At 37.4% G+C, this 115,343-nt stretch carries 96 protein-coding genes (1 of these 96 running past the window's edge); 54 read left to right on the plus strand and 42 right to left on the minus strand.

Annotation, left to right across the window (positions count from 1 at the left end; genetic code table 11):
* The first annotated feature begins 859 nt into the window (after positions 1-859).
* The 10 genes from ASF92_RS14455 to ASF92_RS14500 all read left to right on the plus strand — a co-directional run bounded on the left by ASF92_RS14455 (position 860) and on the right by ASF92_RS14500 (position 12,324).
* The gene (locus ASF92_RS14455) at positions 860-1,795 is read left to right on the plus strand and encodes an outer membrane protein assembly factor BamD (protein WP_056094543.1); all 936 of its coding nucleotides are present in this window, start codon (positions 860-862) and stop codon (positions 1,793-1,795) included.
* 3 nt (positions 1,796-1,798) lie between these two features.
* Complete coding sequence (locus ASF92_RS14460) at positions 1,799-2,125, plus strand: DNA-directed RNA polymerase subunit omega (RefSeq protein WP_056094546.1); 327 nt, start codon at positions 1,799-1,801, stop codon at positions 2,123-2,125.
* Positions 2,126-2,206: 81 nt separating this feature from the next.
* Positions 2,207-3,403 carry a bifunctional phosphopantothenoylcysteine decarboxylase/phosphopantothenate--cysteine ligase CoaBC gene (gene coaBC / locus ASF92_RS14465; RefSeq protein WP_056094550.1) on the plus strand — a complete coding sequence of 399 codons (1,197 nt, stop codon included), beginning with the start codon at positions 2,207-2,209 and terminating at the stop codon, positions 3,401-3,403.
* Positions 3,400-4,293, plus strand: a complete 894-nt coding sequence (locus tag ASF92_RS14470) for a DUF4835 family protein (protein ID WP_056094554.1) — start codon at positions 3,400-3,402, stop codon at positions 4,291-4,293. Before coaBC ends, ASF92_RS14470 begins: the two co-directional genes overlap by 4 nt.
* Positions 4,294-4,486: 193 nt before the next feature.
* Entirely contained in the window at positions 4,487-4,867 is a 381-nt protein-coding gene (locus tag ASF92_RS14475) for a BlaI/MecI/CopY family transcriptional regulator (RefSeq protein ID WP_056094556.1), read from the plus strand.
* A gap of 1 nt (position 4,868) precedes the next feature.
* Positions 4,869-6,836: a M56 family metallopeptidase gene (locus ASF92_RS14480; protein ID WP_056094559.1), complete on the plus strand. Its 1,968-nt coding sequence runs from the start codon at positions 4,869-4,871 to the stop codon at positions 6,834-6,836.
* A gap of 99 nt (positions 6,837-6,935) precedes the next feature.
* Positions 6,936-8,588, plus strand: coding sequence for a DNA repair protein RecN (gene recN, locus ASF92_RS14485; RefSeq protein WP_056094562.1), 1,653 nt, complete (start codon positions 6,936-6,938; stop codon positions 8,586-8,588).
* Between the two features lie 43 nt (positions 8,589-8,631).
* Positions 8,632-9,870 (plus strand): carboxypeptidase-like regulatory domain-containing protein, encoded by a 1,239-nt coding sequence (locus ASF92_RS14490; RefSeq protein ID WP_056094565.1) that lies wholly within the window; start codon positions 8,632-8,634, stop codon positions 9,868-9,870.
* Between the two features lie 83 nt (positions 9,871-9,953).
* Positions 9,954-11,195: a carboxypeptidase-like regulatory domain-containing protein gene (locus tag ASF92_RS14495; RefSeq protein ID WP_056094569.1), complete on the plus strand. Its 1,242-nt coding sequence runs from the start codon at positions 9,954-9,956 to the stop codon at positions 11,193-11,195.
* Between the two features lie 61 nt (positions 11,196-11,256).
* Complete coding sequence (locus ASF92_RS14500; protein ID WP_056094572.1) at positions 11,257-12,324, plus strand: PA0069 family radical SAM protein; 1,068 nt, start codon at positions 11,257-11,259, stop codon at positions 12,322-12,324.
* Here the strand turns inward: ASF92_RS14500 and ASF92_RS14505 are convergent, their stop codons facing one another.
* The 4 genes from ASF92_RS14505 to ASF92_RS14520 all read right to left on the minus strand — a co-directional run bounded on the left by ASF92_RS14505 (position 12,325) and on the right by ASF92_RS14520 (position 17,681).
* The gene (locus ASF92_RS14505; protein ID WP_056094575.1) at positions 12,325-12,828 is read right to left on the minus strand and encodes a CAP domain-containing protein; all 504 of its coding nucleotides are present in this window, start codon (positions 12,826-12,828) and stop codon (positions 12,325-12,327) included.
* Between the two features lie 319 nt (positions 12,829-13,147).
* A complete protein-coding gene (locus ASF92_RS14510) occupies positions 13,148-15,694 on the minus strand; it encodes an ATP-dependent Clp protease ATP-binding subunit (protein WP_056094578.1) in 2,547 nt (848 codons plus the stop codon).
* A 527-nt stretch (positions 15,695-16,221) separates the two neighbouring features.
* The gene (locus ASF92_RS14515) at positions 16,222-17,088 is read right to left on the minus strand and encodes a DMT family transporter (protein ID WP_056094579.1); all 867 of its coding nucleotides are present in this window, start codon (positions 17,086-17,088) and stop codon (positions 16,222-16,224) included.
* Between the two features lie 233 nt (positions 17,089-17,321).
* Complete coding sequence (locus tag ASF92_RS14520; protein ID WP_056094583.1) at positions 17,322-17,681, minus strand: response regulator; 360 nt, start codon at positions 17,679-17,681, stop codon at positions 17,322-17,324.
* Between the two features lie 163 nt (positions 17,682-17,844).
* Between ASF92_RS14520 and ettA the strand changes: the two genes are divergently transcribed.
* Positions 17,845-19,524 carry an energy-dependent translational throttle protein EttA gene (gene ettA, locus ASF92_RS14525; protein ID WP_056094586.1) on the plus strand — a complete coding sequence of 560 codons (1,680 nt, stop codon included), beginning with the start codon at positions 17,845-17,847 and terminating at the stop codon, positions 19,522-19,524.
* Positions 19,525-19,570: 46 nt separating this feature from the next.
* On the opposite strand, the gene ASF92_RS14530 is transcribed toward ettA, so the two are convergent.
* The 6 genes from ASF92_RS14530 to ASF92_RS14555 all read right to left on the minus strand — a co-directional run bounded on the left by ASF92_RS14530 (position 19,571) and on the right by ASF92_RS14555 (position 23,254).
* Entirely contained in the window at positions 19,571-19,954 is a 384-nt protein-coding gene (locus tag ASF92_RS14530) for a hypothetical protein (RefSeq protein ID WP_056094588.1), read from the minus strand.
* Positions 19,955-19,964: 10 nt separating this feature from the next.
* Entirely contained in the window at positions 19,965-20,318 is a 354-nt protein-coding gene (locus tag ASF92_RS14535; protein ID WP_056094591.1) for a hypothetical protein, read from the minus strand.
* Positions 20,319-20,535: 217 nt separating this feature from the next.
* Positions 20,536-21,261 (minus strand): GDSL-type esterase/lipase family protein, encoded by a 726-nt coding sequence (locus ASF92_RS14540; RefSeq protein ID WP_056094594.1) that lies wholly within the window; start codon positions 21,259-21,261, stop codon positions 20,536-20,538.
* A 35-nt stretch (positions 21,262-21,296) separates the two neighbouring features.
* Positions 21,297-21,527 carry a DUF1456 family protein gene (locus ASF92_RS14545; RefSeq protein ID WP_047798500.1) on the minus strand — a complete coding sequence of 77 codons (231 nt, stop codon included), beginning with the start codon at positions 21,525-21,527 and terminating at the stop codon, positions 21,297-21,299.
* Between the two features lie 153 nt (positions 21,528-21,680).
* On the minus strand, positions 21,681-23,003 hold the full coding sequence (locus ASF92_RS14550; protein WP_231729829.1) for a DEAD/DEAH box helicase: 1,323 nt from the start codon (positions 23,001-23,003) through the stop codon (positions 21,681-21,683).
* A 32-nt stretch (positions 23,004-23,035) separates the two neighbouring features.
* Positions 23,036-23,254, minus strand: a complete 219-nt coding sequence (locus ASF92_RS14555; RefSeq protein ID WP_056094598.1) for a hypothetical protein — start codon at positions 23,252-23,254, stop codon at positions 23,036-23,038.
* A 217-nt stretch (positions 23,255-23,471) separates the two neighbouring features.
* Between ASF92_RS14555 and ASF92_RS14560 the strand changes: the two genes are divergently transcribed.
* Genes ASF92_RS14560 through ASF92_RS14570 form a run of 3 tightly spaced genes read left to right on the plus strand, consistent with a single transcriptional unit; the run spans position 23,472 to position 25,020 of the window.
* Positions 23,472-23,945, plus strand: a complete 474-nt coding sequence (locus tag ASF92_RS14560; protein ID WP_056094601.1) for a ribonuclease H-like YkuK family protein — start codon at positions 23,472-23,474, stop codon at positions 23,943-23,945.
* A gap of 45 nt (positions 23,946-23,990) precedes the next feature.
* A complete protein-coding gene (locus ASF92_RS14565) occupies positions 23,991-24,521 on the plus strand; it encodes a TlpA disulfide reductase family protein (RefSeq protein WP_231729830.1) in 531 nt (176 codons plus the stop codon).
* 31 nt (positions 24,522-24,552) lie between these two features.
* On the plus strand, positions 24,553-25,020 hold the full coding sequence (locus ASF92_RS14570) for an SRPBCC family protein (protein WP_056094608.1): 468 nt from the start codon (positions 24,553-24,555) through the stop codon (positions 25,018-25,020).
* A 7-nt stretch (positions 25,021-25,027) separates the two neighbouring features.
* Here the strand turns inward: ASF92_RS14570 and ASF92_RS14575 are convergent, their stop codons facing one another.
* The 5 genes from ASF92_RS14575 to ASF92_RS14595 form a co-directional block, all read right to left on the minus strand.
* Positions 25,028-25,600 (minus strand): DUF4468 domain-containing protein, encoded by a 573-nt coding sequence (locus tag ASF92_RS14575; protein ID WP_197413304.1) that lies wholly within the window; start codon positions 25,598-25,600, stop codon positions 25,028-25,030.
* A gap of 86 nt (positions 25,601-25,686) precedes the next feature.
* The gene (locus tag ASF92_RS14580) at positions 25,687-26,703 is read right to left on the minus strand and encodes a porin (RefSeq protein ID WP_056094614.1); all 1,017 of its coding nucleotides are present in this window, start codon (positions 26,701-26,703) and stop codon (positions 25,687-25,689) included.
* A 37-nt stretch (positions 26,704-26,740) separates the two neighbouring features.
* On the minus strand, positions 26,741-28,147 hold the full coding sequence (locus ASF92_RS14585; RefSeq protein ID WP_056094617.1) for an ammonium transporter: 1,407 nt from the start codon (positions 28,145-28,147) through the stop codon (positions 26,741-26,743).
* A 346-nt stretch (positions 28,148-28,493) separates the two neighbouring features.
* Positions 28,494-29,438 carry a TIGR01212 family radical SAM protein gene (locus tag ASF92_RS14590; RefSeq protein WP_056094620.1) on the minus strand — a complete coding sequence of 315 codons (945 nt, stop codon included), beginning with the start codon at positions 29,436-29,438 and terminating at the stop codon, positions 28,494-28,496.
* A gap of 376 nt (positions 29,439-29,814) precedes the next feature.
* Positions 29,815-31,251, minus strand: coding sequence for an APC family permease (locus ASF92_RS14595; protein ID WP_056094624.1), 1,437 nt, complete (start codon positions 31,249-31,251; stop codon positions 29,815-29,817).
* Between the two features lie 271 nt (positions 31,252-31,522).
* Between ASF92_RS14595 and ASF92_RS14600 the strand changes: the two genes are divergently transcribed.
* The 4 genes from ASF92_RS14600 to ASF92_RS14615 all read left to right on the plus strand — a co-directional run bounded on the left by ASF92_RS14600 (position 31,523) and on the right by ASF92_RS14615 (position 37,474).
* On the plus strand, positions 31,523-33,769 hold the full coding sequence (locus tag ASF92_RS14600; RefSeq protein WP_056094627.1) for a sodium-translocating pyrophosphatase: 2,247 nt from the start codon (positions 31,523-31,525) through the stop codon (positions 33,767-33,769).
* Positions 33,770-33,883: 114 nt separating this feature from the next.
* A complete protein-coding gene (locus tag ASF92_RS14605) occupies positions 33,884-35,404 on the plus strand; it encodes an amino acid permease (protein ID WP_056094630.1) in 1,521 nt (506 codons plus the stop codon).
* Between the two features lie 97 nt (positions 35,405-35,501).
* Complete coding sequence (locus ASF92_RS14610; RefSeq protein ID WP_056094633.1) at positions 35,502-36,833, plus strand: hypothetical protein; 1,332 nt, start codon at positions 35,502-35,504, stop codon at positions 36,831-36,833.
* Between the two features lie 74 nt (positions 36,834-36,907).
* Positions 36,908-37,474, plus strand: a complete 567-nt coding sequence (locus tag ASF92_RS14615; protein WP_056095442.1) for a MarC family protein — start codon at positions 36,908-36,910, stop codon at positions 37,472-37,474.
* A 206-nt stretch (positions 37,475-37,680) separates the two neighbouring features.
* Here the strand turns inward: ASF92_RS14615 and ASF92_RS14620 are convergent, their stop codons facing one another.
* From ASF92_RS14620 to ASF92_RS14640, 5 genes are all read right to left on the minus strand, one after another.
* Positions 37,681-38,844 carry an RNA methyltransferase gene (locus tag ASF92_RS14620; protein ID WP_056094636.1) on the minus strand — a complete coding sequence of 388 codons (1,164 nt, stop codon included), beginning with the start codon at positions 38,842-38,844 and terminating at the stop codon, positions 37,681-37,683.
* 19 nt (positions 38,845-38,863) lie between these two features.
* On the minus strand, positions 38,864-40,084 hold the full coding sequence (locus ASF92_RS14625) for an ABC transporter substrate-binding protein (protein WP_056094638.1): 1,221 nt from the start codon (positions 40,082-40,084) through the stop codon (positions 38,864-38,866).
* Positions 40,085-40,179: 95 nt separating this feature from the next.
* On the minus strand, positions 40,180-41,712 hold the full coding sequence (guaA, locus tag ASF92_RS14630; protein ID WP_056094641.1) for a glutamine-hydrolyzing GMP synthase: 1,533 nt from the start codon (positions 41,710-41,712) through the stop codon (positions 40,180-40,182).
* A gap of 109 nt (positions 41,713-41,821) precedes the next feature.
* Positions 41,822-42,280 (minus strand): dCMP deaminase family protein, encoded by a 459-nt coding sequence (locus ASF92_RS14635; RefSeq protein WP_056094644.1) that lies wholly within the window; start codon positions 42,278-42,280, stop codon positions 41,822-41,824.
* 65 nt (positions 42,281-42,345) lie between these two features.
* On the minus strand, positions 42,346-43,779 hold the full coding sequence (locus tag ASF92_RS14640; protein WP_056094647.1) for an MFS transporter: 1,434 nt from the start codon (positions 43,777-43,779) through the stop codon (positions 42,346-42,348).
* Positions 43,780-43,917: 138 nt separating this feature from the next.
* On the opposite strand from ASF92_RS14640, the gene ASF92_RS14645 reads away from it, so the two are divergent.
* Positions 43,918-44,544 carry a LysE family translocator gene (locus ASF92_RS14645; protein ID WP_056094649.1) on the plus strand — a complete coding sequence of 209 codons (627 nt, stop codon included), beginning with the start codon at positions 43,918-43,920 and terminating at the stop codon, positions 44,542-44,544.
* 346 nt (positions 44,545-44,890) lie between these two features.
* Here the strand turns inward: ASF92_RS14645 and ASF92_RS14650 are convergent, their stop codons facing one another.
* The gene (locus tag ASF92_RS14650; RefSeq protein WP_056094652.1) at positions 44,891-46,792 is read right to left on the minus strand and encodes a class II glutamine amidotransferase; all 1,902 of its coding nucleotides are present in this window, start codon (positions 46,790-46,792) and stop codon (positions 44,891-44,893) included.
* Between the two features lie 225 nt (positions 46,793-47,017).
* Here ASF92_RS14650 and ASF92_RS14655 point away from each other — a divergent pair, with 225 nt between their 5' ends.
* The 4 genes from ASF92_RS14655 to ASF92_RS14670 are packed head-to-tail and all read left to right on the plus strand — an operon-like array spanning position 47,018 to position 53,883.
* Positions 47,018-49,798, plus strand: a complete 2,781-nt coding sequence (locus ASF92_RS14655; RefSeq protein ID WP_056094655.1) for a TonB-dependent receptor domain-containing protein — start codon at positions 47,018-47,020, stop codon at positions 49,796-49,798.
* Positions 49,799-49,803: 5 nt separating this feature from the next.
* Positions 49,804-51,129, plus strand: a complete 1,326-nt coding sequence (locus ASF92_RS14660) for a DUF4876 domain-containing protein (protein ID WP_056094658.1) — start codon at positions 49,804-49,806, stop codon at positions 51,127-51,129.
* Between the two features lie 39 nt (positions 51,130-51,168).
* Entirely contained in the window at positions 51,169-52,740 is a 1,572-nt protein-coding gene (locus ASF92_RS14665) for a DUF6850 family outer membrane beta-barrel protein (protein ID WP_056094661.1), read from the plus strand.
* 3 nt (positions 52,741-52,743) lie between these two features.
* Positions 52,744-53,883, plus strand: coding sequence for a cytochrome-c peroxidase (locus tag ASF92_RS14670; RefSeq protein ID WP_056094664.1), 1,140 nt, complete (start codon positions 52,744-52,746; stop codon positions 53,881-53,883).
* A gap of 1 nt (position 53,884) precedes the next feature.
* Here ASF92_RS14670 and murI read toward each other — a convergent pair whose 3' ends face one another.
* The 13 genes from murI to ubiE form a co-directional block, all read right to left on the minus strand.
* On the minus strand, positions 53,885-54,706 hold the full coding sequence (murI, locus tag ASF92_RS14675; protein WP_056094665.1) for a glutamate racemase: 822 nt from the start codon (positions 54,704-54,706) through the stop codon (positions 53,885-53,887).
* A 161-nt stretch (positions 54,707-54,867) separates the two neighbouring features.
* A complete protein-coding gene (locus tag ASF92_RS14680; RefSeq protein WP_056094669.1) occupies positions 54,868-55,443 on the minus strand; it encodes an OmpH family outer membrane protein in 576 nt (191 codons plus the stop codon).
* Between the two features lie 60 nt (positions 55,444-55,503).
* Positions 55,504-56,034 (minus strand): OmpH family outer membrane protein, encoded by a 531-nt coding sequence (locus ASF92_RS14685; protein WP_056094673.1) that lies wholly within the window; start codon positions 56,032-56,034, stop codon positions 55,504-55,506.
* A gap of 94 nt (positions 56,035-56,128) precedes the next feature.
* Entirely contained in the window at positions 56,129-58,675 is a 2,547-nt protein-coding gene (gene bamA / locus ASF92_RS14690) for an outer membrane protein assembly factor BamA (protein ID WP_056095446.1), read from the minus strand.
* 151 nt (positions 58,676-58,826) lie between these two features.
* On the minus strand, positions 58,827-59,567 hold the full coding sequence (locus ASF92_RS14695; RefSeq protein WP_056094676.1) for an isoprenyl transferase: 741 nt from the start codon (positions 59,565-59,567) through the stop codon (positions 58,827-58,829).
* 19 nt (positions 59,568-59,586) lie between these two features.
* A complete protein-coding gene (locus ASF92_RS14700; protein ID WP_056094679.1) occupies positions 59,587-60,384 on the minus strand; it encodes a DUF6089 family protein in 798 nt (265 codons plus the stop codon).
* Between the two features lie 3 nt (positions 60,385-60,387).
* On the minus strand, positions 60,388-61,269 hold the full coding sequence (locus ASF92_RS14705; RefSeq protein ID WP_056094682.1) for an NAD kinase: 882 nt from the start codon (positions 61,267-61,269) through the stop codon (positions 60,388-60,390).
* A gap of 8 nt (positions 61,270-61,277) precedes the next feature.
* A complete protein-coding gene (locus tag ASF92_RS14710; RefSeq protein ID WP_056094684.1) occupies positions 61,278-61,940 on the minus strand; it encodes a CBS domain-containing protein in 663 nt (220 codons plus the stop codon).
* The gene (locus ASF92_RS14715) at positions 61,940-62,704 is read right to left on the minus strand and encodes an alpha/beta fold hydrolase (RefSeq protein WP_056094687.1); all 765 of its coding nucleotides are present in this window, start codon (positions 62,702-62,704) and stop codon (positions 61,940-61,942) included. The genes ASF92_RS14710 and ASF92_RS14715 overlap by 1 nt, the downstream gene beginning before the upstream one ends.
* A gap of 202 nt (positions 62,705-62,906) precedes the next feature.
* Positions 62,907-63,353 (minus strand): GatB/YqeY domain-containing protein, encoded by a 447-nt coding sequence (locus ASF92_RS14720; protein ID WP_056094690.1) that lies wholly within the window; start codon positions 63,351-63,353, stop codon positions 62,907-62,909.
* A gap of 91 nt (positions 63,354-63,444) precedes the next feature.
* Positions 63,445-64,206, minus strand: coding sequence for an SDR family NAD(P)-dependent oxidoreductase (locus ASF92_RS14725; RefSeq protein ID WP_056094692.1), 762 nt, complete (start codon positions 64,204-64,206; stop codon positions 63,445-63,447).
* 78 nt (positions 64,207-64,284) lie between these two features.
* Complete coding sequence (locus ASF92_RS14730; protein ID WP_056094695.1) at positions 64,285-65,091, minus strand: outer membrane beta-barrel protein; 807 nt, start codon at positions 65,089-65,091, stop codon at positions 64,285-64,287.
* Positions 65,088-65,819, minus strand: a complete 732-nt coding sequence (ubiE, locus tag ASF92_RS14735; RefSeq protein ID WP_157263916.1) for a bifunctional demethylmenaquinone methyltransferase/2-methoxy-6-polyprenyl-1,4-benzoquinol methylase UbiE — start codon at positions 65,817-65,819, stop codon at positions 65,088-65,090. The genes ASF92_RS14730 and ubiE overlap by 4 nt, the downstream gene beginning before the upstream one ends.
* Positions 65,820-65,955: 136 nt before the next feature.
* Here ubiE and yihA point away from each other — a divergent pair, with 136 nt between their 5' ends.
* The 3 genes from yihA to ASF92_RS14750 all read left to right on the plus strand — a co-directional run bounded on the left by yihA (position 65,956) and on the right by ASF92_RS14750 (position 69,480).
* Complete coding sequence (yihA, locus tag ASF92_RS14740; RefSeq protein ID WP_056094698.1) at positions 65,956-66,579, plus strand: ribosome biogenesis GTP-binding protein YihA/YsxC; 624 nt, start codon at positions 65,956-65,958, stop codon at positions 66,577-66,579.
* A 231-nt stretch (positions 66,580-66,810) separates the two neighbouring features.
* The gene (locus ASF92_RS14745; protein WP_056094701.1) at positions 66,811-67,668 is read left to right on the plus strand and encodes a UbiA-like polyprenyltransferase; all 858 of its coding nucleotides are present in this window, start codon (positions 66,811-66,813) and stop codon (positions 67,666-67,668) included.
* A gap of 105 nt (positions 67,669-67,773) precedes the next feature.
* The gene (locus ASF92_RS14750) at positions 67,774-69,480 is read left to right on the plus strand and encodes a M3 family oligoendopeptidase (protein ID WP_056094704.1); all 1,707 of its coding nucleotides are present in this window, start codon (positions 67,774-67,776) and stop codon (positions 69,478-69,480) included.
* A 304-nt stretch (positions 69,481-69,784) separates the two neighbouring features.
* Here ASF92_RS14750 and ASF92_RS14755 read toward each other — a convergent pair whose 3' ends face one another.
* Positions 69,785-71,008, minus strand: a complete 1,224-nt coding sequence (locus tag ASF92_RS14755; protein WP_056094707.1) for an MFS transporter — start codon at positions 71,006-71,008, stop codon at positions 69,785-69,787.
* Positions 71,009-71,274: 266 nt separating this feature from the next.
* On the opposite strand from ASF92_RS14755, the gene ASF92_RS14760 reads away from it, so the two are divergent.
* Complete coding sequence (locus tag ASF92_RS14760) at positions 71,275-73,227, plus strand: amino acid permease (protein WP_056094710.1); 1,953 nt, start codon at positions 71,275-71,277, stop codon at positions 73,225-73,227.
* Between the two features lie 435 nt (positions 73,228-73,662).
* Here ASF92_RS14760 and ASF92_RS14765 read toward each other — a convergent pair whose 3' ends face one another.
* Positions 73,663-75,621, minus strand: a complete 1,959-nt coding sequence (locus ASF92_RS14765) for a KUP/HAK/KT family potassium transporter (protein WP_056094713.1) — start codon at positions 75,619-75,621, stop codon at positions 73,663-73,665.
* A 179-nt stretch (positions 75,622-75,800) separates the two neighbouring features.
* Here ASF92_RS14765 and ASF92_RS14770 point away from each other — a divergent pair, with 179 nt between their 5' ends.
* The 13 genes from ASF92_RS14770 (at position 75,801) to ASF92_RS14830 (ending at position 87,621) form a co-directional block, all read left to right on the plus strand.
* The gene (locus tag ASF92_RS14770; RefSeq protein WP_082489579.1) at positions 75,801-76,331 is read left to right on the plus strand and encodes a T9SS type A sorting domain-containing protein; all 531 of its coding nucleotides are present in this window, start codon (positions 75,801-75,803) and stop codon (positions 76,329-76,331) included.
* Between the two features lie 73 nt (positions 76,332-76,404).
* The gene (locus ASF92_RS14775; RefSeq protein ID WP_056094720.1) at positions 76,405-77,016 is read left to right on the plus strand and encodes a fumarylacetoacetate hydrolase family protein; all 612 of its coding nucleotides are present in this window, start codon (positions 76,405-76,407) and stop codon (positions 77,014-77,016) included.
* A gap of 5 nt (positions 77,017-77,021) precedes the next feature.
* The gene (locus ASF92_RS14780) at positions 77,022-78,755 is read left to right on the plus strand and encodes a M23 family metallopeptidase (RefSeq protein WP_056094722.1); all 1,734 of its coding nucleotides are present in this window, start codon (positions 77,022-77,024) and stop codon (positions 78,753-78,755) included.
* Between the two features lie 152 nt (positions 78,756-78,907).
* Positions 78,908-79,372, plus strand: a complete 465-nt coding sequence (gene bcp, locus ASF92_RS14785) for a thioredoxin-dependent thiol peroxidase (protein WP_056094725.1) — start codon at positions 78,908-78,910, stop codon at positions 79,370-79,372.
* A gap of 56 nt (positions 79,373-79,428) precedes the next feature.
* Positions 79,429-80,274: a transketolase gene (locus tag ASF92_RS14790; RefSeq protein ID WP_056094728.1), complete on the plus strand. Its 846-nt coding sequence runs from the start codon at positions 79,429-79,431 to the stop codon at positions 80,272-80,274.
* A 102-nt stretch (positions 80,275-80,376) separates the two neighbouring features.
* Positions 80,377-81,333, plus strand: coding sequence for a transketolase family protein (locus tag ASF92_RS14795; RefSeq protein WP_056094733.1), 957 nt, complete (start codon positions 80,377-80,379; stop codon positions 81,331-81,333).
* 98 nt (positions 81,334-81,431) lie between these two features.
* Positions 81,432-81,992 carry an RNA polymerase sigma factor gene (locus ASF92_RS14800; protein ID WP_056094737.1) on the plus strand — a complete coding sequence of 187 codons (561 nt, stop codon included), beginning with the start codon at positions 81,432-81,434 and terminating at the stop codon, positions 81,990-81,992.
* Between the two features lie 33 nt (positions 81,993-82,025).
* Positions 82,026-82,682, plus strand: coding sequence for a hypothetical protein (locus ASF92_RS14805; RefSeq protein ID WP_056094741.1), 657 nt, complete (start codon positions 82,026-82,028; stop codon positions 82,680-82,682).
* Between the two features lie 13 nt (positions 82,683-82,695).
* Complete coding sequence (locus tag ASF92_RS14810; protein WP_056094744.1) at positions 82,696-83,130, plus strand: hypothetical protein; 435 nt, start codon at positions 82,696-82,698, stop codon at positions 83,128-83,130.
* 68 nt (positions 83,131-83,198) lie between these two features.
* Positions 83,199-84,395, plus strand: coding sequence for an aspartate aminotransferase family protein (locus ASF92_RS14815; RefSeq protein WP_056094747.1), 1,197 nt, complete (start codon positions 83,199-83,201; stop codon positions 84,393-84,395).
* Positions 84,396-84,552: 157 nt separating this feature from the next.
* Positions 84,553-85,230 carry a response regulator transcription factor gene (locus tag ASF92_RS14820; protein WP_056094750.1) on the plus strand — a complete coding sequence of 226 codons (678 nt, stop codon included), beginning with the start codon at positions 84,553-84,555 and terminating at the stop codon, positions 85,228-85,230.
* Positions 85,231-85,342: 112 nt separating this feature from the next.
* Positions 85,343-86,659, plus strand: a complete 1,317-nt coding sequence (locus ASF92_RS14825; RefSeq protein WP_056094753.1) for a HAMP domain-containing sensor histidine kinase — start codon at positions 85,343-85,345, stop codon at positions 86,657-86,659.
* 485 nt (positions 86,660-87,144) lie between these two features.
* Complete coding sequence (locus ASF92_RS14830) at positions 87,145-87,621, plus strand: hypothetical protein (protein ID WP_056094756.1); 477 nt, start codon at positions 87,145-87,147, stop codon at positions 87,619-87,621.
* A 9-nt stretch (positions 87,622-87,630) separates the two neighbouring features.
* Here the strand turns inward: ASF92_RS14830 and ASF92_RS14835 are convergent, their stop codons facing one another.
* Entirely contained in the window at positions 87,631-88,317 is a 687-nt protein-coding gene (locus tag ASF92_RS14835; protein WP_056094760.1) for an RluA family pseudouridine synthase, read from the minus strand.
* Positions 88,318-88,385: 68 nt separating this feature from the next.
* The gene (gene panB / locus ASF92_RS14840) at positions 88,386-89,201 is read right to left on the minus strand and encodes a 3-methyl-2-oxobutanoate hydroxymethyltransferase (protein WP_056094764.1); all 816 of its coding nucleotides are present in this window, start codon (positions 89,199-89,201) and stop codon (positions 88,386-88,388) included.
* A gap of 295 nt (positions 89,202-89,496) precedes the next feature.
* On the opposite strand from panB, the gene carA reads away from it, so the two are divergent.
* From carA to ASF92_RS14860, 4 genes are all read left to right on the plus strand, one after another.
* On the plus strand, positions 89,497-90,609 hold the full coding sequence (gene carA, locus ASF92_RS14845; protein ID WP_056094766.1) for a glutamine-hydrolyzing carbamoyl-phosphate synthase small subunit: 1,113 nt from the start codon (positions 89,497-89,499) through the stop codon (positions 90,607-90,609).
* Between the two features lie 195 nt (positions 90,610-90,804).
* On the plus strand, positions 90,805-91,569 hold the full coding sequence (locus ASF92_RS14850) for an ABC transporter ATP-binding protein (RefSeq protein ID WP_056094769.1): 765 nt from the start codon (positions 90,805-90,807) through the stop codon (positions 91,567-91,569).
* Between the two features lie 82 nt (positions 91,570-91,651).
* Positions 91,652-92,773 (plus strand): ABC transporter permease, encoded by a 1,122-nt coding sequence (locus tag ASF92_RS14855; RefSeq protein WP_056094775.1) that lies wholly within the window; start codon positions 91,652-91,654, stop codon positions 92,771-92,773.
* A 136-nt stretch (positions 92,774-92,909) separates the two neighbouring features.
* Positions 92,910-93,866, plus strand: a complete 957-nt coding sequence (locus ASF92_RS14860; RefSeq protein WP_056094780.1) for a Fic family protein — start codon at positions 92,910-92,912, stop codon at positions 93,864-93,866.
* Between the two features lie 29 nt (positions 93,867-93,895).
* On the opposite strand, the gene ASF92_RS14865 is transcribed toward ASF92_RS14860, so the two are convergent.
* The 4 genes from ASF92_RS14865 to kbl form a co-directional block, all read right to left on the minus strand.
* The gene (locus ASF92_RS14865; protein WP_056094783.1) at positions 93,896-94,471 is read right to left on the minus strand and encodes a TetR/AcrR family transcriptional regulator; all 576 of its coding nucleotides are present in this window, start codon (positions 94,469-94,471) and stop codon (positions 93,896-93,898) included.
* A gap of 1 nt (position 94,472) precedes the next feature.
* Positions 94,473-94,886, minus strand: coding sequence for a hypothetical protein (locus ASF92_RS14870; RefSeq protein ID WP_056094787.1), 414 nt, complete (start codon positions 94,884-94,886; stop codon positions 94,473-94,475).
* Positions 94,887-94,888: 2 nt separating this feature from the next.
* The gene (gene pheS, locus ASF92_RS14875; protein ID WP_056094790.1) at positions 94,889-95,929 is read right to left on the minus strand and encodes a phenylalanine--tRNA ligase subunit alpha; all 1,041 of its coding nucleotides are present in this window, start codon (positions 95,927-95,929) and stop codon (positions 94,889-94,891) included.
* 148 nt (positions 95,930-96,077) lie between these two features.
* Positions 96,078-97,265 carry a glycine C-acetyltransferase gene (kbl, locus tag ASF92_RS14880; RefSeq protein WP_056094793.1) on the minus strand — a complete coding sequence of 396 codons (1,188 nt, stop codon included), beginning with the start codon at positions 97,263-97,265 and terminating at the stop codon, positions 96,078-96,080.
* A gap of 210 nt (positions 97,266-97,475) precedes the next feature.
* Here kbl and ASF92_RS14885 point away from each other — a divergent pair, with 210 nt between their 5' ends.
* From ASF92_RS14885 to bglX, 10 genes are all read left to right on the plus strand, one after another.
* Positions 97,476-99,923: a DUF5686 and carboxypeptidase regulatory-like domain-containing protein gene (locus ASF92_RS14885; RefSeq protein WP_056094797.1), complete on the plus strand. Its 2,448-nt coding sequence runs from the start codon at positions 97,476-97,478 to the stop codon at positions 99,921-99,923.
* Positions 99,924-100,040: 117 nt separating this feature from the next.
* Positions 100,041-100,976 (plus strand): rhodanese-related sulfurtransferase, encoded by a 936-nt coding sequence (locus ASF92_RS14890; RefSeq protein ID WP_056094800.1) that lies wholly within the window; start codon positions 100,041-100,043, stop codon positions 100,974-100,976.
* A gap of 132 nt (positions 100,977-101,108) precedes the next feature.
* Entirely contained in the window at positions 101,109-103,988 is a 2,880-nt protein-coding gene (locus tag ASF92_RS14895) for a triple tyrosine motif-containing protein (RefSeq protein WP_056094803.1), read from the plus strand.
* A gap of 338 nt (positions 103,989-104,326) precedes the next feature.
* Positions 104,327-107,341, plus strand: a complete 3,015-nt coding sequence (locus ASF92_RS14900) for a TonB-dependent receptor (protein ID WP_056094807.1) — start codon at positions 104,327-104,329, stop codon at positions 107,339-107,341.
* Between the two features lie 11 nt (positions 107,342-107,352).
* Positions 107,353-108,837, plus strand: coding sequence for a RagB/SusD family nutrient uptake outer membrane protein (locus tag ASF92_RS14905; RefSeq protein WP_056094811.1), 1,485 nt, complete (start codon positions 107,353-107,355; stop codon positions 108,835-108,837).
* A gap of 17 nt (positions 108,838-108,854) precedes the next feature.
* Positions 108,855-109,679, plus strand: coding sequence for a LamG domain-containing protein (locus ASF92_RS14910; RefSeq protein WP_056094814.1), 825 nt, complete (start codon positions 108,855-108,857; stop codon positions 109,677-109,679).
* Between the two features lie 70 nt (positions 109,680-109,749).
* A complete protein-coding gene (locus ASF92_RS14915) occupies positions 109,750-111,426 on the plus strand; it encodes a glucoamylase family protein (protein WP_056094817.1) in 1,677 nt (558 codons plus the stop codon).
* A 15-nt stretch (positions 111,427-111,441) separates the two neighbouring features.
* Complete coding sequence (locus ASF92_RS14920; protein ID WP_056094820.1) at positions 111,442-112,812, plus strand: glucoamylase family protein; 1,371 nt, start codon at positions 111,442-111,444, stop codon at positions 112,810-112,812.
* A gap of 1 nt (position 112,813) precedes the next feature.
* Positions 112,814-114,559 (plus strand): discoidin domain-containing protein, encoded by a 1,746-nt coding sequence (locus ASF92_RS14925; protein WP_056094824.1) that lies wholly within the window; start codon positions 112,814-112,816, stop codon positions 114,557-114,559.
* Between the two features lie 22 nt (positions 114,560-114,581).
* Positions 114,582-115,343, plus strand: the beginning of a protein-coding gene (bglX, locus tag ASF92_RS14930; RefSeq protein ID WP_056094826.1) for a beta-glucosidase BglX. The gene runs 1,536 nt beyond the window's last position; 762 of the gene's 2,298 nt are visible here — the first part of the coding sequence; it begins with the start codon at positions 114,582-114,584; its stop codon lies beyond the right edge, outside the window.

The following is a 115,343-nucleotide window of genomic DNA, read 5'->3' on the forward strand; positions in this document are numbered from 1 at the left end:
CGACATCCGCCGTTCAGGTTTTGTTTTCCCTTCGTTTCCGTTGGGAGTGCAAAGGTAAGAATCTTTTTTGAACCTCCAAATAAAATAATTTATTTTTTAGCCCCTCTCTAATTCTTAAACCCAGCTTTTCAATTCTTTCCGCTCCTTCCGAACCGGGTTGCAAAGGTAATAAAACTTTCAATCTCCGCAAGAATTATTTTAAAATAATTCTAATCCCTTTCTCTCCACTTTTCAACCTTTTCCCTTCCTCCGAAGCGGGTTGCAAAAGTAGAAAAAAATCCTCAACACACAAACCCAGACAGCAAAATGCGGTATTTTTACAATTAGCCCTTCGAACGGACGGTTTGTCCATTCATCTTTTCAACCTTTTCCCTTCCTCCGAAGCGGGTTGCAAAAGTAGAAAAAAATCCTCAACACACAAACCCAGACAGCAAAAGATTTTCATATCCAACGCAACTCACTAATTCTCAATAAGAAAAAATTAAACCGATTACAGAACTTTTCAGAACCTTAAGTGTAACGGCGAGATTCTGCTTGTTAAAAAATTGTTATGAAATTATTCCAGACGCTTAATAGTGTATATATGTATGAATTATAGATTAGGACTGAACCCAGGTTTTGAAAATCTGCCTAGGCCATCTAAACCCGACCCAAATGGAAAACCCGCAAGGCGAAGCATGAGCCGAGGATTTGGAATGGAGGGCGGGACTAAAATCTGATAGTAGCACAAGCCCTGCTTTTCTAACCTTTTATATATGTTAAAATTTGTTAACTCCTATTTAGTACCGAATTGCTTTCCATAGCTTAGCAACCAATTGTTTTATATTGATGTTATCGTATTATTAATTATCTTTGCAGAATGTTTAAAGTTAAACACTTAATTATTTTAGTATTTGTTGCCGCTATTGGTATGGCTGGCTGTAAAAGCCGTTTTGAAAAGTTAAGGGCCAGTAATGACGTGGCTAAAAAATATCAGGAAGGTATTAGGTTGTACAACAGTAGAAATTATAGTAAGGCATTAATACTTTTTGAAGATTTGTCTCAAAAATATCGTGGGCGTGAACAAGCAGAAGGTTTGAATTTCTATTATGCGAATACCTTATATAAGCTACAAGATTATACGACTGCAAGGTATCAGTTCAAAAGCTTTGCGGATACTTACCCCGCAAGTAAAGATGCTGAAGAAGCCCGTTACATGGCCGCCTATTGCTATTATTTAGAATCGCCGGTTTTTTCATTAGATCAGGAGAATACTTATAAGGCTATTGATGCACTACAGTTATTTATAAACTTATATCCAACCAGCGAACGTGCAGTAGCAGCAGCCAAGTACATTGCGGTTTTAAGAGGTAAACTTGAGGATAAAGTTTTCGAAAATGCGAAAATGTATTTAACTACTGGCCCAAGCAATGCGGATAATTATCGTGCAGCTGTTATTGCATTGAGAAATGCTCAAAGAGACTATCCTGATATTAAATATGCAGAAGAGATGGATTTCCTGATGATTAGATCTCAGTATATGTATGCTAAGAACAGCATTCCTATTCGCCAGGAAGACCGGTATAATGAAGCTTCAGATTTATTCAGTGAGTTTATGGAAAAATATCCTGATAGTAAATTTAAAGATGATGCAAAAAGGCTAAAATCTGATATTGACGCTGGGATAGCATTTAATAAACAAGAAATGGCTATTTTTGCAGCCGACCAGGCAAAGTATACGGAAATGCTTAAAAGAACAGGCAAAATAAAAGATACGACCAAAGTTAACAACACCAAAGATATTAAAAACAAGTAACACATGAATACTAACAAACCTGCTGTACCAAATACTACGGTTACCAGAAATGTACACGATTTAGATAAAACTACTGATAACTTATATGAATCGTTAGTGGTTATTGCTAAGAGAGCCAATCAGATTTCAAATAACATGAAAGAAGAATTGCATGGTAAATTAGCAGAATTTGCTTCCAGCAATGATAATTTAGAAGAGATTTTTGAAAATCGGGAGCAAATCGAAATCAGCAAGCATTATGAGCGTATGCCTAAGCCTGTTCTGGTTGCAATTGATGAATTTTTGAATGAAAAAATTTACCACAGAAATCCTGCTAAAGAGCAAAAATAACATTAGCATAGCGCATAGAGTTCGTAGCACGGCGTTTTGCACATACGCTCTACGCACTACGCTTTAAACTCTTTGCCCCCAATGCTAAAAAACAAAAATATAATCCTTGGCGTTTGCGGCAGCATCGCAGCATATAAGTCGGCTTTTTTGGTCCGGCTTCTGGTTAAAGCAGGTGCAAACGTTAAGGTTATTCTTACACCCGATGGTGCGAACTTCATCACACCACTTACACTTGCCACACTTTCTAAAAATCCGGTTTACACACAATATTTCGAAGAGGAAAGCGGTGTTTGGAGCAACCACGTTGAACTGGGACTCTGGGCTGATTTGATAATCATTGCACCTATCAGTGCAAATACACTGGCAAAATTAGCTACCGGAATTTGCGATAATCTTTTAACTGCCGTTTATCTTTCCGCTAAATGCCCGGTTTATGTTGCTCCTGCAATGGATTTGGATATGTGGAAACATGAAAGTACCCAGTTTAATATAGACAGAATTACAGCCTTCGGAAATGTTGTTATTTCACCGGGAAGTGGTGAACTTGCGAGCGGTTTGTTTGGCGAAGGCCGAATGGCAGAACCAGAGGAAATTGTATCGTTTCTAGACAACTCAATTAAAAAGTTAATGCCTTTATTTGGGAAGAAGGTTATGGTAACAGCTGGCCCTACTTATGAAGCAATCGATCCTGTTCGCTTCATTGGGAATCACTCATCGGGTAAGATGGGATTTGCAATTGCAGATGAGCTTGCTAAACTGGGCGCCGATGTAACTTTAGTTGCCGGTCCGTCAGCTCAAAAATCAACTGAAATTTTGAACAGAGTAGACGTTACAAGTGCTGAAGAAATGTTTGAGGCTTGCAACACTTTTTTTGAAAATACCTTCATAACAGTTATGTGTGCAGCAGTTGCAGATTATAAACCTAAAACCATTGCTACTCACAAAATAAAAAAACAAGAGCATAACCTGGTTTTAGAATTGGAAAAAACCATCGATATTTTAACTTCATTAGGCAAAAGAAAAAAAGATAATCAGATTTTAGTTGGCTTCGCCTTAGAGACCAATGATGAAGAAACGTACGCCAAAAGCAAACTGGAAAAGAAAAACCTTGACTTGGTTATTTTAAATTCATTAAATGACAAAGGCGCAGGTTTTAAATCAGATACAAATAAAATAACTATTTTTAACAGGGCTTTAGAAAAAACAGTTTTTGAGCTGAAATCCAAAACTGAAGTTGCAAAGGATATTTGCGAAGCAATTTTAAAAATAATCAAATGATAAAAAGGGTTATTTGTTTACTATTGGTGCTGAGTTTTAGCAGGCTAAATGCCCAGGAACTTAATGCGCGGGTACAGTTACTGGCTCCACAGATATCAAACATCAGCAAGCCAACAATAGATGCACTTCAAAAAACAATCCGCGATTTTTTAAACAACAATAAGTTCAGCAACGAAACTTACAAAACCCAGGAACGGATAGACTGCAATTTCGTTATCACGATTAATTCCTGGGACGGTGGCTCCGGCTATACTGCCGAAGCACAAATTCAAAGCAGCAGACCGGTGTACAACAGCAGTTACAACAGTACTTTATTGAATATAAGCGATAAAAACTTCGATTTCACTTTTAACGATGGCGCGGTAATTGATTTTTCTGACCAAAATTACCTTTCCAATATCAGTGCGCTCCTTAGCTATTATGCTTATACAATTATAGCACTCGATAAGGATAGCTTTAGTAAAATGGGTGGAACAACTTACTTTAAAAAGGCACAGAATATCATTAATCTGGCCCAGGCCTCTGGCAATTCGGGATGGAGAGCTGCAGACGGCCTTCGAAATCGTTTCTGGTTTAATGAGAACGCCTTAAATCCTATATTCAGCGAACTGAGAAATTTTATTTACAGTTACCATTTCAGCGGTTTGGATCAACTAACGGATAACGACAAAGGTTTGATGCCAATAGTGAATGCCTTATCAACCCTGCAACAAATGGATAAACAGAAAATCGGTTCTATCTTCCCTAATGTCTACTTTACTTCTAAAGCTGAAGAAATTACAAATGTGTTATCAAAACTGAATGCACAGGAACGTATGAAAGCTTACAACCTGCTGTCAGAGATAGACCCGGCCAATATTGGTAAGTACGAAGGCTTAAAACAAAATTGATTTGTCTATTTACTTCAAAAGACAGCCAGGTTCCCCTACGCTTTCCCTTTATTAATTTATGATGCAACATATTAATAAAAAGCTTGTCTTTTAGGCAATAACAAAAATTTAGCTTAAAATTTATTAAAATTATTTTGATAATACGAATATCTTCGTACATTTGAATACGAAATAATTCGTAGAACTATAATATATGACTAATAACAACATCAAACCGACTGAAGGTGAAATGGAAATTTTAAAAGTACTCTGGCAAAAAGGCCTTTGTACAGTACGTGAAGTTCATGAAGCATTAGATAAAAAGGATTCGGGATATACCACTACACTGAAATTAATGCAGATTATGCATGAGAAGGGCATGGTTGAAAGAGACACCAATCAAAAGACACATATCTATAAAGCAATTGTAAATCAGGATAGAACTGAAAAGCAGTTGGTAAATAAAATGATTGACAATGTTTTTAATGGTTCGGCCGCGAGATTGGTCATGCAAGCTTTAGGCAATCATACAGCAAGCGCAGATGAGATAGATGAAATTAAAAAGTATTTGGAGAAATTAGAAAAAGATAACTAATATGGAAACTTTAGTGCAACCACTTATCAAAGCCTTTGGATGGAGCATAATTAATTCTTTATGGCAAAGCGCACTTATTTATGGGGTTTTATTCCTGCTGTTAATTAGCCTGCCAAAATTAGCTGCCAGATTTAAGCACAATCTGGCTTTTAGTTCAATCTTGCTCATGTTTGGCTGCTTTGTATATAATTTCTGGAACCATGTACTAAAGAACATTTCTACTAAAAGTGATGTCATTGGCACGGAAAATTTAGACGCTTATCGTTACTTTAATACTGTTCCACAAAGCTTAAGCGACAAAGTGGAACAGTATTTTCCTTTGGTCGTAACTTTTTACATTATAGGAATTGTGCTCCAGATGTTTATAATCGGAAAGGGTTATAATCAGCTTTCTAAATTGAAAAAAAATAATCTAAGCAATATACCCGATGCCTGGAAAGCAATTTTCGAAAGTGTTACTTCAAACCTTAAAATTAATAAAGCGATTAAATTTCATTTATCAGATTTAATAAATGTTCCATTGGTGATCGGCTATTTAAAACCGGTTGTATTGTTTCCTGTTGCGCTGGTTAACCAGCTGGATAACGACCAGGTCGAAGCCATTCTCATTCACGAACTTTCACACATCCGGAGAAATGATTTCCTCTTAAACCTCATTAAAACTGCTATAGAAACCTTTCTTTTTTATAATCCATTTGTTTGGATGGCTGGGAGATTCATACATATCGAAAGAGAACATGCGTGTGATGATCTGGTACTAAAAGTTACCGGAAAGCCATTAAACTACGCACATGCTTTATTGAAATTAGAATTGCTAAAAGATAAAACCAGTCCGGCTTATGCATTGGCGGCAACGGGCAAAAGCCAAAACCTGTATCAACGTATAAAAAGAATAACCAATATGAAAACCAATTATTTAAACGCCAAACAACAGATGGCTGCGATGACATTGGGCGTAGCCTGCCTGTTCTCCATCGCCTGGATAAATCCCGCTGAAAAGAAAAAAGAAGAGGATTCAGCCAAATCAAACACCATTCAGTTAGTAACGACTTATGGTAATGGTAAAGCAGTTGTCCTGATGGATACAACTAAAAAACATAAAATTAAGATTGTAACCATCGATGCTAATGGTAAAAAAACAGAGTACAATTCTGTTAAGGAAATGCCCGATAGCCTTAGAAAAAATTTTTACCGGGATGAACTATTTGGAGGTCGTAATGCCTTTATCATTAAATCGGACTCTGCATTTAAATTTAAAGATTCTTTGTTTAAAGCTAAAATTTATCGGGAGTTTAGTTCGCCTGAAGCCCAATTAAAATGGAAAAAATTAAGTGAAAATTTAGCAAAAGAATATTCATCACCGGAAGCACAGGAAAAATGGAAAAAATTCGGAGAAGACGTTGCACGAGAATATTCATCGCCGGAAGCACAGGCTAAGTGGAAAAAATTTGGTGAGGATGTAGCAAAAGAATATTCATCACCGGAAGCGCAGGCAAAATGGAAAAAGTTTGGAGAAGAAATAGCAAAAGAATATTCATCACCTGATGCGCACGCTAAATGGAAAAAATTTGGAGAAGATATCGCCAAAGAATACGGCTCACCGGAAGCTCAGGCTAAATGGAGAAAACTGGGAGAAGAAATGGCTGCAAAGGTTAATACTCCGGAATTCAGAGCGCAAATTTCAGAATTACGAACTAAGGCGTTGAAAAATGGAGAGAAAATACGAATTTCTGCGTTAAGCCGCATAAATACAGATACGGCATTTGTTTTGCATAACGATAATTTTCGTGCTCTGAAAAGTAGAGATGGTGTTTATTTAATTGAAAATTCATCAAGTAAACTTAGACAAAGCGAAGAATACAAAAAGTTAAAGCAAAAATTCGACTCGGAAGTTAAAGAACTTAAAGAAAAAATGGAGAAACAGGAGAAGAAAGAGCAACCGGAGCGCACTGAGAAATCAGAACAATAAAAACCAAACAGATAATAATTTAAAACGGCGAAGAAATTTCTTCGCCGTTTTGCGTTTATGGCTAATCTTGAAATAACTTTTTAGTATTTTTGCTTAGCTATGCTACAAAAACTTTCTATTCGTAATTACGCATTAATCGATAGTCTCGATATCGAATTTGATAAAGGCTTAAACATAATAACTGGTGAAACTGGTGCTGGAAAATCCATTATTTTAGGTGCGCTTTCTTTAATTTTAGGTCAAAGAGCCGAAAGCAAATATTTTTTTAACCAAGATAGGAAATGTATTATAGAAGGTCATTTTCTATTAGCTGATGAGCATTTGAGAATACTTTTCGAAGAAAATGATCTCGATTTCTTTAATGAAAGTATGCTGCGTAGGGAGATTTCAATTGACGGGAAATCACGTTCCTTTATAAATGATACGCCTGTTAACCTATCACTCTTAAAACAGATCGGTGAAAAATTAATAGATATACATTCTCAACACGCCACACAGGAAATCAACAATCCGGATTTTCAATTGCTGATCGTTGATTCACTGTCTAATCATAGTGCTATTTTAGCTGATTACAGAACAGGATTTAAGAAATTAAAAACTGAAACAGCTCGTTTAAAAAAGTTAGTTACGGATGCTGATGAAGCAAGAAGTAAACAGGATTACGAACAGTTTTTATTTAACGAATTAGAGCAAGCTAACTTAAAGGAGGGCGAGCAGGAAGAATTAGAATCGGAACTGGAAAAGTTAACACATGCGGAAACCATCAAAAAGGCATTATTGAATGCATCCGGACTATTAACAGAAGGTGAGCCTTCCGCCATGCAATTCTTAAAGGAAGCCCAGATACAATTGCAGGCAATTGAAAAATTCGACCCTGAAATTAATGCTTTATTTGAAAGACTGCGTTCAACAGTTATTGAGATTAAAGATATTGCGGCTGAAACCTCTGGAATGGAGGAAAATACTACACACAGCGCCGAGCGCCTGGAATTTATAAATCAACGGCTGGATTTGTTTTATTCCTTGCAGCAGAAGCATCGAGTAGGCAACAATTCAGAATTGATAGGTATCAGATCACAGCTTGAAACAAGCCTGGACCAGTTATTATCATCTGATGAAAATATCGAAATTCTACAAAAAGAAATTGAGCAGCTCAAAAATGAACTCTTAAACCAGGCGAACCAGCTTAGCAGCAATCGCAAGAAAGCAATAAAAGCTGTTGAAGAGCAAACCGCTCAAACTTTAAAAAAAGTAGGCATGCCGAGTGCGAGGTTGATCTTATCGCAAACCACAATAAAAGAACTGAACAAAGATGGGTTAGATGAAATCAATTTACTTTTCACTGCAAATGCTGGTCAAACGCCTGCACCGGTCAATAAAGTAGCATCGGGCGGTGAATTGTCGAGGCTGATGTTAGCCATCAAAGCGCTGCTGGCAAAACATACCTCGCTTCCTACCATTATCTTTGATGAAATTGACACTGGTATTTCGGGCGAAACTGCCTTGAAAGTTGGAGAAGTAATTTCTGATTTGGGAACTGACATGCAGGTGATATCCATTACACATTTACCGCAAATTGCGGCTAAAGGCAAATCCCACTATTTTGTTTACAAAAATGAAGAAGGTGGAAAAACCACCACCGGCATCCGAAAATTAAAACAGGAAGAACGAATTGGCATAATAGCAGAGATGTTAAGCGGTAAAAACCCCGGAACTTCCGCAATAGAAAACGCAAAAGAACTTTTAGGATAATCAATTTTGTTTCTTAAACTAACTATTTAGTTTATATTTGAATATGAAACAATTATTATCTTTTTGCATTTTTTTATGTATTTATAGCTTTTCGTTTTCACAACAAAGTTTCACACTTTCAGGTGTCGTAAAAGATAAGTTGGGCGAAACTTTGCCTGGTGCCGGCATATATGTAAGTGGCTACAAAATAGCAACGGTAGCGGATAATAATGGTAAATATTTTTTAAACCTGAAGCCTGGAAATTACGATATCCTCGTTCAGTTGATTGGCTACAAAGCATTCAATAAAAATATTATAATTGGTGACAAAAGTTTAACGGTAAATTTTATACTAGAGCAGGATGCCGTTCAACTGAACGAGATTACGATAAAACCTGATCCCAATCGGGAGGGATACATCAGAATGTTTACCGATTTTTTTATCGGAACAACACCAAATGCTGCACAGTGCAAAATCATTAATCCAAATGTTTTAATTATTGATTATAGCAATGATGATTCAAAACTAACAGTAAAAACGAATCAATTTCTAATTATTGAGAATAAGGCCCTGGGTTATCGCATTAAATATCAACTTAACAATTTTGAATACGATAATAAGAGCAAGATCATTTACTATGAAGGTTATCCATATTTCGAAGATTTGAAAGGATCGAATACAAAAATGAAGCGTTGGGCGGCTAAAAGATTGGTGGCTTACAATGGTTCAACACAGCATTTTTTTGAAAGTTTATATGCCGGTAAATCAAAGCAAGCAGGTTTTACAATTCATAAATTAATTAAGCAACCCGATAAAACCCGCCCGTCAGATAGTTTGATAAATGCAAAAATAAAGCATTTTCGTAGTTTAGCACAGAATTCTTCAGGAAATTTAGTCTTTTTCATCGGCGGCAGCGATTCTCTGAATTATTGGTCTAAGCAAAAGAACAAACCAAAGGAAATTTCTATCCTTAACCGACAGGAAGTTCTGACAGATACACTAGTCAAAAAGTATAATGAAAGTATCAAAGGAATTAACTTTACAGATGTTTTGTACGTGGTTTACACAAAAGAAAAAGAAGATCCCAGTTACGCTAACCAAATCGGTTTATCAATCTCACGACCACTTGATATGCCAGATTATCAAGTCTCACTCATAAATCTTCTGGTTGCACCGGTATATTTTTACCAAAATGGCGGAACTTACAATCCGCGCTCTATGCTGTATCAAGGTTATTGGAGCTGGGAAAAGATGGCAGAAAGTGTTCCGCTTGATTATGTTCCGCCTCTACAGAAGGAATGATCCGACCGGATTTAAATGTTAAAATTTTTAAAATCTAAGGTTCAAATTAATATATATTACGCCATTTGGTTACATTCGCTCTCATGATTAAAAGTGCTATTCTGTCATTATTGTTTCTTTTATTGGGCTGCAATGTTTTTAGTCAGAATACCACCTTTTCTATAAGTGGAAAAGTTAAAGATAATAAAGGTGGATTACCTGGCGCAGGCGTTTATTTGAGTGGTTATAAAATTGCCACAGTTGCCGATAACGATGGAAAATTTCAATTGCCAAACTTAAAACCTGGCAGTTATGATTTACTTGTTCAGATGGTGGGATACCTACCCTACTCAAAAAGTGTAATTATTTCCGACAAATCAGTCCAGGTAGATTTACTTTTAAAAGAAAACACGGTCCAGCTGAATGAGGTAACCATCCGGGCCGACCCAAATCGGGCAAAATACATAAAGCAGTTTACAGAGTATTTTATTGGTACTACGCCAAATTCAAAACAATGTAAGATACTAAATCCACAAGTCTTGAATGTAGATTTCGATGTCACCAAAAGCTTGTTAACCGTAAAAACAACAGAATTCTTAATCGTAGAAAACAAAGCACTGGGATACAGATTAAAATACATGCTCGATTATTTTGAATATAACAGCCGCACACATATCATTTATTTTTCCGGTCATCCGTTTTTTGAAGAACTAAAAGCTTCCAACGCCAAAAAGAAAAAATATATAGAAGCCAGAGAAACTGCATACTATGGTTCATCACAACATTTTTTCAGATCACTTTATGAAAATCGAAGTAAGGAAGAGGGATTTTTAATTAATAAAATTATTAAAACACCTAACCCTAATCGATATCCAGAAAGTATCATCAATGAAAATTTAATCAAAATTAAAACGCTTCCCGAGAAAACCGGTATAAGAAAAGTTGCAGGAAAAATTGATCCGGGACTTTTAGAATTTTGGACTAAACAGAAAGAAATGCCCAGGTTTATTGATAAGTTTAGCCGTGCAGAAGTAAATCCGGATACGCTGGTTCACGATTACAACAATAATTTGAAATGGATAAATTATACAGATGCGCTTTGCATCCAGTATACAAAAGAAAAAGAATCCCTAGCTTATTCGCAAACAGGTTTTTGGATTTACCGGCCATTAGATGTTCCTGAAAATGAAATATCTATAGCAAATCATACCACGCAGGATCCAATTCGCTTCTATGCAAATGGGGGCATTTACGATTCGCGCTCTATGCTTTACGAAGGCTATTGGGCATATGAAAAAGTTGGTGATATGGTGCCGATGGATTATATCCCATTAATTAGAAAATAAATTCCATACACAACTTATTAACATTTGATAATTTTACTAAAAATATTAGTAATTTTATTTAATGATTAACCAAGACGAAAATCAATATTTTAAAGGTAGGGGTGCTCAGTTCAACCCCCACAATAAGTTTTCAGCAAATACTTACGTAAAGGAACATCTAGAAGGTATTGATGACTGGGAGGAAAGTGATAAAAAGACAGCCTTTCTTTTCGAGAATTCAAAAACTATTGTTAACAAAGTCGATAGCCCTGATGTCGGTATGGCATATTCCCTTAATCCCTATCAGGGTTGTGAGCATGGCTGCACTTATTGTTACGCGCGTAATGCGCATGCGTATTGGGGATATAGTGCCGGACTCGATTTTGAACGGAAAATTATTGTAAAAAAAGATGCTCCTACCCTCTTTAAAAAGTTTTTAGAAAAAAAAGGATGGGATGCTACAACAATTTCACTTTCAGGAAACACAGATTGCTATCAGCCTGCTGAAAGGAAGTTTAAACTAACAAGGCAGCTCCTTGAAATCGCATTGGCTTACCGGCAACCCATTGGAATGATTACCAAAAACTCGTTGATTTTGCGTGACCTTGATATTCTCCAGGAAATGGCAAAGCTAAATCTGATTATGGTGTATTCATCCATTAACAGTTTAAATAATGAATTGCGTTTAGCAATGGAACCCAGAACTGCTACAGCAAAACAACGTTTAAAAGTGGTAGAAGAGCTGAGCAAAGCCGGTGTACCCACAGGTGTTATGGTTGCTCCACTCGTGCCCGGTTTGAGCGATCATGAAATTCCAGCGGTGCTAAAAGCAGTTGCAAATGCCGGTGCCATCAGAGCAGGTTATACTGTAGTTCGCTTGAACGGAGCCATCAGCCAGATTTTTGAAGATTGGCTACACAAGAATTTTCCGGATAGAGCCGATAAGGTTTGGCATTTGATACAGAGTTGCCATGGTGGAAATGTGAACGATAGCAGGTTTGGGGATAGAATGCGTGGCGATGGAAATATCGCACAAATGATTAAAGATAACTTTAAGCTTCATTGCAGGTTAAATGGTTTGAATACCAAAGAGATCTTTTTAAATCATACATTATTTAAAATACCCGGCTCGCAAATCAGCTTATTCTAACTACTGACGCCCAAATTCCTGAGTCCAGTATTTGCCTGCTTTTGCTGCACCCAATTCATTAAAGCCAGCACTCATAATATTTTTGCAATGACCTTCACTGTTAATCCAGGCATCGAATACAGCTTGCTCAGTTGGTTGTCCCGCCGCAATATTTTCACCATAAGCCATCCACTTATAACCGGCAGCGGTAATTCTGTCTCCTGCGTTTCTTCCGTCTGGCGATGTGTGACTGAAATAGTTGTTTGCATCCATATCTTTACTATGAGCCAATGCAGCTGCAGCTAAAAGATTGTTCCATTTTAATGCAGCAACGGGAGGCATAGCAGTTGTACCGCAATTACATCCGGCGCTTCGCTTTTCATTAACTAATTTAAGCACTAATTCCGAGTTCAAACCAACTGAAGCTGGTGTTGGCTGCAGGTTTTCGGATTGGACTTCAGAATTTTTTTCGCAAGATGTTATAAATAAAAAGATACATAGACATGCCTGTAAAAATCTGTTCATTAATTCAAATATTAAATAATATGAGACTATGTCAAAGGTAAGATTCAGTTTTAAGGTCAGAATCTCATTTCATTTCCTCCGTCATTCTTGCTTACGCGGTAATCTTAAAGCGCCTTTCAATAGCATTAGGGTTCCAAGCAGATAGTATCAGGTTGGGAATGATGCTTTATCGAAGTATAATTTGCTTAATGACCCGCGTAAATCTTTTTGAGACAGCCTCACTTAAATTTAACGCAACTTGAAAAAAATTATTATCAAATGAGCCAAAAGCAACTAAACAAAAAACCCTTTAAGTCAAACTTAAAGGGTTAATCATTTATTAATTTGAAGAATCTTCTTCTTTCGGTTCTTCTTTTTTCTTATCGCCTTTTTTATGAACGATGGCAATCAACTCAGTTGTTTTATCATAATCAATTTCCAAAACATCACCTTCCGCTAATTCACCTTTCAGAATTTCTTCAGCAATTGGGTCCTCCAGATATTTTTGAATTGCCCTTTTTAACGGGCGTGCTCCGAAATTACTGTCAAAACCTTTATCTGCGATGTATTCTTTAGCATTTTCAGTTAATATAATTTCATAACCTAAAGTGTGAACACGTCCGAATAAAGCTTTCAGTTCGATGTCAATAATTTGGAAAATTTCATCTTTACCTAAACTGTTGAACACAACCACATCATCAACACGGTTTAAAAATTCAGGTGCGAAAGCACGTTTCAGTGCGCTTTCAATTACACCGCGACTATGAGAATCAGCCTGGTTTGTTTTCGCCGCAGTTGAGAAACCAACACCCTGACCGAAATCTTTTAGCTGACGGGCACCAATGTTTGAAGTCATAATGATGATTGTATTTCTAAAATCAACTTTGCGACCTAAACTATCAGTTAACTGACCTTCATCTAAAACCTGCAATAAAATATTGAATACATCAGGATGCGCTTTTTCAATCTCGTCCAACAAGATTACAGCATAAGGTTTTCTTCTAACCTTTTCAGTTAACTGTCCCCCTTCTTCATAACCAACATATCCCGGAGGCGCTCCCACTAAACGGGATACAGCGAATTTTTCCATGTATTCACTCATGTCAATCTGAATCAGTGAATCATCGCTATCAAACATGAAACGAGCCAATTCTTTTGCTAATTCTGTTTTACCAACACCAGTCGGTCCTAAGAAAATAAATGAACCGATTGGTTTTTTAGGATCTTTTAATCCCGCTCTGGTACGTTGAATGGCCTTAGTCAATTTCTTAATGGCATCATCCTGACCAATAATTTTCTCCGCAACCTTGTCATACATATTCAATAGCTTCTGGCTATCGGTTTGTCCAACACGTTGTACCGGAATACCAGTCATCATCGCAACAACTTCAGCTACGTTATCTTCTGATACCTCGTAACGTTTAGTTTTGGTTTCAGCTTCCCACTCCGCTTTCGCTTTATCTAACTCTTCAATTAAGTTTTTCTCCGTATCGCGAAGTTTTGCAGCTTCTTCATATTTCTGACTACGAACAACTTTATTCTTCTCTAACTTAATATCTTCGATTTTCGCCTCGATATCAATAATAGTCTGAGGAACATGAATATTAGTTAAATGAACCCTAGAACCAGCTTCATCTAAAGCATCAATTGCTTTATCCGGTAAAAAACGATCAGAGATGTAACGTGAAGTTAAGGTAACACAAGCCTGAATTGCTTCATCCGTATAAGTTACACCGTGGTGTTCTTCATACTTATCTTTAATTCTAGTTAGTATCTCGACGGTTTCATCAGGCGTAGCTGGCTCCACCATTACTTTCTGAAAACGACGATCTAATGCGCCATCTTTCTCTATGTATTGACGATATTCATCTAAAGTTGTTGCACCTATACATTGAATTTCGCCCCTTGCTAATGCCGGTTTAAACATGTTCGATGCATCAAGTGATCCTGATGCGCCACCCGCTCCAACGATTGTATGAATCTCATCAATAAATAAAATTACATCAGTAGATTTTTCAAGCTCGTTCATTACGGCTTTCATACGCTCTTCAAACTGACCACGATATTTTGTACCAGCTACAAGTGATGCTAAATCTAAAGTAACTACCCGTTTGCCAAAAAGCACGCGCGAAACTTTACGTTGGACAATGCGCAGGGCTAAACCTTCTGCAATCGCAGATTTACCAACCCCTGGCTCTCCAATTAAAATCGGGTTGTTCTTTTTTCTGCGGGATAGAATTTGTGATACACGTTCAATTTCTTTTTCGCGACCTACAATTGGGTCTAAACGACCTTCTTCAGCAGCCTTAGTTAAATCACGACCGAAGTTATCTAAAACCGGAGTTTTTGATTTTATATCCGAGACCTTCTTAGGTGTACTAAAACTTTCTTCTTCACGATAATCGTCATCGCCTCCTGTTGATGCGCTATTTGAAACATCGTCTCTGAAACCATTTTTATTCACTTCAACCTCCTGTTTAAAAACATCATAAGTAACACCGTATTGTAATAGAATTTGAGACGCAATATTATCATCATCTCTCAAAACGGATAATAACAAATGTTCGGTGCCTATTAAATCGCTTTTAAATATTTTAGCTTCTAAGTAAGTAATTTTTAAAACTTTTTCAGCCTGTTTAGTTAACGGTATATTCCCCAAGTTAACTGTAACACTCGAAGTACCGCGAACGGCATCTTCAATTGAGCGGCGCAATTTACCTGTATCAACCCCCAACGATCGTAAAATTTTTATGGCCATGCCATCGCCTTCGCGGATGAGGCCTAATAATAAATGCTCGGTTCCAATGTAATCATGCCCTAAGCGGAGTGCTTCCTCTCTACTAAAAGAAATTACATCTTTAACCTGTGGTGAAAATTTTGCTTCCATAATACCTTTCTTAACAGCTCGCCTCTAAACTATAAAATAAATTATAAAAGAGATACTACTGTTTTTTTTATTTTATCAACAATTGCGCCATACCAACGGCTAAACAGTCTTACTAAATCACTAAAAAGCCTATAATTACTTTTACCGACATATATTTTGAGGCAAACAAACGCTGCATATATTTACGTAACAACTGTAATACGAGTTTTAGAGTAACCTTATTTTTTAAATACCCTTGGCAGCCTTTCTTTTGTCTGCTTATTGTAAGGATTGAACGCCCATTTAAAACTGACAAAATGGTTAGTCAACGCTAAGCAATTTACCTATTTTGACAGAAAAACAAAAACCACATGACAGCTTATACTATTCCCGGATAACTAAGACCAATATTAAATAAATTGACTTCGTTTCAATTTAAACCCTATACGAATTTAACCTTTAAAAAGTTGTTTTGTTTTCGAAAATCTGTGGCAATGATGAAAAGATTGGCAAAAATTCAAACGTACATGATGCCTTTAAAATAAGCGTTAAAGGGCTGTTGATTCTTGCTTTTTTCTCGTCAAGGCAGCGCCCGCACTTGCCACGACAACGAGTAACACAGCCAACCATTCAAAAACCGAAAGATATTCATGCAAAAATATCATACCGGATAGTGCCCCTGCAGCTGGCTCTAAACTCATTAAGATACTAAAAGTCTTCGCTGGTATTTTACGCAAGGCTTTCATCTCAAGAGTAAAGGGAATTGCACTGGAAAGCAATGCCAAAGCTAAGCCAGCTACCAAAATTCCAGGTTTAATATTATCCAGGATTCCTCCTGCCAGTGCAAATGGAATAATAACAATTGAAGCAAATAACATCCCTATGGTAACCGCTTTTCCGCTATCCATAATTTTCGAAATGCGACCACCGATCACAATATAACTTGCCCAGAATAGGCCCGCCAACAAAGACAGAAAAATACCCAACAAATCTAAGCCTTTACTGCTCCAGGGAGCGATCAAAGCAATACCTGCAGCAGCCAGAATTACCCACAAAAAATCCAAAGCTTTCTTAGAACCCGTTAACGCCAAAACCAAGGGGCCAATGAATTCTAGCGTTACACCCAATCCAAGTGGTATTCTTTCAATCGCTAAATAAAATACTAGGTTCATAAATCCTAAAGTAATTCCGTATATGGAGACAAGTTTCCATTGTGTAGACGTTAAATTCTTTAAGTTTGGACGATTGTAGACGACCAAAATTAGTGCTGACAATACAATTCTTAAAGATGATGTGGCCGCAGCACCTAGTACCGGAAATATGCCCTTAGCGATGGCAGCTCCAGCTTGTACACTCACAATTGATAATAATACAGCAGGAACAGGCGGGATGGAAACCCCGTTTTTGTTTTTCATCGATAGGATATTTATGCAAAAATAGGCTTTGTACAAATTGAATCCTACGTCAACGCGAAATTTACCGGATAAAAGACTAGGTTATATCCATGTCGAAATCGGGTACTATTTTATTTCAAGCAACAACCCGTTCTTCTTATAGCAGACCGCTTAATTTAACCGTTTTTTAAATTAAAAACAGTCTAGAAGTATATGTTGTTTAATATTTCTGACTTTTGATTCGTGGTGTTATCTCATTGTAATAACAATTCCTCGACGATGGTAATTAATAACTTAATATCAAATGGCTTTTGAATAATGGCATCCGGTGTACAATGTGCATCATCAATGTCAATTTCTACGCCTGATACAAGAATTATTGGGATTTTAACCGTTTTTTCATGACTTTTCAGGTAGTTGCAAACCACTCTCCCATCAACTTTTCCAATCCAGATATCTAATAAAATTAAATCCGGTTTGAAGTCATCTATGAGAGTATCCAAATCTGAAACATCCGTTAAACATTTTAAATCGTAATCATTATCGTTAAAAATCATTGGAAAAACTTCCAATAATTCTTTATCATCATCTATCGCTAAAATTCGTTTTTTCACAGGTTAATGTTTTGAACATCTTTTCAAAAAGGATTATAACTTAAAATAACAACAAAATGTTTGCTAAATGAATATTTAAACTCATTTTTTTCAAAATATGTTTTCTTCAAAAGCAATTTCCATTTCGTTTGAAATTAAGCATCTTTGCATAAACAAAATTTAAATGGCAGACGAGAAAATCATTTTTTCAATGGCTGGTGTAAATAAGATTTACCCTCCACAAAAACAGGTTTTAAAAAACATATACCTTTCTTTCTTTTACGGCGCGAAAATCGGTGTTATCGGTTTAAATGGTTCCGGTAAATCATCTTTATTAAAAATCATTGCTGGCTTAGATAAATCATATCAAGGAGAAGTTGTTTTTTCTCCGGGCTATTCCGTGGGTTATTTAGCGCAGGAACCAATTCTTGATCCTGAAAAAACTGTAAGGGAAGTAGTTGAAGAAGGCGTTGCAGAAGTTACTGCGATATTGAAAGAATATGAGGAAGTTAATGAAGCTTTCGGATTAGAAGAAAATTACTCCGATCCCGATGCGATGGATAAGCTTATGGCTCGCCAGGGAGAGTTACAAGATAAAATTGATGCTTTAGGCGCCTGGGAAATCGATTCAAAATTAGAACGTGCGATGGATGCTTTGCGTTGTCCTGATCCTGAAACTAAAATAGGTGTGCTTTCCGGAGGTGAACGCCGTCGCGTAGCCATGTGCCGTTTATTATTACAACATCCTGATGTTTTATTATTAGATGAGCCTACCAACCACCTGGATGCGGAAAGTATAGATTGGTTGGAACAATTTTTACAGAATTACGAAGGAACTGTTATCGCAGTAACGCATGATAGATATTTTCTGGACAATGTAGCCGGCTGGATTTTAGAATTGGATCGCGGTGAGGGTATTCCTTGGAAAGGAAATTACAGCAGCTGGTTAGATCAAAAAGCAAAACGCCTATCACAAGAGGAAAAAACTGAAAGTAAACGTCAGAAAACCTTGGAACGTGAGTTGGAATGGGTACGTATGGCACCAAAGGCCCGCCATGCCAAATCTAAAGCCCGTTTAGCAAATTACGATAAATTAGCTTCTGAAGACGGAAAAGAAAGAGAAGATAAATTGGAACTGTTCATACCTGCTGGACCGCGTTTGGGTAACGTCGTTATCGAAGCTACAAACGTGACCAAAGCTTATGGAGATAAAGTCTTATTTGATAATTTGAATTTTTCCCTTCCACCTGCAGGCATTGTCGGTATTATTGGCCCAAATGGTGCTGGTAAAACCACATTATTCCGTTTAATTACCGGACAGGAAGAACCAGATAACGGAACTTTTCGTGTTGGCGAAACAGTGGAATTAGGTTATGTAGATCAAATGCATAATGATCTGGATGCTGATAAAACAGTTTACGAAAACATTACTGATGGCTTGGATAACATTCAATTGGGGAATAAAGCGGTTAATGGTCGTGCCTATGTTTCAAAATTTAACTTCAACGGTGGCGACCAGCAGAAAAAGGTTGGCATTTTATCGGGTGGTGAGCGTAACCGTGTTCACCTTGCAATTACTTTGAAAAAGGGTGCAAATGTTTTGCTACTGGATGAGCCTACGAATGATATTGATGTAAATACTTTGCGTGCCCTGGAAGAAGCTTTAGAAAACTTCGGTGGATGTGCCGTCGTAATCAGTCACGACAGATGGTTTTTAGATAGAATTTGTACACATATTTTAGCTTTTGAAGGTAATTCTGAAGTTTATTTCTTCGAAGGAAATTATTCTGATTACGAAGAAAATCGCAAAAAACGTTTAGGTGATGTTACACCAAAACGCATCCGATATAAAAAACTAGATTAAAAAAAAACTCCCGATGAAAATCGGGAGTTTTTTTTTATGTCGATTATTAAGAATTCGGAGCAATTGCAGGTTGCTTGTACTCATTAGCCTTTCTTTTGCCTCTAAAGAAAAGGTATAAGTTAAAAAACAACATTAGTCCGAGATAAATTGAAAAACCGCCAATTTTAAAACTTAGCGTTTCAATAAGTGTTTGGTAATTATTCTCGTAGGCAGTAATTTTCATTATCAATAATGCAAAACCTAAGTTTAACAAATAAAAGCCCGTTTCAAAAAGTTTATTCGTTGCCCCAGCTATTATTTCTTTCCCTTTAAAAATATCGATCATGTAAATTTTGCTGTTTTTAAAAAGCGTTTTTGAAACATAAAGTGTTAAAAAAAGTGCTGCAGGCAAATAAACGGCATAGCCAATTAAAATTTTAGTAGTTTCCATAACGAAAGGTTTAAACTGTTTTAATTAATTTATTGATATTGGTAGTAAGTATTAGCATGTTTAAATAATGAAGAATGGAGAGCAGGCAAATAATAATCCCAACTTTTACGGCTAAAACCTCTATTAACTGAAGTCCGTTTTTAACTTCTGCCCATCCTACCAGTGTAATTGCACAATAACCAATGTTTACCAAGTAATAAGCGACTAATAGTGATTTATTTATCTGCTTACAGATATCCAAGTGTTCAGGAATTAACTCGGCTAAGAAAATATTTCCATTCCGGTAACAAATTCTCCCTACAAAAACGATTATGAAAACATTTACTGTAATAAAAATGAAGTAACCAACGATGTTATAATTCATAACGCTAACTGTTATTATTAACTTTTCAGAAATTTTTGAAAATATGAGACAATATTTTTATTCGTTTCTGTATGTTTTAAATAGTCGCCTTTTCTTATTTTAATTGCATAGTGTAAAACTAAATAAATGTTATTGAACTTTCAAATATTATTGAAAATATATTTTACAAAAAACTCCCTATGAAAATCGGGAGTTTTTTGCTTTAAATGAATAATAATTATTTTCCTATTGTTTTCCTTATCGCCTCATCGGTTACAACTTCCATCACTTTGTAACCCGCTAAGTTTGGATGAACACCATCTGTTGTATACGCTGCTTTTTGTCCGTTTCGATCATCAACCAAGGGCGTAAAATAATCGAGAATAGTAAAATTATTTTCTTTCGCATAGGCCACGATAGCTTCATTCAACGAAATAATCTGGTCGGCCGCGCCTTTTAAAGTTTTATTCCAGGGATATTCGTAAATTGGCAGATACTTGCAAAGAATAACCTTGATGTGATTTTTCCGTGCCAATTCAGCCATCGACTTCACATTATTCAAAATCGTTTCATTATTGACGTGCCCCTTGCTGCCCGCTAAATCATTGCTTCCTGCTAAAATTATTACTGCTTTTGGTTTTAGGTTTATGACATCCTGGCGAAAACGAATAAGCAATTGAGAGGAGATTTGCCCACTTATCCCTCTATCAACATATCCATGAGTATTGAAATATTCCGGATCTTTCTGCTTCCAGAATTCGAAGATCGAACTTCCTAGGAATACAACTCGTTTCTCTCCTTTCTTAGGCAAACCTATAAGTTCATTTTCCTTTTTATATTTAGAAATATTTGCCCAATCATCCGAGAAATCTTCCTTCTTAGGCTTTGGGTCGTTGGAATTATTTTGAGCTGATAAACAACCAGCAAAAGCAAAAAATAATAAGAAAATAAGTTTTAGTTTCATTTGACCAGGAATAACTTGTTATTAAAATCTACTGATTATTTCTTTTCTTCTCTCGGACCCCTTTTATATATAACCAGGCCGTTTAAAAAGTTGCGCAGGATTTGATCGCCGCAAGGTTTAAAATTTTCATGGTCTTCATTTCTGAAAATATCGCCCAATTCAGCCTTGGTTACTTTAAAACCTACCAAATCGCAAATGGTGATAATATCTTCGGTCTTTAGAGACAGAGCTACTCTTAATTTTTTTAAAATATCGTTATTACTCATGTTTTAATGATTGAATTTTGAATGACAGAATTTTGAATGATAGAATGAAAAATCTCAATATAATAATCTAATTTGTTTGTCCAATTTCAATGAACCAATGAACCAATGAACCAATGAACCAATGAACCAATGAACCAATGAACCAATGAACTCCTAACTGGCCACTTCAAGTTTTAGTTTTTTACCTTTTATTTTTTCACCATCGAGCGCATTTAAAAGCTTATCAACTACAATTCGTTTAACCGCAACATAACTGGTTGTATCTTTAACCTCTATAAGTCCTAAATCATCCTTTTGTAATCCGCCTTTCTGTAAAAATAACCCCACGATATCAATCTTGTTAATTTTATCTTTTTTACCATTAGCGATGTATAAAGTCACCCAATCGCTGGCTTCAGGCAATACATACCCTTCACCTAGTTGTTCCTCTTCAATATCTTCCGGTAAATATTTATAATGCTCTTCTTCTGTCACAACCGCATAAGCTGTTCCTTTGGCGTGCATTCTTGCAGTTCTACCGTTTCTATGTATGTATGCGTCTTCAGTATAAGGTAATTGATAATGCACAATATTCTCCACTTCAGGAATATCCAACCCACGGGCAGCTAAATCTGTTGTAATTAAAATTTTATGACTTCCGTTTCGAAATTTGAGCAAAGCTTTTTCTCTGTCTGCCTGTTCCATTCCACCGTGAAAAACGTCGTGACCCAATCCATGCTCAAAAAGCAAATTACTAATTCGCTCTACAGTTTCACGGTGATTACAAAAAACCAATGTATTTGCCCCGCCGATTTTACTGAGCAGTTTAAATAAAACATCAAGTTTATCTGCAGCTGGCGCCAAGACTTTTTTAAGTTTTAAATCTGGCTTAGCTTGGATATCCTTTGAGAAATCAATTTCTATAGGCTTATTTAATTTCACGAAAGACGGAATTTCGTCCATCTTGGTTGCTGAAGTAAGAATGCGTTGTTTTAATGACAGCAGAGAACCGATGATGTAAGACATGTCTTGTTGAAAACCGAATTCTAATGATTTATCAAATTCATCTAATACCAGGTTTTCAACAAAAGATTCATCGAAGTTATTATGTTCCAGATGATAGGCTATTCGTCCTGGTGTTCCGATTAAAACTGCTGGCGGATGTGCTAAATTATTCTTTTCTATTCGCACCGCGTGACCACCGTAGCAACAGTTAACTTTAAATGGGGTACCCATTTGCTTAAACACCTGTTCAATTTGCAGAGCAAGTTCTCTTGACGGAACCAAAATTAGCGCTTGTACTCCCCTTACATCTGTTTTTAGACCGGATAATAATGGTAACAAAAAAGCCAAGGTTTTTCCCGAACCCGTGGGCGCTACTAATACAACATCAGCTCCTTTTTTTGCAGACTTAACCGATGCGTTTTGCATATCGTTAAGCGCTGTAATATTTAATCTTTTAAGCGCATTCTCTATCATTACGCCAAAGGTAAACATTTATTGGTGTTGCAAACTCACGAAATTGTTTATCAGAATTTCAAAAACCTTCTTTTTAGTCTTTTGATTATGGAAAAGCTCAATTTGTTTTCTAATAATAACAGCATCTTGCCTCTTTGCGACATAGAATTCGTAACTTTCTCATTAACAGCATCAACTGATGAAATAATTCTTTCAGCAAGCTCGCCTGCGAATTTGTTAGCCCTGCTTTGTTGCAATAATTGAAGTTCTTGAATTAATTCCGCTTTCATGATTGATTGATTTGGTTAAATAATACATAAATGTAACGTTTAATAATAAACAATTGTTGTAAAAAATATGAAAAACCAATAACGATTATGGGATAACCTGTTGATAACTAATATTTTGTTAGCAAATAAACAACAGCTTCTTAATACAGATTTAATTTTTAGCGCTTATTTTTATAAAAACCTGATTACCATTTGTTAACCCCAAAAAACACAATGTATGACATGGAAAAAATTTAGTGGCGAAGTAATCCAATCTTCAATTCTTGAAGAAATTGAACTGGCAATTATCAGAGAAACAGAAAACGGCTATAAACTTAAAGTCTGCATCGGCACAGATTCGCAGGTTAAGGGCATGGTTACCGATTTTGCGACTGTAATTGTATTGCTAAGAGAACATCATGGCGGCTTTATGTATATCCATCAGGAAAAATCATCGCAGCAGGTAAGCATTAAAGAGCGTATGTTAATGGAAGTTCAAAAGTCTATCGAAACCGCTTACTCAATTTGCGATTTGCTTGACATTTACGATGTTGCTCTTGAAGTACATGCAGACATTAACACAAGCCCTCAATTTAAATCGAACAAAGCATTAAATGATGCCATGGGATACATTTTAAGTATGGGCTTTATTTTCAAAGCCAAACCCGAAGCATTTGCCAGCTCTACCTGTGCCGATAAAATGGTTCATTAAGTTTGAAATTATTTATGATAGGCGTATCTTTAAATCATAAATCTAATGATGAAAAAGATATTTATATTTTTATTTACCTCATTGATTGCAATTTCGTCATTTGCACAAAATGAAGACAAGGACACTTATACAAAAATTGGCGATGAAGCACCAAAGTTTAGCTTCGAGTTAGATAAAGGAAAAATCGTGGATATCGCCGATTATAAAGGCAAGCTAATTCTTATAAATCTATTTGCAACCTGGTGCCCACCTTGTAATACGGAATTGCCATTAGTTCAAAAAGAAATATGGGATAAGCACAAAGACAATAAAAATTTCGCTTTTTTTGTCTTTGGCCGGGAAGAAGGTTGGGATAAGTTGATTCCTTATAAAGCGAAAAAAGGTTTTACGTTTCCAATATTACCTGACCTGAAAAGAGTCGTTTTCAGCAAATTTGCTAAACAATCCATCCCCAGAAATATCTTAATTGATGAAACCGGCAAAATTATTTACCAATCAATTGGTTACGAAGAAAAAGAATTTCAGTCGCTGGTCAAACTAATTGATGGAAAACTGAAACATAAAGCAACAAAATAGCTCATTCGTTGTTGTGCTATAAATCAAAAAATTGAAAACTTACCGCCTGGAATTTACCCAAGAAATACCTGTTGATTTAAATGCCGCATGGGATTTCTTTTCATCGCCACTTAACTTAGCCGATATTACGCCTGAAGACATGACTTTTGACGTAACCTCTCCTATTCAAAAGGATACAAAAATGTATCCTGGAATGATTATCACTTATAAAGTTTCGCCCTTGCTGGGAATAAAATTAAACTGGATGACGGAGATTACCCATGTAAAGGATAAAGTGTATTTTATTGATGAGCAACGTTTCGGCCCGTTTGCATTTTGGCACCACAACCACCATTTCGAGGCGACAGATGGCGGCGTATTGATGCATGATATTTTACATTATGCTATCGGTTGGGGGCCAATTGGTTTAATTGCGAATGAAATTATTGTTAACAAAAAGATAAACAGTATATTTAATTTCAGGTACAAGAAAGTAGAAGAACTTTTCGGGAAAATTTAATTTCCTTTTACCACTTTTTGGTTGAAATGGTTTCTTTCTTTTTATTTTGTTTTTCCGTCTGATTGGTCGCTAAGGCTTTTTTAAAGTTATCAGCAAATTTTGCAGTTTTGCTATAGGCGGCTTCAATAATATCTTTCCATTCTCCTGCACTTAACTTGCCGGGTGTTTTCTCTAAAGGGGTGGCAACAGTAGTGGTTGGGACATAATTGCTATACCTATCTCTACCGTATGATATATATTCAAAATCTGTGAGCCAAAACCTGTATTTTTTATCTTTGGCTTCAAAAGTAAATTTATAGTTTACTTCGCCACTCGGGTGGCTTGCTACCAGGATAGTTTTATCAATAACCATCACACCTTTTGCAAAAATAGAGGTATCAGTAGTGCTTTGCTTCTTTAGTGACTTTATATACAAATCAATAAAAGTATTAGCTCTTAGAAACAAGCTATCCTTTCCCGCAGCCTTTTCCACAACTTCATAGTAAATGAATTTACCGTTATCATCAGAAGAAAATTGTTTCTGTTGAGCAGAAAGTTTAAATGAGAGCAATACCAAAATTAAAACCAGCCTATATTGCATACCGAATACCATCAAATAAAAAATAAAGATAATAAAAAGCCGCCGGCTTAAATAAACCGGCGGCATTATTGAAGAGAAACTATTCTTTAAAAAGCATAAACTGCAGCTAAAGAAAACTGACCTGCATTTGGTGCTGCACCTCCGGTTTTGTTTGTAAATGGTTTATCACCATTATGGTCTAATCTAATCTCAGGAATAAAAGTTAAACCTCCGGATTTAATATTGGCTGTTAAAGTTAAGCCTGTGTAAGCGGTTCCCAAAACTGCACCAACATCTTTGGTTTTGAAGTATTCACCTCTTAACCCTAAAGTAACCGCATCTGCAACCGCAACCTGAGGATATAGCGCAACGCCGGCATAACCACCTGCATCATCTGCCATATCATAATTGGCTGCATTCAAACCTAATTTAAATGCTTTAGTAATTTGGTAAGATGTTGTTAAATCTTCGATGGTTCCGTAACCATATGGGTCAGCACCTGATAATACATTCAAATAAGCGGTCCATCCTTCAACAGGTGAGATCATCAACTGACCGCCAATGCTTGATACACCTCTTGTTGCGCTATAGAGATTCCAATCGTTGAATAACCCGGCCATTAAACTCACTTTATCAGAGAATTTGTAAGTTGCTTTAATACCTGCATTCTGGAACGGACCGTTGGTAAATAAGTAAGATGTAGAATAGTTAAAATTACCTACTGGTGAAATTACTTCGTAGCCAATAAAAGTCCCCATGTATCCAGCTGTCATCGAAAACTTATCTGTAAAATCGTAGTTGATGTACAAATTCTGAATGTGAAATGATGAATTATTATTCGCGGCATCAGGGATTGACTGCGTTTGACCACGAGGACCAAAAGAGATTTCACCAACAAAAGATGCCTTTCCGGTTTTCTTTTTCAATGCGAGGTCAATCATGCCCAGGGAAACTGAATTGTGATCAGAAACAAACGATGTAGGAATATTAGACTTTTTTGCAAAATCATATTTGTAATAAGTATCAACCGACCCTGAGAATTCGAGTGGCGACGTTGGCGTCTCTTGCGCCAGGGCACACGTAGTGCATGCTATACTAAATATAGCGGTTAAAAATTTCTTCATGTTTGAGCTTTGTTGGGGGTTAGATATTATGTTCTTTTTAAGAAAGTGATTCTGTTAAAGGACTGTTTTTTTCGATGTAAATTGCTTTTTCTTCAACAAGTAAAGTACCTTGTGAGTATTTTTCATCGTGTTGTGAAGCATCCAAACCAATTTCTTCTTCCTCGTCTGACACCCTGATTGGATTAATTAAATTAACCAGTTTAAAAATCACAAACGAAACAACGAAACTGAATAGAATTACGATTACTGCACCTTTTAATTGAGTAATGAAAAAAGCAGGATTGCCATAAAATAACCCATCCGCACCTGCAGCATTCACAGTTTTGGTTGCAAATATGCCGGTTAACAACATACCCACGATACCACCCACGCCATGACAAGGAAAAACATCTAATGTATCATCAAGACTTGTTTTTTGTTTCCAGCTAACCACAAGATTTGAAACCACTGCAGCTATAGCACCGATAAATATACTGGAAGGAATACTCACGAAACCAGCACCTGGCGTAATGGCAACTAAACCAACCACAGCACCGATACAAAAGCCCAAAACAGATGGCTTTTTGCCTCTTGCCACATCAAAAAACATCCAGGACAAACCTGCTGCACCTGCAGCGGTATTTGTAGTTAAGAAAGCTGAAACGGCTAAACTGTTTGCACCTAATGCAGAACCAGCATTAAATCCGAACCATCCAAACCAAAGCAAACCTGTACCAATTAAGACGTAAGGGATATTCGCAGGTGGTACTTCTTTATGCTCCAGGTGAGATTTTCTCCGTTTCAAAACCAACGCACCTGCTAATGCTGCCATACCTGCAGAAATGTGAACTACGGTACCACCGGCAAAATCTAACACGCCCATTTTAAACAAGAAACCTTGTGGATGCCAGGTCCAGTGTGCCAATGGAGAGTAAACGAATATTGCGAATAAAACAATAAACAAGATATAAGAAGTAAAACGAATGCGTTCAGCAACTGCTCCAACAACTAAACCGGGTGTTATGATGGCAAACATGAGTTGAAATACGGCAAATAATGATAGCGGAATAGTTAGATCCGCACCGCCTTGCAAATGTGGAGCACCCGAGTTTACCCCTTTGAAAAATAAAAAGGTTGATGGATTTCCAATGAAACCGCCTATGGTGTCTCCGAATGCTAAACTGAAACCAACAACAGTCCAAAGAACTGTGATTACGCCAGCGGCAACAACGCTTTTTATCATTGTTGACAGTACATTTTTACGATGCACCATACCTCCATAGAAAAATGCCAGACCTGGAGTCATTAAGAATACCAATGCCGCGGCAATTAAAATGAAAGCAATGTCTGGCCCACTGTATTTTCCTTCATCAAAATTAGGAAGTAGCGGAACGAATAGTGCTAAAATTGCAAATACCATTAATATCACAAAAGGAGCATACTGTTTAACTAAAATTTTACCCATGTTTTTAAGTTTATTTGTTTGGTTAATTAAATATTTTCAAGATTCTGATTTTATTTTCATAAAAATACAACTTATTGTAATTTTTACACCATTAAATAGAAATATTTTAATAAAAACATATAATTTTTGCAAAAACAGGCAAAAATCTGTTAAAAAAATAAAATAGACAAAAAAAACGGCTTGCAAACAGGGGTGTTTTTGACAAAACGAAAATCAGCACAAAGAGATAAATTTTTGAATTTTATAAAAAATTTATAAAAATCGACATAAAAATCTTACTAAAAACAAAAAACCTACCAATATATGGCAGGTTTTTGCTAAAAAATAAGAAGTTTTTAAATTTTTATTAAAAATATTCAGAACCCTGTACAATCCCTCTTTTTTCGATTTCCTTGTCAATATAAGTTTGAATTGATGATTTATTTAACCCCCAATTTGGAGCAATTAGTAAATCCCAATCTGAAATACCGAACAATCTCTGAATAACGATATCCGGACGCAATAATGGAATTAATTCACAAAGTAAATCGGTGTACTCCTCCAAAGAAAACAATTTAAAAGGTTCCTTTTTATACTTTACACCCATTATGGAACCTTCAACTATATGTAAATGGTGAAATTTAACAAACTTTATTTGAGGGAAACGATTAATTTCATGAATGTAACCAAGCATCATTTCTTTAGTTTCCCAGGGAAAACCAAAAATGGTATGCACACACAAATCCAGTTTACTGTTCTCTAATAATTTCACAGCTTCAACAAATTCTCCATGGCTGCAACCTCGATTAATCTGGTTTAAAGTTTCATCATAGATAGACTCCATCCCCATTTCCAAATCGACATCATATCTATCCGCGTAACTTTCTAACAAAGCCACTTTTTCGGCATCAATACAATCCGGACGGGTACCAACAGAAAAACCGACAACATCATCGGGATTTATAGATAAAGCCTCATCGTACATCATTTTCAAATAATGTACCGGCGCGTAAGTGTTGGTATTTGGCTGGAAATATACAATGAACTTATCCGCCTTATAGAAACTCTTGCCCCGTTCCATTCCTTTTTCCAATTGTTCGCGAATGGTCGGCATTTTACGCGAAATTTCCGGCGTAAAAGAATCAACATTACAATAGGTGCAACCACCATAGCCTTTACTACCATCCCGATTCGGACAAGTAAAGCCTCCATCAACAATGGTTTTGAAAACACGTTGCCCATTATATTTTTCGCGTAAATACGTTCCGTAATTTCTATACCCTTTTATGCCAAGATCTACCTGTGTTCCCATTAATTGCAAAAATACATAATAACTATTAAGATAATTGCATTACGAATCAAGATTACAAACGCTTAATAATTCATCAGAAGTAATTGCAGCACTTTGATTAAATGTATATCCTGCCGTTTGCTCATACGCATTCCAGCCTTAAGCTCAATGCTGGATGCGCAATGTCGGATTTAGGGAATTTTGTTCATTGCACAAAACCAGGTTAAATAAACCCGACCGGCAGCGGTATGTCGATTTTTCTTCGACATTTAGCATAGGGCGGGATTATCGTAACCAATAAGCATTGCTTTTGCTTTCCAAGAAATAAAAGACTTAGAATCCAGACAATTTCAGAAACCTCAATCTTGCAAATCCTTAAATCCTTTAGATCTTGATCCTAAGACTTTTTTCTATTGATAATTAAATAAACCGGAACACCTAATAAAACAATAACAAGGCCGGGCCAGGTGTATTGTTGTTTATAAATTAATAGTAAAATACAAAATGCTGCGCCAATTAACAAGTAAACGATTGGCGTAACCGGATATAACCATGTTTTATAAGGTCTTTCGAGGCTTGGTTTTTTTATTCTTAAATAGATAACGCCAAAAACAGTAATCATGTAAAACAACACGATCACAAATGATATCATATCTAAAAGGTTGCCATATTGACCACTTAAGCACAAAACAGAAGCCCATATTCCTTGCATCCAAAGTGATTTTTCCGGAACTCCGCTTTTATTGTTTTCTATAGCCGCTTTAAAAAACATACCATCTTTTGCCATCGTTTGAAAAACCCTTGAACCTGCCATCACCAATCCGTTTACACAACCAAAAGTTGAAATCATAACCAAAATAGCCATCACCACGGTGCCTATCCCATTGCCGAAAATTTGCTCTGAAGCAACAACAGCAACCCTGTCATTAGCAGCAAACGCAATACTATCCCTATTTAAGGTGTTCAGGTAAATAAAATTTACCAGTAGATAAAGAATAATTACAGATGAAGTACCTATCACCATCGCGCGAACTAAGTTTTTCTTAGGATTTTCTATTTCTCCTGATATAAAGGTAACGTTCTCCCAGGCAACGCTTGAGAATACTGAGCCGACCATTGCAGCTGCGATTCCACCCATAATGGTCATCCCAGAAATTGATTCCCATCCCGATTTCATAAAATTACCACTTGAATCCACTTTGATGTTATTAAATGCATTCCATCCAAATCCCATGTTCTCTGTCCAAAAACTGCTTTTTACCAAAAGAAACCCTAAAATAATCAAACCGATCAGCGCGATAATCTTCGAACCGGTAAAAACATTTTGCAGGACTTTACCGCTTTCCACGCCTTTTGTATTAACATAGGTTAGAATCAAAATGATAAAAATCGCTAAAATCTGTAACCAGGTTATTTTATAACCACCATTTTGGAAAATTGGTGCAGCGTCATTTAATGCAGGTATTAAATAGGCGGTAAATTTGCTAAAGGCAACAGCAACCGCTGCAATGGTGCCGGTTTGAATCACAGTAAACATGCCCCAACCGTAGAGGAATCCCATCATTTTACCGAAAATTTCCTTCAGATAAATATACTGGCCGCCCGCCTTAGGAAATATAGCCGAAAGCTCCCCGTAAGATATTGCTGCTGCAACAGTCATAACGCCGGTTATTACCCAAACCACTATCAGCCAGTACCCGGAGCCTAAGTTCCTCATAATGTCTGCACTTACTATAAAAATACCGCTTCCGATCATTGAACCCATTACGAGCATTGCAGCATCAAAAAGGCCTAATTTTCTCTTTATAGGATTTTTTTCTTCTGGTTTTTCCATTTTTGTTTGGCTTGGTTTTTAGTTTAGTTGGGCTAATTTATTTAAAAAAAACAATTCGGGGCGCTTTGTGGTATTTTATTTTAAACTTATAACACCATTCCTACAGGTCGTATTTTTTTCTTCGTGATGACGGTAGAAAATTATTTTATTATATTGCTAAACTAATAACCAAAATTAAACAATTCAATGTTCTGAAACTGAGCACTAACCACGCTTAGTAAGATATGAGCAAATAGAGCACTGAATCTAAAATCAAAACCAAATATTCACTATGGATTTTTTACAAAACAATCTAATCTACGTTATTCCGGCACTCGGTCTGGTCGGAATTATTGTTATGCTATTTAAAAGTGCCTGGGTAAGCAGGCAGGACGCAGGCGATAAGAACATGCAGGAACTTGCCGGTTACATTGCTGACGGTGCGATGGCCTTTTTGAAAGCAGAATGGAAAGTGCTCAGCATTTTCGCTGTATTCACCGCTGCTTTATTGGCCTACTCGGGAACAATTACTGAAGTTAACGGCGTTCCGATGCACTCCAGCTGGATTATCTCTATATCATTTATAATCGGCGCCGTATTCTCTGCCTCCGCAGGTTATATTGGAATGAAAGCAGCAACTAAAGCTAACGTAAGAACCACACAGGCTGCCAGAACAAGTCTAAAACAAGCCTTAAAGGTTTCTTTTACTGGTGGCACGGTTATGGGTCTGGGCGTTGCGGGATTAGCCGTTTTAGGTTTGGGTGGTTTATTTATTGCGTTTCTTCAGATATTTCATGTAACCAACGCAAATAGTGTGGAGATGAGAACAGCGATTGAAGTGCTTACCGGATTTTCGCTTGGTGCTGAATCAATAGCCTTATTTGCCAGAGTTGGTGGGGGTATTTACACAAAAGCGGCAGATGTAGGCGCTGACTTAGTTGGCAAAGTAGAAGCTGGAATACCAGAGGACGATGTTCGGAATCCTGCTACCATTGCAGATAACGTGGGCGATAATGTGGGTGATGTTGCCGGAATGGGTGCGGATTTATTCGGTTCTTATGTAGCTACTATCCTTGCCACAATGGTTTTAGGTCAGGAAATTACTGTAGTCGACAAATTCGGAGGAATGTCTCCTATCCTTTTGCCGATGGTCATTTGTGGATTGGGCATTATATTCTCCATTATCGGAACCTGGTTCGTGACCATTAAAGATGAAAAATCGAATGTTCAGAACGCTTTGAACCTGGGAAATTGGTCTTCCATAATAATAACTGCAGTAGCCTCCTATTTTATTGTTAAGTGGATGTTGCCGGAAACGCTAAATCTTCGCGGATACGAGTTTTCAAGCATAAATGTATTCTATGCGATAATCGTCGGACTGGTTGTGGGAACAATTATGAGCGTGGTTACAGAATACTTTACTGCGATGGGTAAAGGTCCTGTGAATTCGATCATTCAGCAGTCGTCAACGGGCCATGCCACTAATATTATTGCAGGTTTATCTGTTGGCATGAAATCGACTGTAATTCCGATTTTGGTTTTAGCCGGGGGAATTATGGCATCTTACCATTTTGCAGGGCTTTACGGTGTAGCAATTGCGGCAGCGGGAATGATGGCGACCACTGCGATGCAATTGGCGATAGATGCGTTCGGACCGATTGCCGATAATGCTGGAGGTATTGCAGAGATGAGCCAACTGCCTCCTGAAGTTCGTGAGCGAACCGACAATTTAGATGCGGTTGGAAATACAACTGCTGCAACAGGAAAAGGCTTTGCCATTGCTTCCGCGGCTTTAACATCTTTGGCTTTATTTGCTGCTTTTGTTGGTATAGCCGGCATTACAGCCATTGATATTTATAAAGCACCCGTATTAGCAGGTTTGTTCGTCGGTGGAATGATTCCATTTATTTTTTCTGCTTTGTGTATTCAGGCAGTAGGTAAGGCCGCTATGGACATGGTTCAGGAGGTTCGTCGACAGTTCAGGGAAATCCCGGGGATAATGGAGTATAAAGCTAAACCCGAATATGAAAAATGCGTGGCTATTTCCACGAAAGCATCTATCCGTGAAATGATGATGCCAGGTGCAATTGCACTGATCACGCCTATAATAATCGGCTTCACATTTGGCCCGGAAGTTTTAGGCGGATTGCTGGCTGGTGTTACTGTAACCGGCGTCTTGATGGGTATTTTCCAAAGTAATGCCGGTGGTGCATGGGATAATGCCAAGAAATCGTTCGAGCAAGGCGTGATGATTAACGGCGAAATGTTCTATAAAAAATCTGAACCACATAAAGCTTCTGTTACAGGAGATACCGTTGGCGATCCTTTTAAGGACACTTCAGGTCCTTCGATGAACATTTTAATCAAATTAATGTCTATCGTCTCACTGGTTATTGCTCCTTACATTGCTGTAAAGGCTGTAGCTGGCGAACATCGTGAAGAAGTTCGCAAAGAAATCAAAATTCGCCAAAATACGGATAGTTCAGGCCGGATAATTACTGATACTTTGATAAATACCACCGACACACTTACACATTAGTTGTAAAAACTAAGATATAATAACATTAAAAGGGATTTTTAACCAAAATCCCTTTTATTTTTCCGTAATTTTTAATTACGTTTGGAACTGAATTAATCTAAACAAAACTATAATATGGGTTTATTTTCTAAAAAGCCGATGCATCTATTGCTTGAAGAAGCGGGAGATTCTGGCAAAGGCTTAAAGCGTACACTTAGCGCAGGTGCATTGGTCGCATTAGGTGTAGGAGCTATTATTGGTGCCGGTTTATTCGTTCGTACTGCAGCCGCAGCTGCTCAAAATGCCGGTCCTTCAGTTACAATAGGTTTCATCATTGCTGCTATCGGCTGTGCTTTAGCAGGATTATGTTACGCTGAATTATCATCATCTATTCCAATTTCCGGTAGTGCATATACCTATACTTATGCAACTATGGGCGAGTTGATGGCATGGGTAATTGGTTGGGATTTAGTACTGGAATACGCTGTAGGTGCTGCTACTGTTGGTATTGCCTGGAGTGAATATTTAAACAAACTATTAGTTGAAGTGCTGCATATGGCGCCTATACCTTATGAATGGTGCCACTCTCCATTTCAATCGCACCCCGACGGAACTGTTAACGGAATCATGAACCTGCCTGCATTGTTTATTGTTGGTATATTAAGTTTATTACTTATAAAAGGAACTTCTGAATCTGCTTTTGTAAACGGACTTATCGTTATTACTAAAGTGGCCATCGTAATTTTAATCATTGTTTTAGGCTGGGGCTTTATTAATGAAGCTAACCACCATCCATACATTCCACCAGCAACAACATATGTCGATCACGCCGGCATTAGCCATAGTTTTGGTGGATTCTGGGGTGTAGTTGGCGCCGCTGGAACGGTATTCTTCGCTTTCATTGGTTTCGATGCCGTTAGTACCGCTGCTCAGGAAACTAAAAATCCAAAAACAGCAATGCCTATTGGTATTTTAGGCTCATTAGCGGTTTGTACAGTTCTTTACATTCTTTTTGCGCATGTGTTAACAGGTATTGCACCCGTTGAGTTCTTTAGAACTAAAGGCGGCGAAGCTTCTGTTGTTGCTGCGATAAGTGAATACATGACCGGTTACGGCTGGTTAGCAAAGTTGGTTACAGTTGCTATTTTAGCTGGTTTCTCTTCTGTAATCCTGGTGATGTTATTGGGTCAAAGCCGTGTATTTTATTCTATGAGTAAAGATGGGTTATTACCAAAAATGTTTAGCGATTTACACCCTAAATTTAAAACACCATATAAAGCAAACCTGGTAATCTTAGTGATTGTAGGGCTGTTTGCAGCATTTATTCCTGGTGATGTTGTAGGCGATATGACCAGTATTGGTACATTATTCGCATTTATGTTGGTATGCGTTGCTGTAATTATTTTAAGAAAAACGGATCCTGATCTTCCACGTCAATTCAGAACACCTTGGGTACCATTAATTCCAATTCTGGGTGTACTTGCCTGCGGATTAATGATTCTTGGTTTAGGCTGGACAAATTGGCTGAGACTATTTGGCTGGTTAGCTTTAGGCTTTATTATCTATTTTGGATATAGCGCTAAACATTCCGTTTTAGGTAAAACAGGAAAAGCAGTTCACCCAACAGATCCTCCAAAACCAGAAATATTAGATTAGTATTTTAAATTTCAATATTTTTAAGCCCCGCTGAAAATGCGGGGCTTTTTTTGTGTTAAATAATTGTTAATAAATTACCTTTGCAGAAAAATTACTGATGAATTTCCCCGAAAAGTCTATCAGAAGTAAGTGCATTGCTTCTGTGTTATTTTTAATCCTGGTTATAGGCGAAGCTTCTGCGCAGCGTACAATTAACGATGTTATGGATTCAACTACAGTCAATCACTTATTAATTATCTCTAAAAAATACGGGTCTTTATCATTCAGTGGCTATTTACAACCTCAATTCCAGGTTGCACAAACAAACGGAACGCAGGCGGAATATCAGGGTGGGAATTTTGGAGAATTTACCAGTAATCGCTTTCGACTGAGGCGTGGGCGTTTGAGGGCAGATTATATGTTGTTAACAGATGATGGCGCGCCTTCTACTTATTTTGTGCTTCAATTCGATGGCACGGAGCAAGGTGTTGCCATAAGAGATTTTTGGGGCAGGTATTACGAAAATAAATGGAAAATCCTGGCGGTCACTTTAGGACTATCCGGCCGGCCGTTTGGGAATGAACTGCAATTATCATCATCGGTCAGGGAAGCTCCTGAGCGCGGAAGGATGTCACAAATTTTAATGAAAACAGAACGGGATTTAGGCGCTACTTTTACCTTAAACCCCAGGTGGAAAGACGCGAAGTTAAAAAACATTTCATTGGATTTGGGTGTGTATAACGGCCAGGGTTTAGCCGGCGCAGGCGAATTCGATAATAGCAAAGATTTCATCGCCAGACTAAGTCATAAACCCTACAAATTTAAATCCTTTACATTAGCGGGCGGAATAAGCACCCTGCAAGGCGGCTTGAATCATCGTTTGCCAGTAAGTTACAAAATGGAGCAAGTAAACGGAAGTTGGTTCATGGCTAAAGATTCATCTGCTTCCACGATAAATAAAGTTGCACCGAGAAGATATTATGGTGCCGATATTCAACTGTCAACCAATACACAAAGCTGGAAGTCGGAGCTGAGGGCCGAAGTTGTATCGGGATTACAAACAGGGACTTCAACAACATCCACTACACCTGGCTCCTATCCGGTCGACAATAAATCCATTCCCCTACCCTACTACACACGAACTTTTACCGGTGCTTATTTCACATTCGTACAAACATTAAACAGCACAGACAATCAACTGATTTTAAAGTATGACTGGTACGATCCAAACAGTAAGGTAAAAGGCATGAATATTTCATCTCTTTCTGGATTATCTGCAGCTGACGTTCGATTTGACACATTTGGCTTTGGTCTTTTACATCATTTCAATACCCACTTCAAAGCTGTGCTATATTACGATGTTATCAGAAATGAATCGACGCAAATTTCCGGTTATACCTCTGATAGGAAGGACAATGTATTAACACTAAGAACACAATTCTATTTTTAATAACTTGATGCGTGAGGATTTAATCCAAATTCATCTACCTTTGTTAAAAATATTGCCCTATGAAACTCGATTTTATGAATTTTAGCCTGAGTGAGATTTTATCTACCACGATGGTCCTTTTTGCCATTATCGACATTTTGGGCTCAATTCCTGTCGTTATCGAGCTTCGTAGAAAAGCCGGGCACATCGAATCGGAAAAGGCTTCGCTGGTTGCCGCTGGTTTGATGATTCTCTTTCTTTTTTTGGGCGAATCGCTATTAAAGGTTATCGGCCTAGATGTCGAGTCCTTCGCTATTGCAGGTTCATTTGTCATATTCTTTATTGCCATGGAAATGGTTTTAGGTTTAACCATTTTTAAAGAAGAAGCACCTGAAACAGTTTCAATCGTACCTTTAGCATTTCCGCTTATAGCCGGCGCGGGGACAATGACAACATTACTTTCTCTGAAAACTGAATACCATACTCAAAATATTCTGATAGGAATTGTCTTAAACATCATTTTCGTTTACTTCGTTTTAAAGAATACAAACAGGCTTGAAAAACTTTTTGGCAAGTCGGGATTAAACATTCTTCGAAAAGCTTTCGGTGTAATTTTGCTGGCAATTGCGATAAAGTTGTTCAGGAATAATACAGGGCTATAGAAAGCAACTGTAACAAATATTTAGTATGTTTATCTAAACAATAAAGCTAACATGAACAGCTTTGAGACATATACTGTAATAATCGGCGTACTAGCCGTTTTAATTGAAGCCTTTAAGCACCTCAGGAAGAATTTTAAATCGTGGCTTGAGCACATGTAAAGTAGGACTGATTTACGCCTGTTTGACTAATTCACCCCTTTTTTTCCTTAGTTTTTCTTAATCAATCTTGCGACAAACATCGTATCTGCATTTTTTCCATAGCCCTTAATTAACTCCATCGACTCTAATTCCAAAGGCAGATTTTCGGTGATGTGTTTAACTACATCTTCATTTTCTTGGGCAAAGGCCGAGCAGGTAATGTAAATAAGTGGTTTACCGGGTTTCAGATATCCAACAACATTATTTACAATTGCTTTTTGAATTGTCGAGAACTGGCTGATTTTACGTTCTTCAAAAAACGTAAGCATTTCAGGTGTTCTTCCCCAGGTTCCCGACCCAGTGCAAGGCGCATCGAGAATTATGCCATCAAAAGCATAATGATGTAGAATCTGGTCGTTATTTTTTAGGAGGTCTAATTCTTTTTTTTGGTATTTTCTTATGCCAGCCAACCTGAAACGTTCGTCTAAATTTAATAAAACGCTTTCTCTTAGATCAGTTACTAATAAATCTAATATGGGTTCTATACTATGCAATAGTAATGTTTTCCCACCAGAAGCAGCACAACAATCCCACCATTTATCCCACTTATTAGGCTTAAAATATATTCCCGTATGCTGCGAAGATAAATCCTGAACCTGGTATGAACCTTCAGCCAGGATATTTTCGAGTTTGGTTCCGTTTGGTAAAGAAAGCGAAGTTTCAGAAATCTGCTTTACATCAATATTTTCGGCCTGAAGTTTAGATACAACTGACGAAACGCTACTTGCAGCAACCCTTATAAAAAGATTGGGTTGAAGAAAAAAAGACTTGTAAAAATCGGCTTTGTCAATATCGCCAGATAGATGGTTATTAAATGGGTAAACTTCTTTTAAGTTAAATTCAGGATATTTTGAAGAGATCAAGTCGATTTTTTCATCTTGTGAAGCCGTAATTTTCTCAGCCAAATCAGGTAGGTTCTTCTCTACAATAAGGCTTAAGCTATCATGACATAGAAAGTCCGCCACACTTAATCTTTCCTCATGACCAAGGCTTGATAGTGCCTTACCTAAGCGGAAAAAGCTGTAAAGATGTCTTGTTGCCCATCTTCTATCTGATGAGCCCATTTGTTTATTTTGCTTGAAATATGCTGGCAAAAAACGATGCAAAGGCAAACTTCCATCATAATTTAGCAGCACTTGTTCGAAGGCTTTCAGCTGGTGTTCTACTCTCATCCTATTAAATTATAAAATTTTACTCAATTATATTTAAAGCAAAATTCCTGTATCTCAAAAGCATCACATTTGTGTTTATGTAACCAAATTGTTCATCGCGAACAAAGGTGAACGTATTATGCAGTCCTTTATATTTTTCTTTCGAAAGATATTCCAGATAATCCTCTCCATAAGTAGCCATTAACTTACCGAAATAGAACGCTTCATCAAAGCCTTTAAATGCATATTCACCAGGCTCAAAGCCAAATTTCTTCCTATAATTTTTGATGAAGTTAATAACATTAGAATTCATATAATCAATTTTATACGAAGAAGATATAACCGCATTTAAACCCTGCAATTTATCAGCAGGATAATTTTGCTTTGACCAAAGCGGATGACCAAACAGGTTTAACGCATAGCCACCTGTTGGCAAATTTCTAAGCTTATAAAGCTTTTCTATTGTGGGTAAAACAAAGGCCCTATCACTTGAGGTAACTACAATAGCATACTGCTTTCCTTTAATCATTTTAGTTTCGAAAGCAAAGGCTGAAGCATACTCCTGGACTATAAATTTACTTGAAGTTTGGTTTAAAAAAAATTTCCTAAAGGGCACAGCAAACTGTTCATCATCTGTTTTTTTAGGATTGATGATTACAATTATGGTGTTAGATGCATTATAAGTTTTCGAAATATAAGTTGCTATCTTCTTCGCATGCAAATCAATATTAGCTACAATCGATATTAAATTTGGATTGTTAAATTCGGCAGGGCTTGAAGCCGCTAAAGGTGAAACGACAGGTACGTTGTTTAGCTTAGAATAATTGGTAAAATATTTAATTCCTTCAGGGAAAACCGGGCCAATAACTAGATTGCTTTTTCTGAAATTATCTTGTTTGTACAACAATCCAATGTGTGCATTATCGTCTTGGGTATCATAAACATTAAGTTTAAAATTTAAGCCCGAAGCAGCTACCGAATCTAAACCCAATTTAAATCCCTGGTAAAAATCAATCGGCATTGCATACTTCTCCACATCTGCTTTACTCATTGATCTTAAGTTGACATCATCCAATTTAAAAGGAATAAGCAATGAAATACTTGCCTGAGAAAACTTCTTAACTGATTTTTTCTCCGCCGGCTTTTCTTTCTCTACTGGCTTTTTGACCGGTTCTGTTTTCACTGTAGCGATTTTAGGAGAACAAGCTCCCAAAATCAAAGCAGGCAGAATTAAAAGCCAATATTTTCTTTTTAACGTCATTGTATTGTTTTTAACAAAATATGCTGACAAAAGTTATACCTTATGCCAGCATATATAATATTAGTGATAAAAATTTGAATCAGTGTAACTGATATTTATTCCCACTCGATAGTTGCAGGTGGTTTAGAGCTGATGTCATAAACAACCCTATTGATACCTTTAACTTTATTTATAATTTCATTGGAGATTTTTGCCAAAACAGGGTAAGGTAAGTGACACCAATCAGCTGTCATACCATCAACTGATTCCACAGCTCGCAAGCAAATTACGTTTTCGTAAGTACGCTCATCGCCCATTACACCTACTGATTGTACGGGTAAAAAGATTGCACCTGCCTGCCAAACTTTATCATATAAACCTGCTGTCTTTAATTCATTAATATAAATTGAATCCGCGTGTTGAAGAATTTCAACTTTTTCTGCAGTTACGTCGCCCAGTATTCTTATTGCCAAACCTGGCCCAGGAAAAGGGTGGCGCCCTAAAATAACATCATCAATACCCAAAGCTTTACCGACTCTCCTAACTTCATCTTTAAATAGAGTTTTAAGTGGCTCAACGACTTTTAATTTCATAAAATCGGGTAGGCCTCCAACATTATGGTGGGATTTTATCGTTGCTGATGGGCCGTTAACGGAAATGGATTCGATAACGTCTGGATAAATTGTACCCTGGCCTAACCAGTTTACACCAGTAACTTCATGAGCCGCATCATCAAAAACTTCAATAAAAACCCTGCCGATTGCTTTTCTTTTTAACTCAGGATCTTTTAAACCTGCAAGCTGGCTAAGGAACCTGTCTTTAGCATCGATACCTTTAATATTCAGGCCCATGTGCTTGTATTGTTCCAGCACTTGTTCATATTCATCTTTACGTAAAAGACCATTATCAACAAAAATACAGTGTAGGTTTGTTCCGATTGCTTTGTGTAGCAGAACTGCAGCTACGCTGCTATCAACACCACCTGAAAGGCCTAAAACAACTTTATCATCACCAAGTTTTTCCTGCAAATCGGCAATTGTAGTTTCAATGAATGCAGCAGAAGTCCAATCCTGACTACAGCCACAAATATCAACTAAAAAGTTTTCCAAAAGAACTTTACCATCAATGCTGTGAGTTACTTCGGGGTGGAACTGAATGGCATAGGTGTCAGAATCTTTAATATGATAAGCAGCAACTTTTACACTTTCGGTGCTGGCAATTAGCTCGGCACCTTCAGGCATTTGGGTAATGGTATCGCCATGACTCATCCAAACCTGCGAATCAATGTTGATGCCTTTAAATAATTTATTTTCCTGGTTTACAAAACTAAGGTTTGCACGACCATATTCACGAGTCGACGAAGCACGAACGTCACCACCTGATTGTTGTGCAATGTATTGTGCACCGTAACAAACAGCTAGTACAGGAAATTTTAAGTGATAATTATTTAAATCAATCTGAGGTGCATCATCCTGACGAACAGAATAAGGACTTCCAGAGAAGATAACGCCTTTAACATCAGGGGTATTTATGTCAGGAAGATTGTTGAATGGGTATATTTCACAGTAAATATTCAGTTCGCGAACTCTACGGGCAATGAGTTGTGTAAATTGCGAACCAAAATCGACGATAATGATTTTTTCTTGCATCCGCAAAGATAGGGAAAGAAAGGGAATTGTTAAATTGTTTTATTGTTATTTATAGCCAATCTATCAATTCAACAATAAAGCAATTTATAGCTAATCAATATACACTATATTAAGACTCCATCAACTTAACCTCCACTCCGAACTTCCTTAGAAAATCTACCCCCTCATCACTTGGCAAGCCTTTATATGCTGCATATGATTTAGAATAATAAACTAATTTAATCCCCGAAGACAGAATCAATCTTGCACAGGCGATACATGGTGATAATGTGGTGTACAAGGTACAGCCTTCAATTTTAGCTCCATTTTTTGAAGCATAAAGTATGGCATTTTCTTCAGCGTGAAGTGCGAGAGAACAACTTCCTTTGCTATCGCGTGCGCAACCTGTATCAGGCCATTCTTCATCGCAATTATGCGTTCCAGCCGGCGGACCATTGTAACCGATAGAAATTATGCGTGTATCTTTGGTTAATACTGCGCCAACATGGGCGCGAACGCAATGAGAGCGGGTAGCCAGCTCAGTTGCGAGGTTCATAAATATGCTATCGAAGCTTGGTTTATTAATCATGTAAAAAATTAAAAAGCCACAGAAAAATCAAGTTCTCTGTGGCTGTAAAATTAGTTTATTATATTCTAATGTCCGCCGGCGATTTTCCGATCGAAATCTATACCTTGGGATTTTAATATTCCACTTACACGAATCGCATAGAAAGCCAGGTAAGCGAAGCAAAGCACGCCAACGATGTAACTGTATTGAATTCCTGTAAATTCAGATACATATCCTTGTAACCAGCTAACAATACCACCACCCATAATCATCATAATTAAGAAACTACTACCCTGACTGGTGTTTTTACCTAAGCCGCTAACAGCCAGTGTAAAGATACATGGCCACAATGTACTGCAGAATAAGCCAACGCTGGTAATAGCATATACACTAACCATCCCTGTAGTGAACATTCCAATTAACAAAGCACAAATACCGATTACCGAGAAAATTAACAACATCCTAGCTGGATTTCCTTTGCTGGCCATATCAGCCAGGATTAACACTAAAATAATTAGGCCGTAAACGTAAAACGGAGCCAAATCATGTTTTGCGATCGCATTTACTGCCAAAAAAATTCCAAATGCCAAATAAGGGGCAATAAACCTTAAAACCTTTTGTGTTGTAATGTTATCTGTGAAAGCTTCAACAGCACCTGTCCAACGACCAATCATCATACTTGCCCAATAAAGAGAGATATATGGTGCAATGTCCTGAATCGCAAATCCTAAATCTTTTTCCATGTATGCAGGTAAATTACTTGCTGTAGATACCTCAACACCCACATATACGAAGATAGCAATCATCCCTAAAACGAGTTGAGGGTATTTCAAAGCAGACCCTTTTGTTCCAAGCTCTTTATCATCGGCTTCAACTAAAGCAGGTCTGTCTGGCAATGATGATAGTTTTAAGAATATAGCAACAGCAATAAATGCCACGCCCAAAATTAGATAAGGCACCTTAACACTTTCGATGCTAATATTTGAATTTGCATTTGCCGCAGAACCGAAAATTGCAAAACTTACTACTAAAGGACCAATGGTTGTACCAAAATTATTTATGCCACCGGCTAAAGTCAAACGTTGTGAACCCGTTCTAATAGGACCTAAAGCAATTGCGAGCGGATTTGCAACAGTTTGTTGCAGCGAGAATCCCAAAGCAACGATAAACAGACCGGAAAGCATAAGGGGAAAAGAACCCAAATTTGCGGCAGGGTAAAATAACAATGTTCCTACAGCGGATATAACAAGCCCCAATGCAAGCGAATTTTTATAACCCAGCTTATTTACAATATCCTGTTTAATTAAAACAGAAATGGCGTTATAAATTAGTGCACCTACTGTATATGCAATATAAAAAGCCAATGAAACCCACTGACTTTGACTTTGGGTTAGATCGAAAGCTTTTTTAAATACCGGAATTAAGATATCATTACTGGCTGCTACGAAACCCCAAAAAAAGAAAACTGTAACTAATGGAATAAATTGCGCCCACTTGGTTTGTGCTTGTTCCTGACTCATTTTTTTTTTAAATTTTAGTGGGTTAAACTTAAATAAAAAAAATTAAAAATGGCTATTTATGATGCCTTTGCGACAAAAATAAAGTTGATATGTTTAGCTTTAAATTGCATATTCGCATATTCATAAATAACACAATGCATGTTTGAAGCCATATTGTTAGGTATAGGGGCAGGGATTATTTCGTCGTTTTTAACAGGTCCGGTATTTTTTGCAATGATAAAAACCAGTATCGAAAAGGGCTTCAAAGCTGGTTTTTCTTTAGCGATTGGTGTAATTATAAGTGACATTTTTCTAATTGGCCTGGTTCTTTTCGGCAGTCAGTTTTTTGAATATAAAGCCGATTTCGACAAGTATGTTGGATTAGTTGGAGGTTTATTTCTTTTAGCAGTAGGTATTTACTACCTGATTTCGAAAATTACCGTTCAATACGATAGTACTACATTACAAAAAATAAGCAAAAGGGGCTATGTACTGAAGGGATTCTTAATGTGCATACTTACGCCTTCTACACTAATGTTCTGGATTATTGTGAGCGGCATTATCTCGGTTAAGCTAAATAATATGCTTAACGAAAAACTGGTTTGCTTTTTCATCGCTATGGCAACACAATTGGCAATAGATGGTGCAAAAAGCTTATATTCAAGTAAGCTCCGGTATAAAATCAAAGAAGATTCCTTAAAAAAGTTAAATAAGATTGCGGGTGTTATCATTATTTTCTTCGCATTTTGGCTGGTTTTAAAAACTTATTTAAAGTTCTATGCTTAATTTTTTTCTCATTCTTTACCACGGCGTAAACAGCGAATCCACACAGAGGCACAAACGATTTTAGTATTAACAAACGGGTTCCAATGTATGCCGTTATGCATCTCACATTCATCCATTTTCACCACCTTAGAAACCTAAGAAGCACCTAAGCACATCAAATTGAAAAGAGTTTTCATGTCACCTATACCTATCGATCCGTCTTTCCCGCACAGGCGGGAATCTTAACGCTCATGTAGAAAACACACCCACCGCTTTAGGATTCCCTGTCAAGCAGGGAATGACGAAACGTTTAAAAAAAATAGCCCACATTTAATGTGGGCTATCTACTATTCAAAATATTTTAAAGCTAGTAAGCTCGTTGGTTATTTCCCTCTTTCCAGTTCACGAAAGCCTTGTTTACAACTTTATTACCACCCGGAGTTGGGTAATTACCTGAGAAATACCAGTCACCTTTATTCTTAGGGCATGCCTCATGAAGGTTTTCTAAGCTTTGATAGATAACTTCAACCTCTGCAATTGTGCCTTTTGGAGTAATAATCTGTGCAATTTTTGCTGAAATTTCTTCAGGCGTAAACGGCTTATAGATTTCCTTAACGTGATTAACGATTTCCTCTTTTGGTAACAATAACGAAGCTTTACATTTTGCATAAACATCTTCGATTACTTGCCATTGTCCACGTTCTGTTAGCAACTGTATCGCCGCATCGAATGCAACAAACTGTCCCATCCTGCTCATATCGATACCGTAGCAGTCAGGATAACGAATTTGCGGTGCTGAAGAAACAATAATAATTTTCTTCGGATGCAACCTATCTACAATTTTAATAATACTTTGTTTCAATGTCGTTCCACGTACGATAGAATCATCCAAAGCAACCAATGTATCTTTATGGTTATTTATAATTCCGTAAGTTGTATCATAAACGTGGGCAACCATTTCACTTCTATCCGCATCTTGCGTGATGAAAGTTCTAAGCTTAACGTCCTTAACGGCAAGCTTTTCCACTCTTGGTGCCATTGACAAGAGCTCGTCGAGTTGCTCATCATTTAGTTGCTCCTTATTATGAAGTAATGTATTTTTCTGATGGTTGCGAACATAACGCTGAACGCCGTCTACCAAACCAAAGAAAGCTACTTCTGCCGTATTTGGAATGAATGAGAAAACGGTATTCTTTAAATCATGGTTAACGGCTTGTAAAACTTTGTCGCTTAACAAACGGCCTAATTGTTTTCGTTCACGATAAATCTCAACATCACTTCCCTTAGAGAAATAAATGCGCTCAAATGAACAAGATAACCGCTCGGTTGGCTCACGGAATTGCTCCATGCTTACTTCGCCATTTTTCTTGATAATTAAGGCATGGCCCGGGTCGATTTCCTTAACATCTTTAAACTGAATATTAAAGGTTGTTTGCAATGCAGGGCGTTCAGATGCAGCCACAACAATTTCATCATCGTAGTAATAATAGGCAGGACGGATACCAGCGGGGTCTCTCATAATGAAAGAATCGCCGTTACCAACCATACCACAAATGGAATAACCACCATCCCAGGTTTTAGCTGAACGCCGAAGGATGTTAGCAATATCCAAATTATCAGAAATTTTATGGGTAATGGCTACGTTATCATGACCTTCTTTTTTATACTGGTCGAAAAGATCCTGATTTTCATCATCTAAAAAGTGTCCGATTTTTTCAAGAACGGTAACCGTATCTGCTTTTTCCTTAGGGTGCTGACCTAATTCATATAACTGCTCCAATAACTCATCAACGTTGGTCATGTTGAAGTTACCAGCGATAACCAGGTTACGAGTCATCCAGTTATTTTGCCTTAAAAAAGGATGGCAGTTTTCGATGCTGTTTTTACCGTGCGTACCATAACGCAAATGGCCCATTAACACCTCGCCAATAAAGCTAACATTGTTTTTGAGCCATTCAGTATCCTGCATCAGTTCAGGTGTGTTTTCCTGGATGTCAACAAATTTGTTCTGAACATATTCGAAGATATCTGCCACCGCATTGGAAGCCATACTCCTGTACCGGCTAATGTACCTGCTACCAGGTTTCATATCCAGTTTAATGGTCGCGATACCTGCGCCATCCTGGCCCCGGTTATGCTGTTTTTCCATTAAAAGGTATAATTTGTTAAGGCCGTAAAGCGCTGTACCGTACTTTTGCTGGTAGTAAGAAAGTGGTTTTAACAGGCGAATAAAAGCGATTCCGCATTCGTGTTTTATCTGATCACTCATTGTGTGGGTTTGAAGCCGCAAAGTTATCCTTTTAAATATTCACAACCTAAACAAAAGTGTTTTCTTTTGTCACAAGCAGGTTAATTTGACTTTAGTGACTATCAAGAAGTTATACTTTTGAAACGTTAAATTATTTGGAATTATTCTAAATAGCTTGCGTACTTCGTGTAAAAATTACACCTTTGTCCAATATTTAGATTTAGTCTAATTAACAACAAAGAACCATTGAAAAAATTTATACCATTTATTTTACTTCTCATAAGTCTTTCGTCCACGGCTCAAACACCTAATTATCTGAGCGGAAAAGTGGTTGATGATGGCGGTCATCCTGTCGAAAGCGTCAATATTAAAATTGTAGAAACAAATCAGTTTACCGTAACAGACAAAAATGGCGTATTTAAAATCCAGCTTACCAATTTATCTAATACCACTTTAACTATTGAATTCAGTTTTATAGGATATCAGAAATTATCTAAAAAAATAGATCTATTAAGTGGTGACTTTGACTTAGGCACTCTTGCGTTAAAAGATCTCAATTTAAGCTTAGAAACAATAGACATCAATGCAAAAAGAAATTATGAAGGGCAGTCAAATTCATCTTTAATCATTAGCAGAGATATTATTGAGCAAACCCCGGCCTTAAGTTTAAATGATTTACTTAATCAGATACCAAACAGAAAAGTTGTTGCTCCTTCATTGCAAAGTGTTCAAAACTTAACGCTTCGTTCAACAGTTGCTCCATCCACAGATGGACGTGGCTCTTTTGAACTAAGCAATGCATTTGGTGTGGCAATTATAATTGATGGTAATGCCATTAGCAATAACATGAATATGCAAAGCTATAACCCAGGTACGCTTGGTGCGGGCAATTCATTAATGTCAACTGGTGCAACTTACGGACTAAGCAGTTCAAAATCAACCAAAGATGGATATTCTGGGGATTACACTTTCGGGGGAACAGATTTGCGACAAATTCCAGTAGATAACATTGAAAGTGTTGAAGTTATAGCCGGCGTTGCGCCTGCTAAATATGGCGATTTAACTGATGGCGCAGTGATAGTAGAAAGGCAGGCAGGAAAAGCACCGGGTTATTTGCGCATGCAATTGAGAGATAATGCTAATTCTTACGGTTATTCTCAAGGTTTCAAACTATCTCCAAAAGCAGGAGCAATTAATATTGGTGTAAATTATGTCAGTTCATTTGCCGACAACAGAGATAAACTGAAAGCATACAAGCGGATTAATGCAAACACGATGTATACGAATACCTTTTTTAAAGACAACAGGTTAAAAAATACATTGAGCTTAGATTATGGAAGAAATTTAGATGGCTTAAGAAGTGATGATGATGATATAACAGAAAAGCTTATCAGATTTGATAGCTGGACTGCAAGCATCAGCAACCGAAGTTCTTATAGATTAAATACAAGCTTCCTTAAAACTATATCCTTAAACTTAAGATATTCTGAAGGTCACCAGGTAAGTTATCAGGAACAACTTAGAAATGAGCCATTTGTCTTGGTTTCCGATGCAACAAGTACTGGTATTCACCAAGGCCGTTATGAATCGGGGATATATACTGCGGCAAGTTTAATTGATGGGAGACCAGTTAATGCTTCGGCTAAACTAGACTTTAATGCCAATGTAAAAACGGGGGCAATTACTCATTTCCTTGGCTTTGGATTAAGTTATGATTATGGCGCAAATAAAGGCCAAGGGCAAGTTTTAGATCCGAACAGACCAAGATTTGGTACTGCAATTACCACTACATCATTATCACCAAACCGTTCCGAAAGATATTATGATTTCAACATTGCTGTACCCCAGCAAAACGTTGGTTTATATGCGGAAGATGTATTTAAACTCAAATTATTTAATCGCGATTTAAACTTAAGGGCAGGATTAAGATATGATATTCAAAATGCTTTACCTTCTTACTCGCCAAGGTTAAATATGAATTATACATTGAGTAAAAGCGTAAAAATAGGCTTTGCTTATGGACTGGCCTATAAATCGCCCTCTTTGGCTCAGCGATACCCCGGACCAACATACTATGAAATTCCGCTATTAAATGCGTTTAACGGAAATGCTGCAGAAAGTATTTACTTGGTTTATGTTAACAGATATGATCACGATGCTGGTCATATTAAATCAGCCAAGAGCCAGACTTTTGAGTTTACCTCTCAAATCAAATTAAAAGATTTTAATCTTTCCATATCCTTATTTAGCAAAGACTCAAGAGATGGGATAAGCACTGTATCCAACAGAAATTACATTACCTTACCGACCTATTCTGCAACATTACAAGCTGGTCAGAAACCAATAGTAATCCAAACAGGAACAAAAAACTTTGTTTTTACTACTCAATCTTTTGCTAACGATTTACGTTCGGACAACCAGGGAATAGAGCTCATTTTGAATTCTCCTCAAATCAAACAAATTGCCACCAGTTTTAATTTAAGTGGTGGTCTGTTCAGGACAAATTACCAAACGAATACTTTGTCAGTTGCTAGTGAACTTGAAGATGCGGCTCCTACAAGGCCAGATTATGCTTTGATGGCATATTATGAACCGACAAAAAGAATTTCCTACCTAAGCAATGCGAGAATAAGTTCGTCGACGCATGTTCCTAGAATCAGTTTAATTGTAAGTTTCTCAGCAGATTTTAGCCTTTTACAAAAAACGGTACAGTCACCAACCGCCGGAATTCCACTAGCCTATCTGACCAGAGATGGAAGATATATCGCCATAACCAATTTCGATAAAAACAACCCGGATTATGGTCATTTTTATAAACCTACATCAGAAATCAATGACGATAATGTACCGGCGATCATTCCTAATTTTCACTTAAGTCTGGCAAAGGAAATAAAGAAACGTTTCAGGTTTTCTTTTAACGTTTACAATGTTTTCAATAATCAGCCTTACTACATTTCCAGTAGTGGCAAATATAAATACCCCAATGCTGCGCCGTCTTTCGGAGCAGAAATATCTCTAAAACTTTAATAAAAATGAAAAAGTACTTCTATTTAATCCTGGCCAGTTTGGCATTTGCTTCATGCAAAAAAAACAACACAACAGATATACAACCTGTTGACCTGAACGTAACCGTAGCTTACAACTTGCAAACAAGTGGCTACCAACTTCCATTAACAGGGGTAAAAGTAAAGGTTACTAATCTGGATACAAAGGTTGCACAGGAATTCACCACTTCTGATAAAGGAATTTTGAGGGCAACTCAATTAACACCTGGCCTTTACGACATTGACGCCTCAATTACCATTTCTGCTAACGACTACTCCACCATTACGGGAAATACTGTAACGAAAGATGTTATTTACAATGCGTCGTTGAAAAACAAGCAGATAGGTGTAGGATTTTCTGAAACTATCGATTTAAAATTAGTTTCAGGGACTATTGGGGATTGGGTGATTAAACAAGTGTCTTATTCAGGCTCTGACCGTGTTAACGGAGCAACTTTTCGTGACCAGTTTATCGAATTTTACAACAATAGTGACAAGACCTTATACGCAGATAGTTTATGCTTTGCAGAAACTGTTGGCCTGATAACAAAAACTTCAGGCTCAACATATAATTTACTTGCTACCGGACAACTAGACTGGAATAAATCAGCAGGCATGCCAGCTAACATTGATGCGAACAACGATTACATTTATGCAAGGGCATTTTTTATGATTCCGGGTACTGGCAAACAGTATCCAATTAAACCAGGAGAAAGTATCGTTGTTGCACAAACTGCAATTAATCACAAAACGCCTTTCACTGGTGTAGATGGCAAAACTATTTCCGTTCTAAATCCATCATTAACTATTGATTTAAGCACTGCAAATTTTGAAGCTTATTATGCGCCGTTTTTAACTAAACCATTAGCATCTGACATCGACAATCCTACGGTTCCTAACTTAAAAGTATATGCATATTTCGGAAGTGATATGATATTCGATACCGGCGGTAGATATTCTTATGCACTTATTAAAGCAGGTGCAAATCAAAATCCTGAGACATGGCCTCAGTATAACTATCCTACAAAAGCCGCACCGTCATCCGGTGCGAACAAATTCTTCCAAATCCCTACAAAATATGTATTAGATGCAGTCGAAGTTCAACCGAATGAAGTGGTAGACAGAGTACCTAAAAAATATGGTGCAGGATTAGACGCGGGTTTTGCATCTTCTCCACTTGGACAATATACATCTCAATCAATAATCAGAAAAACAGAAAAGACGGTTAATGGTCGTGTGATTTTAAAAGACACGAATAACAGTACTGAAGATTTTGATAACCTTATGTTTGCTGCACCCAGGGCATTTAAATAATATTTATGCCGGCCGAAATTTCGGCCGGTTATTAAAAACATGATGAACAAAAAAGTAAAAACTTTAGTTGCTACATTATTTTCTCCTTTAATGCTCTTTGCACAAAGCAAACAGGATTTTACCAGCTTAAATCAAGCTGAAAAATCCTTTAACCATTATACAGATTCTATATCTGTATTGTCTTATAATTTCGCCAAAGAAAGCAGCTACTATCTAAACTCGTTAATGCCCGATAAGGTTAGCCGAATATCTTTACTTTACGATTTCCAGAAAGGCCATTATATTCCTTCACAAGGCGCAACCAAAATAAATGCAGGAACACTACTAACAGAAGGTACTACGAAGGTAGGTACAATTAAATTGTTTGGCTCTTTTACTTATAAGAAAACCATAGAGGATAGTACCAGATTTTCGCACCAAACCCGAAACAATTCTTCAACGCCTTATTATTTTGGCTCTCCCGCATATGTTCATTACGAACGAAGTATTTATACCTTCAAAGCAATGGCAGGCAGGAACTTCTTTAATAATAAACTTAATATTGCTATTGGCACAGACTATAAAGTTGGAAATCATTTTTCGACAAATGATCCACGTGGAGATATTGGAGAATATCAATTTGACTTAATCGGATCTTTAGGCTACAGTATATCAAAAAAAATCAAAATCGGGTTAGCGTTCAGAAATGGCTATGGGCAGGAAAAAATTAATGTTGGTTATAAAAATCCCAGGTATTATGAGAGTTCTGTTTATCCTATGTACTACAACCACTTAATAAACGGATATGGAGAAGGTAAGCCTGTGTTAGAAGCAAACAACAGAGTATATACAGATAACCAAACCAGAGATGGTTTTGATGCTTATTTAGATATCAGTTCATCTTCGGCAGGTAATTTCTATTTGTCTGGAAATTATATAACAGAACATCAACGGTATTTTCATTCTACAGTGGATGGGTTTACAGAATTTTCGGAATACGATCTTAATAAAATAAATGTCAATCTACTTTGGTTGAAAAATCTGAATTCAGTTCGTATTGGAGCGTTATTAAACTATAATGACTTAGTCGGAAAAGATTTTAATATGGTATTTAAAGCAAACAATTATATTTATTCAGGCAATAACATTTCGGCAAAAATATTTTTAAACAGGTCATCTAAAAAAACCGCTTATATTCATTTTTTACAAATAAATAAAAATACAGAAGCACGTGTAGATGGTGTTAAAGCAAATGATGTAAGCTTTGATAACTTATTATTTGTAGCAGGTACCGGAATGAGAAAGGGCAATATCAATAGTTTCTTTGGACTAAACATTGAGGCCCAGTACAAAATGCCATTAAATGACACTTTCAAGGTTTTGCAAACCAATGAAGCCTATTTTACCCGTTATGTCATCTATCATGATTATCTATATAATACCTCATCTTATATAGGTGGAAGTATTACCGGAGCATATGGTTTACCAATATTTAAAACAATGCAGGCCACATTTAAAATAAATGCAGGTTATATGCAAAGATTAGAACAAAAAGCACTAAACAGAACCATCATTTCCGAACCCGGAGAAGACCGGTTTTCATCCAATCTCAGCCTGAATCTATATTTTTAGCTCATGAATAAAGTTTTTGTTTCGCTTCTTTTAATTCTAACAGGGTTAATTTTACTATCTTTTCAATCTTCTGAATTTAATGACGACGAAGAATTAAGCATAGATAGCCTTCGTAAAGTTTACTCTAAACCTACAAGCGAATGGCCAAAGCCCAATTTAGACAAAGATGCCGTTTTTCAAGAGTTGGGAGAATTGCCTCCTTCACCGGTTGACTTAAATAATGATTCGGTTAAAAAAATTGTTCAATTGGGTAAGATTCTGTTTTTCGATCCACGATTATCGGGTTCGAATCAAATCTCTTGCTCAAGCTGCCATGCACCAGATTTACACTGGACTGATGGCCGGCAGGTTTCCATCGGGCACGATCATTTAGCTAATATCCGCAATGCACCTTCCTTAGAAAACGTATGGTTCTACAAGAAATTATTTTGGGATGGAAGAGCGAATAGTTTAGAAGAACAGGGTGAAAGCCCGATTGCAGCACATAATGAAATGCATCAGGATATGAAAGCATTAGCTAAAAAGTTAAGTAAAATTAACGGCTATAAACCCCTCTTTACTGATGCATTTGGTTCTGCTCAAATTACCAATAAAAAAATTTTCGAAAGTTTAGCAACTTTTCAACGTAGTATTGTAAGTAGAAGAACAGCCTTTGATAGATTTTTAGCGAAGGATAAAAAAGCGTTGACAGACCAGCAAATTGTGGGTTTGCATCTGTTCAGAACAAAAGCCCGTTGTATCAATTGTCATAACGGACCGTTATTTACCGATAATGAATTTCATAATGATGGCTTAACTTATTACGGAAGGAAATATGAAGACCTTGGACTTTATAATGTAACTAAAAGGCCAGAAGATGTTGGCAAATTTAAAACACCGGGTTTAAGAAATGTAATGAAAACTGCACCTTGGTTTCATAATGGATTATTCCCTGATATGGATGGTGTGATGAATATGTATAATGTTGGGATGCCAAATCAGCGTGTTAAGCCAGAGCAGTTAAACGACCCGCTCTTACCTAAAAACGACAAACTATTACGCGGATTAAAGCTAAGCAACACGGAAAAAGATGCTGTAATTTCATTTTTAGATGCACTAAGTTCCGCAGCGGTTTTAATAAGGGTGCAGGAACTACCTAAATAAATTATTTCATTTTGCCTGATTGTAATGCTTCTCCAAAAAATATCGCTGCATGCTCATCAAAGGTTTTGGAATCGCCACTGGTAAAAAACGATTTATTTGCTGTTCTGGATATTGTGGACTCAATCTCAGGATGTCTTTTCAAATAATCGACCAAACTATCGGCAACAATTTCCCCTTGTGCTAAAATCTCAATGCCGGCTGGCAAAATTGCCGTTAGTTTAGGCATTATTAATGGATAATGCGTGCAAGCCAGCAAAACACAATCAATATCTGAAGATTGGTTAATTAACGCATTACAATATTCCGTAACGAAAAAGTCCGCACCAGGCTGCATGTGTTCATTGTTTTCAATCAACGGCACCCACATTGGGCAAGCCTGCTGGTAAACCTTTATTTTAGGAAAAAACTTATTGATTTCGAGCAGATACGATTCAGAATTAACGGTACCTCTGGTACCCATTACACCAACTTTTTTAGTTTTTGTAAAACTATCAATTACCTCTGCGGTTGGCCTGATAACACCGAGCACTTTTTTACCTGGATATTTCGAAGGTAAATCTTTCTGTTGAATGGTTCTAAGCGCCTTTGCCGAAGCTGTGTTGCATGCCAGGATAACTAAGTTACATCCTTTGCTAAACAGCCATTCAACACATTCTAAAGTATATTGATAAATGGTTTCGAAAGCATGATCACCGTAGGGCGAACGTGCATTATCGCCCAAATAAATATAGTCGTAATCCGGGAGCTTTTCTGCAATAGAACGAAATACGGTTAAACCTCCATAACCTGAATCAAAAATACCTATTGGTGAAGATTCTTTCATTATTTATTATTCTAATTGTTGCATTGTTAAATTGCTATAGAATATTCAATCTGCAATTGAGCAATCTAACAATTGGCAATTTACCTCAAGATAATTCTTTTACACAAAAAAGCGGAATCAAGTTGGCCTTAATTCCGCTTTTTATAATATTAATTACTTAATTATTTTTTTGGTGCTGGTGCTTTAGCAGTTGCAGAAATACCTAATTTAGTTTTAACAGCAGCGGTAATGTCATCACCACCTTCCCAAAACACTAAATTGTTTCCGCCCTGTCCGTTTGCAATATCAAAAACATAAGCCAAACCTTTTTCTTTTGCGATAGCTGAAATTGCTGTTGCTACTTTACCTTGAATTGGCTGAAATAACTCACCTTGTTTAGTACCTAAATCCTGTTGAGCTTTAGTTTGTGCATCGCCTATGCGTTTTTGCAAATCCTGCAATTCAGTTGCTGCTGTTTGTAATTCTTTATCAACAGTTTCTTTATTAGCTTCGCTACGCGTTTTTTCTTTAGCTTGCGCCGCGCTTAACTTAGATTGATATTCTTTAATCATAACATCAATTTCAGCTTGTTTTGTTTTGCTTAAATTTTCTAAAGTAGTTTGAGCCGATTTAGATTCAGGTAAGTTAGCAAATACCTCTTCTGAATTTACGTGACCAATCTTTTGCTGTGCATTTGCCATATTTGCTGTAAACAATAAACCTGTCGCAACAACAAATACGTTAATTAACTTTCTCATGTTTTATTTTACTTTTTTATTTTTTTTTATTTGTTTTCCTTAATTCAAGGGGCGAATATACTAATTATTTACTGTCCCCGGTTTGTAACCTAATTTTACAATTACGTCATTACTAACATCGTAACTGCTACTTGCATAAATCATCATTGTAGCTTCACTACTCTTATCGAAGATGAAATCGAGGTATTTGGCTTTAGCGATTTGCTTGATTACATTAGCAACTTTATCCTGAATGGGTTTAATTAATTTTGTTCGGCTTTGAAATAAGTCGCCATCAGGACCGAATTTCTGACGTTGAAATTCTTTAGCTGCTTTTTCTTTTTCGATAATCTCGTTTTCACGACGTTTGCGCATATCATCGGTTAACAAAACCTGATCTGCCTGGTAGGCTTTGTACATCCTGTCGATTTCGCTAAAATTCTGATCAACCTGTGCCTGCCATTGTTTCGAAGCGACATCTAGCTGGCTTAATGCCGATTTATATTCCGGCATATGCTTTAAAATGTACTCTGTATCTACATAAGCAAACTTCTGGGCAAAAGCGCCAAAAGTTGTGCAAAGTAAAAATGCGATAAAAAGATATGTTTTCATTTGTGTGTGTGATTAGTTATTATAAGTTAGCTTTTTATAAACTCAACTTATATTGTTTTATTGCATAATTAATTATTTTTTTAGTTATAAACAATTAAAATCCACCTAATTGTTGTGCTATACTAAAGTGGAACTGACCTTTGTTAGCATCTGGCAAACCAGGGATGGCATCGAAGCCATATCCATAATCAATTCCTAACAAACCAAATATCGGCAGGAAGATCCGGGCACCTATTCCCACCGATCTTCTTATGTTAAACGGATTAAAATCACCGAATCTGTTCCAGGTATTTCCACCTTCCGCAAAAGCCAATACAAATGCAGTAGCCTGCTGAGATTTAATAACAGGGTAACGAGCCTCCAAAACATACTTGGTGTAAATAGGGCTACCGGATTGTTGTGCGATGGTTGGGTTAGCACCTACAGGAACAACGGTATTGTTCGCATAACCACGCATTGCAATTAATTCAGAACCTTGTAAGAAATCGAATCCCTGCATACCATCTCCACCAAGCTTAAATCTTTCAAATGCCGACTGACCAACGGCCTGAGTGTACTGGCCTAAGAAACCAAATTGTGCCTGTGCTTTAATTACGAATTGACCGCCAACACGTTGATACCATTGAGAATCAAATTTCCACTTGTGGTATTCTGTAAACCGGTATTTTGTCTTATCAGATGCCGTTGCATAATTCACATTGTTGAATAATGAATAAGGAGGCGTAGCCTGAACCGTAAATCTGATAAATGAACCTGACAGTGGGAAAATCGGTGAATCCCTTGAATCACGGCTTATCTCTTGTGTTAAGTTCAAGTTGTAAGACGTTCCGGTACTAAACAAATAACCAGGATAATTCTGAAGAATATATTGCTGCAAATTCACTGAATGCGTTAACTGAAAGTAGTTATCCGGCCAGTTTAATCTTCTGCCCAAACTTACCGTAACACCATTTAAACGGATTTTGTAATAGTTAGGATTACTCGCATCACCTATACCGCTTGATTGCAAAGATGTAAATGCACTTACGCCAAAGCTTACCGGCTTTTCGCCACCGAACCATGGTTGAGAGAATGAGAAACTATATGATTGATAATATTTACCATTCGTTTGTCCACGCAAGCTTAATTTCTGCCCATCCCCTTTTGGTAAAGGTTTGTATGCTTTTAAATTAAATAAGTTTCTTAGAGAGAAGTTATTAAAGGTTAAGCCCAATGTACCGATGATTCGGCCACCACCAAAGCCACCCGACAATTCAATCTGATCAGAAGGTTTTTCCTCTACTGCATACTCAATGTCTACAGTTCCATCTGCCGGATTAGGCCGAGGTGTAGGCACTGTTTTCTGCTCATCGAAGTTACCCAAAGCGCCAATCTCACGAACCGTACGTATTAAATCACTTTTATTAAATTTTTGCCCCGGTTTGGTACGAATCTCCCGCAATACAACCTTATCGTTTGTAATGGTGTTGCCTTTTAAAGTGATGCGGTTGTTGGTGTACTGCGGACCTTCATAGATACGCATCTCGACATCAACTGTGTCGTTATAAATTCTGGTCTGTACCGGATCAATGTTAAAAGTTAAATAACCATTATCTGTATACAGACTATTAATATCGCCACCATTTTCTCCACCCCCGTTAATTTTTTTATCTAATTTATCCTCACTGAAAATATCGCCTTTCTCAATCGTTAGAACTTTATTTAACACATCAGTGCTGTAGATGGCATTTCCTGCCCAGGTTATTTTACCGAAGTAATATTTTTTCCCCTCATAAATATCCATCCTGATGTTTACCTTTTTCTTATTGAAAGGATAGATACTATCTTTTAGAAGTTCTGCATCACGATACCCTTTTTCATGCAGTTTAGAAATCATTTTAAGCTTATTCTCTTCGTATTTCTCCTTACTGAATTTACCTGAACCCCAAAAACGCCACCACGTGAATTGTTTAGGATTTTTCAGATATTTTCTAAGCTTGGCGGCTTTAAAATCCTTATTACCGGTAAAGTCGATGTGCTGAACTTTTACACGATGTCCTTTATCAATGTTGGCTTCAAGAATAACGCTATTTTCTGAATTTGGATCTTTACGGGTAGAATAACTAATGCTCGTAAAAAAATAGCCCTTATCTAAAAGATACTTCTTTACAATTGCCGATGTGGTATTATACAAATTGTCATTTACAATTTTACCGGTTTTATCATTGAGTTTTTCCTGAATTGCCGTCTTTTCCGATTTACGAAGACCTTTTAAGTCAATAGAACTTAAACGAGGTCGTTCAGCTACCTCAATTTCAAAATAAACAGTATCCTGAACAAATTTTTCTATATTTAACTTGATGTCGTCAAAAAAACCCTGCGCCCAAAGTGCTTTAATTGCATCAGAAGTCGCTTCACCAGGTAAAACAACTTTGTCGCCTTTTATTAATTTTGATAAAGTAACTAAAACTTCTTTGTCAAGGTATTCTGTTCCTATAATTTTTGTACCACCGATAATAAACTCTTTTGGACTAAAATAATCGAGATCCAAGCCACCCACTTTCAAAGATGGGGTTGCCGGAGCCTGTCCTGTCGGACGAATTTGAGCAAAGGCCGGGGCGGCTAAAACTAATAGGATTAAAACTTGAAATATTCTTTTCATTAAAATAATTTGTTCAGTAATGGCCACGAAGGTAAGAATGTTTTACAAAGCAAAATGCTTTATTTTTCTCACCTCTGAAATGGTTACATTTATCGTATAAAAGTGCTGCTAAGTTAATTTAAACCCTTGTTAAAAAGTGTTAAAAGAAAAATTAGTTTAATTGTTCACTGATTTTACCAAAACGGCGTTCGCGTTTTTGATAATCAACAATAGCTTCAAAAAGATTTTCTCTTCTGAAATCAGGCCACAAAACATCAGTAAAATAAAACTCTGTGTAAGCCATTTGCCATAGGAGATAATTACTTATTCTGTGTTCGCCACTGGTCCGAATCATCAATTCTGGGTCAGGAATATTTACGGTTGTTAATTTTGATGAAAATAAACTTTCATCAATATCATTCACATCAATTTCTTGGTTTTTTACTGCGATGGCAATTTTCTTCGCGGCGTCAACAATCTCCCATTTGGCGCTATAACTCAATGCCAGCGTGAGCGTACATTTCTCGTTATGTGCTGTTTTTTCCATAGCTTCCCTCAAGTCGTCAATACATTCTTGTGGTAATGAAGCAATGTTACCAATGGCGTTGAGCTTAACATTATTTTTGTTAAGCGTTTCGGTTTCTTTATTTATTGTTGAAATGAGGATTTGCATTAATGCGTCAACTTCCTCTTTCGGGCGACTCCAGTTCTCTGTAGAAAATGCATATAGCGTAAGGTATTTAACACCAACCTCAACACAGCCTTCTACAATATCTTTTACAGAAAGTACACCCTGTTCATGTCCGAAAACACGCATTTTACCCTGGCCTTTTGCCCAGCGACCATTTCCGTCCATGATTACGGCAATGTGCTTTGGCAGCCGGCTATCGTCTATTTGTTCTTTAAATCCCATTAATTATTTCAAAATCAGCTTAAAAGGAGTAGCATTTTGAGGATACAAAGGTAAAAGATATGCCAACACTAACAAATAGATAAGTATCTCTTTTTCTAAAATCGCCTCGTTGCACTCCCGGAGCACCAATATATGTTAATGAGGGATCAGAAATATTTAGTGATGGGTTATCACCAATAAACTTCTGGTTTACAGGATATACACCACTTACATCGTCAAGATAATCGGTTAATGCAGTACGGTAACCTAATTCGGAAAAAACACTCCATGTACCTTTATAATTATAACGCAGGCCCACGCCATAGGGAATCGTTACAACTGTATTTGTATAATTATTATCCTGTCCCTCGGTTAACAACCGGTCTAACCTGTAAGTTAGCCCCTGATATTTTATTTCAGGCTTAAAATTAACAAAACCGACACCGGCAAATAGATAAGGCGTAAACCATTTGTTCCCACCATTTATTTTATAATCAAAAAAGTTAAAATCAAAGATCGCACTTCCTTCATTTAGTTTTGTTTTAAAGCTCAAATTACGCGCTCTAAACTGTTCATTATTTGATTCCGAGTCCTTGGCCTGAATTTGGCCATAATTATAATTTATCCTTAAGCCCAGGTGTGCATTGAAATTACGTTTGGCAAAAACACCCGCATTAAAGCCGCTTATTTTCAACAGGTTATTCTGATTCAAATCCCCTATATATCCTGATCCGCCACCAGAAATACCGATCTCCCAAGTAGCGAAAGACTGCGCTTTGCCAAGTTGTGAAAACGTTAAAAACAGGAAAATGAATAAAACGGGTCTTCTAAAAGCCATTGTTTAGTAGTTACGGGTATCGATGCCCCATAATAATTTATTCCTTAACGTGTTTAAATAGGTTTCATTGTTAAGGCGGATAAGATTTACACAAAAATCGGCTTTTTTTATCGCAATTTTTACTGAACGTTCTACGGTAACTGTCCTGCTGTCGCAAGACACCAAAAACTTCGATTCTCTTGCTTCTACTTCAAAAGAAAGATGATTGTCATCCGGAATAATTACCGGACGGACGTTCAGGTTATGGGGAGCAATTGGTGTAATCACAAAACTTTGAGAGTCGGGATAAATAATCGGGCCGCCACAACTCAAAGAGTAGGCTGTTGAACCGGTTGGTGTTGCAATGATTAAGCCGTCTGCCCAATAAGAGTTAATGAATTCGCCATTCATAGAAGCATGAATAATCATCATGGCAGAGTTATCCCGGCGATGTATCGTTATATCATTTAAAGCAAAATTTTCTTCACCAAACAAACCATTATCCGATTCCAGGGTTAAAAGGGAACGTACATCCAAAGTATAATCCCCATGAATAAGTGCTTTCAAAGCAGATTCAATTTCCCCTTTGTTAATACTGGCTAAAAAGCCGAGACGCCCGAAGTTTATGCCAATTACCGGGATCCCAGAGTCCCTGATTAATGAAAGCGTATCCAGCAGGGTGCCATCGCCGCCTAAGCTTAATATCACATCGGCAACCGCTTTTAACTCTTCGTGATTATGAAAAATTACGGTGTGAGCAGGTAATTTGATTTTGCCATGTAGTGAATTTTTGAACTTATGATGAAGAACCGGCTGTATACCGTGACTTTTTAAATGATCGAAAACTTCCTGAACATAAGGCAGTACTGTATCATTAAAATCTCTTCCATAAATTGCAATCCTCATAATAAAAATTAAATGTTTAGGTAGTTCATAAAAGAATCGTAACGTTCTTTAGAACCATCGTCAATTTGAGTATTGTTGTAAACTTCTTTAACCTCATAGTTATAGCGTTCAAATGATGCCACTAGAGAGGTAATCTCTGTTTTATTAACTTTCAATGTAACTTCCAGTCGGGTAGAATCTTTAAATGAATTTACGTAAGATGAAAGTATTTGTGCGTTATCCGCCTCAACAATTTGTGCTATATGTGCTAAAGAGTTATCCCGGTTACTAATCTCCAAAACGATAATTCCGCCAGGTTCATTTACCGCATACAATGTTGCAACAGAATCCAGTATGTTGTTAATGGAAATCAATCCTGCATAATTTTTCTTTTGATCCAATACAGGAACTGCAGTTAATTTTAGCGTACTAAGCAGCCTTACAACGTCATATGTATGTGCGTTATCAAAAACAAAAGCATTTAATAAGTTAAAATTTACATCTCTTATTAAGATATCGTGATTACGAACCTCAAGTAAATCATCTTCAGAAAGTATACCTAAAAATTGGTCGTCATTAACCACGGGCATGTGCTTGAGCTTAAATTCGTTCATTCGATCCAAGGCGTTCTGCACTGTGTCGTCCGTTTTTATGGGCGTTATTACATTCGATATGATTTCTTCAGCAAACATTACTTTAATAATATTCTATCTAAAAATTTTTCCAGGTAACTGTTAAATATTTCCGGATGCTCCATCATGGGTGCATGTCCGCATTTATCAACCCAGTTTAATTCTGAATTTGGCAACAACTGGTAAAACTCCTCTGCAACTTCAGGCGGGGTAACTTTGTCATTTTTACCCCATATAAGCGAAACAGGAATTGTAATTTTAGATAATTCTTTACCCATGTTATGACGAATAGCCGATTTGGCCATTGTCAAAATACGTATAACCCTGGATCTGTCGTTAACGGTTTTAAAAACCTCTTCTACTAACTCAGGTGTCGCTGTGGCGGGATCGTAAAATGTAAATTCTACTTTTTCTTTTATGTAGTCGTAACTTTCCCTGCGGGGAAAAGAGCCTCCAAAGGCATTTTCATACAAACCAGAGCTTCCGGTAAGCACCAACGCTTTAACAAACTCCTGGTGCGCCACAGTAAAAACCAGGCCGACATGACCACCTAAAGAGTTACCTATAAGCACAACCTGACCTAGATTTTTATATTTAATAAACCGATGAAGATACCTTGATAACGCTTTGACTCCTAAGGTTAGAATCGGTAAATCATAGATTGGAAGAATAGGAACAACCACACGATAACGACTTTTAAATTGTTCGATAACGGGCTCCCAATTACTTAACTCGCCCATTAATCCGTGCAGCAATACCAGTGTTTCACCATCTCCGGCTTCTATGTATTTAAATCCTTCTTCTTCTATTACCTGGTATTTCATATATGATAAATGGTATATTGCTACTAAGTTAGTAGAGTAAAATTAATTTTTGGCATTTCTATACCATTTTTCTGAAATAAAACAGAAAAGGGTATAAAAACAACATCAGCGTATAAAGATGTGGATATCTAGTATCAAGATATAAGTATCAAGTATCAAGACCTGCTGTAAATTCAATATTTCCGCTTTAAGCTTTTTTGTTCTAAGCTAGCTTTTCTTTTACAATCTCGGCTATCAGCTTACCATCGGCTTTACCTGCCAGCGCTTTATTTGCCATGCCTATAACCTTGCCCATATCCTTAACTGACATGGCGCCCGATTGTTTGATAACATCAGCGATAATTGCTTCGACCTCACCTCTATCCAATTGCTTTGGTAAAAACTGATTAATAACTTCTATTTCTTCTTCCTCTACTTTATACAGGTCTTCGCGATTTTGCTGTTTGTAAATATCAGCAGATTCCTTGCGTTGTTTAATGAGTTTTTGAAGAATTTTCAACTCTGTTTCTTCTGTAAGTTCTTCTGATGCGCCTTTTTCAGTTTTAGCTAAAAGGATTGCAGCCTTTATTGCTCTCAAGCCCCTTAATTGAGCGTCATTTTTAGCCAACATGGCTTTTTTTATTTCCTGATCTATCGTATTTGATATCATTTTTAACCCCAAACCCCTAAAGGGGCTTCCTTTCTAAAGTAAAAATTATTTAATTATATAACTGAACCAATTTAAATCCCCCTCCAGGGGGCTAGGGGGTTCTATTTACCAGCGTAGCTGTTGCCTGTGCTGTGGGCATGATAAGCATATCATTTATATTTACATGTTTTGGCCTGCTTACCGCATACCAGATTGCATCAGCAATATCATCAGCAATTAATGGCTCTAAACCTGCATAAACATTTTTGGCACGTTCGGCATCGCCTTTAAAACGCACCATAGAAAACTCTGTTTCAACCATGCCCGGGTTGATGGCGGTTACCTTGATTTCATGTTGTAACAGATCGATGCGCATTGCTTTGCTTAAAGCATCTACAGCATGTTTAGTAGCACAATATACATTTCCGTTTGGGTAAACTTCCTGACCAGCAATTGAACCGATGTTGATAATATGCCCTGATTTATTTGGGATCATCCAGTTAGACACAATCTTCGTAACATATAGCAAGCCTTTAACATTCGTATCAATCATGGTATCCCAATCATCCGTATTGCCTTTATTAATTGGATCCAGACCCTGACTTAAGCCTGCATTGTTAACCAGTACATCTACCTTCTTCCATTCATCTGTGATTGCCTCCAATGCGGTATTCAAACTTTCCTTGTCTCGTACATCGGCCAATACCTGTTTAACCTTGATTGCATATTTATCTTCAAGATGATGCGCTATTCTAGCTAAACGATCTTCCCGGCGGGCAAGCAAAATTAGATTGTAGCCATTCTGAGCGAATACGTGTGCGCAAGCTTCCCCAATTCCCGAAGTTGCGCCGGTAATTAAAGCTATTTTAGACATAATGATATGTATTAGTGTGGAAAAGACAATTTATATGCCCCATAAGACAACAAAGGTAAGTTTTTTTAAATTGCGCTGCTACTCGAAAAACAAGCTGAATGTAAAATGACGCAACTTCGTTTTATCCAATGGATTCGCAAAAGCTGTATTATCATGCTGCAGAATATCTTGCATTGAATACGATAGTTTTAATTCAGGCGACATCTTAAAATGCTCGAAATACAAATCGAACCCGATTCCGGTTTCATAAGAGAGGTAACTCCTTTTATTTTTTAAAAGCTTATTGATTTGGGTTTCACCTTCATCGAAGGTTTTCTTTTTCGATGCAATATCCATTGAATACTTCGCACCACCTAACCAATAAACTCTGAAATTATTCAACCTGTTTGATTTTATTTTTATACCAAACGGAATCTCGAACATGGTTGCCTGAACTTTTTTGTCAATGGTAGTTTGAAAAGCAGGCGGTGTTACAGAATTATTGACTGGTAATGTAACTTGAGGAGCAGGCTCATATTCATAGCGAATAATCCGGTCACTAAAAATCAGAGATGGGGTTGCACGTAAATCGAAATTCTCTGAAATGCGCTTATTTACAACAAACCCTAAACCAAAACCAACGGATGGCGGGCTTGAAATTGCGCGCATCGGCTGTGTAATCTGCCTTCCCATATTAGGGTTATAGGCAACACTATTGCCATCTTCCGTTTCATAAAAAGCATTCCGCCAGTTAGCTGACTTTAATATTTTATATTCTGCCGAAATGTATTGAAAGCTAAAGCCAAAATGTATATCTTCATCATCTACACCCCCTCCCCAATTTTGGGCAAATGATGTTGTAACGATCATAAGAAGGAAGATGATTAGGCTTAATCTTTTTGTCATTTAGTGCCTGTGTAAATCGAACTTATTCCAAACGTTAAAATTCTTTGTTTGGTACTTTTGAAACCTACTTTTCCCATTAAAGCAGTAAAATCTTTTCCATCAGGAAAAGCAGCAACAGATTCGGGTAAATAGCTGTAAGCCCGCGCGTCTTTAGAAAATAACCTTCCAAAAAAAGGCGTAATTTGTTTAAAGTAGAAATTATACAGTTGTTTCACAGGGAAAACCCTTGGCTTGGAGAATTCCAAAACGACCAGCTTACCGCCAGGTTTCAAAACCCGGAACATATCGCTAAGACCTTGCTCCAGATGCTCAAAGTTACGTACACCATAGGCAACCGTAATCGCGTCAAACGTATTATCAGAAAAATGTAAACCCTCAGAGTCCCCCAGCTGAACAGTAAAAATCTCATTTAAGTTTCGTTGGTTAATCTTTTTTCTGGCTACTTCAAGCATGCCTTCAGATATGTCTATACCTATAACTTTTTCGGGATGTAATTTTTTAATCGCCTCAAAAGCAAAATCTCCCGTTCCCGTAGCGACATCAAGCATAATTCGAGGCTGTGAAGAAACCAATTCTTTAATTGCTTTCTTACGCCATAAAACGTCGATCCCGAGCGAAAGAAAATGATTTAAAAAATCGTAAGTACCGGAAATGTTATTAAACATGGTTGCAACCTGCTCTTTTTTTGTTGCATTTTCCGCCTGGTATGGTGTAATATTCTGATTCATGATGTGTGGCAAAGATAAGTTTATTGTTTAACTGTTTAAATTGTTTTAATCGGTTAATTGTCAAATGCGATGCAGCTATAACCAGTTAAACAGTTCAAACGCTTAACCATCCTTACAAAATTACTACCTTTGCAATATGATTATCAAAACGGCAACATTTGTTTGCAGCAACACCCAGATTTCCGCCCTACCGCCACCAATAATGCCTGAATATGCTTTCATCGGTCGTTCCAACGTAGGCAAATCTTCGTTAATTAATATGCTGGTTAACCATCACGGACTTGCAAAAACGTCGCAGCGCCCGGGTAAAACGCAGTTAATTAACCACTTTTTGATTAACGAGGCCTGGTACATTGTCGATTTACCAGGTTATGGCTATGCCAAGGTTTCTAAAACGAGCAGAGAAAAATGGGAAAAATTTATTCGTGCCTACATTACCAAAAGAGAAAGCCTGCAATGCGTTTTCGTTTTGATAGACAGCCGTTTAGATCCCCAGGGAATTGATATCGAATTTTGCTATTGGTTAGGAGAAAAACAGATACCTTTTTCGTTAATTTTTACCAAAGCTGATAAACAAGGAATGACCACCACTCAGAAAAATGTAGCTGCCTTTAAGAAAAAATTAGGCGAGTTTTTCGAAGAGATTCCGGCTACCTTTATTTCTTCTGCTGAAAAAGAAACTGGAAAAGATGAAGTATTGAATTTTATTTATGAGGTTAATAAAGACTTTGTTGTACCGAAAGATTATAAGAAGTTTTAAACCGTTCAATGGTTCATTAGTCAATAGTTCATTGGTTTGATAGTTCATAGCAAATAGCCTAAAGTTGACACATAAATTAATTTTTACAGTTTTTTTAGGTCATTAAGGTATCAAACAATTAACCGTTTTAAATAATTAACAATAAATAGTTTACAATTTGCAGTTCACAATTTTCAGTTAACCATTAAGAAATCGGTGTAATCAAATAATCTGTGTAATCATCTTAAAATAATGAAAAAATACTTTTCACTCGTATTATTCGCACATTCGGTTTTCGCCTTGCCATTTGCTATGATTGGATTCTTTTTGGGCGTTACCATAACAGACAGTCCTTTCAGATGGGAAAAATTAATATTGGTTTTGCTTTGCATGGTTTTCGCAAGAAATTCTGCAATGGCTTTTAACCGTTATTTAGACAGGAACATAGACGCTAAAAATCCACGCACCAAAATGCGTGACATTCCTGCAGGAAAAGTTTCAGCCAATGAGGCTTTAATATTTGTAATCGCTAACTGTTTGCTATTTGCTATTACAACCTATTTTATTAATCCGCTATGCTTTTACCTGTCTCCTGTGGCTTTATTTGTGGTATTATTTTATAGTTATACTAAAAGGTTTACTGCACTTTGTCACCTGGTTTTAGGGCTGGGTTTATCACTAGCGCCTATTGGCGCATACATAGCTGTTACCGGTCAATTCGCATTGGTTCCGGTTTTTTACTCTTTCGCTGTTTTATTTTGGGTGAGTGGTTTTGACATTATCTACGCTTTACAAGATGAAGATTTTGACAGGGATGAGAATCTTCACTCCATTCCTTCCGCTCTTGGCATAAAAAATGCACTGAATGTATCTGTATTGCTGCATGTACTTTCGGCTGCCTGTGTGATATTACCTGTATTCTTCACCGAATTTAGCTGGGTATATTACATTGGTATTGTTTTCTTCTGCTCCATGTTGATTTACCAGCATTTACTTGTAAAGCCAAGCGACATCAGCAAAGTAAACAGGGCATTCCAAACGTTAAACGGATATGCATCGGTTGTATTTGCCATATGCTTTTTAATAGATGCCTACATAAGGACCAAATAATAATAAACGATAGAATGAATGATTTTTGAATGAGCAATTTTTGGCATTAGGCTTTAAAAAATTCAATCAATCATCAATTTGTCTAATTCAATAGTTGATTAAAATATGATAATTACAAAAAAACTGAGAACATATATTCCCCAAGATTTAACCATTACCTGGGAAAGTCTTGAACCTATTTTAACGGAATTACAAACCCGTGAAATCAAAAGTACAGCGGAATTAGAAAGATGGCTGAGAGACCGATCTGAATTGGAAGCCGCACTGGAAGAAGATTTCGCATGGCGATACATTAAAATGAGCTGCGACACTGCTAATGAGGAATTGGTTAAAAATTTCCAGTATTTCGCAACCGAAATTGAACCAAAAATTTCGCCGCTATCGAACGAATTGAACAAAAAGTTTGTCGAAAGTCCTTTTATGGATGATTTAGACAAAGAAAAATTCTTCGTTTACAGCAGGGCAATTAAGAAAGCACTTGAAATCTATTGTGAAGAAAATATCGAACTTTTTACACAATTACAGGTTAAACAACAGAAATATCAAGGCATAACCGGTGCTATGAGCGTTGAAATTAACGGTCAGGAATATACGCTGGAACAAGCATCGGTTTTCGTGAAAGATTTGAATCGCGAGGTACGTGAAAATGCATGGAAAACGATTCAACAAAGAAGGCTCGTCGATAAAGATGATTTAAATATATTGTTTGATGAGTTGATAAAGTTGAGAAATCAGGTGGCTTTAAATGCAGGCTTTGAAAACTACCGTGATTATATGTTTCAGGCTTTAGGACGTTTCGATTATACGCCACAGGACTGCTATGATTTTGCCAATGCAATTGAGAAAGAAATTGTTCCGATTTTAAGAGAACAAGCCGAAAAACGCCGCGAAGCTTTAGGTTTGGAAGTTTTGAAGCCATGGGACCTGGAAGTTAGTGTCAGCGGTAAACCCGCTTTGAAACCATTTAATAATGGAGCGGAACTAATTGATAAAAGTATCGCTTGCTTTAACGCAATCGACGTAAAGCTCGGTGAAAAATTAGCCGTAATGAAAGCAAACGATCTTTTCGATGTCGAAAGTAGAAAAGGTAAAGCTCCCGGAGGCTATAATTATCCATTGGCCGAAACCGGGGCACCATTCATCTTCATGAATTCAGCAAATTCGCTTCGCGATTTAACCACGATGGTTCACGAGGGTGGGCATGCAATACACACTTTTCTGACCGCGAATTTAGAGTTAAATGATTTTAAACATTGTCCATCAGAAGTTGCTGAACTGGCCTCAATGAGCATGGAATTAATTTCTATGGATAGCTGGGCTATTTATTTCGATAACGAAGAGGATTTAATTCGCGCAAAAAAAGAACAACTGGCTGACGTTTTAAAAACGTTGCCCTGGGTAGCAGTGATCGACCAGTTTCAACATTGGATCTATACCAACCCAAATCATACTGCAGCAGACAGAGAAGAAACTTTCAAACAAATTTACAACCGTTTTGGTGCTGGTTTCGCTGACTGGACGGATTTACAAAAGGAATTTGGAAACGGATGGCAGAAACAACTGCATTTATTCGAAGTTCCATTCTATTATATCGAATATGCAATCGCTCAATTAGGTGCAATTGCCGTCTGGAAAAATTACAAAGAAAACCCTGAAAAGGCCTTAGAACAATATTTAGCTGCACTTGCTCTAGGTTATACAAAACCAATGAATGAGATTTACGAAACCGCTGGAATCAAATTTGACTTTAGTGCGGATTATGTGAGAGAACTTGCAGATTTCGTGAAAGAAGAACTGGAAAAACTAGGATAATTTAGGGTTTAGGGTTTAGGGTTTAGGGTTTAGGGTTTAGGGTTTAGGGTTTAGGGTTTAGGGTTTAGGGTTTAGGGTAAATTCTGTAAATATAAACTTGTTTTAAATAAGAAAAGTTGCAGCAACACTGCGACTTTTATTTTGTCTTCCGCATATTAAGGGCTTAAAAATCTGAGTAATCTGCGGGACGCAAATTTTGCGGTGCAGGAAAATAAATCTCCGCATGTTTCGCGAACCATCGCAGAAAAACCTAACAATCTGTTGTCTTTCGAGGACTTATTGATTAAACAAAAATTTTTGAAGCCTAAGCAATAACGTCGTTTTTCATCCTCGTTTTAATAACCAGAAACATCACCAATACAGAAAGAATAATCATGACCAGATAGCTGAAACTTAGATTTCTTTCATCTTTTGCAGGAATTAAATTCACGATTGTATAGCTTAGGAAAGAAACGATTACATAAGTAATTCCCCCAGTTAAACCACCTGCTATTCCCGCATTTTTTGGGAATTTACTTAAGCAAAAAGTAAAATAGTTATTGAAAGTAAACCCAGCTCCGATATGTATGATAAAGGCAAAGAATATCAAGGAGTATAAATTGGATATAAAATTGAGGCTAACGATCATTGCCACAACGAAAACCACTTGCAACAACGCATTAATCATTAACCGCCTGAAAAAAGGCTTATTAATAGTTGCTTTACCGATGAAACCGCCCATCATCCAGGCGAAGCCCAAAATCAATGAACTGTACCCAGCAACTACCGGCGAATATTTCAAACCGTGTTCAATAATAAACGGGCCAGTCATGTTGTAAACCATTATCATACAATAAGCCAGGCCAAGCATTACGATACCTAAAGTAAAGCTTGTTGTTTTAATCATATCTATGTAAATGGTTGTGATTTTTTTCAGTTGGAAATCAGTAAAATGCTTTAACGTTTCGCCACTGAAAACGAACTCGAGCACAGCAAACACAAATGCAAAACCGGCAAGAAAATAGAAGTTAGACTCCCATCCAAAGGCGGTTTGTAAATATCCACCAACAAATGGTGCTATTATGGGCCCCGTTGACCAGATGATGGAGAACAAACTTAGGTAATGCTTTAATTTATCGCCAGCAAACAAATCAACAAAATAAGCACACTTGGCCACAACAATTGCACCTACCGACAGGCCGTGTATAACCCTCATTAAATAAATCAGATATATGTTGTGCGTAATGGCAATTACAATGCTGGCAACAGTAAATACCAACAAACTGTATAAACAAATTTTGTACCGGCCGAAACTATCCAATATACTTCCAACGAAGAGTTGCGCTATACCATAACTAATCAGAAAAATACTTAAAGTAAGTTGAACCTGAACACTACTTATATTCATTTCGCCGGCCATAGTTGGTAAGGAGGGAATATAAATATCGGTTGCAAAGCCAGAAAGCGGAATCAATGCAAAAGCCAAAATAGTGGCAACACCTTTATTTTTTTCTTTAATATATGATTGTTGTATAGAAGAAGATATCATTCGAATTAAGAAAATGGGTACAAAGCCGATTTATTATTAAGCGGCAAAAGTAGGATTTCGCCGTACAGAGTAGATAACATTTAGTAAATAAACACAATCATATTACAATTATTGAAGTATTTACTTTCAGTTCATATTTATCATAAAAAATCCAATCAGGCCTACTTAATTTACCTTGGAAATTAATGCTATGAAATTTATATCCTGCTTTAAACGTTTTTAACTGATATTTTTTTAAGTTTGAAGAATACAACAAACCCAAACAAATGTTCGAGAAGCTATTCAGAAAGAAATCTATTGCTAAAATACTAAAAGATGCAGCAAGCGGCTATGGCGACCATGAAAACACTTTACACAAAACACTTGGCGTCCGGGATTTAACCGCTTTCGGTATCGCAGCGATCATTGGTGCGGGTATATTTAGTACAATTGGTAAGGCCAGTGCAGATGGCGGTCCGGCGGTAATTTTCCTATTTATCTTCACAGCCGTTGCCTGTAGTTTCGCTGCTTTTGCTTATGCAGAATTTGCTTCAATGGTACCTGTTTCAGGGAGTGCGTATACCTATTCCTACGTTGCCTTCGGTGAGTTGGTCGCTTGGATTATTGGTTGGTCGCTTATTATGGAATATGCCATTGGCAACATCACCGTTGCGATTTCCTGGTCTGATTACTTTACCGGATTACTTTCCTCCATTCGAATACCTGCTTTAGGTATTGAGGGAATAAACATTCCCAATTGGGCAACAATGGACTACCTGACTGCCTTTAACGGACATAAACATGCGGAAGCATTATTAGCTGCTGGTAAAAATATCGGCGGACTTGACGCTGCAACTGCAGTTGCAAATAATGCCTGGTTAACGGCGCCACAAATTGGAAGTTTTCACCTGGTTGCAGATTTACCCGCATTAGGCATAATCATTTTCATCACAGCTTTAGTTTACCGTGGCATGAAGGAAAGCAGAAATGCCAGTAATGCGATGGTGGTTGTCAAACTGGCCGTAATCCTGTTGGTTTTATCAGTCGGTATATTTTATATTGATACGAAAAACTGGAATCCATTTGCTCCAAACGGCGTATCTGGCGTTTTAAAAGGTGTTTCAGCAGTATTTTTCGCTTACATCGGATTTGATGCAATTTCTACAACTGCCGAAGAATGTAAAAATCCGCAAAGAGATTTACCCCGTGGCATGATGTGGGCGATTATTATTTGTACCGTTCTTTATGTTGCAATTGCCCTGGTTTTAACTGGAATTGTAAAGTCAGATACATTGGCAGTTGGCGACCCATTAGCATTTGTTTTTGACCAGATCGATTTGAAATTAATGAGTGGAATCATCGCAGTTAGCGCTGTGTTTGCGATGGCAAGTGTGTTATTGGTATTCCAAATGGGACAACCGCGTATATGGATGAGCATGAGCCGCGATGGTTTATTACCGAAATCATTTTCAAAAATCCATCCGAAATACAAAACTCCGTCTTTCGCTACTATAGTTGTGGGTTTTGTGGTTGCTGTTCCGTCGCTATTTATGAATTTGACAATTGTAACCGATCTTTGTTCGATAGGTACTCTATTTGCCTTTGTATTGGTTTGTGCGGGTGTTTTGGTTTTGCAGAACAGACCCGACGTCCAACGAGGAAAGTTCAAAATTCCTTATGTAAACAGTAAATTTATAATCCCTGTCGTTTTCATTGCGGCAATCGCTTTTGCATTCACAAATTACAACAAAGAAACCAAGGCATTCATCTTTAATACGCCAAAAACCATCGAAACGATAACTTTTGTTACCTCTTTAAATGGTGAAGAATTAAAAATAGTTAAACAGGAGATTGTTAAAAATGTAGCGCCGCAAATCATTCTCACTGATAAAGTTGATGCTGAATCTTATTTAAGCAATCTACCAGCTGATAAATACGAGCAGTTCATTTCTTCTTCACAAATTCCTGTAGAAAAGAAATATGAAAGTGGTTGGGGCTTATTCAAACACAAAATACCTATGTGGATTTTCCTGATTATTTGCGTGTTTATTACTTATTTCAGTATAACAAAAAATCTTTCTCTAATTCCTGTTTTAGGATTAATCAGTTGCCTTTACATGATGTGTGAGTTAGGCATTTCCAATTGGATTGGTTTCAGTATTTGGCTGGTAATTGGCCTGGTTGTCTACTTTGCTTATGGATTTAAACATAGTAAGTTAGGGCAAGAAGCCCAGCTTTAGATTATAATTCAAAAAAAACGCTACATCTTTTAGTAATGTTTTTTTTTCAGCCTTCATCACCTTAAGCTAGTCGAGGTGCCTTAAAAACCTATAATTCCTTTTGAAGGCTACTATTAACAGATTTTATCAGAGTCGTCGTCATTCTCGCGCAGGCGGGAATCTTAATCTTGAAGCTCATTGTACTATCCTTCCCAATCGAGTTGGGAAGGAAAACTATCAAAGCCTATCAATTCTATTAAATCCAATTTTGATCCAGATTTGCATTTTCATAATAACCTAGCCTTTCTTCTTTACGAAAGCCATTATCGTTATCAAAACTAACCCCGTAACCGAGGCGATCATAAATTTATCTCCCTCCCGCCAGTGCATAACCTTCGCGGCAGGCCCAATAAGGAAAAGGCAAATCGCAAGAATTAAAAGCGCTTTCCTCATCATTTAAACAGGCAATCTGTGTAATTCGATATCATCCGGCGTTACAAAGATTAAAGGAACCTTTTCCACGTCTACGTAGCTACTATCCAAACCGAAACTTCGTTCTTCTGATAAACTTAACTTTTTAAGGATAAAATAATAGTCCATTATCTGACGTTCATAGAAACTTAGTTTGGTAAACTTCGATAAATGCTTTTCTAAAATTACAAACCTGAAATCACCGGCGATCTTGTGTTTGTTAAGTGATGTGTATTGACTTGTAATATCGATTTCACCATTTTTAACCAACTCTTCCACAACCTTACGATAAAGTAAGTTCACGCGTTGCTCAATTCGAAAACCTAGTCTGAAATCTATACGGATTAACTTACCGGGAATCAGGAATTCTACCTTGTAATCCAGCGTATAAGGTTCATCCATTACGTCAACGTGCACCAGCCAATATACATCAGCCCGCTTTGGTTCTTTCTGAATAATCGAATAAATAATTTTCGATTCTATCTCTGTTTTAAAATTGGCACTGGTTAGGTAAACCAGTTGGGAAGAGTATTTTGGCACAGATTCATCACTGCTCAACTCTGTTAAAATTTGATAGTAATCTTCAATTTCAACGTATTTAACGAAACGATTCTTAATCTTTCTGGCCACAAACCAACTCCACATGATGGTAAACAATAACGAACCAATCATTACGGTTACCCAACCACCATGTAAAAACTTAGTTAAATTACTTATAAGGAAAGTACCTTCAATAATGACATAAGTGAAAAAGAAAGTGGCAATTAAATACCTTGGAAAACGCTTACTTCGCAGGTAAAAACTAACCAGAATAGTGGTCATCAACATGGCAATGGTTATCGATAAACCATATGCAGCATCCATTTTCTCCGCTTTTTGGAAAAGTAAAACGATTCCGCAGCAGCCTATCCAAAGCATCCAGTTTATTGAAGGGACATATAGCTGGCCTTTTGAAACGGATGGATAAACGATTCGTATTTTAGGCCAGAGGTTTAAACGTACGGCTTCAGCAATAAGGGTAAACGATCCGCTTATTAATGCCTGACTGGCAATTACAGCGGCCATTGTTGCTAAAATAACCATCGGTACCTGAAAATGATCGGGAACAATCTGAAAGAAAGGATTCATTTTTGCACCGGGCACATAGCTTCCGCTGTTCTGCAAAATCCAAACGCCCTGCCCTAGATAATTTAAGATCAAGGTCAGTTTTACGAAAATCCAGCTGATGCGGATGTTATTTCTTCCACAATGACCTAAATCTGAATACAGTGCCTCCGCACCCGTAGTACATAGAAACACACCGCCAAGAATTAAAAAAGCAAGCTTATTAGTGACAAGCAGGTGAATTGCATAATATGGGTTAAAAGACTTTAAAATACTGAAGTCCTTTACGATAAAGGATAATCCCAAAACACCCAAAACCGCAAACCAAACGAACATAACTGGCCCGAAAAGTTTGCCGACTAGGTTTGTTCCGAATTGCTGAATGATGAAAAGAATAGTCAGGATGGTTAAGACGATCGGTATAACAGGAACGTCGAACTTATTTGTCAATCCTTCAATAGCAGACGTGACAGTAATACTCGGTGTAATAATACCATCAGCAAGTAGCGCACAACCACCAACGACTGCTGGTACAACCAGCCATTTTGCCTTTTTTCGAACCAGGGAGAAAAGCGAAAATATACCGCCTTCACCTTTATTGTCGGCTCTTAAGGTAATTATAACGTATTTAATTGTGGTTTGCAGGGTTAGCGTCCAAATGATGCAAGATAGTACGCCCAAAACATTTGTTGGATTTATATCCTGTTTGCCTCCCAGTATGGTTGTAAAAATCGCGTTTAGTGTATATAATGGTGAAGTACCGATATCTCCGAATACAATTCCTAAACTAATCAGAACTCCACCGGCAGTTAGCGCATTTACGTTTTTATGATTTGACACCTCTTTGGTTTTTTAGTGCGGCAAAAGTAAACTAACTATAACAATTTAACAACCAATTTATTGTGTATTTTTAACACTATGAAATTTAAAACTATTGTTAAAATGTGTTAAAATATGGCTTTTAAACAAAATGTTTAATTTCTTTGTTTTAAATTAATACATTTGTTATACAAAATTTGATGAAACTCTACCCAAAGATAACGCTTCTCTCAAAACTAATCTGCATTTTGTGCATGGTTTTGTTATGCGGGATAAAATCTTTGGCTCAACAAACAGATAGCATTCACATCAGCCTTAAAACAAGGGCTAAAAAACCCAGCAGAATTCCCGAAATTAAGGCGAATATACAGCCATATAGACCACTATATACGTTGATTAGTGGCGGCAGTATGTTTAGTGGTTATTCAGGAACAGCAAAAAACACCACCCTCACCGCGAAAGATAAACTGCTTAACGTAGTAAAAATTTATCCGAACCCGGTTGAAGATCAGATAAACATCATTTTGGCGATTGGAAAAGATGGTACTCAGACTACCATTAAAATAATCGATTTGTTGGGCAATGAAGTCGTTACTTTAGCAAACGAACGTTTAAACTCCGGCGAGCAGATAAAAAGTTTTGTCATTCCATCGCGTTTAAACGCGGGTATTTATTTTTTAAGAGTCGTGGCTGGTTCAGAAAGCCAGCAAAAACGTATATCTGTTTTATAACACCATTTTCTTTTCTATTTTTGGATTGATTTGAAATTTCAAATTATCACCTTACATTTCATACCCATAGAGAATGAAGATCATCGCCATCGGCCGTAATTATGCCGAACACGCAAAAGAACTGAACAATCCAGTTCCTACCACGCCGGTAATTTTTTTAAAACCTGATACCGCTTTATTAAAAGATAACAAGCCATTTTACCATCCTGACTTTTCTGAAGATATTCATTACGAACTCGAGGTTGTGCTGAAGATTTGCAAAGAAGGCAAACATATTTCAGAGAAATTCGCTTCGAATTATTACGACGAGATTGGTTTGGGAGTTGATTTCACAGCCCGGGATATCCAGGCAAAACACAAAGAAAAAGGCTTACCATGGGAATTGGCAAAAGCTTTCGATAATTCAGCACCAGTTAGCGTTTTTCTACCGAAAACTAATTTTGAAGACTTATACAATTTAACCTTTGAGTTGAAAGTAAACGGTAAGACCAAACAAAACGGAAATACTAAAGACCTGCTGTTCCCGTTCGAAAAGATAATTAGCTTTGTTTCGCAATACATTACACTCAAAAAAGGAGATTTAATCTTCACCGGAACACCTGCAGGTGTTGGGAAAGTAGACAGAGGTGATAAATTAGAGGCCTGGCTGGAAGGCAGGCAACTGTTAAATTTTGATGTTAAATAAACCTAATGCAAAAAAAATCAAATTCAAATTTTAAATATTATGCCTATATTTTTTGCTTTTTGCTTTTTGCGGCATCAAGCCACGCTCAGCAAATATTTAGCGCCAACAAATATCCATTAACCTATTTTAGACAACCATTAGACATAATGCCTCCGGCGCTTGCCGGCTCTTTCGGTGAAATAAGGGGGAATCATTTTCATTCAGGCATAGATTTTAGGACCAATCAGCGTGAAGGTTATCCGGTTTATGCTGTTGCTGACGGTTACATCTCCAGGCTGCGGGTTCAAAATAGCGGTTTTGGCCAGGCGCTTTACATTAATCACCCTAATGGATTTACATCTGTTTATGGTCACCTCCAACGATTCGCACCAAAAATTGCTACTATTGTTAAAAACCTGGAATATGAAAAAAAGTCTTTTGAACTAGATGAATTTCCTGATGAAAGTTTAATCCCGGTTCACAAAGGCGAAATTATTGCCTGGTCGGGTAACAGGGGAAGTTCAGGTGGACCGCATTTGCACTTCGAGATCAGAGATACAAAAACCGAAGAAACCATTAATCCCCAGTTTTTCGGCATTGACATTCCTGATAATATCCCGCCGGTTATTTATAGTTTATACGTTTATCGCTTAAACGGTAAAGTTTTCAATGAATCAACACCTAAACAAGCAATTGCAATAAGCGGTTCTAACGGAACTTATAAAGCAAGCGGGCCAATAAGCCTGGCGGGAGAAGTCGGTTTCGGAGTAGTAACAACCGACAGGCATAATGGCTTATCAGGAACTAATGGCGTTTACTCAATCCAATTAGAATTAGACGGTAAAATGGTTTTTACGTCGGCATTGGAGCGTTTTGCATTTGAAGATAGCAAGGCAATAAATTCTCACATTGATTATCCCACTTTTTTAATCACAAAAAGGAGTATTCAAAAAAGCTTTGTAGAACCCGGGAATCCATTAAGCATCTATAGCAATTTGGTAGACAACGGCCGCATCAACTTTAATGATGGGGAAACGCATCAACTGCGCTACATTATAACAGATTCTAAAGGAAATTCTTCTACGCTTTCCTTTACTGTACGCGCGGGTTCATCGCCAACTACTTCAGCTGTAATTGCACCGGGTATTATTTATCCGTATAATAAAGCGAACGAATTTAACTCGGATGATATAAAAATTGCTTTTCCGAAGGGGACTTTATATAGCGATTTAACTTTCAATTATAAAAAGCTAACTAAACCGCAAGGAAATGCTTACTCTGCTATGCACCAAATTCATAATCGATACACGCCACTTCATGTTGGCTTCGACTTACGGATAAAAGCAGATAATTTGCCTGAAGCCCTAAGGAGTAAAGCATTGATAGTAAATTCCAATGGTTCATCACAAGGCGGAAACTTTGACAACGGTTATGTCAAAGCAAATCCCCGAAATTTTGGCAGCTTTTATATTTCTGTTGATACCATTGCCCCCAGAATTGTTCCCGTTAACATCGCCGAAGGAAAAAATGTAGCGGGATTGCCAAAGATGTATTTCAGACTAAGTGATAACCTTTCGGGAATTAAAAGTTTTAACGGTTACATAGACGGCAAATGGGCTTTGATGGAATTTGATAGTAAAACCGCCACACTCTGGCACAGTTTCGACGATAGAACCTCATCTGGTAAACATAGGCTTGAATTGGTTGTAGTTGACATGAAAGAAAATACTAGAAGGTATTCAGTGAACTTCTACAGGTAGGATTATTCTGGTTTTAGGATTTATTTAAAATTCAGTCAAGAGGCCTTTAAAACTTCAAACTGTCATATTTTAATTGAGGCTGAACACAAAACAATGAAAACTGTTTAAATTGCAAGTCATCATTTATTCATTCAAAATTAATTATAACTAACATGGTAGAGTTAAAAGAAGGTGATTTTGCTCCGGCAATTACCTCAAAAGACCAAAATGGAGCCGAAGTTTCTTTAAGTGATTATAAGGGGAAAACCGTTGTTTTATATTTTTATCCTAAAGACGATACACCAGGTTGCACTGCTGAGGCATGCGACTTCAGGGATAATTACCAGGGCCTGCAAGCTAAAGGAATTGTTGTTTTGGGTGTCAGCGTTGATGATGAGAAGTCTCATCAGAAATTTGTAACCAAACATAATTTGCCTTTTAAGCTACTGGCAGATACCGATCAAAAGATTGTTAACGATTACGGCGTTTGGACTGAAAAAAACATGTATGGAAAGAAATATATGGGCACAGCCCGCAGCACTTTCATCATTGATGGCGAAGGGAAAATTTCGCATATCATCAAAAAAGTAGATACAAAAAATGCTACGCAACAAGTACTCGATTTAATCAATAACTAATTATGATATAGCAGGTAAAATATTACCTTTGTTATGTAACAACAATTCTTATTTTAATGAAACATACAATAAAAGAATTAGAAGATATTGCTTCGCAGATAAGACGAGACATTGTAAGAATGGTTCACGGATGCCAATCAGGCCACCCAGGTGGTTCATTAGGCTGTGCCGATTTCTTCACCGCTCTATATTTCGAAGTTTTAAACTATAATACAGACTTTAAAATGGACGGCATTGGTGAAGATCTATTCTTCCTGTCTAACGGCCATATTTCTCCGGTTTGGTATAGTACTTTAGCCCATGCAGGCTTTTTCGATAAAAGTGAATTGGCAACTTTCCGTAAGTTAGATTCGAGATTACAAGGTCACCCGACTACGCATGAAGGTTTGCCTGGAATTCGAGTAGCTTCAGGCTCATTGGGCCAGGGTATGTCTGTAGCAATCGGTGCAGCACTAACGAAAAGATTAAATGGAGATAAATCGTACGTTTTTACTTTACATGGCGACGGTGAACTACAAGAAGGACAGAACTGGGAAGCAGCAATGTTTGCGCCATTCCATGAATTAGATACTTTAATTTGCAGTGTGGATTATAACGGTCAACAGATTGATGGCCCAACTAAAAAAGTACTTTCCCTAGATAGTTTACAAGCGAAATTCGAAGCTTTCGGATGGCATGTAATTAATACCGATGGAAATGACATGCAGTCGATTGTTGAAGGTTTACATTATGCTAAAACTTTAACTGGAAAGGGTAAGCCAATCCTAAACCTGATGAGTACCCAAATGGGCGCGGGCGTCGATTATATGATGGGATCTCACAAGTGGCACGGTACAGCCCCAAATGATGAGCAACTGGCAACTGCTTTAGCACAATTACCAGAAACTTTAGGGGATTACTAAATTAGATTAGAAATTTGAGTCTCATGTCTAAAATCTCATATCTAAAAAACAATGAAAACCTGCGGGCAAGCTTGAACGCAGCTAATTTAAAAATTTAAGACCGTGAAAAAATACACATATACAGAGAAAAAAGATACCCGTTCAGGTTTTGGCGCCGGTTTACATGAAGCTGGTAAAAAGAATGAAAACGTGGTTGCTTTGTGTGCCGATTTAGTCGGTTCATTAAAAATGGATGCTTTTATTAAAGATTTTCCGGAGCGCTTTACACAGGTTGGTATTGCCGAAGCAAATATGATTGGCATTGCCGCAGGTATGACAATTGGTGGAAAAATTCCTTTTACAGGTACTTTTGCTAATTTTTCTACAGGTCGTGTTTACGATCAAATTCGTCAATCGGTAGCCTATTCAAATAAAAATGTTAAAATCTGTGCTTCACACGCCGGCTTAACGCTGGGCGAAGATGGTGCAACACACCAGATTTTGGAAGATATTGGTTTAATGAAAATGTTGCCAGGCATGGTGGTTATTAATCCTTGCGATTACAATCAAACAAAAGCCGCAACTTTAGCAATCGCAGAATACGAAGGCCCGGTTTATTTACGTTTCGGCCGCCCGGTTATCCCTGTTTTCACCGATCCTGACCAAAAATTTGAAATCGGAAAAGCCTGGATGGTGAATGAAGGAACGGATGTAACCATCATTGCAACCGGACACATGGTTTGGAAAGCAATCGAAGCGGGGGAAAAATTGGCAGAATTGGGCATAGATGCAGAAATCATCAACATCCACACCATTAAACCTTTGGATGATGAAGCCATTTTAAAATCAGTTAAGAAAACCGGCTGCGTTGTTACCTGCGAAGAGCACAACAAATTTGGCGGGTTAGGCGAAAGCGTTGCCCGTTTACTAACCACAGAGTTACCAACGCCACAAGAATTTGTGGCTACAAATGACACTTTTGGAGAGAGCGGAACACCTGACCAACTGATGTCTAAATACGGTTTGGATGCTGTAAACATCGTGGAAGCCGCTCAGAAAGTAATTGGCAGAAAGAAATAATATATAAACAACCTGCGTTAAAGACACAAAGAACACAAGGAAATATCCAAACCTTTGTGTACTTTGTGTCTTTATTATTTAATTCCTAATCGTTTTTAATGAAACAAGTTGAAGATTCAGAAATTCTTGCAATGTTTGCCGTGGAGCGCACTCGAAATGAAGCTTTTAATTTGTTATTAAAAAAGTATCAGCAAAAAATATACTGGCACATTCGGCGGTTGGTTTTAAATCATGATGATTGCGATGATTTAATCCAGGAAGTATTTGTCAAGGTTTGGAAAAATCTCGACAAATTTCGGTCCGACTCCCAACTTTACACATGGATATATCGTATCGCTACCAATGAATCCATTACGTTTCTTAACAAACAGAAGCAGCGAAACAATACACCAATGGACGAAGTTTCTGCAGAACTGGCAGAAAACCTAATCGCATCATCTTACTTTAACGGTGACAAACTTGAGCTAAAACTTCAAAAAGCAATTCTTACTTTACCTGAAAAACAGCGAATTATTTTCAATATGAAATATTTTGATGATATGAAATATGAAGAAATTTCCGAGGTACTCGGAACCTCTGTAGGCGCTTTAAAAGCGTCATTTCACATCGCAGCAAAAAAGATTGAAGCTTTTATTACAAATGATGAAATAGACTATTAAACCTTTTCACTTTAATTGTATCATATATCTGTGATGAATGAAAATTTAGAAAATAACGATTGGATTAAAGATGCGCCGACCCTTGCCGCAATGGCCAAGCGCAATCCCTTCTCCGTTCCTGCGGGATATTTCGACAATTGTGAGGAGGCTGTTTCAAACAACATTTTTTTGGATGGCTTGAAACAAAGTATTAGTGATAACGCTTTCCTTATACCAGAAAATTATTTTGAGGAATTAACAGAAATGATTGAAACGAGAATCGCTTTCCAGCAATCGGTTCAACCAATTAACAAATTTGCTGTTCCTGAAAATTACTTCGAAACTTTACAAAGCAGAATAACAATTAGAATAAATACAGAACAAACCATAAAAAAAGAGGCTAAAATTATTCCTTTATGGAGACGAAGTTTTGTTAAATATGCAAGTGCGGCTTGCTTTTTATTGATAGCATCTTTTGGGTTTTACTTCTACCAAAACAATCAATCTGCTGAAATGGTAAGCGTTCCACAAATGCGGACTGCGGATTTTGCAAACGACCAAATGCTTTATGATATTGATGAAACGACAATCTTAGACCATTTGGAAGCACAAAATACATCTAATATAAAAACAACTTCTGCCTCAGATACAGAAGTGGAAAATTACATCCTGAGTAACTATTCATCAACTGATTTAGCTCAGGAATTATAAAAATTAATGTCAAATGAAGAATTTATTTTTTGCTGCTTTACTATTGCTTCTACCATCAATAATTTGGGCACAAAGACCCAAGGGTGAAGAAATAGAATCGCTTAAAATTGCCTTTTTTACAAAAAAACTAGATCTATCTCCTGAAGATGCTAAAGTATTCTGGCCAATCTATAATGACATGCAGGCGGAACAAAATGCACTTCGAAAAGAACGTTTTCAAAAAATGATTTCGTTTAGAAAAGTCACGGAAATTGATAATCTGACGGATGCACAAATCCAAAGTTTAATTACGAGCGAATTCGATTTCAGGCAACGCGATTTAAACATCGAAAAGAAGTATTACAATAAATTTAAAGCAGTATTGCCGATTAAAATCATCGGTAAATTCTACCGGGCACAGGAAGCCTTTAAGCGAGAGTTGCTGAATCGCTTTAAGGACAGACAATAGGAAAAGTCTTGCAGAAAAACTGCAAGACTTTTTGTTTTAAAGCAAGCTCATTTCTGTATTTTTGCCTCATGTTAACACAACGCCAATTATTTCTGCAACACAATGCGCAAACATCGCCAGAGCCCTTAATGCTGGAATTCGTGAGGGCAAAAGGTGTTTATATATATGATTCGGCTAATAAAAAGTACTTGGACCTGATAGCTGGCATAGGCGTAAGTAACATTGGTCATTGTCATCCCTCGGTTGTAAAAGCGATACAGGAACAAGCCGAAACTTACATGCATTTAATGGTTTATGGAGAATACATTCAAACACCTCAGGTAAATTTCGCAAAGGCTTTAGCTGATATTTTACCTGAAAACTTAAGTTGTAGTTATTTCTTAAACTCAGGTACGGAAGCCGTTGAGGGTGCAATGAAGCTCGCGAAACGCTACACCGAAAGAAAAGGTTTCATCGCCTGTAAAAATGCATATCATGGCAGCACACAGGGTGCAGAAAGTTTGATGGAAAGCGACTTTTACTCTTCGGGTTATGGACCATTTTTACCGTATGTTAGCTTTATTGAGCATAACAATATATCCGATTTAGAGAAAATTACCACCGACATTGCAGCTGTTTTTATAGAACCTATACAAGGCGAAGCGGGTATTCGTGTAGCTGATTTGGAGTATATGCAGGCTTTAAGAGCTAAATGCGATGAAACAAAGACCCTGCTTATTTTCGACGAAATTCAATCTGGATTCGGCAGAAGCGGAAAAATGTTTGCATTCGAACATTACAATGTAAAACCAGATGTCTTACTTTTAGCCAAAGGGATTGGTGGGGGTATGCCCATTGGCGCCTTTATCAGTTCGCTGGAAATCATGTCAGTTTTATCTTATGCTCCTATACTTGGCCATATGACCACATTTGGTGGCCACCCTGTTTGCTGTGCAGCAGGGTTAGCCACTTTGAACACCTTAATAGAAAATAAAATCGTTGATGAAGTTCAAGAAAAAGGCCAACTTTTTAAACGACTACTTATACATCCGGCCATAAAAGAAATAAGAGGTAAGGGTTTAATGCTTGCGGTGGAATTCGAAAATTTCGATGTCAACAAAAAAATTATTGATGCCTGTATTGTAGATGGCATATTATCAGATTGGTTTTTACATTGCAGCAACTCCATGCGCATCGCTCCTCCCCTGATTATTACAAAATCTGAAATTGAAGAAGCATGTGCCATCATCGTAAAAAACATTAACTTAGTTGTGGATAAAAGCTGAAAGACTAAAGCTAAAAGACTAAAGTGAAAGCAAAAGCTTAAAGACCAGCATATTACTAAAATTCCAAAATTAAGGACGTAGTCCTGGGTATGCAAATGTTGGCGGCCTTGATGCTTAATACCGAATACTTAATACTATATTAATACCCTACACTACAATGAACGTTTTAATTGTTGAAGACGAAAAAAGCCTTGCACTCGAAATGGATGAGTTCCTTAGTAAGGAAGGTTTTATAATCGAACATGCCTGGAAAAAAGCCTCTGCAGAAGAAAAAGTTTTCGTTAACAGTTACGACTTTATTTTATTGGATTTAGGGTTGCCAGATGGTGACGGATTTGAAATTTTAAAGCAGCTAAAGTCACTTAAAGACAGAGATGATGCCGTTATCATTTTAACAGCAAGAAGCGCAGTCGATGATAGAATCAAAGGTTTAGATGAAGGTGCAGACGACTATTTGCCAAAACCATTCTCACTGAACGAACTTCTGGCCAGGATGCATGCGATCATCCGCAGAAAACATAAACTCGAAAAAAACGAAGTAAATATTCACGGCTTTTTGCTTAACATTCAAAACAGAACAGTCTCGTTTGCTGATGAGCGATTAAACCTCACCAAGAAGGAATTCGAAATTTTTAACTACCTCGTGCTAAATAAGAACCGGGTTGTTTCGAGAATGAGTTTAACCGAACATGTATGGGGCGATATTCTTGAGGTAAATTCAGATTCCAACTTCGTTGATGTTCACGTAAAAAACCTTCGTAAAAAGTTATTGGCGGTTAATCCTACTGATTGGTTTGAAACCGTCAGGAGCATTGGCTACAGGATAAATTGTTAAATAGTCAGAAGTCGATGTTGGAGGATAGAAGCTTAGAAGTTTATATAGTGCTTAAATCTGTTTAATCACCAGTTGAGAATTTAAGTCAATAATATTGGGTTTTTCGTAAAAAATGAAGTTACAAGTTAAGTTTTCATTATACAATGCGATAACTAAAATCGCCATTATAGTCATTTTAGGATCAATTATATTGTTTTCGATTGATAGAATTGCCTACCATCAGCTTGATAACCGTTTAATTAAAAAAAAAGGAAAAATTATAAAAAACCTTAACGATGCGGAGATTGATAGTTTACTTAATAATGAACAAACGTTTACCGATTATAATATCTTAAAAGAAGAATTCATTATCCTGACAGATATTCCCGACAACCAGGCAGACTCTTCCGCAAAAATTATTACCGAAAGAAGGGAAATTGAGGGAGACATTGAATTTTATCGAATCCTAAACTATAAATTTTTATACCATTCAAACTGGTATAAGCTGGAACTCGGCGAGAGTATGACAGCCTTACAATCCATAAAAAACTCCATCAGGTTTTATATGCTGGTTGTGCTTTTCGCTTCACTGCTTGTTACACTGCTAACTGATTTTGCCTTTACAAATTTTCTGCTCAAGCCATTTTACCTGATTATTGATAAGAAGATTAACAAAGTTGACGATCCAACTCATTTCAATTATCAAAACATAAGAACAAATACTGATGATTTTAAAATTTTAGATAACAGTATAAATTCTTTAATGCGCAAGATTAACACACTTTTTGCATTAGAGAAACAGTTTATAGCGAATGTGTCTCACGAGCTTTTAACACCCATTTCAATCTTGAGTACAAGGTTTGAGAATATGTTGAGTACGCCTGATATTCCTGTTGAGCATGAGAATAAAATCTTTGCATCTCTCAAGACGCTCAGTCGCCTGAAGGTTATTATCAACAGTTTGCTCTTAATCTCTAAAGTTGAGAATAATCAATATTTAAAAACCGAAAAAATAGATCTGCAGGATGAGCTAAATGATATCTATAGTGATCTCGAAGATAAAATTTCAGATAAAAACTTAAAATATACCATTGACTTGAAAGAAGACTTTTATTTTAAAGGTAACAAGGCGCTGGTACATACGCTGCTGACAAACATCTTAAGTAATGCAATTAAATACAATAACAGTGGCGGTGAAATACATGTCGTTGGCAAAACAGAAGATCATAATTTCAATTTAACCATAAGCGATAATGGAAAAGGTATGAGCCATGAAGTGCTTGAAAATGCTTTCGATCGTTTTAAAAGAGGAAATACCGAAGAAAATGGTTTTGGTTTAGGTTTAGCCATTGTAGATAGTATTGCTAAATTCCATAAAATAGAAGTGAAAATCCGTTCAGTTGAAAATGAGGGCACAAGTGTAAACTTAATTTTCCCTGAAGCAGATTGAGCAGATAGGCGAAACAATTAGCCATGCCAGACCAAATATTTCAACCAACTCATTAACGAGATCAGTTTAGGGTTAATCTTCATCTAGACAAAGAACTGGATCAAAAACGTATTGAACAAGAGTCTCCGCAGAACCGGGCTAAATAGACACATTCACAAAATCAGTTGTGCTGCCTTAGTGGACACGCCAATAACCGCATTCTAATAGTATAAAACTGGTTTATTATATAATAGCAGAAGCTTATAATTCAGAGCCCAACTTGACCAACACATTAAATAACCGACAAGATTTGCTAAAAATACTTGACAGAAATACATTGTAGTTTATAATCCTCTTGCCGGCGATAGCATTTTGCTCAACCGAAAAATTGTTGCTATTAGTATTATTAAAGTGCTCTTTAATACGACTTTGGTTTTAACATATCAATTAAAATTATTTAAGCATTTTTTTTATCTTGCTGAGCATTTATAAAGCAAACCAAATACATGAAGAAACTAATTTTAGCAAGCGCAATTATTGCTTCGTTTGTAACCTCTTGCCAAAGCGATAGTAAGAAATATACTACTGTAGACTCTACAATAATGAGTGAACAACAAAGGGATTACAAAATACCAGACGAATGTTTTACTTACGATGACAAGAAAGGGAGCACTGGAAAACTTCTAATCTATGGAACTGGTGCTGATAGAGTTTTGGGGCAGCTAAGTTACAGTGTTGATGGTAAAGATAAAAATAGCGGTGATTTTTATGGGTACATGAAGGGCGACACGATTATCGTAGACTATAAGTTCCAATCTGAAGGTGTTTATTCTCACCGTGAAGTTGCTTGGGTGAGAAAAGGCGACCAGCTTTTAGAAGGTTATGGAGCTACAAAGGATGTTAATGGCGATGTCAAATTTCAAGACGTTAAAAAATTAACTTTTGGTAAGTCTATTATTTTTGATAAAACAGATTGTAAATAATTGCATTGACTATAAATTTTCAAAACGCTCCCAGAAGCCATCAATAGGAAGCTTAGCAAAAATATTTACAGGTTCTTTTTTTACCGGATGCAGAAATTGCAACCTGCGGGCGTGAAGGCAGATACTGCCTTTCCTACTTCCCCTTGGGTAGCCATATTTATTATCACCAACAATAGGACAACCCATTGAAGAAAGCTGAACCCTGATTTGATGTGAACGCCCAGTAAGTGGATCAACTTCAAGCAAAAAATAATCGCCAACCTGCGCAAGCAACCGATAAGAAAGTTCGGCTCTCTGCGAACCCTGTACCTCAGTATTGTAATGGGTAACAACATTTTTCTGGGGATTTTTCACCAGCCAATGAATCAATGTTCCTGATTCTTTAGCCGGTTTATTTTTCACAACAGCCCAATAGGTTTTCTTTACCTCCCGGTTTTTGAAAACCGCATTCATTCTTTCCAGCGCTTTACTGGTTTTAGCGAAGAGAATTACGCCACTGACAGGCCTGTCTAAACGATGAACAACGCCTAGAAACGCACCGTTCGGCTTGCTGTATTTCTTTGCCAGGTATTTTTTTATTTGTTCATCTAAAGGCTCGTCACCGGTTTCATCAACTTGTACAATATCTCCCGCCCTTTTGTTTATTGCAATCAGGTGGTTATCTTCAAAAAGTATATCCTTATCGGTAATTGGCATATTAGTTATGGGTTAGCAGTTGTGCGTTGCAGGCTTTAAACCGATAACTACAACCTTTAACAAGGTATTTAATATTGTTCTTTGTCGTTAGGAAAATCGTTGGCCTTTACATCACGAATGTAAGATTGAGCAGCATGCAAAATATCATCATACAAATTAATATACTGACGCAAAAAACGAGGTTTAAATCCTTTGGTTAAACCAATCATATCGTTTACAACCAGAACCTGGCCATCGCAATCGGGTCCTGCGCCAATACCAATCGTAGGAATCTGCAAACTTTCCGAAACCTCTTTACCTAAAGTAGCAGGGATTTTCTCTAACACAATACCGAAGCACCCCGCAGCTTGCAAAGCCAGAACATCAGATTTCAGCTTATTAGCTTCCTCTTCCTCCTTTGCCCGCACAGTGTAAGTTCCAAATTTGTATATCGATTGCGGTGTTAAACCCAAATGGCCCATTACTGGTATGCCAGCTGTAATGATGCGTTGAACTGATTCTATAATTTCTTCACCACCTTCTAATTTTACACCGTGTGCTCCTGATTCTTTCATAATTCTAATCGCAGAATTCAGGGCTTCTTTAGAATTCCCCTGATACGATCCAAAAGGCAAATCGACTACAACAAATGCACGTTTTACCGCTCTGATAACTGATGCAGCATGATATATCATCTGGTCTAAAGTAATGGGCAAAGTTGTTTCATGGCCCGCCATAACATTCGAAGCCGAGTCTCCTACCAATAAAACGTCCAACCCGGCGTCGTCAAGGATGGTAGCCATCGAGTAATCGTAGGCGGTTAACATGGATATTTTTTCACCACGTATTTTCATCTCTTGTAAAATATGTGTGGTGACGCGTTTTATTTCTTTGTGTACCGACATGAATTCATTTTATTTAGCCAAAAGTATCGTTTTTTCTTTAAAAAATCTGAAAGACTAAAACTTAAAGACTGTAGCTTATATACGCTGTATCTAAATCTTATGAATCCTTAATCTTTCCCTTAAAGCTTCAATATTTAAAAAATCTTTTTAGATTACCAATCCTAAACCCTATCTTTGTACCCCGAAATGAAAGGGATTTATTCATCTTTTTTTGCACTCTGCAAAAACGGCTTTAATGCCGAAAACCACCCTTTTTTAAAGTCTTTTTTAAATCAAAATTCATATTGTAATTACCATGACTAACTACATCAAGTTACCTGCGATTTTATTACTTGCCGACGGCACAGTTTTCCACGGCAAAGCGGCCGGAAAAATTGGTACCACAACGGGCGAAATTTGTTTTAATACCGGGATGACAGGTTATCAGGAAATCTTTACAGACCCAAGTTATTTTGGTCAGATTATGGTAACTACAAATTCGCATATCGGGAATTATGGCATCCAGAAAGAGGAAATTGAATCTAGTTCGATAAAAATTGCCGGTTTGGTTTGTAAAAATTACAATATCGTTTACAGCCGTAAACAAGCAACAGAATCGATTCAGGATTATTTTCAGAATGACAACCTTGTTGCAATTTCAGATATCGACACCCGTGCCTTGGTTCGCCACATCAGGGATAAAGGCGCAATGAATGCCATCATCTCTTCGGAGATTACGGATTTAGAAGAATTGAAAAAGAAGTTAGCTGAAGTTCCTTCTATGGAAGGCTTAGAGCTTTCATCTAAAGTGAGTACGACAGAACCTTATTTTTACGGCAATCCGGATGCAAGCTTAAAAGTTGCAGCTTTAGATTTAGGCATTAAGAAAAACATTCTTCGCAGTTTTGAAAATCGTGACATTTACGTTCAGGTTTTTCCGGCAAAGACAAAATTTGCGGAAATGGAAAAATTTAGTCCTGATGGTTATTTCATTTCAAATGGCCCCGGCGACCCGTCGGTAATGCCGTATGCGGTTGAAACAATTAAAGAAATCTTAGCAGAAGACAAACCATTGTTCGGTATCTGTTTGGGTCACCAGTTATTGGCTGAGGCAAATGATATCGGTACAATGAAAATGTTTAACGGGCACCGCGGTTTAAATCATCCGGTTAAAAACATCATTAAAAACCACTGTGAAGTAACTTCTCAAAATCATGGTTTTGGCGTTATCCCGGATGAAGTTAGAAACTCTGATAAAGTCGAAATTACTCACGTAAATTTAAACGACAAATCTATTGAAGGCATTCGTGTTAAAGGTAAAAAAGCATTCTCAGTACAATATCACCCAGAATCTTCACCAGGCCCACATGATTCCCGTTATTTGTTCGATGATTTTGTCGACGTAATGAAAGGCGATCTAGTTTGGTAATTTTTAGCAGGAAGAAAAAAGCTTAAAAACTAAAGTAAAATACGACAATCTGCGAATCTTAGCTACGCATAGCCATGGATTCGCAGATTTTGTTTTTAACCAAATCCACCTTTTGAAAACATCATCTCACCGACATTTTAACAGTTTGCAACTAAATTCATTTTCTAATCATTGAAAGCTTCTTACATTCGCAATATGGAAACAAAAAAAGCCATTATCAGTGTAACAAACCTGGTAAAAAACTATGATGATTTTGCAGCTGTACAAAATTTAAGTTTTGATGTTTATGAAAATGAAATCTTCGGGTTACTTGGCCCCAACGGTGCCGGAAAAACAACTACACTCGAAATAATTGAAACTTTAAGAGATAAAACTTCTGGTGAAATTATTGTTGACGGCTTTTCGGTTGATAAGCAGGCTAACGAGATTAAGCAAATTATCGGAGTTCAGTTACAGGCAGCAGGTTATTACCCTAATCTTAACCTTATTGAACTAATTGAACTTTTTGCAGGACTTTATGGCGCCAATATCAAGCCAATGGACATGCTGGATAAAGTAAATCTTCAGGACAAAGCCAAAGCTAAATACAAAGCGTTATCGGGTGGACAAAAACAACGCTTCTCTATTGCTACAACGTTAATTAATCAGCCAAAAATTGTATTTCTTGATGAGCCAACTACAGGACTGGATCCTCAAGCCAGGCGCAATCTCTGGGATTTAATTACAGAAATCAGGAATAACGGAACAACAGTCGTAATAACCACGCACTATATGGATGAGGCAGAACAACTTTGCGATCGTGTTGCCTTTGTAGAGCGGGGAAAAATTATAGCCTTAGATACGCCAGATAATTTAATAGACAAACTTATTGCTTCTGGATTTGAACGTAAAAAAGAGGTTAAAAAAGCTAATCTGGAAGATGTGTTTATCGATCTAACGGGTAAAGAGTGGAGAGAATAATCTCGCGACCTTCACAATGGGCGATTATAGACCAATGCACAAACCTTCCATTAATTGAATAACCATATTTAGATAGATTCTTATGCACGAAGACATAAACGATAGAAATTCAAACTCCCCTTTAGGGTCTGGGGGTTACAGCAACACAACAGCAACATTAGCACTAGCAAAAGCGAGTTTTCGCTCCATTATGCGGAGCCCTTCAGCAGTGGTTTTTACCTTGGCTTTCCCTTTGATATTTATTTTAGTTTTTGGCTTCCTAGGTGGTGGCGGAACACATATTGATGTAGGTATCACACCAGGATCGGACATAAATAATCCTGTTATTGGCATGCTGGAAAAAACCGGCATGATTCGGTTGGTGAAAGACAAATCGAAAGTGGAATATGATAACCTGCTGGAAAAAGGGAATGTTGATGCAATGATAGATGTTCACAGGAAAGTAAATTCTGTTGCATACTCAGTTAACGTTGTTTATACGTCCGCGTCGATGGACAAAGGAAATATCTTAAAGTCTGTTCTAAATAACCTTTTCTATGATAAAAAATTAAAGCCATCAGTTGCTGAAATTAAGGAAAGTACTGTTCATGGACGAGAGTACAAAACCATCGACTTTATATTACCAGGCCAACTGGGTTTCTCTTTATTAAGTACTGGCGTATTTGGAACGGCCTTTGTATTTTTAAGCCTGCGTCAAACTTTAGTGATTAAACGCTTTTTTGCGACACCGGTGAAACGTTCCAGCATTGTTATAGGTGAAGGTATTGCAAGAATAGGATTTGCCTTAATCGGAGCCTTGTTTATCATCGTATTGGGTCATTTTTTCTTTGGATTTACATTAGTACATGGCGTTTTAACAGTTGTCAACATGCTCCTCCTGGCAACTTTGGGTGTAATTGTTTTTATGGGTTTTGGTTTTATTATTTCCGGAATTGCAAAAAATGAAAGCATGGTACCACCCATATCTAATATCGTAACCCTGCCTCAGTTTCTATTGTCAGGAACTTTTTTCTCTATAGAGGCGTTCCCAAAATGGCTACAGCCCATCAGTAGGGCTTTACCCTTAACTTATCTGAATGACGCCATGCGTAAGGTCGCTTTCGAGGGCTTAAATCTGTGGGATGTTAAATTCCAGATAATGATTTTAATAATCTGGGGGATTGGTATTTATGCGGTTGCCGTAAAAGTGTTTAAATGGGAATAGTTAACGCACGGACAATCAATTCCACTTATTTATTTTATAACTCTAATGTACCAACCCAATAACATAGCATAAGTTATCGGATTTTTAATATCGGATAAAATTATTTAAATTCAATCCGATATTAATATATTTGTGTATGTGGAATATTGATCTTAGCGATATTGAAGAACTACAGCCGCAATTGGACAGGCTACTGGAGAAAAAAATGAAACTAGATTCATCTCGTCCATTGCCGAACAGTGCCTTACAGCGGATACGAACTGACATAAGTTTAGAATGGACTTATAACTCTAATAGTATTGAAGGCAATACTTTAAGCCTAACGGAAACGCAAATGGTTTTACAGGAGGGAATAACCATCAAAGGCAAATCATTGATTGAGCACTTCGAAGCGCATAATCATGAAAAGGCAATTGATTATTTATATACACTTGTCAATGAAAGTTATGTATTAAGAAGCATCGATATTCTTTCTTTACACGGTATGGTTTTACGCAGTATTGAAGATGATTTTGCTGGTAGTTTAAGAAATGGCGGCGTTCGTATCATCGGCGCAAATTTTACCCCACCAAATGCTAACAAGGTTTCTGATTTACTAGAGGAGTTGATTTCTTATGTAAATGAGAATACAAGCGGGTTAAACGATATATTATTATCAACCATTTTTCATCATAAAATGGTTTGGATTCATCCGTTTTTTGATGGAAATGGTCGTACTGTACGTTTAGCAATGAATTTACTTTTAATGCGGAAGGGCTTTCCGCCTGCTATTATTTTAAAAAACGATAGAAAAAAATATTATGAAGCACTTAACCAGGCAAATAAAGGCAGCTACCATAAACTTTATCTATTGATGTTACAAGCTCTGGAGCGCTCGCTAAATATTTACCTAAACGCAATGCCAGGTAATACTTATGGCGATTACGAACCTATATCACAAATTGTTTCCGAACCTGACTTTAAATATGGGCAGGAATATATCAGCCTTCTTGCTCGCCAGGGCAAAATAGATGCCTATAAAGAAGGAAGAAACTGGCTGACTACTAAAACGGCTATTAATAATTACGTAAAGAACAGAAAACGCGATCGTTAATTCAAAATTGATAGCCTATTGCGGATCAATTAAAGTGCTGCCTTAACTAAGAATGGCAAAATTTCCTTTTGAAAACTCACAAAGTTTTTGCGCACATCAGAATCGCTGACCGAAGTAAAAGCAAATGAAAAAACAATGCTTTTGCTGGCTTTTAATAAAAATGCTAAACCTTCCCTCCTCGCAGGGTTATTTTTAAAGTTATCCAATTGAAGGTATGCTGCCAGCAACAAGGCCTCCAGTTGATCGGAAAGATGCTTTAAAAACTCTTGGGAATTCGCATTTTCACGAACAAAATCCCAACCGATAAACTCATTACATGCGGTAAAAGAAAGCCGGCTGGTTTTCATGACCAGCGCTTTTAAATGCTCTTCTTCAGAACCATAACTCACCTTGTTGTGAAGTATTTCGTACAAATTCTGGTCGAGGTAATCCATTAAAATGCTATCGAGAACCTGTTCTTTACTCTCGAAGTATTTATATATCGTTGCTTTTGCTATTCTAGCTTTCTTTGCAATTTCGTTTACACTTGTTTTGTGGTAACCATACTTTCTAAAAAGCTCCTTAGCTGCTTTCTTTACAGTTTCCTTAATTTTTTCGGCTTCCATTCTAATTCGTTACGTGTAAATTCAGGCCGGAAATGGCCACTGTGTATGACTTTAATGCCCTGACTGCTGGCGCCTTTACCGGGCTTCCGTCTTCCAATAAAAATTTGGCACCCGAGCAGGGATCGGTTACAGTTAAGGTCGGATCGTCTAAAGTTACGGCACATTTCTGTTCAGGATTTACTGTACTGCAACGATCAAAAGCAGCATAACCATTATCCGTTCTCCGGTACAACACCAATCCTGCAATTCCATAACCACTAATTAAAACGGCACCTCCAGGACTACTTAGTCTGCTTAAACGCGGATCAGTCAGTGGTAAACTGAAATTAACGGCAACATCCGGAATAAAGCTCGTATCTTTTCCACAGCTTGAAAGTAAAAGAGATATGAACAATAAGCTGTACAGGTATTTCATAATTAAATTAAAGCAGATTTAAATTGCTTTAAAAAACGAACATCGTTTTCAGAGAACAATCTTAAATCCTTAATCACATATTTCAGATTTGCAATCCGTTCAATACCCATACCAAACGCAAAACCACTATATTTTTTTGAATCGATGCCACAGTTTTCGAGAACATTTGGATCGACCATCCCACAACCTAAAATTTCTACCCAACCGCTATATTTACAAAGCTGGCAACCTGCGCCATTACAAATGGTACAGGAAATGTCCATTTCGGCAGAAGGCTCAGTAAATGGAAAATAAGACGGTCGGAAACGGACTTTTGTGCCTTCCCCGTACAATTCCTGTACAAAATAAAACAAAGTTTGTTTTAAATCAGCAAACGAAACATTTTCGTCCACATACAGGCCTTCTATCTGATGAAAAAAGCAATGTGCCCGTGCGGAAATAGCCTCGTTACGGTAAACACGCCCAGGCATTATCGCCCTGAAAGGCGGCTGTCCTTGTTCCATCATTCGAACCTGAACAGACGATGTATGCGTACGCAAAGCAATATCACCTTTCTCGCCTCCTTTTTTAATAAAAAAGGTATCTTGCATATCCCTTGCAGGATGTTCTTGAGGAAAATTTAAAGCCGAAAAATTATGCCAGTCGTCTTCAATTTCGGGCCCCTCAGCAACCGTAAAACCTAGCTTTGCAAAAATCTCCACAATTTCCCTGCGAACTAAAGCCAGCGGATGGCGGGCGCCAATCTCAAAACCTTCACCTGGCAGGGTTAAATCCAGCGCATGTTCCGTTACCTGTGTTTCATTTGCTTCAATAGCTTCTTTTAAGGTTAAATATTTAGATTCCGCAAGTTGTTTAAATTCATTAAGGACTTTTCCTAACGATTTTTTCTCTTCTACAGAAACAGATTTAAAGTCATCAAATATTTCTTTGATAATACCTTTACTGCCCAAATATTTTATGCGAAACTGCTCTAATTCATCTGCCTTTTCAGTTACAAAGGCATTAATTTTTTCAGTGTATTGTGTTATTTTATCCTGCAACATGGCTTCAAATATACGGCAAATTATCTTAAAATTTAAATGTGTAGCGGTTCAAAATATCTGTTTACAATACCATTATAAAAGAAAATGAACTCGAAACAAAAAAGCCGCAAACTCTTGCGGCTTTAAAAATAATATTTGTTTACAGGAATTAAATCACGCCCAGTTCTTTTCCAACTTTGGTAAAAGCAACAATGGCTTTATCCAAATGATGTTGCTCATGAGCAGCTGATAACTGAACGCGGATTCTTGCTTTGCCCTGAGGCACAACAGGATAGAAAAATCCGATAACATAAATCCCTTCATCAAGCATTTTTGCGGCAAACTCCTGCGCAATTTTAGCATCATAAAGCATTACCGGAACAATAGGGTGAAATCCCGGCTTGATATCGAAGCCTGCTTCAGTCATTTTTTTACGAAAGTACTTTGTATTACTTTCCAGTTTGTCTCTTAATGATGTGGTTTCGCTCAACATATCTAAAACAGCAATCGATGCGCCTGCGATCGCCGGTGCCAATGTATTTGAAAATAAATAAGGTCGTGAACGTTGGCGTAGCATATCAATAATTTCTTTTTTTCCGGAAGTAAAGCCGCCAGATGCGCCACCCAATGCTTTACCTAAAGTGCCGGTGATGATATCAATACGATCTATTACGTTGAAATGCTCATGTGTTCCGCGACCGGTTTTTCCGATAAACCCCGAACAATGAGATTCATCAATCATGATTAGTGCTTCATATTTGTCAGCCAAATCCGCAATTTTATCTAAAGGCGCTACAGAACCATCCATAGAAAAAGCACCATCCGTAACAATAATTCTGTGTCTGCAACCTGCTGCTGCAATTAACTGCTTCTCTAAATCTTCCATGTCCGCATTTTTATAGCGGAAACGTTGTGCTTTGCATAAACGGACACCATCTATAATAGATGCGTGGTTTAATTCATCAGAGATAATTGCATCTTCTGCATTAAACAAGGGTTCGAAAACACCGCCATTGGCATCAAATGCAGCAGCGTATAAAATGGTATCTTCCGTACCTAAAAACTTCGATATTTTAGCTTCAAGTTCTTTATGAACATCTTGGGTTCCACAAATGAAACGTACAGAAGACATACCATAGCCATGATCATCAATTGCTTTTTTAGCAGCTTCAATCACTTTAGGATGAGAGGAAAGACCTAAATAATTATTCGCACAAAAGTTGATTACTTCTGCTCCGCCACTTACTTTTATATCTGCACCCTGAGGGGTTGTAATAATGCGTTCGCGTTTGAATAGTCCTGCGTTTTCAATTTCTTCTAATTCCTTTTGAAGTACGGGCTGTAATGTTTTATACATGAGCTGTTACGGTTGATTTTGACTCCAAAGTTAAAAAAAACGGCGAAAGAAACAGATCGGAAAATGTAAAATGGAAGATGGAATCGAAAAAATCAATTGGCAAAACCATAAGCTTTAACCTTTATTTTTCCTGATTAACAAACTTTAACACCTCACTATATGTATAGTGTAAAAACTTATTCGATATTTATAGCTTAACTGTTCAAACTTATGATAAAATTCTGTACACTCTTAATCTTTTGTTCCCTGACAAACTTTGCATTTTCTCAACAATTCACAGTTTCGGGAACGATAAAAGACATTAGTGGCCAACCCGTTCCTTTTGCATCTGTTTATTTGAAAAATACCACACAGGGAACTTCAGCAAATGTTGATGGTAAATATGAACTTAAAATAAGTAAAGGTGAACATACCCTAAGTTTTAGGGCAGTTGGCTATAAGCAACAGGAACATATTCTTAATGTATCTGCTTCATCAATTTTCAACGTTTCATTAACATCAGAAAACTATACTTTAAACAATGTAACGATTCGGGCAAGTGCTGAAGACCCAGCTTATGCAATTATTCGTAAGGCAATCGCACAGCGTAAAACTCATTTGGAGGAAGTCAAATCTTTTACCTGTGATGTCTATATTAAAGGTGTACAGAGACTGAAAAGTGCTCCAAAAAAATTCATGGGGCGCGACATCAGGAAGGTGATGGAACTTGACACCAACCGCCAAGGCATTATATACTTATCAGAATCGCAAAGTAAATTTAGCTTTAGAAGACCAAATGACGTTCATGAAGAAATGATTTCATCGAAAGTCGCCGGACGTAACAACGCTTTTAGCTTCAACAAAGCGTCAGATTTGATTATTAATTTTTACGATAACTACCTTTTAGAGAATACGCTAAGCTCAAGAGGCTTTATCTCGCCAATTGCTGATAATGCTTTATTTTATTACAAATACAAGTACCTGGGCGAAACGAAGGAAAATGGCGAAACGGTTAATAAAATCGAAGTCATCCCCCGCCGGACTAACGACCCGGTTTTCAGAGGCATTATTTACATCATCAACGATAGCTGGCGCATTTACAATACCGATTTATTTTTAACAAAAAACGCCGGAATTAATTTTATTGATACATTGAGTATTAGTCAGCAATTCACAAAAGTTAAAGACGTTTACATGCCGACGGCAATTAATTTTCAGTTTAACGGAAATGTTTTAGGCTTTAAGTTTGCGGGTTATTATGTGGGGATTTACAGTAACTACGATGTTTCGCCGGTCTTTCCAAAGAACTTTTTTAATGGAGAAATATTAAAAGTTACCAGACTTGTAAACAAAAAAGATTCAGTTTATTGGAACAACAACCGCCCGATTCCCCTCACGCCTGATGAGAAAATAAACTACGTTGTTAAAGACAGCATTGCTAAGCGGAAGGAATCTAAATCCTACCTCGATTCACTTGAAAAAGAAAATAATAAATTTGGAATAGGAAAGCTTTTGCTGAGAGGATATAGCATCAATGATAGATACGATAGTGTTTACATTTCTTTCGATCCGGTTTTGCGCTCCTTAATGTATAACACCGTAGAAGGTTTTGCAATAAAATATGGGATAACCTACCGAAAAGTATTTGGCGACAGGCGTTCGTACAGCATCAGACCAGAGTTGCGCTACGGATTTTCGAATCAAAAATTAACAGGAAGTTTATCGGGTAGTTACTTTTACAATCCTTTAAAAAGAGCTAGCGTTGGTGCATCCTTTGGAAATGGAATATTCGATTTAAACAATTTAGGATCGATGACCTCGCTTGGAAACACCATTAATAGTCTTTTATATGAAAAGAATTTCCCGAAGTTTTATCAGAAGAGCTTTGTGAATATAAACACAACCCGCGAACTCGCAACGGGGCTTCAGGGTTCACTGAGCTTCGATTACACCAGAAACAATACGCTTACAAATACAACTGATTTCAAATTTCTCGATAATAAAGAAAGAGAATTTACTTCAAATAACCCTTTTACTCCTACTACGGAAACACCGCTGTTTCCAACCTACACATCTACAAGCGCAACTGCGAGTCTAACGTACACTTTCGGTCAAAAATACATTACCCGCCCGGATGGGAAATTTTATACAGAATCTAAATTTCCAAGGATAACCGCACTGTACAAGAAAGGCTTTAACGGATTATTAGGAAGCGATGTTGATTATGATTTCGTTAAGGCAGAAATATATCAGGATAGAATTGGCTTAGGTTTATGGGGCTATACTTCGTTCCTGGTTGGGGCCGGAAAGTTCCTAAATAACAGCAGTATGTACTATCCTGAATATAAACATTTTGCCGGGAATATCTCAACTATCTTCCCCCCCAATCTAAGAAAGTTCCAATACCTGGAATTCTATCAATTCAGTACGAACCAACAGTATTTCGAAGCGCACTTGGAACACAACTTTGCCGGCTTCTTCTTAAACAAAGTGCCTTTATTACGCAAAGCAAAGCTTGAAGAGTTTGTTGGTGGTGGCTATTTATCATCGCCGGAAAAAAGAAATTACAAAGAATTTTATTTCGGTTTACAGCGATTGGTTTTAAGGGTGAGTTACGGCTTTGCTTATGATGGTGCTCAAAAAATATCGCAGGGATTTAGGATCAGTTACGGTTTCTAAGCAAAAAGGTAAAAACATAAAGTACAAAGCAAGATAAAGCTTCCTGCTTTTGTCTTTCAGTTAAAAGCATTATCTTTGCCCCGCTTTAAACGCCGTTTGCAACGGTATCAACGCGTTATGAAAAAATATCAGACATTACTTTACTATTGCTACAGTTACATAGCAGATGCAGAACAATTTGCTGCAGATCATTTAAAATTTTGCAAATCATTAGGTCTTGTTGGCCGGATTATCGTTGCCAATGAAGGTTTGAATGGTACCGTTTCCGGGACTGATGAAGCCTGTGAAGCCTACATGAAAGCCATTCATGCTGATGAGCGTTTCGCAAAAACCGAATTCAAAATTGATGCGGTAGAGGAACCCTCTTTCCTTAAAATGCATTGTCGTTATAAATCAGAAATTGTTCATTCCGGCTTAAGGGACACTTCAATTATTAATCCGAATGAGAAAACAGGTAAACACCTTGAACCTGTCGACTTTATGAAAATGAAGGATGATGATGATGTGGTGATTCTTGATGTGCGCTCAAACTATGAGCACAATCTGGGCAAATTTAAAAATGCGGTTACACTTGATATCGAAAATTTCCGCGATTTCCCGGAACAAATAAACCAACTTGCTAAATATAAAGACAAGAAAATCTTAACCTACTGCACAGGCGGTATCAAATGCGAAAAAGCCTCTGCACTCTTACTTCATCATGGATTTAATGATGTTTATCAACTACATGGTGGAATTATCAAATATGGCAAGGAAGCCGGCGGAAAAGATTTTGAGGGCAAATGCTATGTATTCGATAACCGCATCGCAGTTGACGTAAATCATGTAAATCCAACAATCGTTTCTGTATGTTACAATTGCGGAAAAACCACACCGAAAATGATAAACTGTGCAAATCCGGAATGTAATGAACACATCACCCAATGCGATGATTGCGGAAATGAATTACAAGGTTGTTGTTCGGCAGAATGCCTAACGAATCCACGCAGACGCCCGTATGATGGCACAGGTTATTATGTAAAAGTACCGCAGCCAGTTTATAAAAATATTTAAGATAGTAACCGTCGAATTTTAGAGCTTCGGAAAAAGAAAATTCTCTGATTGCACAAGGGTGCCCGTCTGTTTATACAGCCTCTTCGATTATCTTCCCTTTATTTCGTTACTTTGTTCGAAAATTCATTATTAATGCAAAAATTCCTCCGCTGTTTATTTTTTATTCTGTTCTTAGCTTTAAGGCTTAAAGCGGCTGACATAAAAAGCATCGGAGTTCCCTACATTCAGAATTTTTCTAAAGCAATTTATGCGTCAGGAAACCAAAACTGGAGCATATCGAAAGATAAAAACGGCGTAATGTATATCGGGAACGCGGAGGGCTTACTCACATATGATGGTAAATATTGGGATAAGTATAGAATGCCCAATGGGCAAATCGTTCGATCTGTAGCAGCAGACGGGAACGGCAAGATATACACAGGCTGCTTTGGTGATTTTGGTTACTGGTCATACAAAAAGAATAAACTGACCTATACCTCGTTAACACATTTACTCCCGAAGTCAGAACAGCTTAATGATGAAATCTGGAAAATCCATATCTTCGGAAGAAAAGTAATATTTCAATCCTTTAAAGCCATATATTTTTTAGAAAATGGAAAAATAAGCATACTAAAAAATAAGGGTAACTTTCTGTTTTCATATAAAATCGGAAATCGTTTGTTCGTTGAGGATAAAGGTTTATATGAGTTGAAAAGTGGCAAACTCGAATTTATACCCGGAAGCGATGTCGTTTGTAAAACAGGTGTATTATCGATCCTACCATTTAAAGGTGATAAATTATTAATTGGAACCGGTAAAAACGGATTGTTTATCTACGACGGAAAAGCATTCATCCAGTTCAACACACCAGCAAATTCCTTTCTCTCTGCCTTTCAGTTAAACAATGGCACCAAAATTTTAGGAAAATACTATGCTTACGGAACAATCTTAAATGGAATCATCATTATAGATGAGAATGGCAATATTATTCAAAGAATAAATAAATCAAGTGGCCTGCAGAACAACACTGTACTTAGTTTATACAGCGATGACGAACAAAACCTTTGGGCAGGACTTGATAACGGGATTGATCGAATCGAATTGAATTCCCCGCTATATTTCTACTTAGACAAAACCGGGGTTTTCGGGACGGTTTATTCCAGTGTTATCTTCAACAATAAAATTTATTTAGGTACGAACCAAGGCTTATTTTATAGCGATTGGCGGGATGGGACGCAATTTTCAAACTTAAATTTCAAGCTTATTCCTAATTCTCAGGGACAGGTCTGGGAATTAACCGTAATAGATAATCAGCTGTTGTGTGGACATAATAATGGAACCTTTAACGTTGTTGGAGATAAAATTGAAAGCCTGACAAATTATAGCGGAGGCTGGACCATCAAAAAGCTGAACAGCAATCCAAACCTATTAATACAGGGTACATACACGGGGCTGCTGCTCTTTAAAAAAAATACCGCTGGCAAATGGGAATTCTACAAAAAAATAGCCAATTTTAATGTTCCTTCACGCTATGTTGAACAAGATAACAAAGGCGAAATTTGGGTAAGCCATGCCTATAAAGGACTTTATAAACTTAAACTGAGCGCCGATTACAGCACTGTTGTTTCTAACAAATATTACGACAAGAAAAGTGGATTGCCTACAAACTACAACTTAAATTTATTTAATCTTGAAAATCAAATTGTTTTCGCAAGTGATGCAGGTTTCTTTACCTATGATAACTTAAGCGACAAATTTTCCAAATACAATGTACTAAACAGGGCTTTGGGATCCTTTTCATCTTCCAATAAAATCATTAATGCCGGATCAAAAAAATATTGGTTCATTAACCACGGCAAAACTGCTTTGGCTGACTTCAACGTCCCTGGCAAATTAGCTATCGACTCCAACCAATTCAGCATCCTTGATGGTAAAATGGTTCAATACTACGAGAACATCAGTCGGATTAGTGATTCCATTTATTTAATCAGTGTTGATGATGGATTCGTTTTTTACAATGCTGGTCAGAAAATAAAATCACAACCAATTAAAATTCAGACAAATGTATTAATCCGGCGCATTGAAGATATAACAGATAAATATTTCATTATTAGTGAAAACGGAAACGATGGCTCAGAAATCGAAATAAAAAATAGCAGAAATAACATTAGAATTTCTTACTCATTACCTTACTACAGACAATCTAAAATAAAATTTCAATATTACCTAGAAGGGTATTCTAAAGACTGGTCTGACTGGAGTTCCGCAACTCAAAAAGATTTTACAAACCTAAGTAGTGGTAAATATATTTTCAAAGTACGTGCAAAAATAAATGATTCTACTGTTAGTGAAATTACAACGTTCGAATTTAGGATACTTCGTCCCTGGTATTTGAATAACTGGGCAATATTATTTTATGTGATAGTTATTGCGATTGCCTTAATTTTGGGAAAGAAAATTTACGAACGTAAGTTGCAGAAAGACAGTCAGAAAATTAGCGACAGACTACAAGCTGAGCAGGACGAAATTTTGAGACAGGAATCGGAAGCGAACGAAAAACAGATCCACAAGTTGCAAACCGAGAAACTCCAGGCAGAATTAGCTTCAAAAAACCGCGAACTTGCAAATTCTGCCATGACCTTAGTTTATAAAAATGAATTACTCCAAAAATTGAGCGAAGAGATTTTAAAGCTCAAAGATGAAAACGGCAAAAAGCTTGCTGATGAACAAGTGCGCAGAATTCAGAAAGTCATAAACGATGGAATGAACGATGAACGAGATTGGAATTTATTTGAAAATAGCTTTAATGAAGCACATGAGAGCTTTTTTAAAAAGCTGAAAGTTGGGCATCCGGATTTAGTTCCTAACGACTTAAAATTATGTGCATATTTGAGGATGAACATGAGCAGCAAAGAGATGTCATCACTCCTGAACATTACGCTTAGAGGCGTAGAAATCAGAAGGTATCGTTTGCGGAAAAAGCTGAATGTTCCACACGATAAAAACTTAACTGAGTTTTTAATGGAGTTGTAATTCCTGAATCTTCTGTTAAAATCATTTCGGGAACTTGCATTAAATCTAATATTTAACATCGACTTGCTAAAAGTCACGTTTTTTGACTACATCATTACCTCTCCTCAACTTATTTCAATCCTTTCAAAACACTTGGTGTATATTATACACTTGTGTATAGGTAATTAATCAGTTACAAACGCAAAAACTGTGTTTTCAGGCCAATTTAGCAATTGGTATGTAACTTTGAGATACTACACTTTTGGATATGACGTACTAATGTAGAGGTATAATCTCTTGCACAAGCAAAAAAACAACCTGACATTTATATTAACAATTAAACTAAATTTTAATAAAGCATGAAAAGAATCTTTACAAGAATTTCTGTTCTGGCCGTATTTTGTTTACTCGCAATTAACTTAGCATTTGCGCAAAACATTACCGTAAAAGGTAGGGTAACAGATGGAGGAGACAAAACCACCATCCCAAGTGTAAGCGTGTTAATAAAAGGAACACAAAATGGCACACAAACAGATGCATCAGGGGCCTATAGTATCAGCGCTCCGGCAAATGCCACATTAGTATTTCAATACCTGGGTTATACCACTCAGGAAATCCCGGTTAACAATAGAACAACTATTAATGTAGAATTGGCCTCATCATCTCAGCAATTAGAACAAGTTGTGGTAGTTGGTTATGGCACTCAACGAAAAATTGATGTGACTGGTTCAGTAGCCACTGTAAAAGGAGAAGATATTTCAAAGCAGGCTTCAAGTAATGCAGTAAGTGCGTTGCAAGGTAAAGTAGCCGGTGTATCCATTACAAATAACGGCGCACCGGGATCCTCACCACAAATTACAATCCGTGGTACAGGAACTATTTACGGCAATACCGGAATATTGTATGTTGTAGATGGTGTTTGGTATGATGATATCAGCTTCATAAATCCCAGTGATATAGAAAGTGTATCGATTCTGAAAGATGCATCATCACAATCAATTTATGGTATTCGTGCTGCAAATGGCGTTATGTTAGTTACTACCAAACGAGGTAAAACAGGCGAACCAACCATTACATATAATGGATCAGCAGGTTTTAGAGCAGTTACTAATCAGGTGGAGATGGCTAATGCAACTGAATATGCAACCATCATCAACGAATTGTCGGCTTCAAATGGCGCAAATCCGCTATTTGCAAACCCTTCATCCTTCGGTACAGGAACAAACTGGTACAACCAGGCATTCAGAAATGCCTTTCAAACCATTCATCAGGTGTCAGTAAACGGGGGTTCAGAGAAAACCACTTATAACTTTTCATTAGGTTATAATAATGAAGATGGTATTGTTAAAACACAAAACTGGAAACGTTATACGGCAAAGTTATCTAATGATTTTCAAGTGCTGAAATCTTTGAAAGTTGGTTACACCGTTTCAGGAACCTCAATTAATTCAAATGATATTGATGGCGGTATTTTCCGTCAATTATATGCTGCAGGGCCAGTTGTTCCTGTATATTATGCAGATGGAAGTTACGGTGACGCAAACGATTTCAGCTTAGGTGGTGGTAATAACTTTAACCCTCAGGTTACCTTAGATTATTACAACCAGCAATCTAAAAACTATCGTATTAACGGTAATGTTTATGCGGAATTAACATTCTTAAAAAACTTTACTTTCAGAACAAGTGCAGGTGGCGATTTCGGACAGAATGAAGTTAGAGGTTACACGCCGCTTTATGCAGCAACTCAGGGACAGAGGACAACACAAAGTACATTAAGAATTAGCAGAAATGAAACCAGAAACTGGATTTTAGAAAACACCTTAACTTATAAGAACACCTTTGGCGATCACAGCATTACAGTTTTGGCAGGTACAACTGCTCAAAGAAGAAAGTCATATTTTGTAAACGCCACAGCATTTGATGTTCCAAACTCAAGTGACGGCGATTTATATCTTTCTTTAGGTACTGCTGCTACCCGCACTGTGGTTGATGGTGGTAGTTTATCCACTTCAAATTCATACTTCGGTCGTTTAAATTATTCATATAAAGACAAATACTTATTGAATGCCACACTTCGTGGTGACGCTGCATCTCAGTTCTATGGTGGCGGCGATCTTTGGGGTTATTTCCCTGCAATCGGAGCTGGCTGGGTGATCAGTAACGAAGATTTCATGAAGGACCAGAAAGTATTTAATTATTTAAAGCTTAAAGGTTCCTGGGGTAAAGTAGGTAATGCAGGTGTTCCTGTTAACCCAACTACTTTAACTGTGGCACAAGGTGGAAATCTTGTAGCATTCTTCAATGGTGTAGGTTACACTGGTGCAAATGTTAACTCATTAGTTCCTTCATTTTTAAACTGGGAGCGTACAACAGGTACAGATATCGGTATTGAAGCAAGATTTTTAGATAATCGCTTAAGCATCGAAACTGGCGTTTACAACAAAAAAACGGAACAAGCAATTTTCGAAATCCCTATACTGAGTTCAATCGGAACTTCATCAGGCACCTTAGTTGGTAACCAGGCAGATTTCCAGAACCGCGGTTTTGAATTTTTAGCCACCTATGCTGATAAAACGAAAAGCGGCTTTAGTTATTCTGTTAGTGGAAATATTGGCATAAATAATAATAAAATACTATCTGTGGTAACCGGTCAAAATCCAATTTATGCTGGTGGAGCCGGTATTGCTAATGGAGCTTTAGCAACCCGTACTATTCAAGGTGGTGCAATTGGCGAATTTTTCGGATACAAAGTTGGTGGTATTTTTCAAACAGCTGCCGAAGTTGCCGCTTCTGCACAAACTGGCGCTAAACCTGGTGATTTCAGATACGTTGACCAGAATGGTGATAACATTATTGATGGTAAAGACCGCGTAGTTCTTGGTAATCCAAACCCTAAATATAGTTATGGGTTGAACACGACTTTTGGCTATAAAAACTTCGATTTAACATTAGACATTCAGGGTGTTGCCGGAGTTGATGTTTACAATGCGAATGTTGCTTATCGTTTTGGTAATGAAAACTTCAGCAAAGATTTCTATGATAACAGATGGCGCGGAGCAGGTACTTCTAACACCTATCCTTCTGCCAATGTAGGCTCTAATGCAAATGCAGCACCTAACTCTTTCTATGTAGAAGATGGCTCATACATCCGTATAAGAAACATTCAATTGGGTTATGCACTTCCTTCAGTTTTAATGAATAAATGGAAAATGCAAAGAGTAAGAGTTTTTGTTGATGCTCAAAATGCTATAAACATATTCGGCTACAAAGGCTTTACTCCTGAAATCGGCGGTTCGCCAACAAATGCAGGTATCGATGCAAGCGTTTATCCGTTATCAGCAGTTTACAGATTAGGTCTTCAGGTTACTTTCTAATAAATACAGAAATGAAAATATCTTATAAAAATAATTATATACAAAAGATTGGCCTTGTTGCTTTATGTGTCGGCCTGTTCGTATTGCCTGCATGTAAAAAAAGCTTTTTAGATGTAGATCCCCAGGCGCAACAGCCTGCAGTTACCTTTTGGAAAACGCAGGATGATGCAACTAAAGCAGTAAACTCGATTTACGCTAACTTAAGAAGTTGGGAAAACACCGCTTTTCCTGCTCTTGCTGTAGAAAGTATTCCTGGTGATGATGCTGAAAAAGGAAGCTCGGCAAATGATGCGAGTTATTTGAATGGCTTTGATCAGTTTACAGTCACTTCTACCGAAGGTCAATTACAAGGTTTCTGGACAGGTCAGTACCAAAACATTAACCTTTGTAATCAAGTTTTGGATAACATTCCGGCAATTAGCATGGACGCAAATCTTAAAGCCCGTTATTTGGCGGAGGCTAAATTTGTTCGCGCATACTCTTATTTCCGTTTGGTTCGTGCATTTGGTGATGTGCCTTTGCGTTTAACCGTACCTAAAGATGCTTCGGAATTTAACATTCCAAGAACACCTAAAGCGCAAGTTTGGGCGGCAATTGAAAAGGATTTAACTGATGCTGCTGCAGTATTACCACAAGCTTACACATCAGTTGATTTAGGAAGAGCAACAAAAGGTGCTGCATTGGCTTTACATGCAAAAGTTGCCATGTATCAGCAAAAATGGGCCGATGTACTGTCGTTAACGAATACAGTTATGACATTAGGTTATAACCTGGTTCCAAACTATGAACAAAGCTTCCGTTTGAATAATGAAAATAGTGTTGAATCAGTTTTTGAAATTCAATGTGAAATTATACCGGCTATTGCAGGTTCTGCAACCTCACAATACAGCCAGGTTCAAGGCGTAAGAGGAAGTGTTGGTGGATGGGGATTTAATGTTCCTACAGCCACTTTAGCTGCTGCGTATGAGCCTGGAGATACTAGAAGAGACGCAACAATTATTTTTAGAGGTGAAACCACCCCACAAGGTGATGCCATTTCTGCTACGGGTGACAATCCGATGTATAATCAGAAATCTTACGTTCCATTTTCACAAATTATAACAGGTTATAACGAGGGTGCCCAACAAAATGTGAGAGTCTTACGCTTTGCAGACGTACTGCTAATGAATGCAGAAGCAGCTAATGAGCAAGGTAATCCAACGCTAGCCAGGACCTCATTGAACCGAGTTCGTGCACGTGCAAGAGGTGGTGTTGCAGGCGTTTTGCCTGATGTTACAACTTCAGATAAAGATGCTTTGCGTACAGCAATTCAGAAAGAAAGACAAGTAGAATTCGCTATGGAATCCGATCGTTATTTTGATGTAATCCGTCAAGGCCGTGCAGCCGCAGTTTTTGGGCCAAAGGGTTGGAAAGCAAATAAAAACGAGGTTTGGCCAATCCCTGCTACCGAGATTGATAAAAGTGCAGGTACGTTAACACAAAACCCAGGTTATTAATCGCTTAATTAAAAAAAATGAGAACAAAATATTTTTTATTGATGGCAGCTGTAACCTTGGGGTTATCATCATGCCAGAAAGAATTCGATCCTTCAAGCTATGCACCCGCATTAAATATTGGTGGGTATAACAGCGCTAAACAGGTTGCTGCAGCCAATTTGGCTGCATACTGGGCATTCGACGGAAGTTTAATCGACAGTGTATCCAACGGTGGCGGAACAAATACTGGTACAAGTTTTGGCACGGGTATTAAAGGAAAATCTTTGCAAGGCGCTGCCAATAGCTACGTGCTCAGCGTACCATCTGCAAAGGTAACTGGATTAACAAGCTTCACATTAACAGAGTGGATTAATACCCCACCGCCCTCAAATGGCATCGTTGGTTTATTCAGTCTTTCAAACAAATCCGAATTTTGGGGAAACATTGAAGTATTCGTAGAAAACGGAAGTACAAACGAAAACGGTAAATTAAGAATTCATATTAATAAGGGCGGAGATAAAACTTATGCTGCAGATAATGTGCTTAATTTATTTGGGAAATGGACTCAATTAGCTATTTCTTATGATGCTACTTCAGGATCTGTTAAAGTTTATGTTAACGGCTCCAGAGTTAGTGCAGGTACGGTTACCGGTTTAACTGGCCCTTTAGCTTTCACAAATTCAGGGAACTTAGTTTTCGGAACGGTTCAATTTCAAACTAATCCAAGTCAAACTACTAGCACAGGTAAACAAGACTGGGCAAGTTTTTTAACCGGTCAAATTGATGAGGTTAGATTGTACAATAAAGCATTGTCTGACGAAGAGGTTGGATACCTTTCTAAATTAGAAGCCAGAGGTAAATAAGTCTCTTAACTTTTAAACGGCACAAACGAATAAAGGGTTGCCAGTAACGGCAGCCCTTTTTTAATTTCCTATGATGACAAAAATATTCCCATATTATTTAGTGCTATTTCTTTTTGTACTATCATGCAAAAAAGGCAATTCGCCTGCTCCGGTAGATCCACCGGTTACACCGACACCTACATCTTTTTCCTTTTCCGATTTAAAAGTAAACGAAACCTACGCTGGCTTCACTTATTACGGTTTAAATAACAATCCCGTTGTTAAAATCACTTTCTCATCTCCTATAAATTTATCTTCCGTAGCCGGAAACATTACCCTAACCGATGCAGGAGGTACAACTACTGCTTTCACTTCGACTTTAGAGAATAACGATAATACGATTGTAATTACGCCTGCAACGACTTTACAACCTATTACAAAATATATACTAACAGCCTCAACTGGATTGTTATCCAAAACAGGAAGTAAACTTCAAAGTAATGTAACTGTTAATTTAGTTACCGCTGTTGATGATACGGATAAGTTCGCAAGAATTAGCGACGACGAGCTATTAACATTAGTTCAAAGACAAACCTTTAAATATTTCTGGGATTTTGGTCACCCAACAAGTGGTTTGGCTCGAGAAAGAAATACTTCAGGAAATACAGTAACATCAGGCGGTTCAGGTTTTGGTATAATGGCTTTGGTTACCGGCATAAGCCGCAATTTTATCAGCAGAGCTGATGGCTTGGCAAGAATGCAAAAGATAGTTGCTTTCTTAAAAACGGCAGATCGTTTTCATGGTGCTTATCCGCATTGGCTTGACGGAAATACAGGCAAAGTTATTCCATTCAGCACAAAAGATAATGGTGGCGATTTGGTAGAAACATCTTATTTGATGGCCGGATTAATTACCGCAAGACAGTATTTTAATGGAGGTGACGCCTCTGAAACAACTTTGCGAGCTGACATAAATGCGATTTACAATGGTGTGGAATGGAGCTGGTATCGTAAAGATAATAGCAGCACACTTTACTGGCACTGGAGCCCTAATTATAATTGGGATATGAATCTTCCGATAAAAGGTTGGAACGAATGTTTGGTAACTTATGTTATGGCTGCTGCCTCGCCTACCTATTCAATTCCGAAAACAGTTTACGATACAGGTTGGGCACAAAACGGCGCAATGAAAAATGGTAATAGTTATTACGGGGTTCAACTACCTTTAGGTACTGCAAACGGCGGACCTCTTTTTTTCTCACATTATTCGTTTATGGGCATTAATCCCAAAGGCTTAACTGATGCTTATGCGAACTACGAAACGCAAACAAAAGCGCACACACAAATTAATTATAATTATTGTAAAGCAAACCCGTTGAGTTTTTACGGTTATGGAGAAAACTGTTGGGGCTTAACAGCAAGCGATATTCCAAACGGATATACGGCAAGCGCACCGGGTAATGATGTTGGCGTAATTGCGCCAACCGCAGCTTTATCATCATTTCCTTACACACCAACTGAATCCATGCAGGCGCTGAAATATTTCTATTATAAACTTGGCAATAAAACCTGGGGAAGTTATGGCTTTTATGATGCTTTCTCTTTGCAGGGTCAGTGGTTTGCTTCTTCAACACTTGCTATAGACCAGGGGCCAATAATTGTAATGATAGAAAACTATCGCTCAAATTTAATCTGGAATTTATTCATGAGCGCACCTGAGGTAAAAGCAGGTATGCGCAACTTGGGTTTCAGCAGTCCAAATCTTTAATATACCTTCTACCAAATGAAATATACATTCCGAATCCTTCTCGTTATTTTAGTCACCTCAGGCTTTCAGTGCAGCACCGATGCGCAAACCTTTGAGACAATAAAAACTGCCCCCCCAATTAAAAAAGGTTTATCAGACGATGCCTTGCTTGATGTGGTTCAAAAACAAACCTTTCAATACTTCTGGGATGGTGCCGAGCCAAATTCCGGTGCGGGAAGGGAGCGTTATCATGCAGATAACGTTTACCCTGAAAACGATAAGAGTACCGTTGCTACAGGTGCAACCGGATTCGGGCTTATGGCGATTTTAAGTGGAGTCGACAGGGGTTATGTAACAAAAAAACAAGGGTTAGAACGTTTGAATAAAATCTTGAATTTCCTGGAAAAAGCAGATCGTTTTCATGGCGCATGGCCTCATTGGATTGAAGGAACCACAGGAAAAGTACGCCCCTTTGGCAAAAAAGACAACGGTGGCGATTTAGTTGAGACTTCGTTTGTTGCTCAGGCTCTAATCTGTATTAAAGAATATTATAAAGACGGAACCAAAGCAGAAAAATCACTATCAAATAAAGCTGATGAACTTTTTAAAGGAATTGATTTCAGCTGGTACCGAAACGGCGGACAAAATGTGCTTTACTGGCATTGGTCGCCTGAATATGCCTGGGAAATGAATTTCCCCGTTAAAGGCTATAATGAATGTTTAATTATGTATGTTATGGCGGCAGCCTCTCCTACCCATACCATTCCAGCCGAAGTTTATCACGAGGGTTGGGGTAGAAATGGTGGAATTAAAACTAATTTTAAGGTTTATGGCCATCCTTTTACATTGGATTACCAGGGACAGAAAAATGGTGTTGGTCCGCTATTTTGGGCGCATTATTCCTATCTTGGCTTAAATCCTAAAGGACTGGAAGATCGATATGCTAATTATTGGGAAAATAATGTTAACCATACATTGGCTATTCACGATTATTGTGTTGCCAATCCAAAACATTTCAAAGGTTATGGAGAAAACAGCTGGGGTTTAACAGCCAGTTATTCTGTTAAAGGTTATGCAGCACACAATCCTCAAGAGGATTTTGGTGTAATTTCACCAACCGCAGCAATTTCTTCGCTTCCTTATACGCCAAAAGAATCAATTAAAGTTATCAGACATCTTTATGAAGATTTGGGAGATAAGGTCTGGGGCAAATATGGCTTTTATGATGCTTATTCAGAAACCGATAATTGGTACCCAAAAAGGTATTTAGGTATTGACCAGGGACCAATGGTGGTAATGATAGAAAATTACAGATCAGGTTTGCTATGGAAATTATTTATGCAGAACCGGGATGTAAAAAATGGGTTAATAAAGTTGGGATTTCAAAGCCCTTCATTGATAAAATAACATGAAGAAGACTTTACTTCTACTTTTCATTACGACGCTTTGTTTGGTTGCTTCGGCTCAGAAACAAAAAACCTATTGTAATCCGATTAACATCGATTATGGTTATACCCCTTTCGAATCCTTTACCGAATGGGGTAAACACCGTGCAACGGCCGACCCGGTTATTGTAAACTACAAGGGTGATTTTTATTTATTCAGCACCAACCAATGGGGATATTGGCATAGTCCGGATATGCTAAACTGGAAATTCGAAGAACGAAAATTCCTTCGCCCCTGGAATAAAACCAAAGATGAACTTTGCGCCCCTGCAGTTGGCATTCTTGGAGATACAATGGTTGTCTTTGGCAGCACTTATACAAAAAATTTCACCTTGTGGATGAGTACAAACCCAAAAGCCAATGAATGGAAACCATTGGTCGATTCTTTGGAAATAGGTGGCTGGGACCCCGCGTTTTTCACAGATGATGATGGCCGTTTTTACATGTACAATGGCAGCAGCAACAACTATCCGGTTTATGGAGTAGAGCTTGATCGGAAAACTTTCAAGCCGATTGGAACCCGAATGCCGATGTACATTTTAGAATCATGGCGGTACGGCTGGCAGCGTTTTGGCGAAAATATGGATAATACTTTCCTCGATCCTTTTATTGAAGGCGCTTGGATGACAAAGCATAACGGCAAATATTACTTTCAATACGGTGCACCCGGCACTGAATTTAGCGGCTATGCTGATGGTGTTATTGTCGGAAGCAAACCTTTATTTTATGACAGCCAGTTTACGCCTCAGTCCGATCCCTTAAGTTTCAAAGCGGGCGGGTTTTCACGCGGCGCAGGCCATGGAGCAACATTCGAAGATAACAGTAAAAATTATTGGCATGTTTCTACCAGCATCATTTGTGTAAAAAATACGTGGGAAAGAAGAATTGGTATCTGGCCTACTGGCTTTGATAAAGATGATGTAATGTGGACGAATACCGCTTTTGGCGATTACCCGCTTTATTTACCTTCAGAGAGAAAAGAAGGCGGACCCGCCGGACCGGGATGGATGTTGATTAACTATAAAAAACCTGTAACCGTTTCTTCTACCTTAGGTTCGTTTAACGCAAATAACGCTGTAGATGAAAGTATCAAAACATATTGGAGTGCAAAAACCGCAAATAATGGAGAGTGGATTCAAACGGATTTAGGCAGTTTAGCCACCGTTAATGCCATCCAAATTAATTACGCAGATCAGGATGCAGAATTTATAGGGAAACAGGTTGGAATTTTTCATCAGTACAAAATTTTATCATCAACAGACGGAAAGAAATGGACAACACTTGTTGATAAAAGTATGAACAAAACTGATGTTCCTCATGATTACATTGAGTTAGAAAAACCTGTAAAAACAAGGTTTATAAAAATGGTAAATATCCACATGCCTACAGGAAAATTTGCCATTAGCGGATTACGGGTTTTCGGAAATGGTAACGGTGCGAAACCGGAAGCTGTAAAAAATCTGATTGTATTGAGAACCGAAAAGGATAAACGTAGCGCCTATATAAAATGGCAACCTGTCGATAACGCCTTCGCCTATAATTTGTATTATGGCACGTCACCAGATAAGCTATATAATTGCATCATGATTCACGATTTAAACGAATACTGGTTTAAAGCAATGGATTTAAAGAAAAAATATTATTTCCGCATCGAAGCAATTAACGAAAATGGTGTATCAAAAAAGACAGAGGTAAAAGAAGTTGATTAGTAATAGAATAACGTAACACATAATGAGAGAAGCAAACATCCTATTTAGTTTAATATTTGCTTTGGCGGTTGATGTATCCGCTCAAACAAAGAAGCCGGTTTCCGCTGAAGAGGCAAAAATGAATACGTTCATCAGCAAACTGATGACTAAAATGACCATTGACGAAAAAATCGGTCAGCTGAATTTACCAAGTTCTGGCGACATTACGACCGGACAGGCAAATAGCAGTGATATAGGAAAAAAAATCAGAGCTGGCCAGGTTGGCGGACTCTTTAATATTAAAGGTGTAGAAAAAATTGCAGCTGTTCAAAAGGTTGCCGTTGAAGAAAGCAGATTAAAAATTCCTTTACTCTTTGGCATGGATGTTATCCATGGCTACAATACGGTTTTTCCAATTCCTTTAGGAATGAGTGCAACATGGGATATGTATGCTGTAGAAAAATCGGCAAGGATTGCAGCAATTGAAGCCAGTGCCAGCGGAATAAACTGGACCTTTTCACCAATGGTTGATATCTCCCGCGACCCACGCTGGGGACGTATATCTGAAGGTAATGGAGAAGATGCTTATTTAGGTTCGGCGATTGCAAAAGCAATGGTGAAAGGTTACCAGGGCGATTTAAAATCCAACAACCAGATTTTAGCCTGCGTAAAACATTACGCGCTATATGGCGCCGCCGAAGCCGGTCGTGATTATAACACAACGGATATGAGTAAGGTGCGTATGTACAACGAATACTTGCCGCCATATAAAGCTGCGGTAGATGCAGGTGCAGCAAGCATCATG

Source organism: Pedobacter sp. Leaf176 (assembly GCF_001424305.1).
In the GTDB taxonomy this organism is placed as follows: Bacteria; Bacteroidota; Bacteroidia; order Sphingobacteriales; family Sphingobacteriaceae; genus Pedobacter.

Bases quoted from the DNA above. Each gene is read 5' to 3' on its own strand.
- ASF92_RS14455 (WP_056094543.1), top strand. From the start codon at position 860: ATGTTTAAAGTTAAACACTTAATTATTTTAGTATTTGTTGCCGCTATT.
- ASF92_RS14460 (WP_056094546.1), top strand. From the start codon at position 1,799: ATGAATACTAACAAACCTGCTGTACCAAATACTACGGTTACCAGAAAT.
- coaBC (WP_056094550.1), top strand. From the start codon at position 2,207: ATGCTAAAAAACAAAAATATAATCCTTGGCGTTTGCGGCAGCATCGCA.
- ASF92_RS14470 (WP_056094554.1), top strand. From the start codon at position 3,400: ATGATAAAAAGGGTTATTTGTTTACTATTGGTGCTGAGTTTTAGCAGG.
- ASF92_RS14475 (WP_056094556.1), top strand. From the start codon at position 4,487: ATGACTAATAACAACATCAAACCGACTGAAGGTGAAATGGAAATTTTA.
- ASF92_RS14480 (WP_056094559.1), top strand. From the start codon at position 4,869: ATGGAAACTTTAGTGCAACCACTTATCAAAGCCTTTGGATGGAGCATA.
- recN (WP_056094562.1), top strand. From the start codon at position 6,936: ATGCTACAAAAACTTTCTATTCGTAATTACGCATTAATCGATAGTCTC.
- ASF92_RS14490 (WP_056094565.1), top strand. From the start codon at position 8,632: ATGAAACAATTATTATCTTTTTGCATTTTTTTATGTATTTATAGCTTT.
- ASF92_RS14495 (WP_056094569.1), top strand. From the start codon at position 9,954: ATGATTAAAAGTGCTATTCTGTCATTATTGTTTCTTTTATTGGGCTGC.
- ASF92_RS14500 (WP_056094572.1), top strand. From the start codon at position 11,257: ATGATTAACCAAGACGAAAATCAATATTTTAAAGGTAGGGGTGCTCAG.
- ASF92_RS14505 (WP_056094575.1), bottom strand. From the start codon at position 12,828: ATGAACAGATTTTTACAGGCATGTCTATGTATCTTTTTATTTATAACA.
- ASF92_RS14510 (WP_056094578.1), bottom strand. From the start codon at position 15,694: ATGGAAGCAAAATTTTCACCACAGGTTAAAGATGTAATTTCTTTTAGT.
- ASF92_RS14515 (WP_056094579.1), bottom strand. From the start codon at position 17,088: ATGAAAAACAAAAACGGGGTTTCCATCCCGCCTGTTCCTGCTGTATTA.
- ettA (WP_056094586.1), top strand. From the start codon at position 17,845: ATGGCAGACGAGAAAATCATTTTTTCAATGGCTGGTGTAAATAAGATT.
- ASF92_RS14530 (WP_056094588.1), bottom strand. From the start codon at position 19,954: ATGGAAACTACTAAAATTTTAATTGGCTATGCCGTTTATTTGCCTGCA.
- ASF92_RS14535 (WP_056094591.1), bottom strand. From the start codon at position 20,318: ATGAATTATAACATCGTTGGTTACTTCATTTTTATTACAGTAAATGTT.
- ASF92_RS14540 (WP_056094594.1), bottom strand. From the start codon at position 21,261: ATGAAACTAAAACTTATTTTCTTATTATTTTTTGCTTTTGCTGGTTGT.
- ASF92_RS14545 (WP_047798500.1), bottom strand. From the start codon at position 21,527: ATGAGTAATAACGATATTTTAAAAAAATTAAGAGTAGCTCTGTCTCTA.
- ASF92_RS14550 (WP_231729829.1), bottom strand. From the start codon at position 23,003: ATGTTTACCTTTGGCGTAATGATAGAGAATGCGCTTAAAAGATTAAAT.
- ASF92_RS14555 (WP_056094598.1), bottom strand. From the start codon at position 23,254: ATGAAAGCGGAATTAATTCAAGAACTTCAATTATTGCAACAAAGCAGG.
- ASF92_RS14560 (WP_056094601.1), top strand. From the start codon at position 23,472: ATGACATGGAAAAAATTTAGTGGCGAAGTAATCCAATCTTCAATTCTT.
- ASF92_RS14565 (WP_231729830.1), top strand. From the start codon at position 23,991: ATGATGAAAAAGATATTTATATTTTTATTTACCTCATTGATTGCAATT.
- ASF92_RS14575 (WP_197413304.1), bottom strand. From the start codon at position 25,600: ATGCAATATAGGCTGGTTTTAATTTTGGTATTGCTCTCATTTAAACTT.
- ASF92_RS14580 (WP_056094614.1), bottom strand. From the start codon at position 26,703: ATGAAGAAATTTTTAACCGCTATATTTAGTATAGCATGCACTACGTGT.
- ASF92_RS14585 (WP_056094617.1), bottom strand. From the start codon at position 28,147: ATGGGTAAAATTTTAGTTAAACAGTATGCTCCTTTTGTGATATTAATG.
- ASF92_RS14590 (WP_056094620.1), bottom strand. From the start codon at position 29,438: ATGGGAACACAGGTAGATCTTGGCATAAAAGGGTATAGAAATTACGGA.
- ASF92_RS14595 (WP_056094624.1), bottom strand. From the start codon at position 31,251: ATGGAAAAACCAGAAGAAAAAAATCCTATAAAGAGAAAATTAGGCCTT.
- ASF92_RS14600 (WP_056094627.1), top strand. From the start codon at position 31,523: ATGGATTTTTTACAAAACAATCTAATCTACGTTATTCCGGCACTCGGT.
- ASF92_RS14605 (WP_056094630.1), top strand. From the start codon at position 33,884: ATGGGTTTATTTTCTAAAAAGCCGATGCATCTATTGCTTGAAGAAGCG.
- ASF92_RS14610 (WP_056094633.1), top strand. From the start codon at position 35,502: ATGAATTTCCCCGAAAAGTCTATCAGAAGTAAGTGCATTGCTTCTGTG.
- ASF92_RS14615 (WP_056095442.1), top strand. From the start codon at position 36,908: ATGAATTTTAGCCTGAGTGAGATTTTATCTACCACGATGGTCCTTTTT.
- ASF92_RS14620 (WP_056094636.1), bottom strand. From the start codon at position 38,844: ATGAGAGTAGAACACCAGCTGAAAGCCTTCGAACAAGTGCTGCTAAAT.
- ASF92_RS14625 (WP_056094638.1), bottom strand. From the start codon at position 40,084: ATGACGTTAAAAAGAAAATATTGGCTTTTAATTCTGCCTGCTTTGATT.
- guaA (WP_056094641.1), bottom strand. From the start codon at position 41,712: ATGCAAGAAAAAATCATTATCGTCGATTTTGGTTCGCAATTTACACAA.
- ASF92_RS14635 (WP_056094644.1), bottom strand. From the start codon at position 42,280: ATGATTAATAAACCAAGCTTCGATAGCATATTTATGAACCTCGCAACT.
- ASF92_RS14640 (WP_056094647.1), bottom strand. From the start codon at position 43,779: ATGAGTCAGGAACAAGCACAAACCAAGTGGGCGCAATTTATTCCATTA.
- ASF92_RS14645 (WP_056094649.1), top strand. From the start codon at position 43,918: ATGTTTGAAGCCATATTGTTAGGTATAGGGGCAGGGATTATTTCGTCG.
- ASF92_RS14650 (WP_056094652.1), bottom strand. From the start codon at position 46,792: ATGAGTGATCAGATAAAACACGAATGCGGAATCGCTTTTATTCGCCTG.
- ASF92_RS14660 (WP_056094658.1), top strand. From the start codon at position 49,804: ATGAAAAAGTACTTCTATTTAATCCTGGCCAGTTTGGCATTTGCTTCA.
- ASF92_RS14665 (WP_056094661.1), top strand. From the start codon at position 51,169: ATGATGAACAAAAAAGTAAAAACTTTAGTTGCTACATTATTTTCTCCT.
- ASF92_RS14670 (WP_056094664.1), top strand. From the start codon at position 52,744: ATGAATAAAGTTTTTGTTTCGCTTCTTTTAATTCTAACAGGGTTAATT.
- murI (WP_056094665.1), bottom strand. From the start codon at position 54,706: ATGAAAGAATCTTCACCAATAGGTATTTTTGATTCAGGTTATGGAGGT.
- ASF92_RS14680 (WP_056094669.1), bottom strand. From the start codon at position 55,443: ATGAGAAAGTTAATTAACGTATTTGTTGTTGCGACAGGTTTATTGTTT.
- ASF92_RS14685 (WP_056094673.1), bottom strand. From the start codon at position 56,034: ATGAAAACATATCTTTTTATCGCATTTTTACTTTGCACAACTTTTGGC.
- bamA (WP_056095446.1), bottom strand. From the start codon at position 58,675: ATGAAAAGAATATTTCAAGTTTTAATCCTATTAGTTTTAGCCGCCCCG.
- ASF92_RS14695 (WP_056094676.1), bottom strand. From the start codon at position 59,567: ATGGGATTTAAAGAACAAATAGACGATAGCCGGCTGCCAAAGCACATT.
- ASF92_RS14700 (WP_056094679.1), bottom strand. From the start codon at position 60,384: ATGGCTTTTAGAAGACCCGTTTTATTCATTTTCCTGTTTTTAACGTTT.
- ASF92_RS14705 (WP_056094682.1), bottom strand. From the start codon at position 61,269: ATGAGGATTGCAATTTATGGAAGAGATTTTAATGATACAGTACTGCCT.
- ASF92_RS14710 (WP_056094684.1), bottom strand. From the start codon at position 61,940: ATGTTTGCTGAAGAAATCATATCGAATGTAATAACGCCCATAAAAACG.
- ASF92_RS14715 (WP_056094687.1), bottom strand. From the start codon at position 62,704: ATGAAATACCAGGTAATAGAAGAAGAAGGATTTAAATACATAGAAGCC.
- ASF92_RS14720 (WP_056094690.1), bottom strand. From the start codon at position 63,353: ATGATATCAAATACGATAGATCAGGAAATAAAAAAAGCCATGTTGGCT.
- ASF92_RS14725 (WP_056094692.1), bottom strand. From the start codon at position 64,206: ATGTCTAAAATAGCTTTAATTACCGGCGCAACTTCGGGAATTGGGGAA.
- ASF92_RS14730 (WP_056094695.1), bottom strand. From the start codon at position 65,091: ATGACAAAAAGATTAAGCCTAATCATCTTCCTTCTTATGATCGTTACA.
- ubiE (WP_157263916.1), bottom strand. From the start codon at position 65,819: ATGAATCAGAATATTACACCATACCAGGCGGAAAATGCAACAAAAAAA.
- yihA (WP_056094698.1), top strand. From the start codon at position 65,956: ATGATTATCAAAACGGCAACATTTGTTTGCAGCAACACCCAGATTTCC.
- ASF92_RS14745 (WP_056094701.1), top strand. From the start codon at position 66,811: ATGAAAAAATACTTTTCACTCGTATTATTCGCACATTCGGTTTTCGCC.
- ASF92_RS14750 (WP_056094704.1), top strand. From the start codon at position 67,774: ATGATAATTACAAAAAAACTGAGAACATATATTCCCCAAGATTTAACC.
- ASF92_RS14755 (WP_056094707.1), bottom strand. From the start codon at position 71,008: ATGATATCTTCTTCTATACAACAATCATATATTAAAGAAAAAAATAAA.
- ASF92_RS14760 (WP_056094710.1), top strand. From the start codon at position 71,275: ATGTTCGAGAAGCTATTCAGAAAGAAATCTATTGCTAAAATACTAAAA.
- ASF92_RS14770 (WP_082489579.1), top strand. From the start codon at position 75,801: ATGAAACTCTACCCAAAGATAACGCTTCTCTCAAAACTAATCTGCATT.
- ASF92_RS14775 (WP_056094720.1), top strand. From the start codon at position 76,405: ATGAAGATCATCGCCATCGGCCGTAATTATGCCGAACACGCAAAAGAA.
- ASF92_RS14780 (WP_056094722.1), top strand. From the start codon at position 77,022: ATGCAAAAAAAATCAAATTCAAATTTTAAATATTATGCCTATATTTTT.
- bcp (WP_056094725.1), top strand. From the start codon at position 78,908: ATGGTAGAGTTAAAAGAAGGTGATTTTGCTCCGGCAATTACCTCAAAA.
- ASF92_RS14790 (WP_056094728.1), top strand. From the start codon at position 79,429: ATGAAACATACAATAAAAGAATTAGAAGATATTGCTTCGCAGATAAGA.
- ASF92_RS14800 (WP_056094737.1), top strand. From the start codon at position 81,432: ATGAAACAAGTTGAAGATTCAGAAATTCTTGCAATGTTTGCCGTGGAG.
- ASF92_RS14805 (WP_056094741.1), top strand. From the start codon at position 82,026: ATGAATGAAAATTTAGAAAATAACGATTGGATTAAAGATGCGCCGACC.
- ASF92_RS14810 (WP_056094744.1), top strand. From the start codon at position 82,696: ATGAAGAATTTATTTTTTGCTGCTTTACTATTGCTTCTACCATCAATA.
- ASF92_RS14815 (WP_056094747.1), top strand. From the start codon at position 83,199: ATGTTAACACAACGCCAATTATTTCTGCAACACAATGCGCAAACATCG.
- ASF92_RS14820 (WP_056094750.1), top strand. From the start codon at position 84,553: ATGAACGTTTTAATTGTTGAAGACGAAAAAAGCCTTGCACTCGAAATG.
- ASF92_RS14825 (WP_056094753.1), top strand. From the start codon at position 85,343: ATGAAGTTACAAGTTAAGTTTTCATTATACAATGCGATAACTAAAATC.
- ASF92_RS14830 (WP_056094756.1), top strand. From the start codon at position 87,145: ATGAAGAAACTAATTTTAGCAAGCGCAATTATTGCTTCGTTTGTAACC.
- ASF92_RS14835 (WP_056094760.1), bottom strand. From the start codon at position 88,317: ATGCCAATTACCGATAAGGATATACTTTTTGAAGATAACCACCTGATT.
- panB (WP_056094764.1), bottom strand. From the start codon at position 89,201: ATGTCGGTACACAAAGAAATAAAACGCGTCACCACACATATTTTACAA.
- carA (WP_056094766.1), top strand. From the start codon at position 89,497: ATGACTAACTACATCAAGTTACCTGCGATTTTATTACTTGCCGACGGC.
- ASF92_RS14850 (WP_056094769.1), top strand. From the start codon at position 90,805: ATGGAAACAAAAAAAGCCATTATCAGTGTAACAAACCTGGTAAAAAAC.
- ASF92_RS14855 (WP_056094775.1), top strand. From the start codon at position 91,652: ATGCACGAAGACATAAACGATAGAAATTCAAACTCCCCTTTAGGGTCT.
- ASF92_RS14860 (WP_056094780.1), top strand. From the start codon at position 92,910: ATGTGGAATATTGATCTTAGCGATATTGAAGAACTACAGCCGCAATTG.
- ASF92_RS14865 (WP_056094783.1), bottom strand. From the start codon at position 94,471: ATGGAAGCCGAAAAAATTAAGGAAACTGTAAAGAAAGCAGCTAAGGAG.
- ASF92_RS14870 (WP_056094787.1), bottom strand. From the start codon at position 94,886: ATGAAATACCTGTACAGCTTATTGTTCATATCTCTTTTACTTTCAAGC.
- pheS (WP_056094790.1), bottom strand. From the start codon at position 95,929: ATGTTGCAGGATAAAATAACACAATACACTGAAAAAATTAATGCCTTT.
- kbl (WP_056094793.1), bottom strand. From the start codon at position 97,265: ATGTATAAAACATTACAGCCCGTACTTCAAAAGGAATTAGAAGAAATT.
- ASF92_RS14885 (WP_056094797.1), top strand. From the start codon at position 97,476: ATGATAAAATTCTGTACACTCTTAATCTTTTGTTCCCTGACAAACTTT.
- ASF92_RS14890 (WP_056094800.1), top strand. From the start codon at position 100,041: ATGAAAAAATATCAGACATTACTTTACTATTGCTACAGTTACATAGCA.
- ASF92_RS14895 (WP_056094803.1), top strand. From the start codon at position 101,109: ATGCAAAAATTCCTCCGCTGTTTATTTTTTATTCTGTTCTTAGCTTTA.
- ASF92_RS14900 (WP_056094807.1), top strand. From the start codon at position 104,327: ATGAAAAGAATCTTTACAAGAATTTCTGTTCTGGCCGTATTTTGTTTA.
- ASF92_RS14905 (WP_056094811.1), top strand. From the start codon at position 107,353: ATGAAAATATCTTATAAAAATAATTATATACAAAAGATTGGCCTTGTT.
- ASF92_RS14910 (WP_056094814.1), top strand. From the start codon at position 108,855: ATGAGAACAAAATATTTTTTATTGATGGCAGCTGTAACCTTGGGGTTA.
- ASF92_RS14915 (WP_056094817.1), top strand. From the start codon at position 109,750: ATGATGACAAAAATATTCCCATATTATTTAGTGCTATTTCTTTTTGTA.
- ASF92_RS14920 (WP_056094820.1), top strand. From the start codon at position 111,442: ATGAAATATACATTCCGAATCCTTCTCGTTATTTTAGTCACCTCAGGC.
- ASF92_RS14925 (WP_056094824.1), top strand. From the start codon at position 112,814: ATGAAGAAGACTTTACTTCTACTTTTCATTACGACGCTTTGTTTGGTT.